Source organism: Planococcus antarcticus DSM 14505, assembly GCF_001687565.2.
In the GTDB taxonomy this organism is placed as follows: Bacteria; Bacillota; Bacilli; order Bacillales_A; family Planococcaceae; genus Planococcus; species Planococcus antarcticus.
This window is the reverse complement of the sequence record NZ_CP016534.2, coordinates 1-115,343: the sequence shown is the minus strand read 5'-3', so window position 1 is coordinate 115,343 and position 115,343 is coordinate 1. Positions and strand designations below refer to the sequence as shown.

General features: G+C 45.5%; 81 protein-coding genes, 13 tRNA genes, 13 rRNA genes, 1 other RNA gene, 3 pseudogenes and 2 other annotated features (1 of these 113 running past the window's edge). Of the genes and pseudogenes, 13 read left to right on the top strand and 98 right to left on the bottom strand.

All coding sequences use genetic code 11. The annotated features are described in order from the left end of the window. The 11 genes from cysS to BBH88_RS00505 form a co-directional block, all read right to left on the bottom strand. A protein-coding gene (gene cysS / locus BBH88_RS00555; RefSeq protein WP_065536317.1) for a cysteine--tRNA ligase crosses the window boundary here: on the bottom strand, nt 1–924 show its 5' portion. The gene continues 480 nt to the left of window position 1, outside the view; only the first 924 of its 1,404 coding nucleotides appear in the window; its start codon is at nt 922–924; the stop codon falls past the left edge of the window. Beyond that, nucleotides 921–1,583 carry a serine O-acetyltransferase EpsC gene (epsC, locus tag BBH88_RS00550; RefSeq protein ID WP_065536318.1) on the bottom strand — a complete coding sequence of 221 codons (663 nt, stop codon included), beginning with the start codon at nt 1,581–1,583 and terminating at the stop codon, nt 921–923. Before epsC ends, cysS begins: the two co-directional genes overlap by 4 nt. A gap of 52 nt (nt 1,584–1,635) precedes the next feature. After that, nucleotides 1,636–1,856, bottom strand: a binding site (T-box leader). A gap of 43 nt (nt 1,857–1,899) precedes the next feature. Next, on the bottom strand, nt 1,900–3,363 hold the full coding sequence (gltX, locus tag BBH88_RS00545) for a glutamate--tRNA ligase (protein WP_065536319.1): 1,464 nt from the start codon (nt 3,361–3,363) through the stop codon (nt 1,900–1,902). A gap of 41 nt (nt 3,364–3,404) precedes the next feature. Continuing rightward, complete coding sequence (ispF, locus tag BBH88_RS00540; protein WP_006828896.1) at nt 3,405–3,905, bottom strand: 2-C-methyl-D-erythritol 2,4-cyclodiphosphate synthase; 501 nt, start codon at nt 3,903–3,905, stop codon at nt 3,405–3,407. Beyond that, entirely contained in the window at nt 3,902–4,597 is a 696-nt protein-coding gene (gene ispD, locus BBH88_RS00535) for a 2-C-methyl-D-erythritol 4-phosphate cytidylyltransferase (RefSeq protein WP_006828895.1), read from the bottom strand. Before ispD ends, ispF begins: the two co-directional genes overlap by 4 nt. Nucleotides 4,598–4,612: 15 nt before the next feature. Further along, nucleotides 4,613–5,707, bottom strand: coding sequence for a PIN/TRAM domain-containing protein (locus tag BBH88_RS00530; RefSeq protein ID WP_065536320.1), 1,095 nt, complete (start codon nt 5,705–5,707; stop codon nt 4,613–4,615). Between the two features lie 92 nt (nt 5,708–5,799). Continuing rightward, nucleotides 5,800–7,176, bottom strand: a complete 1,377-nt coding sequence (gene radA, locus BBH88_RS00525) for a DNA repair protein RadA (protein WP_006828893.1) — start codon at nt 7,174–7,176, stop codon at nt 5,800–5,802. A 64-nt stretch (nt 7,177–7,240) separates the two neighbouring features. Next, nucleotides 7,241–9,700, bottom strand: coding sequence for an ATP-dependent Clp protease ATP-binding subunit (locus BBH88_RS00520; protein WP_040851970.1), 2,460 nt, complete (start codon nt 9,698–9,700; stop codon nt 7,241–7,243). Continuing rightward, on the bottom strand, nt 9,697–10,788 hold the full coding sequence (locus tag BBH88_RS00515; RefSeq protein WP_006828891.1) for a protein-arginine kinase McsB: 1,092 nt from the start codon (nt 10,786–10,788) through the stop codon (nt 9,697–9,699). Before BBH88_RS00515 ends, BBH88_RS00520 begins: the two co-directional genes overlap by 4 nt. Beyond that, nucleotides 10,778–11,311: a UvrB/UvrC motif-containing protein gene (locus tag BBH88_RS00510; protein WP_006828890.1), complete on the bottom strand. Its 534-nt coding sequence runs from the start codon at nt 11,309–11,311 to the stop codon at nt 10,778–10,780. The genes BBH88_RS00515 and BBH88_RS00510 overlap by 11 nt, the downstream gene beginning before the upstream one ends. Before the next feature lie 12 nt (nt 11,312–11,323). Then, complete coding sequence (locus BBH88_RS00505; RefSeq protein ID WP_006828889.1) at nt 11,324–11,794, bottom strand: CtsR family transcriptional regulator; 471 nt, start codon at nt 11,792–11,794, stop codon at nt 11,324–11,326. A gap of 248 nt (nt 11,795–12,042) precedes the next feature. Here BBH88_RS00505 and BBH88_RS19515 point away from each other — a divergent pair. The 4 genes and pseudogenes from BBH88_RS19515 to BBH88_RS00485 form a co-directional block, all read left to right on the top strand. After that, nucleotides 12,043–13,059: pseudogene (locus tag BBH88_RS19515) on the top strand (IS3-like element ISBsp3 family transposase); the annotation flags it as partial. A 175-nt stretch (nt 13,060–13,234) separates the two neighbouring features. Next, nucleotides 13,235–13,453, top strand: a pseudogene (locus tag BBH88_RS19965) (transposase); the annotation flags it as partial. Beyond that, on the top strand, nt 13,450–13,644 hold the full coding sequence (locus BBH88_RS18690) for a hypothetical protein (protein ID WP_083387727.1): 195 nt from the start codon (nt 13,450–13,452) through the stop codon (nt 13,642–13,644). The pseudogene BBH88_RS19965 and the gene BBH88_RS18690, both read left to right, overlap by 4 nt. A 9-nt stretch (nt 13,645–13,653) precedes the next feature. After that, a complete protein-coding gene (locus BBH88_RS00485) occupies nt 13,654–14,328 on the top strand; it encodes an IS3 family transposase (RefSeq protein ID WP_154669105.1) in 675 nt (224 codons plus the stop codon). Between the two features lie 67 nt (nt 14,329–14,395). Here the strand turns inward: BBH88_RS00485 and BBH88_RS00480 are convergent, their stop codons facing one another. The 29 genes from BBH88_RS00480 to tilS form a co-directional block, all read right to left on the bottom strand. Then, nucleotides 14,396–14,641, bottom strand: a complete 246-nt coding sequence (locus tag BBH88_RS00480) for a hypothetical protein (protein WP_006828884.1) — start codon at nt 14,639–14,641, stop codon at nt 14,396–14,398. Between the two features lie 141 nt (nt 14,642–14,782). After that, nucleotides 14,783–14,898, bottom strand: a 5S ribosomal RNA gene (gene rrf, locus BBH88_RS00475). A 139-nt stretch (nt 14,899–15,037) separates the two neighbouring features. Further along, nucleotides 15,038–17,969 (bottom strand): 23S ribosomal RNA (locus BBH88_RS00470). A 200-nt stretch (nt 17,970–18,169) separates the two neighbouring features. Then, a 16S ribosomal RNA gene (locus tag BBH88_RS00465) occupies nt 18,170–19,721 on the bottom strand. Nucleotides 19,722–19,930: 209 nt separating this feature from the next. After that, nucleotides 19,931–20,006: transfer RNA gene (locus BBH88_RS00460), tRNA-Ala, on the bottom strand. Nucleotides 20,007–20,012: 6 nt separating this feature from the next. Beyond that, a tRNA-Pro gene (locus BBH88_RS00455) sits at nt 20,013–20,089 on the bottom strand. Nucleotides 20,090–20,114: 25 nt separating this feature from the next. Continuing rightward, a tRNA-Arg gene (locus BBH88_RS00450) sits at nt 20,115–20,191 on the bottom strand. 29 nt (nt 20,192–20,220) lie between these two features. Continuing rightward, nucleotides 20,221–20,309, bottom strand: a tRNA-Leu gene (locus BBH88_RS00445). Between the two features lie 30 nt (nt 20,310–20,339). Beyond that, nucleotides 20,340–20,414, bottom strand: a tRNA-Gly gene (locus tag BBH88_RS00440). Nucleotides 20,415–20,419: 5 nt separating this feature from the next. Beyond that, nucleotides 20,420–20,504: transfer RNA gene (locus BBH88_RS00435), tRNA-Leu, on the bottom strand. Nucleotides 20,505–20,525: 21 nt separating this feature from the next. After that, nucleotides 20,526–20,601 (bottom strand) — tRNA-Lys (locus tag BBH88_RS00430). A gap of 11 nt (nt 20,602–20,612) precedes the next feature. Next, a tRNA-Thr gene (locus tag BBH88_RS00425) sits at nt 20,613–20,688 on the bottom strand. Nucleotides 20,689–20,699: 11 nt separating this feature from the next. Next, nucleotides 20,700–20,775 (bottom strand) — tRNA-Val (locus BBH88_RS00420). A 9-nt stretch (nt 20,776–20,784) separates the two neighbouring features. Beyond that, nucleotides 20,785–20,900, bottom strand: a 5S ribosomal RNA gene (gene rrf, locus BBH88_RS00415). Nucleotides 20,901–21,039: 139 nt separating this feature from the next. After that, a 23S ribosomal RNA gene (locus tag BBH88_RS00410) occupies nt 21,040–23,971 on the bottom strand. 123 nt (nt 23,972–24,094) lie between these two features. Next, nucleotides 24,095–24,170, bottom strand: a tRNA-Ala gene (locus tag BBH88_RS00405). A gap of 8 nt (nt 24,171–24,178) precedes the next feature. After that, a tRNA-Ile gene (locus BBH88_RS00400) sits at nt 24,179–24,255 on the bottom strand. Nucleotides 24,256–24,376: 121 nt separating this feature from the next. Then, nucleotides 24,377–25,928, bottom strand: a 16S ribosomal RNA gene (locus BBH88_RS00395). Together the 16S, 23S and 5S rRNA genes with 11 tRNA genes alongside form the textbook arrangement of a ribosomal RNA operon. A 429-nt stretch (nt 25,929–26,357) precedes the next feature. Then, on the bottom strand, nt 26,358–27,842 hold the full coding sequence (gene lysS, locus BBH88_RS00390; protein WP_006830782.1) for a lysine--tRNA ligase: 1,485 nt from the start codon (nt 27,840–27,842) through the stop codon (nt 26,358–26,360). 260 nt (nt 27,843–28,102) lie between these two features. After that, nucleotides 28,103–28,597, bottom strand: a complete 495-nt coding sequence (gene folK / locus BBH88_RS00385) for a 2-amino-4-hydroxy-6-hydroxymethyldihydropteridine diphosphokinase (protein WP_006830781.1) — start codon at nt 28,595–28,597, stop codon at nt 28,103–28,105. Next, nucleotides 28,594–28,959, bottom strand: a complete 366-nt coding sequence (folB, locus tag BBH88_RS00380; RefSeq protein ID WP_065536322.1) for a dihydroneopterin aldolase — start codon at nt 28,957–28,959, stop codon at nt 28,594–28,596. The genes folK and folB overlap by 4 nt, the downstream gene beginning before the upstream one ends. Further along, nucleotides 28,959–29,771 carry a dihydropteroate synthase gene (folP, locus tag BBH88_RS00375; protein ID WP_065536323.1) on the bottom strand — a complete coding sequence of 271 codons (813 nt, stop codon included), beginning with the start codon at nt 29,769–29,771 and terminating at the stop codon, nt 28,959–28,961. Before folP ends, folB begins: the two co-directional genes overlap by 1 nt. A 136-nt stretch (nt 29,772–29,907) precedes the next feature. Next, nucleotides 29,908–30,849 carry a cysteine synthase A gene (gene cysK / locus BBH88_RS00370; protein ID WP_065536324.1) on the bottom strand — a complete coding sequence of 314 codons (942 nt, stop codon included), beginning with the start codon at nt 30,847–30,849 and terminating at the stop codon, nt 29,908–29,910. Between the two features lie 133 nt (nt 30,850–30,982). Next, nucleotides 30,983–31,924 (bottom strand): peptidyl-prolyl cis-trans isomerase, encoded by a 942-nt coding sequence (locus BBH88_RS00365; RefSeq protein WP_065536325.1) that lies wholly within the window; start codon nt 31,922–31,924, stop codon nt 30,983–30,985. Then, nucleotides 31,908–32,789, bottom strand: a complete 882-nt coding sequence (gene hslO, locus BBH88_RS00360) for an Hsp33 family molecular chaperone HslO (RefSeq protein ID WP_065536326.1) — start codon at nt 32,787–32,789, stop codon at nt 31,908–31,910. The genes BBH88_RS00365 and hslO overlap by 17 nt, the downstream gene beginning before the upstream one ends. A gap of 17 nt (nt 32,790–32,806) precedes the next feature. Next, nucleotides 32,807–33,574: a type III pantothenate kinase gene (locus tag BBH88_RS00355; protein WP_065537332.1), complete on the bottom strand. Its 768-nt coding sequence runs from the start codon at nt 33,572–33,574 to the stop codon at nt 32,807–32,809. 118 nt (nt 33,575–33,692) lie between these two features. Next, nucleotides 33,693–35,711 carry an ATP-dependent zinc metalloprotease FtsH gene (gene ftsH / locus BBH88_RS00350; protein ID WP_006830774.1) on the bottom strand — a complete coding sequence of 673 codons (2,019 nt, stop codon included), beginning with the start codon at nt 35,709–35,711 and terminating at the stop codon, nt 33,693–33,695. A 122-nt stretch (nt 35,712–35,833) separates the two neighbouring features. Beyond that, nucleotides 35,834–36,385, bottom strand: coding sequence for a hypoxanthine phosphoribosyltransferase (hpt, locus tag BBH88_RS00345; RefSeq protein ID WP_006830773.1), 552 nt, complete (start codon nt 36,383–36,385; stop codon nt 35,834–35,836). A 32-nt stretch (nt 36,386–36,417) separates the two neighbouring features. Further along, nucleotides 36,418–37,809, bottom strand: coding sequence for a tRNA lysidine(34) synthetase TilS (tilS, locus tag BBH88_RS00340; RefSeq protein WP_065536327.1), 1,392 nt, complete (start codon nt 37,807–37,809; stop codon nt 36,418–36,420). 128 nt (nt 37,810–37,937) lie between these two features. On the opposite strand from tilS, the gene BBH88_RS00335 reads away from it, so the two are divergent. After that, nucleotides 37,938–38,011, top strand: a tRNA-Met gene (locus BBH88_RS00335). 187 nt (nt 38,012–38,198) lie between these two features. Here BBH88_RS00335 and BBH88_RS00330 read toward each other — a convergent pair. Together BBH88_RS00330 and BBH88_RS00325 are read right to left on the bottom strand one after the other, a co-directional pair. Further along, the gene (locus BBH88_RS00330; protein WP_065536328.1) at nt 38,199–38,618 is read right to left on the bottom strand and encodes a S1 domain-containing RNA-binding protein; all 420 of its coding nucleotides are present in this window, start codon (nt 38,616–38,618) and stop codon (nt 38,199–38,201) included. A gap of 114 nt (nt 38,619–38,732) precedes the next feature. Further along, entirely contained in the window at nt 38,733–39,155 is a 423-nt protein-coding gene (locus BBH88_RS00325; RefSeq protein WP_006830770.1) for an FtsB family cell division protein, read from the bottom strand. A gap of 280 nt (nt 39,156–39,435) precedes the next feature. On the opposite strand from BBH88_RS00325, the gene BBH88_RS00320 reads away from it, so the two are divergent. Genes BBH88_RS00320 through argF form a run of 3 tightly spaced genes read left to right on the top strand, consistent with a single transcriptional unit; the run spans nt 39,436 to nt 44,547 of the window. After that, nucleotides 39,436–40,506, top strand: a complete 1,071-nt coding sequence (locus BBH88_RS00320) for a carbamoyl phosphate synthase small subunit (protein ID WP_006830769.1) — start codon at nt 39,436–39,438, stop codon at nt 40,504–40,506. Then, entirely contained in the window at nt 40,499–43,597 is a 3,099-nt protein-coding gene (locus tag BBH88_RS00315; RefSeq protein WP_006830768.1) for a carbamoyl-phosphate synthase (glutamine-hydrolyzing) large subunit, read from the top strand. The genes BBH88_RS00320 and BBH88_RS00315 overlap by 8 nt, the downstream gene beginning before the upstream one ends. Then, entirely contained in the window at nt 43,594–44,547 is a 954-nt protein-coding gene (gene argF, locus BBH88_RS00310; RefSeq protein WP_006830767.1) for an ornithine carbamoyltransferase, read from the top strand. The genes BBH88_RS00315 and argF overlap by 4 nt, the downstream gene beginning before the upstream one ends. A 54-nt stretch (nt 44,548–44,601) precedes the next feature. Here argF and BBH88_RS00305 read toward each other — a convergent pair whose 3' ends face one another. From BBH88_RS00305 to metG, 19 genes are all read right to left on the bottom strand, one after another. Further along, on the bottom strand, nt 44,602–46,038 hold the full coding sequence (locus BBH88_RS00305) for a D-alanyl-D-alanine carboxypeptidase family protein (protein ID WP_065536329.1): 1,437 nt from the start codon (nt 46,036–46,038) through the stop codon (nt 44,602–44,604). A gap of 135 nt (nt 46,039–46,173) precedes the next feature. Beyond that, entirely contained in the window at nt 46,174–46,464 is a 291-nt protein-coding gene (locus tag BBH88_RS00300; protein WP_006830765.1) for an RNA-binding S4 domain-containing protein, read from the bottom strand. A gap of 2 nt (nt 46,465–46,466) precedes the next feature. After that, entirely contained in the window at nt 46,467–47,930 is a 1,464-nt protein-coding gene (yabN, locus tag BBH88_RS00295) for a bifunctional methyltransferase/pyrophosphohydrolase YabN (RefSeq protein ID WP_006830764.1), read from the bottom strand. Continuing rightward, nucleotides 47,927–49,534 (bottom strand): putative polysaccharide biosynthesis protein, encoded by a 1,608-nt coding sequence (locus tag BBH88_RS00290; RefSeq protein ID WP_006830763.1) that lies wholly within the window; start codon nt 49,532–49,534, stop codon nt 47,927–47,929. The genes yabN and BBH88_RS00290 overlap by 4 nt, the downstream gene beginning before the upstream one ends. 545 nt (nt 49,535–50,079) lie before the next feature. Further along, nucleotides 50,080–53,613 (bottom strand): transcription-repair coupling factor, encoded by a 3,534-nt coding sequence (mfd, locus tag BBH88_RS00285; protein WP_006830762.1) that lies wholly within the window; start codon nt 53,611–53,613, stop codon nt 50,080–50,082. Nucleotides 53,614–53,682: 69 nt separating this feature from the next. Further along, complete coding sequence (gene pth, locus BBH88_RS00280; RefSeq protein ID WP_006830761.1) at nt 53,683–54,246, bottom strand: aminoacyl-tRNA hydrolase; 564 nt, start codon at nt 54,244–54,246, stop codon at nt 53,683–53,685. A gap of 104 nt (nt 54,247–54,350) precedes the next feature. Further along, complete coding sequence (locus tag BBH88_RS00275) at nt 54,351–55,001, bottom strand: 50S ribosomal protein L25/general stress protein Ctc (RefSeq protein ID WP_006830760.1); 651 nt, start codon at nt 54,999–55,001, stop codon at nt 54,351–54,353. A gap of 113 nt (nt 55,002–55,114) precedes the next feature. Then, nucleotides 55,115–56,077 (bottom strand): ribose-phosphate diphosphokinase, encoded by a 963-nt coding sequence (locus BBH88_RS00270; protein WP_006830759.1) that lies wholly within the window; start codon nt 56,075–56,077, stop codon nt 55,115–55,117. Nucleotides 56,078–56,092: 15 nt separating this feature from the next. Next, nucleotides 56,093–57,466 carry a bifunctional UDP-N-acetylglucosamine diphosphorylase/glucosamine-1-phosphate N-acetyltransferase GlmU gene (gene glmU, locus BBH88_RS00265; protein WP_006830758.1) on the bottom strand — a complete coding sequence of 458 codons (1,374 nt, stop codon included), beginning with the start codon at nt 57,464–57,466 and terminating at the stop codon, nt 56,093–56,095. A 246-nt stretch (nt 57,467–57,712) separates the two neighbouring features. Beyond that, nucleotides 57,713–57,997 (bottom strand): septation regulator SpoVG, encoded by a 285-nt coding sequence (gene spoVG, locus BBH88_RS00260; protein ID WP_006830757.1) that lies wholly within the window; start codon nt 57,995–57,997, stop codon nt 57,713–57,715. A gap of 526 nt (nt 57,998–58,523) precedes the next feature. Then, on the bottom strand, nt 58,524–58,901 hold the full coding sequence (locus BBH88_RS00255; protein ID WP_006830756.1) for a RidA family protein: 378 nt from the start codon (nt 58,899–58,901) through the stop codon (nt 58,524–58,526). 1 nt (nt 58,902) lies between these two features. Then, the gene (gene purR / locus BBH88_RS00250; RefSeq protein WP_006830755.1) at nt 58,903–59,730 is read right to left on the bottom strand and encodes a pur operon repressor; all 828 of its coding nucleotides are present in this window, start codon (nt 59,728–59,730) and stop codon (nt 58,903–58,905) included. A gap of 57 nt (nt 59,731–59,787) precedes the next feature. Beyond that, nucleotides 59,788–60,651: a 4-(cytidine 5'-diphospho)-2-C-methyl-D-erythritol kinase gene (gene ispE / locus BBH88_RS00245; RefSeq protein ID WP_006830754.1), complete on the bottom strand. Its 864-nt coding sequence runs from the start codon at nt 60,649–60,651 to the stop codon at nt 59,788–59,790. 147 nt (nt 60,652–60,798) lie between these two features. Next, the gene (veg, locus tag BBH88_RS00240) at nt 60,799–61,062 is read right to left on the bottom strand and encodes a biofilm formation stimulator Veg (RefSeq protein ID WP_006830753.1); all 264 of its coding nucleotides are present in this window, start codon (nt 61,060–61,062) and stop codon (nt 60,799–60,801) included. 163 nt (nt 61,063–61,225) lie between these two features. Next, on the bottom strand, nt 61,226–62,104 hold the full coding sequence (gene rsmA, locus BBH88_RS00235) for a 16S rRNA (adenine(1518)-N(6)/adenine(1519)-N(6))-dimethyltransferase RsmA (protein WP_006830752.1): 879 nt from the start codon (nt 62,102–62,104) through the stop codon (nt 61,226–61,228). Continuing rightward, nucleotides 62,101–62,661, bottom strand: coding sequence for a ribonuclease M5 (rnmV, locus tag BBH88_RS00230; protein ID WP_006830751.1), 561 nt, complete (start codon nt 62,659–62,661; stop codon nt 62,101–62,103). Before rnmV ends, rsmA begins: the two co-directional genes overlap by 4 nt. Before the next feature lie 114 nt (nt 62,662–62,775). After that, complete coding sequence (locus BBH88_RS00225; protein ID WP_065536330.1) at nt 62,776–64,155, bottom strand: resuscitation-promoting factor; 1,380 nt, start codon at nt 64,153–64,155, stop codon at nt 62,776–62,778. Nucleotides 64,156–64,225: 70 nt separating this feature from the next. Then, nucleotides 64,226–65,008: a TatD family hydrolase gene (locus BBH88_RS00220; RefSeq protein ID WP_065536331.1), complete on the bottom strand. Its 783-nt coding sequence runs from the start codon at nt 65,006–65,008 to the stop codon at nt 64,226–64,228. A gap of 202 nt (nt 65,009–65,210) precedes the next feature. Further along, entirely contained in the window at nt 65,211–67,169 is a 1,959-nt protein-coding gene (gene metG, locus BBH88_RS00215) for a methionine--tRNA ligase (RefSeq protein WP_065536332.1), read from the bottom strand. A gap of 307 nt (nt 67,170–67,476) precedes the next feature. On the opposite strand from metG, the gene BBH88_RS00210 reads away from it, so the two are divergent. Continuing rightward, nucleotides 67,477–67,755, top strand: coding sequence for a transition state genes transcriptional regulator AbrB (locus BBH88_RS00210; RefSeq protein WP_006830747.1), 279 nt, complete (start codon nt 67,477–67,479; stop codon nt 67,753–67,755). A 246-nt stretch (nt 67,756–68,001) separates the two neighbouring features. Here the strand turns inward: BBH88_RS00210 and rsmI are convergent, their stop codons facing one another. The 19 genes from rsmI to ffs form a co-directional block, all read right to left on the bottom strand. After that, entirely contained in the window at nt 68,002–68,871 is an 870-nt protein-coding gene (rsmI, locus tag BBH88_RS00205) for a 16S rRNA (cytidine(1402)-2'-O)-methyltransferase (protein WP_006830746.1), read from the bottom strand. Continuing rightward, nucleotides 68,868–69,137: a GIY-YIG nuclease family protein gene (locus tag BBH88_RS00200; RefSeq protein ID WP_006830745.1), complete on the bottom strand. Its 270-nt coding sequence runs from the start codon at nt 69,135–69,137 to the stop codon at nt 68,868–68,870. The genes rsmI and BBH88_RS00200 overlap by 4 nt, the downstream gene beginning before the upstream one ends. Then, complete coding sequence (locus BBH88_RS00195) at nt 69,124–69,861, bottom strand: tRNA1(Val) (adenine(37)-N6)-methyltransferase (RefSeq protein ID WP_006830744.1); 738 nt, start codon at nt 69,859–69,861, stop codon at nt 69,124–69,126. Before BBH88_RS00195 ends, BBH88_RS00200 begins: the two co-directional genes overlap by 14 nt. A gap of 86 nt (nt 69,862–69,947) precedes the next feature. Further along, nucleotides 69,948–70,307 carry a DNA replication initiation control protein YabA gene (yabA, locus tag BBH88_RS00190; RefSeq protein WP_006830743.1) on the bottom strand — a complete coding sequence of 120 codons (360 nt, stop codon included), beginning with the start codon at nt 70,305–70,307 and terminating at the stop codon, nt 69,948–69,950. A 10-nt stretch (nt 70,308–70,317) separates the two neighbouring features. Beyond that, nucleotides 70,318–71,130 (bottom strand): PSP1 domain-containing protein, encoded by an 813-nt coding sequence (locus tag BBH88_RS00185; protein WP_006830742.1) that lies wholly within the window; start codon nt 71,128–71,130, stop codon nt 70,318–70,320. 3 nt (nt 71,131–71,133) lie between these two features. Beyond that, complete coding sequence (holB, locus tag BBH88_RS00180; protein WP_065536333.1) at nt 71,134–72,126, bottom strand: DNA polymerase III subunit delta'; 993 nt, start codon at nt 72,124–72,126, stop codon at nt 71,134–71,136. A gap of 123 nt (nt 72,127–72,249) precedes the next feature. Beyond that, nucleotides 72,250–72,579, bottom strand: coding sequence for a cyclic-di-AMP receptor (locus tag BBH88_RS00175; protein WP_006830740.1), 330 nt, complete (start codon nt 72,577–72,579; stop codon nt 72,250–72,252). Nucleotides 72,580–72,696: 117 nt separating this feature from the next. Continuing rightward, nucleotides 72,697–73,347: a dTMP kinase gene (tmk, locus tag BBH88_RS00170; protein ID WP_006830739.1), complete on the bottom strand. Its 651-nt coding sequence runs from the start codon at nt 73,345–73,347 to the stop codon at nt 72,697–72,699. Between the two features lie 139 nt (nt 73,348–73,486). After that, the gene (locus BBH88_RS00165; RefSeq protein ID WP_065537333.1) at nt 73,487–75,589 is read right to left on the bottom strand and encodes an RNA degradosome polyphosphate kinase; all 2,103 of its coding nucleotides are present in this window, start codon (nt 75,587–75,589) and stop codon (nt 73,487–73,489) included. Nucleotides 75,590–75,796: 207 nt separating this feature from the next. Continuing rightward, nucleotides 75,797–77,323 (bottom strand): exopolyphosphatase, encoded by a 1,527-nt coding sequence (ppx, locus tag BBH88_RS00160; RefSeq protein ID WP_006830737.1) that lies wholly within the window; start codon nt 77,321–77,323, stop codon nt 75,797–75,799. A gap of 58 nt (nt 77,324–77,381) precedes the next feature. Beyond that, entirely contained in the window at nt 77,382–78,818 is a 1,437-nt protein-coding gene (locus BBH88_RS00155; RefSeq protein WP_006830736.1) for an aminotransferase class I/II-fold pyridoxal phosphate-dependent enzyme, read from the bottom strand. A gap of 164 nt (nt 78,819–78,982) precedes the next feature. Continuing rightward, nucleotides 78,983–79,098 (bottom strand): 5S ribosomal RNA (gene rrf, locus BBH88_RS00150). Between the two features lie 54 nt (nt 79,099–79,152). After that, nucleotides 79,153–79,268: ribosomal RNA gene (gene rrf / locus BBH88_RS00145) — 5S ribosomal RNA — on the bottom strand. 77 nt (nt 79,269–79,345) lie between these two features. Then, nucleotides 79,346–82,277, bottom strand: a 23S ribosomal RNA gene (locus BBH88_RS00140). Between the two features lie 200 nt (nt 82,278–82,477). Further along, nucleotides 82,478–84,029: ribosomal RNA gene (locus tag BBH88_RS00135) — 16S ribosomal RNA — on the bottom strand. Between the two features lie 529 nt (nt 84,030–84,558). Beyond that, the gene (recR, locus tag BBH88_RS00130; protein WP_006831006.1) at nt 84,559–85,155 is read right to left on the bottom strand and encodes a recombination mediator RecR; all 597 of its coding nucleotides are present in this window, start codon (nt 85,153–85,155) and stop codon (nt 84,559–84,561) included. Nucleotides 85,156–85,167: 12 nt separating this feature from the next. Continuing rightward, complete coding sequence (locus tag BBH88_RS00125; RefSeq protein WP_006831005.1) at nt 85,168–85,488, bottom strand: YbaB/EbfC family nucleoid-associated protein; 321 nt, start codon at nt 85,486–85,488, stop codon at nt 85,168–85,170. Nucleotides 85,489–85,515: 27 nt separating this feature from the next. Continuing rightward, complete coding sequence (gene dnaX, locus BBH88_RS00120; RefSeq protein WP_006831004.1) at nt 85,516–87,249, bottom strand: DNA polymerase III subunit gamma/tau; 1,734 nt, start codon at nt 87,247–87,249, stop codon at nt 85,516–85,518. 165 nt (nt 87,250–87,414) lie between these two features. Further along, an RNA gene (gene ffs / locus BBH88_RS00115) (signal recognition particle sRNA large type) lies at nt 87,415–87,680 on the bottom strand. Between the two features lie 183 nt (nt 87,681–87,863). Here ffs and BBH88_RS00110 point away from each other — a divergent pair. After that, nucleotides 87,864–87,956: transfer RNA gene (locus BBH88_RS00110), tRNA-Ser, on the top strand. Nucleotides 87,957–88,097: 141 nt separating this feature from the next. Here BBH88_RS00110 and BBH88_RS00105 read toward each other — a convergent pair. The 3 genes from BBH88_RS00105 to BBH88_RS00095 all read right to left on the bottom strand — a co-directional run bounded on the left by BBH88_RS00105 (nt 88,098) and on the right by BBH88_RS00095 (nt 90,357). Next, on the bottom strand, nt 88,098–88,766 hold the full coding sequence (locus BBH88_RS00105) for a deoxynucleoside kinase (RefSeq protein WP_006829499.1): 669 nt from the start codon (nt 88,764–88,766) through the stop codon (nt 88,098–88,100). Beyond that, nucleotides 88,763–89,401, bottom strand: a complete 639-nt coding sequence (locus BBH88_RS00100; protein WP_006829498.1) for a deoxynucleoside kinase — start codon at nt 89,399–89,401, stop codon at nt 88,763–88,765. Before BBH88_RS00100 ends, BBH88_RS00105 begins: the two co-directional genes overlap by 4 nt. Nucleotides 89,402–89,496: 95 nt before the next feature. Continuing rightward, on the bottom strand, nt 89,497–90,357 hold the full coding sequence (locus BBH88_RS00095; RefSeq protein WP_006829497.1) for a YitT family protein: 861 nt from the start codon (nt 90,355–90,357) through the stop codon (nt 89,497–89,499). Between the two features lie 121 nt (nt 90,358–90,478). Here BBH88_RS00095 and tadA point away from each other — a divergent pair, with 121 nt between their 5' ends. Then, nucleotides 90,479–90,967 (top strand): tRNA adenosine(34) deaminase TadA, encoded by a 489-nt coding sequence (gene tadA / locus BBH88_RS00090; protein ID WP_006829496.1) that lies wholly within the window; start codon nt 90,479–90,481, stop codon nt 90,965–90,967. A gap of 15 nt (nt 90,968–90,982) precedes the next feature. On the opposite strand, the gene BBH88_RS00085 is transcribed toward tadA, so the two are convergent. The 4 genes from BBH88_RS00085 to pdxS all read right to left on the bottom strand — a co-directional run bounded on the left by BBH88_RS00085 (nt 90,983) and on the right by pdxS (nt 95,046). After that, nucleotides 90,983–91,843 carry an alpha/beta fold hydrolase gene (locus BBH88_RS00085; protein ID WP_006829495.1) on the bottom strand — a complete coding sequence of 287 codons (861 nt, stop codon included), beginning with the start codon at nt 91,841–91,843 and terminating at the stop codon, nt 90,983–90,985. A gap of 145 nt (nt 91,844–91,988) precedes the next feature. Further along, nucleotides 91,989–93,263 carry a serine--tRNA ligase gene (serS, locus tag BBH88_RS00080; RefSeq protein WP_065536334.1) on the bottom strand — a complete coding sequence of 425 codons (1,275 nt, stop codon included), beginning with the start codon at nt 93,261–93,263 and terminating at the stop codon, nt 91,989–91,991. A 61-nt stretch (nt 93,264–93,324) separates the two neighbouring features. Further along, nucleotides 93,325–93,533, bottom strand: a binding site (T-box leader). An 11-nt stretch (nt 93,534–93,544) separates the two neighbouring features. Then, on the bottom strand, nt 93,545–94,159 hold the full coding sequence (gene pdxT, locus BBH88_RS00075) for a pyridoxal 5'-phosphate synthase glutaminase subunit PdxT (protein WP_006829493.1): 615 nt from the start codon (nt 94,157–94,159) through the stop codon (nt 93,545–93,547). 2 nt (nt 94,160–94,161) lie between these two features. Then, on the bottom strand, nt 94,162–95,046 hold the full coding sequence (gene pdxS / locus BBH88_RS00070) for a pyridoxal 5'-phosphate synthase lyase subunit PdxS (RefSeq protein ID WP_006829492.1): 885 nt from the start codon (nt 95,044–95,046) through the stop codon (nt 94,162–94,164). A 104-nt stretch (nt 95,047–95,150) separates the two neighbouring features. Here pdxS and pdxR point away from each other — a divergent pair, with 104 nt between their 5' ends. Further along, nucleotides 95,151–96,545 carry a MocR-like pyridoxine biosynthesis transcription factor PdxR gene (gene pdxR / locus BBH88_RS00065; RefSeq protein WP_006829491.1) on the top strand — a complete coding sequence of 465 codons (1,395 nt, stop codon included), beginning with the start codon at nt 95,151–95,153 and terminating at the stop codon, nt 96,543–96,545. 39 nt (nt 96,546–96,584) lie between these two features. Here the strand turns inward: pdxR and BBH88_RS00060 are convergent, their stop codons facing one another. The 5 genes from BBH88_RS00060 to BBH88_RS00040 all read right to left on the bottom strand — a co-directional run bounded on the left by BBH88_RS00060 (nt 96,585) and on the right by BBH88_RS00040 (nt 104,740). After that, nucleotides 96,585–97,925 carry a serine hydrolase gene (locus BBH88_RS00060; RefSeq protein ID WP_006829490.1) on the bottom strand — a complete coding sequence of 447 codons (1,341 nt, stop codon included), beginning with the start codon at nt 97,923–97,925 and terminating at the stop codon, nt 96,585–96,587. Nucleotides 97,926–98,054: 129 nt separating this feature from the next. Next, a complete protein-coding gene (gene guaB, locus BBH88_RS00055) occupies nt 98,055–99,518 on the bottom strand; it encodes an IMP dehydrogenase (RefSeq protein ID WP_006829489.1) in 1,464 nt (487 codons plus the stop codon). A 283-nt stretch (nt 99,519–99,801) separates the two neighbouring features. Beyond that, a 5S ribosomal RNA gene (rrf, locus tag BBH88_RS00050) occupies nt 99,802–99,917 on the bottom strand. Nucleotides 99,918–100,056: 139 nt separating this feature from the next. Then, nucleotides 100,057–102,988 (bottom strand): 23S ribosomal RNA (locus tag BBH88_RS00045). Between the two features lie 200 nt (nt 102,989–103,188). Next, nucleotides 103,189–104,740 (bottom strand): 16S ribosomal RNA (locus tag BBH88_RS00040). A 396-nt stretch (nt 104,741–105,136) separates the two neighbouring features. On the opposite strand from BBH88_RS00040, the pseudogene BBH88_RS00035 reads away from it, so the two are divergent. After that, nucleotides 105,137–106,015: pseudogene (locus BBH88_RS00035) on the top strand (IS30 family transposase); the annotation flags it as partial. 440 nt (nt 106,016–106,455) lie between these two features. Here the strand turns inward: BBH88_RS00035 and gyrA are convergent. From gyrA to dnaA, 6 genes are all read right to left on the bottom strand, one after another. Next, nucleotides 106,456–109,038, bottom strand: coding sequence for a DNA gyrase subunit A (gene gyrA / locus BBH88_RS00030; protein ID WP_006830540.1), 2,583 nt, complete (start codon nt 109,036–109,038; stop codon nt 106,456–106,458). 30 nt (nt 109,039–109,068) lie between these two features. Next, nucleotides 109,069–110,997, bottom strand: a complete 1,929-nt coding sequence (gyrB, locus tag BBH88_RS00025) for a DNA topoisomerase (ATP-hydrolyzing) subunit B (protein ID WP_006830541.1) — start codon at nt 110,995–110,997, stop codon at nt 109,069–109,071. 246 nt (nt 110,998–111,243) lie between these two features. Continuing rightward, nucleotides 111,244–112,356 carry a DNA replication/repair protein RecF gene (recF, locus tag BBH88_RS00020; protein WP_006830542.1) on the bottom strand — a complete coding sequence of 371 codons (1,113 nt, stop codon included), beginning with the start codon at nt 112,354–112,356 and terminating at the stop codon, nt 111,244–111,246. Next, nucleotides 112,346–112,585, bottom strand: a complete 240-nt coding sequence (gene yaaA, locus BBH88_RS00015; RefSeq protein WP_006830543.1) for a S4 domain-containing protein YaaA — start codon at nt 112,583–112,585, stop codon at nt 112,346–112,348. The genes recF and yaaA overlap by 11 nt, the downstream gene beginning before the upstream one ends. Before the next feature lie 106 nt (nt 112,586–112,691). Next, nucleotides 112,692–113,828, bottom strand: coding sequence for a DNA polymerase III subunit beta (gene dnaN / locus BBH88_RS00010; protein ID WP_006830544.1), 1,137 nt, complete (start codon nt 113,826–113,828; stop codon nt 112,692–112,694). A gap of 171 nt (nt 113,829–113,999) precedes the next feature. Further along, on the bottom strand, nt 114,000–115,343 hold the full coding sequence (dnaA, locus tag BBH88_RS00005) for a chromosomal replication initiator protein DnaA (RefSeq protein WP_006830545.1): 1,344 nt from the start codon (nt 115,341–115,343) through the stop codon (nt 114,000–114,002).

The following is a 115,343-nucleotide window of genomic DNA, read 5'->3' as shown; positions in this document are numbered from 1 at the left end:
TAATTGCTGCGAGTAGTTGATTGGGTGACGGTAATGAACCGACAACATAAAGAAACGTAGCACTTGTGGGTCTAGTTCTTTCAGTATATCGTTCACCAACACAAAATTATTTAGTGACTTCGACATTTTTTCGTTATCAATATTAATATACCCATTATGCATCCAATAACGCGCAAAAGGTTTGCCCGTTAATGCTTCAGATTGAGCTATTTCATTTTCATGATGCGGGAAAGTCAGATCTTGTCCGCCTGCATGTATATCAATGGTATCACCCAAATGTTCGCGCGCCATTACCGAGCATTCAATATGCCAGCCTGGACGTCCTTTGCCCCATGGACTATCCCATGAAATCTCCTTTGGTTTTGCTGCTTTCCATAAAACGAAATCCAGCTCATCTTCTTTTTTATCGCCTGTTTCAATCCGTGCACCAATCTTTAATTCATCGACCGACTGATGGGACAACTTGCCATAACCGTCAAATTTCCGGGTGCGATAGTAGACATCTCCTTGCGACTCATAAGCATAGCCTTTTTCGATCAGCGTCGAAATAAACTTAATAATTTGAACCATATGGTCTGTTACACGAGGATGCACATCAGCTTCTGTACAACCTAGCGCTTTCGTATCCTCGAAATAGGCAGCAATAAACCGCTCCGCAATTTCCGGAACTTCTTGGCCAAGTTCATTGGCGGCTTTAATCAATTTATCGTCGACATCCGTAAAATTCGACACATATTTCACATCATAGCCCCGGTATTCCAGGTGGCGGCGCACCGTATCGTAGACGATTACGGGGCGCGCATTGCCGATATGGATGTAATTGTAAACGGTCGGTCCGCAAACATACATTTTTACTTTTCCTTCTTCTAAAGGAATGAATTCTTCTTTTTGCCGTGACAATGAATTAAAAATTTGAATACTCATAAACGTTGCCCTTCTTTCTGTCTCGCTTTTTTTAATTCGTCAATTTCATTCTGCAATCTGGCAATCTTCATTTCCATACCATCACATTTATCCATAACGGGATCCGGCATATTCTGATGATTCAAGTCACGCTTCACTTTGACCCCATTCTGAATCACCACCTTACCCGGAATTCCGACTACCGTTGAATTCATCGGTACGTTCTTTAAGACGACTGATCCCGCTCCAACTTTCGAGTTGGCACCAATGACAATCGACCCCAACACTTTGGCGCCGGTCGCAACCAGTACGTTATCTTCCAATGTAGGATGGCGTTTCCCGCGTTCTTTTCCTGTTCCGCCTAACGTTACACCTTGATACAAAGTGACATTGTCACCAATTTCACAGGTTTCTCCGATGACTACACCCATTCCATGGTCAATAAAGAAGCGGCGACCAATAACAGCTCCAGGATGAATTTCGATCCCTGTGAAAAAGCGGCTGATTTGTGAAATGATTCGAGCAATGAAAAACAATTTGTTCTTAAAAAAGAAATGTGCCAAACGATGTGCCCAAATGGCATGCAGACCCGAGTAGGTCAGAATTACTTCCAAATAACTACGCGCTGCTGGGTCCTGTTCAAAAATGACATCAACATCATCTTTCAATAATTTAAACATCTCTCTCGCTTCCTTTCTGATCCAAAATAAAAAGCGCCCCTGTCATGTAAATGACAGAGACGCATAGTTGCGCGGTTCCACTCTGATTAAAAGAACAATGATGCGTCCTTTTCTCTCGAAGGCCCGTAACGCAGGCAAAACGTCTGGTCTACTTGATTCGACTCAGCACTCGGAGAGGCATTTCGATGCAACAGCGGCCCGGATCCCTTTCAGCCGGTGGGGACCTTCTCTAAAGAGCGTGCTGCATGTACTTCTTCCCGTCAACGTTTTTATTAATGGTAGATTCATTTTACACCGTTAACCCAATAAGTCAATGTTACGCACTCGTATAGCGGGAAACACGGGCAATGGCTTTATCTTTTCCTAATAGCGAAATAGAGTCCGGCAATTCAGGTCCATACATTTGTCCGGTGATAACTACGCGAATTGGCATGAACAGGTTCTTGCCTTTATGACCAGTTGATTTCTGGACCGCCTTAATCGCAGCTTTAATTTCAGCCGGCTCAAAGTTTTCCACTAAAGACAATTGCTCTTTGAATGCTGTCATCACTTCAGGGATTTGTTCAGCAGCCAAAATTTCTTTTTCGGCTTCTCCATATGACAGTTCGTCCGTGAAAAACTGCTCGGAAAGCTCGGTTATTTCTGCACCATAGCTCATTTGATCGTGATACAAAGTTACCAACTTATTAGCCCACTCTGTTTGTTCCGGCGTCATGTCTTCCGGCAATTTCCCTGCTTTTTGTAAATGCGGAAGAGATAATTTCACCGCTTCTTCAAGCGATAATTGCTTGATGTACTGGTTGTTCATCCACATCAATTTCTGTTTATCAAACATCGATGGCGATTTAGACAAGCGCTCTACATCAAAAATACGGATCAATTCTTCTTTCGAGAAAATCTCTTCTTCACCTTCAGGAGACCAGCCAAGAAGCGCGAAGAAATTAAATAAAGCTTCTGGAATATAACCTAAATCTTTGTACTGCGAAATAAATTGCAGAATCGATTCATCGCGTTTCGATAACTTTTTACGGTCTTCGTTAATGATCAACGTCATGTGACCGTACCCCGGATAGTCCCAACCAAACGCATCATAGATCATCATCTGTCTTGGTGTATTCGACAAATGTTCTTCCCCGCGGAAAACATGAGAGATTTTCATCAAATGATCATCAATAACAACAGCAAAATTATAAGTTGGGATGCCGGTCGTTTTAACCATCACCCAATCTCCAACATCTTTTGATTCAAATGAAATCGGACCACGTACTAAATCGTTAAACTCATACGTCGTATTAGCAGGAACTTTTGCGCGAAGAGTGAATGATTTGCCTGCTGTTTCTTTTTCAGCAACTTCTTCAGCTGTTAAATTACGGCAAGTACCGCTGTATTGAGGAGCTGCAATACCGGATGCTTTTTGCGCATCGCGTTCTGTTTCCAACTCTTCAGGCGTACAAAAACATTTATAAGCTAGCCCTTTTTCAAGCATTTTCTCTGAATGCTCTTTATACGTATCCAAACGTTCCATTTGACGGTAAGGACCATATTTTCCACCAATATCAATCGATTCGTCGTGCTCGATGCCCAACCATTTTAAATTATCCAGCTGTGACATGATGCCAGTCTCAATGTTGCGGGCCGTATCTGTATCTTCAATCCGGACGATGAATTTGCCGTTATTGTGGCGTGCATATAAGTAATTGAATAATGCTGTACGGGCGCCTCCGATATGCAGATGACCTGTTGGACTCGGGGCGTAACGTACGCGTACTTCTTGTGTCATTTGATTTCCTCCTAAAATGTCTTTATCCTTCTGTTATTCTATCACTCCGCAACATCAAGTGAAACTGGATGTTTGACCAATAAAATCACCGCTAGTGCAGCGATTCCTTCTTCGCGTCCGGTAAATCCAAGATGCTCAGAAGTAGTCGCTTTGACGTTAACCTGAGAAATATTGGCTTCTAATAAGTTCGCAATCGATTCGCGCATTTGTTCAATATAAGGAGCCAATTTCGGTTTTTGAGCAATGACCGTGCAATCGATATTGCCGAGCTCATAGCCCTGTTCTTTCACATACTCCCAAATATGCGTCAAGAGTTTTCGGGAATCGGCGTCTTTAAATTCAGGATCCGTGTCTGGAAAATGCTTACCAATGTCTCCTCCACCTATCGCACCAAGTGCCGCATCCGTAATCGTATGCAATAAAACATCTGCATCTGAATGGCCAAGCAATCCTTTATCATGCTCAATTTCGATGCCCCCTAAAATGAATGGGCGGCCTTCTGCTAGTTGGTGTACGTCATAACCTTGTCCAATTCGAATCATTTCTGTTCCTCCTGTAATCGACTCTCCAGAATAGCTTTTCCATAAATCAAGTCATCTGGCGTCGTCATTTTAATGTTTTCGTATGTACTTTCAACAATAGCCACGGGATAGTTTAAGCGCTCAACGAGCATCGCTTCATCCGTCCCCATAAATCCATCATTGTGGGCTGCTTGAGCTGCCTTCAAGATCAACGAATAGCGGAAAGCCTGCGGCGTTTGGATCATCCACAATTGATTTCGGTCGACTGTTTCTGAAATAATACCATTTTCTACTTTTTTGATAGTGTCTTTGACCGGTACACCGGCAATAGCCGCCCCTGATGCCTGGGCTGTTTTCACTAATCGCTCAATAACTTCTCTATCGATAAAAGGGCGTGCTGCATCGTGTACTAAAACAACGCCACAAGGTGGAATCGCTTCAAGACAGGCCCTGACACTATCCTGTCTTTCCATTCCCCCTGCAGCGTAACCTTGTACTTTCGTAATATTATAGCGTGTTACATAGTCTTCGATCAGTTCACGCTCATGTTCTTTTACTGCCAGCCAAATAGCATCACAATTTGGATCTCGTTGGAAAACCTCTAGCGTGTAAAGGAAAATCGGTTTGCCGAAGAGCTCGAGCAATAATTTGTTTTTATCTGCTTTCATTCGTTTCCCGCTGCCAGCAGCAGGTAAGACGACTGTATAGTTCATTAAAAACATCCTTTATCAATTTGTTGCAGTTTGTTTGCCCTCACGAGGCTTTGCAAAAATCATTCTCCCTGCAGAAGTCTGCAACACACTGGTTACTGTGACGTTGATCGCCTGTCCTATAAACCCTTTGCCGCCTTCAATAACAATCATCGTTCCATCATCTAAATAAGCTATACCCTGGTTTTGCTCTTTGCCATCTTTGATGACCACTACATGCATGTCTTCTCCTGGAATTACGACAGGTTTTACAGCATTTGCCAAGTCATTGATATTCAATACTGGAACATTATGAAGTTCACATACTTTATTAAGATTGAAATCATTGGTCACGACTTGGCCGCCCATTTTTTTTGCAGCGCGCATCAATTTCAAATCGACTTCGCTGACTTCATCAAAGTTTTCCTCCGTGATCATAATAGCGTCCACACGTTCACTTTGAAGTCTTTTTAAAATATCTAAACCGCGCCTGCCGCGTGTTCGTTTTAGCGTATCCGAAGAATCGGCGATATGCTGAAGCTCAGACAAGACAAATTGCGGCACCACGAAAGTACCCTCCATGAAACCAGTTGCTGAAATATCTGCGATCCGGCCATCAATTATGACACTGGTATCAAGTAATTTGTAGGAAGCTTTTTCGACCAGTTCTTCCGCTTCCGGCTTTTTCGCCGGTGCGAATTTAGCTGGTGTCAACATGGTCAATATTTCTTCACGCTTTTGAAACCCTACTTGAAACCCCAAATAGCCGAGTACTACAGAAAGCACTAATGGTGCCACTGTCGCAACTAGCAGAATATCAACCGTACTCAGTGCAAAACCAATCAGAAAAGCTACCACAAGACCAATAACCATTCCCACCGTCCCGAATAAAAGATCCGGCGTTGGAGTACGAAGCAATTTCTCTTCCATCCATTTAATAAAATGGATCAACGAATCTACAAATAATAAAGACAATAAGAAAAAAACAAGAGCACCAACAATTGCTGCTGCATAAGGATTACTGATCCATGGATTGTCAAGAAGGGGAATAAGTTCAAATGCAGATGGCAATAATAAAATTCCGATCGTCGCACCAATAAGCAAAAACATTATTTGAATGATAGGTCTTAACACGAGCTCCACCTCCTTTTTTAATTATACACATTTTAAAACTAGAACGCTCCAATGACTCTTGTTTAGAAATAAAAGGAGGCATAATCGCCTCCTTACTGTGGAAAAATCTCTTTTAATGCATCGTTAACACTTTCTACACCGACTACACGAATTCCTTCCGGATAATCCCAGCCACCTAAATTTGATGCAGGAATAATGGCACGCTTGAATCCAAGTTTAGCCGCTTCTTGAACTCGCTGTTCAATACGCGATACCCGTCTTACTTCACCAGTCAATCCAACTTCACCGATAATGCAGTCGTAAACGTTTGGAGCCTTGTCTCGGAAACTAGAAACAATACTCGCCAGCACAGCTAAATCGATGGCCGGCTCGTCGAGTTTTACGCCACCTGCGACTTTGATGTACGCGTCTTGCGCTTGCAGCAACATTCCCACTCGCTTTTCTAACACTGCCATTAATAGCGTGACACGATTGACGTCAATTCCTGTCGCCATACGTTTTGGATAATTAAAACTGGAAGGTGTCACCAATGCTTGGATCTCGACCAAAATCGGTCGCGTACCTTCCATTGATGCGACTACTGTTGAGCCTGCCGAACCGCTCGAACGCTCTTGCAAAAATAGTTCAGACGGGTTCAGCACTTCTTTCAATCCACCTTGAAGCATCTCAAAAATGGCAATTTCATTCGTTGAGCCAAAACGGTTTTTGACACTACGTAAAATCCGGTACGTATGATGACGTTCGCCTTCAAAATACAGCACCGTATCGACCATATGCTCCAAAATCCGCGGTCCTGCAATTTGACCTTCTTTTGTAACGTGGCCTACGAGGAAAATAGCAATATTCTTCGTTTTCGCAATCCGCATTAATTCTGCGGTACTTTCTCTCACCTGAGTCACACTGCCAGGTGCAGAAGTCACTTCGGGATGATGAACCGTCTGAATTGAATCGACAATCACAAAGTCAGGTGCTACATCTTCAATGGTGTGATGAATCAGTTCAAGATTCGTTTCTGCATAAATAAACAGTTCGGAAGACGACGCATCTAAACGTTCTGCGCGCAATTTAGTCTGTCGAATAGACTCTTCTCCGGAAATATATAATACCCGGTTTCCACTATTTGCAAGCATAGCTGAAACTTGTAAAAGTAATGTGGATTTCCCTATACCTGGGTCTCCCCCAATGAGCACTAGTGATCCAGGAACAATACCGCCGCCAAGAACACGATTCAATTCACTAAGTTCGGTTTCTACCCGTGGTTCATCCTGCGTTTCAATGGCATTAATCGGTGTCGCTTTTTGTGGAGCCGACACACTATGCTGAAAAGCACCACGAGTCCCTTTAGGAACAGCCACTTCTACTTCTTCAGTCATCGTATTCCATGATGCACAACCTGGACATTTCCCCATCCATCTAGCCGATTCATAGCCACATGACTGACAAATGAATTTTGTTTTTTTCTTGGCCATGTCTACCTCCTTAAATAGAAAAATCGCTCGCCGGAAACCATCTCCGGCGAGCGGAATGTTCTTATTATTTTTCTGCTGCCGCTTCTTTTGCTTTTTCTGTTTCATTGGTTCGAACAATGAATTCATTATCTTCTACATCGAAGATGATCTTTTGATCTGAAAGAGCCGTACCTTTTAAAAGCTCTTCTGACAAACGATCTTCTACGTGTTTTTGAAGTGAACGGCGAAGTGGTCGTGCTCCGTATTCTGGGTCATATCCTTCTTTCGCTACTTTTTCAAGCGCAGCTTCTGTTAACTCCAAATCGATATCCTGCTCTTTCAAGCGATCTACCAATTGTTTCGTCATCAAATTCACAATCTCCCTTAAGTTTTCTTTTTCAAGAGAATGGAAGACGATCATGTCATCAACACGGTTTAAGAACTCTGGGCGGAATGCTTTTTTCAATTCGGCAAGCATTTTGCCTTTCATATCTTTATAGTCTGTTTTGGCATCATCTAAATTGAAACCAACATACTTATTGTATTTCAGCTCTTCTGCGCCGACGTTTGAAGTCATGATGATTACTGTATTGCGGAAGTCGACTCTGCGACCTTTTGAATCCGTCAAACGGCCATCTTCAAGAACTTGCAAAAGAATATTAAAGACGTCAGGGTGAGCTTTTTCAATTTCGTCAAGTAGTATTACCGAATAGGGTTTTCTACGAACTTTCTCAGTCAACTGTCCGCCTTCTTCGTAACCTACGTACCCTGGAGGAGAACCGACTAAACGAGAAGTCGAATGTCTTTCCATGTACTCAGACATGTCAATGCGAATCATCGCATCTTCATCACCAAACATAGACTCAGCTAAGGCTCGCGCTAGTTCCGTTTTACCGACACCTGTTGGTCCAAGGAAAATGAATGATCCGATTGGACGTTTTGGATCTTTCAATCCAGCACGCGCACGTCGAATAGCTTTAGAAATTGATGTTACAGCTTCATCCTGACCAATGACCCGATTATGAAGAATCGCTTCCAAATTCAACAACTTATCAGACTCTGTTTGTGCCAACTTTGAAACCGGAATGCCAGTCCACATGGACACGACTTTCGCGATATCTTCCACAGTTACTTCAGACTCTTCTTTTCCTTGCTTTTCTTTCCATTCTTTTTTCGTTTTATCTAATTGGTTTTGTAGCTTCTGTTCTGCATCACGAAGCGAAGCCGCTTTTTCAAACTCCTGGCTTTGTACTGCTTCATTTTTCTCAGAACGCGCTGCTTCTAATCGCGATTCCAACTCTTTCAAATCCGGTGGAATCGTGTAAGAGCGAAGTCTTACTTTTGATCCCGCTTCATCAATCAAGTCAATCGCTTTATCCGGCAAGAAACGATCAGAAATGTAACGGTCCGACATTTTAGCCGCTGCTTCGATGGCTTCATCTGTAATTTTCACACGGTGATGCGCTTCGTAACGATCACGCAGGCCACGGATAATTTGAATTGATTCTTCCACTGAAGGCTCATCTACTTGAATCGGTTGGAAACGACGTTCAAGAGCCGCATCTTTTTCAATATATTTGCGGTACTCGTCTAAAGTCGTAGCACCGATACATTGAAGCTCTCCGCGTGACAAGGAAGGTTTCAAGATATTAGAGGCATCAATCGCACCTTCTGCCCCACCTGCACCGATTAACGTATGAAGCTCATCGATGAACAGGATAACATTACCCGCTTGACGAATTTCATCCATCACTTTTTTCAAACGATCTTCAAATTCCCCGCGGTATTTTGTTCCGGCAACTACAGTACCCATATCTAAAACCATGACACGTTTGTCGCGTAAAGTTTCAGGAATTTCATTATTAACGATCTGCTGAGCCAATCCTTCAGCAATCGCTGTTTTACCGACACCTGGCTCTCCGATTAAAACAGGGTTATTTTTCGTTCTACGGCTCAACACTTCAATCACTCGTGTGATTTCGTCACTTCTGCCAATAACAGGATCCAAACCGCCTTCACGGGCCACTTGAGTCAAATCCCGGGCCAATCCATCTAAAGTTGGTGTGTTTGCCGAAGCATTCGGGCTAGTACCTGTAGACGCCTGTTCATTGCTACCTAGAAGCTGCAACACTTGCTGACGCGCCTTATTTAAGCTAACACCCGCATTTCCTAACACACGAGCTGCAACGCCTTCTCCTTCACGAATAAGCGCTAATAACAAATGCTCTGTACCTATATAAGAGTGACCCAGTTTACGGGACTCATCAACTGACAACTCGATAACTTTTTTCGCTCTTGGCGTATAATGGACGATCGGACCGACATCTTTTTCGCCGACACCAACCAATTCCTTCACACCTTCTTCGATCAACTGTGTATTCACTTCTATCGCTTCAAGAGCTTTAGCGGCAATACCGCCACCCTCACGAATCAAACCAAGAAGAATATGTTCTGTACCGATTGATTCATGCTTCATACGAATGGCCTCTTCTTGAGCTAATTGAAGAACTTTTTGTGCGCGTTGTGTAAATCGATTAAACATCATGCAAGATCCTCTCCTTCACTATTTATCTCTTTTTTATTCAATCGCTCTCGGAACAATTTCGCCCGGGCAAAATCACGTTCTTTCGGCTGTAACGGGTTATCTGCATATTGCTGCAGAAATGCCGGCTGCATAAAAATCATTAATTCATTCAAGATCGACATATCCATATCTTGAATCATCTTTAAATCAATACCCAATCGAACGTCTGACAAACAAGTCGCAGCTTCTTCCGTAGTCAACAGTCTCGAATGGGTAAGAACGCCAAGCGAACGGCACACACGATCCTCCAACGTTGACGGTGAATTTAACAAAATTGCTTCACGCGCCTTACGCTCTTGCTGGATAATCTGTTCTGTCATATTCTCCAAATCTTGGAGAATTTCATATTCTGACTTACCCAGCGTCAATTGATTGGAGATTTGGTAGACATTTCCCAAGGCTTGACTGCCTTCACCATAAATACCGCGAACTACCATGCCAAGTCTAGAAATCGCCGGTATTAGCCGCTGGATTTGATGTGACATAGTCAAAGCCGGTAAATGAAGCATAACCGATGCTCTCATCCCCGTCCCGACGTTAGTGGGACAGCTGGTCAAGTAGCCATACTTCTCATGAAAGGCATAAGATAAATTCTTCTCTAAAAAGGTATCCAGCTCATTAGCTATTTTATAAGCATTTTGAAGATGAAAACCTGATTGCAGGCTTTGAATCCTCAAATGATCCTCTTCATTGACCATAATACTCAACTCTTCATTCTGAGACAATAAAACAGAACCGGAATGTTGGGTCTTAGCGAGATAAGGGCTGATTAAATGCTTTTCTATCAATACTTCTTTTTGCAGCTGGGCAAGTTCATCGATACTGATATGGCTAAAAGTATAATCTAACTCACTGCCTTTATCTAACAATACAGAAGAGATTTCTTTATCCACTTTGAGTGCCTCATCTTCTGTAAAAGAATAGGGAAACTTGAAATCAGTTAGATTTCTCGCTAATCGAATTCTAGTACTCATTGCAATATCTACATTCTCACCATTGTTGGCCATCCAGCTGCTTGCTCGAGGTTGGAGAAACCGTTCAACTGCCATTTAGAGCACCTCCCTCAAGCTTTGAACTTAACATTTTCACTTCATCTCTTAATCTGGCAGCTTCTTCAAAGTGTTCTCCCTGAATCGATACCTGCATCTGCTTACGAAGTTCTTCAATTTCTTTTTTTATTTTTAATGTTGTGCCATAAGAAGCTGGAATTTTACCAGTATGTTCTGTATTCCCATTATGGAACCGTTTAAATATTTCATTGAGTTGGGATGAAAATTCATCATAACAAGAAGGGCATCCGAATTTACCTAACTGCAAAAAATTTGAGAAAGTAAAATCACAGGAAGGACAAGTAGTTATTTCCTTTCTTATTGGGTTGATGGATGCTTTCGAAATAGGAAACCAATTTGATAATAACTGATGAATAGCTAATGGATCCTTTTCAAAAACAATATTAATGCTCTGGTTTTCAGCAGCACAGATATCGCATAAATGTAGCTCTGTTATCTGTCCATGTTGCTGTTGTTTAACCATTACTGATGCATAACGTTCTGCGCACTGATCGCAAATCATCTTTTCACCTCTTTATGTGTTCGACTGATATTTTATTGTAAAGAGCATTGCAATAAGAATACGCGCCCGAACTTCGTCACGCGTCGGAAGAGATAAAAGCAGCGTCGCGCGATCTACAGCACTGAGAATCAGCTTTGCTTCTCGTTTAGAAATAATTTCTTCATCCAGTAGTCTGAAAATAATATCCTCCGCCATTACCTGAGTCGCACCGTGCTCTAAGCGCTGAATAACTTCGGCTATAACATCTGACTTTTGATGAAGCCGAATTCTTTTAATACGAATATATCCACCACCGCCGCGTTTACTTTCTACAGTGTATCCACGGTCAACAGTGAAACGAGTGTTAATAACATAATTTATTTGAGACGGCACGCATTGAAATTTTTCAGCTACTTCGCTGCGTTTAATTTCAATATGATCTCTCTCGCTTAATTCGATAACTTGCTTCAAATAACCTTCTATTACATCCGAAATATTCCGCATCGCCTTCACCTCTTCGATACATAATATGCCAAAGCTGACTTTGACTATATTTGACTTAATTATACACCAAGTTTTTTACAGATATCAAATAGTACGTATCGAAAGTTTTCATCAATAAAAAAGTCTTAGAGCTGATGAACTGAACCCCAAATGGTAGACACTTTTAAAAAAAGTGACCCATTTGGGGGTTTTTCTGTTTTCAGACCCCGGTATACTAAATTTAGCTAACTTGGACGAGAGAAGATCAGATGAGTAAAGTCATTTTCAACGAACACCAACATCGGACTTTGGAGGCGAACCAAAATGTTGCTTCCGTATCCGATCAGACGATTCAGTACACGCTTGAATTCAAAATTCATGCCGTGAAGGAGAACTTGGCAGGCAAAGACCCTTCCCAGATTTTTGCGAAGGTGGGTTTGATTTAATTGTTATCGGATCTCAAAAAGCGCAATCTTCTCTCGAGCGGTGGCGGAAAGCCTTCAAGCTACACGGAGAAGACGGCTTCTTCGAAGAGCGCCGCGGAAAAGGCAGTACGGGGTCGCCCTTCTACGAAAGATCTCTCAGCTGAGAAAAAGCTGAAAAAAGCGGAAGCGCACATCAAATACCTGGATGCGGAAAATGAGTTGCTAAAAACGCTCGAGGAGCTCGAAAGGCAGGTGAAGAAGTGCAGCTGACCCTGGCTGAAAAATACGAAGTGATCAACGCGGTGGTCCGAAAATTTCAACTGAAAAATTTGGTGGGTACACTTTGCCGAACGGCCCAGGTCAGTCAAAGTGGCTATTACGCCTGGCTGAAGAAGACGGAACAACACGCCATTCGCGAAGAACAAGACTACCTAGATTACCTGCTGCTCATCGTGGGAAAATCGGCTATCGCACCTTTTATATGGTACTCGTGGAACTGTTGGAAACGCCGATGAACCATAAGAAGATTATGCGCCTCATGCGCAAATTCAACCTCTTCGCCAAAATCCGGAGAGCGAATTCCTATAAGCAACTGGCCAAGGCACACAAGAACATGCCGTCTGTCTCAACCTGTTGAACCGGCAGTTCGATCAAGATGAACTCGGTAATGTATTCGTTACGGATATCGCGTTCTTGCCAAACCGTTCGGGGCAGATGGCGTATCTTTCCCACCGTGAAAGATGTCGCCCCCGTGAAATCGCCTCCTATGAAGTCACGACCACTCTCACGATGGAAATTGTATATCGTACGTTAAAGAAACTAAGGGAAGCGTTGGATGGAAATGTTCATCTGGAAGTGGTCGACCCCCTTATAATGGACGCTCAAGGTGTTACACTTATGCCATCAATAGATTTCTAAAGGGGGGATTTTCATGAGCACTCACAAGAAAAATATAAAGTGTCAAAATACATTTGATGAAAAACTCTACGCTGTCCTGGAAGTCCTGTAAAAGAAACGGTTTAACCAAGACGTTGCGGAAGAAATGAACATCCATCCGAATTCGCTGTCGAACTGGCTTAGACAATACCGGAACTATGGAAAAAAGAGGCTTGAGTCTAATTATGATAAGACGGATGTTTCTGAACATAGCGATGAAATCAAACGCTTGAGAGAAATCGAGAAGAAATATATTGAGCAACGGGATCACATTGAAATCCTAAAAAAGTTCCAGGCCTTTCTCAAGGAGAGCGAATGAGCAAATGGTATGAAGCCGTGTCATTACTGAGAAAGGATTATCCCGTAGAGCTGGTTTGTAAAGCGCTAGAAGTATCCGCAAGTGGGTATTATGCCCATATTAAACGTCCCGAAAAGGCGATGACTGACCGCGATGAGAAAGATATGAAAGCGATCCAGAAAGTATACGACAAGAGTGAAGGCACTTATTGAGCGAAGCATATTTCCGGCGAACTGAAAGCCGCTGGCCACGTCATCAATCATAAGCGGGTCCGCCGTCTGATGGGTGAAATGAATCTAAAATCAAAAATCCGTGCCGTCAAATCAACACATGTCAAAAAAGAACAAAGTGCCGGCTATGTTTATCCAAACCTGTTGAACCAAGATTTTAACGCGGAACTCGCCAACCGCAAATGGGTGACCGATCTCTCCGAATTGACGGTAAAAGAGGTGAAATTCTTTATATCTGCCATCATTGACATACATAACCGCGAAGTCATTGGCTTCGCCATCAGTACGCATCCCAATGCCGATTTGGTGGACGGGACGGTCCGGCAGGCAATGAAGGCAAGAGGCCTTACGGACTTGAAGCAAGCGGTCCTGCATTCGGATCAAGGTAGCGTCTATTCTTCCATGCGGCATCACCGATTAGCGGAAGAGCTTAGTTTCATCCCGAGCATGTCCCGAAAAGCGAATTGTTGGGATAATGCCGTAATCGAGAGTTTCTTCTCGCATTTAAAAACAGAGTTTCCGCATTTATTCCCGGTCGATTCAGCCGGTCAGGTGATCGAAGACCTACCGAAATTCATTGCTTATTTTAACGAAGAACGCGGTCAAAAAAGACTGGGTTATTTGACGCCAGCCGCTTATTTGAAAGTGGAGAAAATAGCAAGCTGATACACAATTAGCTGGTGTCTATTAAAGAGGGACTTGACCAATAAATTCACTTAAAGACTTTTTTAATTTATTCCTGATCTAATATTCTTTTTACAAAATCTTTAGTATGACTTGATACTGACTCTGTTTTTTCTTCTATATATTTTGTCTTCCACTCTACTCCTTCTTGCCAAATTTCTACTACATCTCCTACAGAGACGTTATGCGTAAAATCAGTTAATGGAAATGTATACTGCTGACCATTTTCTTCTAGGCCCTTTAATAATGCTGTTCTTTTATCAATAGCTTCTACTTTATATACGCCTGGTTTCATGAAAATCACCTCACTCTTGCTTTTCCCATTACATTACATCTTCAATCCTTATTTTTGTTTCTTTATAAATTTTGTTTTCGTCTTTTCATTTTCCCAAACAAACAAGCCGTTACCGGAATCGGTAACGACTTGTTTCAATGTGCCCAGCGACGTCTTACTCTCACAGGGGGAAACCCCCAACTACCATCAGCGCAAAAGAGCTTAACTGCCGTGTTCGGGATGGGAACGGGTGTGGCCTCTTTGCCATCATCACTGGACTATTTGGTTTTGAAAGACAAGATTGATTATACCAATCTCACAGGTTTTTACAAGCTTTTTCATAAAAAAACTTTTCCTTATTCTTTCAAAACTGGATAAACGACATTGACCCATTGAAATTCCTTCATGATACATTGTTTGGTTAAGTCCTCGATCGATTAGTATTCGTCAGCTGCACGTGTCGCCACGCTTCCACCTCGAACCTATCTACCTCATCGTCTTTGAGGGATCTTACTTGCTTGCGCAATGGGAAATCTCATCTTGAGGGGGGCTTCGTGCTTAGATGCTTTCAGCACTTATCCCGGCCACACATAGCTACCCAGCGATGCCCTTGGCAGAACAACTGGTACACCAGCGGTGTGTCCATCCCGGTCCTCTCGTACTAAGGACAGCTCCTCTCAAATTTCCTGCGCCCGCGACGGATAGGGACCGAACTGTCTCACGACGTTCTGAACCCAGCTCGCGTACCGCTTTAATGGGCGAACAGCCCAACCCTTGGGACCGACTACAGCCCCAGGATGCGATGAGCCGACATCGAGGTGCCAAACCTCCCCGTCGATGTGGACTCTTGGGGGAGATAAGCCTGTTATCCCCGGGGTAGCTTTTATCCGTTGAGCGATGGCCCTTCCATGCGGAACCACCGGATCACTAAGCCCGTCTTTCGACCCTGCTCGACCTGTACGTCTCGCAGTCAAGCTCCCTTCTGCCTTTACACTCTGCGAATGATTTCCAACCATTCTGAGGGAACCTTTGGGCGCCTCCGTTACTCTTTAGGAGGCGACCGCCCCAGTCAAACTGCCCGCCTGACACTGTCTCCCATCCCGATCAGGGATGTGGGTTAGAATTTCAATACAACCAGGGTAGTATCCCACCGACGCCTCCTCCGAAGCTGGCGCTCCGGGCTCTAAGGCTCCTACCTATCCTGTACAAGTTGCACCAAAATTCAATATCAGGCTACAGTAAAGCTCCACGGGGTCTTTCCGTCCTGTCGCGGGTAACCTGCATCTTCACAGGTACTATAATTTCACCGAGTCTCTCGTTGAGACAGTGCCCAGATCGTTACGCCTTTCGTGCGGGTCGGAACTTACCCGACAAGGAATTTCGCTACCTTAGGACCGTTATAGTTACGGCCGCCGTTTACTGGGGCTTCAGTTCGCACCTTCGCTTGCGCTAAGCACTCCCCTTAACCTTCCAGCACCGGGCAGGCGTCAGCCCCTATACGTCACCTTACGGTTTTGCAGAGACCTGTGTTTTTGCTAAACAGTCGCCTGGGCCTATTCACTGCGGCTCTCTCGGGCTATTCACCCTACCAGAGCACCCCTTCTCCCGAAGTTACGGGGTCATTTTGCCGAGTTCCTTAACGAGAGTTCACTCGCTCACCTTAGAATTCTCTTCTCGCCTACCTGTGTCGGTTTGCGGTACGGGCACCTCCCGCCTCGCTAGAGGCTTTTCTTGGCAGTGTGAAATCAGGGACTCTGAGGTAAACCTCTTGCCATCACAGCTCAACGTATCAGGAATGGGATTTGCCTCATTCCACGCCTCACTGCTTGGACGTGCACAACCAACGGCACGCTCTCCTTATCCTTCTGCGTCCCCCCATTGCTCAAACGGCGGGGAGGTGGTACAGGAATATCAACCTGTTGTCCATCGTCTACGCCTATCGGCCTCGACTTAGGTCCCGACTAACCCTGAGCGGACGAGCCTTCCTCAGGAAACCTTAGGCATTCGGTGGACGGGATTCTCACCCGTCTTTCGTTACTCATACCGGCATTCTCACTTCTAAGCGCTCCACCAGTCCTTCCGGTCTGACTTCAACGCCCTTAGAACGCTCTCCTACCACGGATCTCCGAAGAGATCCATCCACAGCTTCGGTAATCCGTTTAGCCCCGGTACATTTTCGGCGCAGTGTCACTCGACCAGTGAGCTATTACGCACTCTTTAAATGATGGCTGCTTCTAAGCCAACATCCTGGTTGTCTAAGCAACGCCACATCCTTTTCCACTTAACGGATATTTGGGGACCTTAGCTGGTGGTCTGGGCTGTTTCCCTCTTGACTACGGATCTTATCACTCGCAGTCTGACTCCCAAGCATAAATCACTGGCATTCGGAGTTTGTCTGAATTCGGTAACCCGGGATGGGCCCCTAGTCCAAACAGTGCTCTACCTCCAGGATTCTCTATCTTGAGGCTAGCCCTAAAGCTATTTCGGAGAGAACCAGCTATCTCCAGGTTCGATTGGAATTTCTCCGCTACCCACACCTCATCCCCGCACTTTTCAACGTGCGTGGGTTCGGGCCTCCAGTAAGTGTTACCTTACCTTCACCCTGGACATGGGTAGATCACCTGGTTTCGGGTCTACAACTGCATACTCTGTCGCCCTATTCAGACTCGCTTTCGCTGCGGCTCCGCCTTCTCAGCTTAACCTTGCATGCAATCGTAACTCGCCGGTTCATTCTACAAAAGGCACGCCATCACCCATTAACGGGCTTTGACTACTTGTAGGCACACGGTTTCAGGATCTATTTCACTCCCCTTCCGGGGTGCTTTTCACCTTTCCCTCACGGTACTGGTTCACTATCGGTCACTAGGAAGTATTTAGCCTTGGGAGATGGTCCTCCCGGATTCCGACGGAATTTCACGTGTTCCGCCGTACTCAGGATCCACTCTGGAGAGGCAGGGTTTTCGGCTACGGGGCTATTACCCGCTGTGGCGGACCGTTCCAGGTCGCTTCGCCTAATCCTGCCTTTTGTAACTCCGTATAGAGTGTCCTACAACCCCAAGAGGCAAGCCTCTTGGTTTGGGCTGATCCCGTTTCGCTCGCCGCTACTCAGGGAATCGCATTTGCTTTCTCTTCCTCCAGGTACTTAGATGTTTCAGTTCCCTGGGTCTGCCTTCTCATGTGCTATCAATTCACACATGGATACTGCCCAATTAAAGGCAGCGGGTTCCCCCATTCGGAAATCTCCGGATCACAGCTCACTTACAGCTCCCCGAAGCATATCGGTGTTAGTGCCGTCCTTCTTCGGCTCCTAGTGCCAAGGCATCCACCGTGCGCCCTTTCTAACTTAACCAATGGTTAATTAAAAAGTTGTGGCACCAAGTGCCAAGCGTACATGAATTGCTTCATTTTTGTTTCAATGTCATTTTATCCAGTTTTCAAAGAACAAGATTGAAAGTCACAAAAAAAGGCGTTGCCGCCTGAAGGTGAACCTTCAAAACTGAACGCAAAACGTCAACCCCGAGAAAACCTCGGTTCCGAATTTATCCTTAGAAAGGAGGTGATCCAGCCGCACCTTCCGATACGGCTACCTTGTTACGACTTCACCCCAATCATCCGTCCCACCTTCGGCGGCTGGCTCCACAAGGGTTACCTCACCGACTTCGGGTGTTACAAACTCTCGTGGTGTGACGGGCGGTGTGTACAAGGCCCGGGAACGTATTCACCGTGGCATGCTGATCCACGATTACTAGCGATTCCGGCTTCATGCAGGCGAGTTGCAGCCTGCAATCCGAACTGAGAACGGTTTTCTGGGATTGGCTTGCCCTCGCGGGGTTGCAGCCCTTTGTACCGTCCATTGTAGCACGTGTGTAGCCCAGGTCATAAGGGGCATGATGATTTGACGTCATCCCCACCTTCCTCCGGTTTGTCACCGGCAGTCACCTTAGAGTGCCCAACTAAATGCTGGCAACTAAGATCAAGGGTTGCGCTCGTTGCGGGACTTAACCCAACATCTCACGACACGAGCTGACGACAACCATGCACCACCTGTCACCGCTGTCCCCGAAGGGAAAGGCGTATCTCTACACCGGGCAGCGGGATGTCAAGACCTGGTAAGGTTCTTCGCGTTGCTTCGAATTAAACCACATGCTCCACCGCTTGTGCGGGCCCCCGTCAATTCCTTTGAGTTTCAGCCTTGCGGCCGTACTCCCCAGGCGGAGTGCTTAATGCGTTAGCTGCAGCACTAAGGGGCGGAAACCCCCTAACACTTAGCACTCATCGTTTACGGCGTGGACTACCAGGGTATCTAATCCTGTTTGCTCCCCACGCTTTCGCGCCTCAGCGTCAGTTACAGACCAGAAAGTCGCCTTCGCCACTGGTGTTCCTCCACATCTCTACGCATTTCACCGCTACACATGGAATTCCACTTTCCTCTTCTGCACTCAAGTTCTCCAGTTTCCAATGACCCTCCACGGTTGAGCCGTGGGCTTTCACATCAGACTTAAAGAACCGCCTGCGCGCGCTTTACGCCCAATAATTCCGGACAACGCTTGCCACCTACGTATTACCGCGGCTGCTGGCACGTAGTTAGCCGTGGCTTTCTGGTGAGGTACCGTCAAGGTACCAGTAGTTAGTTGGTACTTGTTCTTCCCTCACAACAGAGTTTTACGATCCGAAAACCTTCGTCACTCACGCGGCGTTGCTCCGTCAGACTTTCGTCCATTGCGGAAGATTCCCTACTGCTGCCTCCCGTAGGAGTCTGGGCCGTGTCTCAGTCCCAGTGTGGCCGATCACCCTCTCAGGTCGGCTACGCATCGTCGCCTTGGTAGGCCATTACCCCACCAACTAGCTAATGCGCCGCGGGCCCATCCTGCAGTGACAGCGAGATGCCGTCTTTCCGTGCCGCCTCAGGAGAGGCGACAAACTATTCGGTATTAGCACCGGTTTCCCGGAGTTATCCCGATCTGCAGGGCAGGTTGCCCACGTGTTACTCACCCGTCCGCCGCTAAACCAGAAGGAGCAAGCTCCTCTGGTTCCGCTCGACTTGCATGTATTAGGCACGCCGCCAGCGTTCGTCCTGAGCCAGGATCAAACTCTCCATTATAGAGAACATTTGACTGCTCTAGTTGTTGCTGGCACCATCCGAAGATGGCTTGATCTGCACAAAGCTGATCAGTAAGTTGTAGTCACGAACACCGAGTAGATGAACAACTCTGCTCCAATTGCCGGTGGCAACCTTCGCAAAAGTCGTGCTCGTGACGTCTTTCGTTGACGTTTTGCTGTTCAGTTTTCAAGGTTCAATATTTTTAAAAATGGTGGAGCCTAGCGGGATCGAACCGCTGACCTCCTGCGTGCAAGGCAGGCGCTCTCCCAGCTGAGCTAAGGCCCCATTGTTTGGTCGGGAAGACAGGATTCGAACCTGCGACCCCTTGGTCCCAAACCAAGTGCTCTACCAAGCTGAGCTACTTCCCGAACTGAGTTGCTGAGTGTAAAAATATGGTGCGCCCGAGAGGACTCGAACCTCTAACCGCTTGATTCGTAGTCAAGTACTCTATCCAATTGAGCTACGGGCGCATATAAGGGATTCATCTGGTTTGCATAAATGGTGCCGAGGACCGGAATCGAACCGGTACGGTAGTCACCTACCGCAGGATTTTAAGTCCTGTGCGTCTGCCAGTTCCGCCACCCCGGCTAAGGGTCGGTATAATGTGCAAAAAAAATATGGAGCGGAAGACGAGGTTCGAACTCGCGACCTCCACCTTGGCAAGGTGGCGTTCTACCACTGAACTACTTCCGCAAAAATGGTGCGGGTGAAGGGAGTCGAACCCCCACGCCCGAAGGCGCTAGATCCTAAGTCTAGTGCGTCTGCCAGTTCCGCCACACCCGCGTGGCAATGATTCAATTAAAATGGTGAGCCATGAAGGATTCGAACCTTCGACCCTCTGATTAAAAGTCAGATGCTCTACCAGCTGAGCTAATGGCTCATTTACGTGAGTGGTGCCGGAGAAAGGACTTGAACCCTCAACCTACTGATTACAAGTCAGTTGCTCTACCAGTTGAGCTACTCCGGCGAAAGAAAAAATGGTGGAGGATGACGGGATCGAACCGCCGACCCTCTGCTTGTAAGGCAGATGCTCTCCCAGCTGAGCTAATCCTCCGATAAGTATGCCCAGCGACGTCTTACTCTCACAGGGGGAAACCCCCAACTACCATCAGCGCAAAAGAGCTTAACTGCCGTGTTCGGGATGGGAACGGGTGTGGCCTCTTTGCCATCATCACTGGACTATTTGGTTTTGAAAGACAAGATTGATTATACCAATCTCACAGGTTTTTACAAGCTTTTTCATAAAAAAACTTTTCCTTATTCTTTCAAAACTGGATAAACGACATTGACCCATTGAAATTCCTTCATGATACATTGTTTGGTTAAGTCCTCGATCGATTAGTATTCGTCAGCTGCACGTGTCGCCACGCTTCCACCTCGAACCTATCTACCTCATCGTCTTTGAGGGATCTTACTTGCTTGCGCAATGGGAAATCTCATCTTGAGGGGGGCTTCGTGCTTAGATGCTTTCAGCACTTATCCCGGCCACACATAGCTACCCAGCGATGCCCTTGGCAGAACAACTGGTACACCAGCGGTGTGTCCATCCCGGTCCTCTCGTACTAAGGACAGCTCCTCTCAAATTTCCTGCGCCCGCGACGGATAGGGACCGAACTGTCTCACGACGTTCTGAACCCAGCTCGCGTACCGCTTTAATGGGCGAACAGCCCAACCCTTGGGACCGACTACAGCCCCAGGATGCGATGAGCCGACATCGAGGTGCCAAACCTCCCCGTCGATGTGGACTCTTGGGGGAGATAAGCCTGTTATCCCCGGGGTAGCTTTTATCCGTTGAGCGATGGCCCTTCCATGCGGAACCACCGGATCACTAAGCCCGTCTTTCGACCCTGCTCGACCTGTACGTCTCGCAGTCAAGCTCCCTTCTGCCTTTACACTCTGCGAATGATTTCCAACCATTCTGAGGGAACCTTTGGGCGCCTCCGTTACTCTTTAGGAGGCGACCGCCCCAGTCAAACTGCCCGCCTGACACTGTCTCCCATCCCGATCAGGGATGTGGGTTAGAATTTCAATACAACCAGGGTAGTATCCCACCGACGCCTCCTCCGAAGCTGGCGCTCCGGGCTCTAAGGCTCCTACCTATCCTGTACAAGTTGCACCAAAATTCAATATCAGGCTACAGTAAAGCTCCACGGGGTCTTTCCGTCCTGTCGCGGGTAACCTGCATCTTCACAGGTACTATAATTTCACCGAGTCTCTCGTTGAGACAGTGCCCAGATCGTTACGCCTTTCGTGCGGGTCGGAACTTACCCGACAAGGAATTTCGCTACCTTAGGACCGTTATAGTTACGGCCGCCGTTTACTGGGGCTTCAGTTCGCACCTTCGCTTGCGCTAAGCACTCCCCTTAACCTTCCAGCACCGGGCAGGCGTCAGCCCCTATACGTCACCTTACGGTTTTGCAGAGACCTGTGTTTTTGCTAAACAGTCGCCTGGGCCTATTCACTGCGGCTCTCTCGGGCTATTCACCCTACCAGAGCACCCCTTCTCCCGAAGTTACGGGGTCATTTTGCCGAGTTCCTTAACGAGAGTTCACTCGCTCACCTTAGAATTCTCTTCTCGCCTACCTGTGTCGGTTTGCGGTACGGGCACCTCCCGCCTCGCTAGAGGCTTTTCTTGGCAGTGTGAAATCAGGGACTCTGAGGTAAACCTCTTGCCATCACAGCTCAACGTATCAGGAATGGGATTTGCCTCATTCCACGCCTCACTGCTTGGACGTGCACAACCAACGGCACGCTCTCCTTATCCTTCTGCGTCCCCCCATTGCTCAAACGGCGGGGAGGTGGTACAGGAATATCAACCTGTTGTCCATCGTCTACGCCTATCGGCCTCGACTTAGGTCCCGACTAACCCTGAGCGGACGAGCCTTCCTCAGGAAACCTTAGGCATTCGGTGGACGGGATTCTCACCCGTCTTTCGTTACTCATACCGGCATTCTCACTTCTAAGCGCTCCACCAGTCCTTCCGGTCTGACTTCAACGCCCTTAGAACGCTCTCCTACCACGGATCTCCGAAGAGATCCATCCACAGCTTCGGTAATCCGTTTAGCCCCGGTACATTTTCGGCGCAGTGTCACTCGACCAGTGAGCTATTACGCACTCTTTAAATGATGGCTGCTTCTAAGCCAACATCCTGGTTGTCTAAGCAACGCCACATCCTTTTCCACTTAACGGATATTTGGGGACCTTAGCTGGTGGTCTGGGCTGTTTCCCTCTTGACTACGGATCTTATCACTCGCAGTCTGACTCCCAAGCATAAATCACTGGCATTCGGAGTTTGTCTGAATTCGGTAACCCGGGATGGGCCCCTAGTCCAAACAGTGCTCTACCTCCAGGATTCTCTATCTTGAGGCTAGCCCTAAAGCTATTTCGGAGAGAACCAGCTATCTCCAGGTTCGATTGGAATTTCTCCGCTACCCACACCTCATCCCCGCACTTTTCAACGTGCGTGGGTTCGGGCCTCCAGTAAGTGTTACCTTACCTTCACCCTGGACATGGGTAGATCACCTGGTTTCGGGTCTACAACTGCATACTCTGTCGCCCTATTCAGACTCGCTTTCGCTGCGGCTCCGCCTTCTCAGCTTAACCTTGCATGCAATCGTAACTCGCCGGTTCATTCTACAAAAGGCACGCCATCACCCATTAACGGGCTTTGACTACTTGTAGGCACACGGTTTCAGGATCTATTTCACTCCCCTTCCGGGGTGCTTTTCACCTTTCCCTCACGGTACTGGTTCACTATCGGTCACTAGGAAGTATTTAGCCTTGGGAGATGGTCCTCCCGGATTCCGACGGAATTTCACGTGTTCCGCCGTACTCAGGATCCACTCTGGAGGGGCAGGGTTTTCGGCTACGGGGCTATTACCCGCTGTGGCGGACCGTTCCAGGTCGCTTCGCCTAATCCTGCCTTTTGTAACTCCGTATAGAGTGTCCTACAACCCCAAGAGGCAAGCCTCTTGGTTTGGGCTGATCCCGTTTCGCTCGCCGCTACTCAGGGAATCGCATTTGCTTTCTCTTCCTCCAGGTACTTAGATGTTTCAGTTCCCTGGGTCTGCCTTCTCATGTGCTATCAATTCACACATGGATACTGCCCAATTAAAGGCAGTGGGTTCCCCCATTCGGAAATCTCCGGATCACAGCTCACTTACAGCTCCCCGAAGCATATCGGTGTTAGTGCCGTCCTTCTTCGGCTCCTAGTGCCAAGGCATCCACCGTGCGCCCTTTCTAACTTAACCAATGGTTAATTAAAAAGTTGTGGCACCAAGTGCCACGCGTACATGAATTGCTTCATTTTTGTTTCAATGTCGTTTTATCCAGTTTTCAAAGAACAAGGTTCTCGCTTTCGCTTACAAAATGAGTGGTGGAGCCTAGCGGGATCGAACCGCTGACCTCCTGCGTGCAAGGCAGGCGCTCTCCCAGCTGAGCTAAGGCCCCAAGAAGAATGGTGGGCCTAAATGGACTCGAACCATCGACCTCACGCTTATCAGGCGTGCGCTCTAACCAGCTGAGCTATAGGCCCTCTTGAGTATAAGTATAGTGCTAATAGAAGATCAGTTCAGTGTCTCCACTGAAGGTGAACCTTCAAAACTGAACGCAAAACGTCAACCCCGAGAAAACCTCGGTTCCGAATTTATCCTTAGAAAGGAGGTGATCCAGCCGCACCTTCCGATACGGCTACCTTGTTACGACTTCACCCCAATCATCCGTCCCACCTTCGGCGGCTGGCTCCACAAGGGTTACCTCACCGACTTCGGGTGTTACAAACTCTCGTGGTGTGACGGGCGGTGTGTACAAGGCCCGGGAACGTATTCACCGTGGCATGCTGATCCACGATTACTAGCGATTCCGGCTTCATGCAGGCGAGTTGCAGCCTGCAATCCGAACTGAGAACGGTTTTCTGGGATTGGCTTGCCCTCGCGGGGTTGCAGCCCTTTGTACCGTCCATTGTAGCACGTGTGTAGCCCAGGTCATAAGGGGCATGATGATTTGACGTCATCCCCACCTTCCTCCGGTTTGTCACCGGCAGTCACCTTAGAGTGCCCAACTAAATGCTGGCAACTAAGATCAAGGGTTGCGCTCGTTGCGGGACTTAACCCAACATCTCACGACACGAGCTGACGACAACCATGCACCACCTGTCACCGCTGTCCCCGAAGGGAAAGGCGTATCTCTACACCGGGCAGCGGGATGTCAAGACCTGGTAAGGTTCTTCGCGTTGCTTCGAATTAAACCACATGCTCCACCGCTTGTGCGGGCCCCCGTCAATTCCTTTGAGTTTCAGCCTTGCGGCCGTACTCCCCAGGCGGAGTGCTTAATGCGTTAGCTGCAGCACTAAGGGGCGGAAACCCCCTAACACTTAGCACTCATCGTTTACGGCGTGGACTACCAGGGTATCTAATCCTGTTTGCTCCCCACGCTTTCGCGCCTCAGCGTCAGTTACAGACCAGAAAGTCGCCTTCGCCACTGGTGTTCCTCCACATCTCTACGCATTTCACCGCTACACATGGAATTCCACTTTCCTCTTCTGCACTCAAGTTCTCCAGTTTCCAATGACCCTCCACGGTTGAGCCGTGGGCTTTCACATCAGACTTAAAGAACCGCCTGCGCGCGCTTTACGCCCAATAATTCCGGACAACGCTTGCCACCTACGTATTACCGCGGCTGCTGGCACGTAGTTAGCCGTGGCTTTCTGGTGAGGTACCGTCAAGGTACCAGTAGTTAATTGGTACTTGTTCTTCCCTCACAACAGAGTTTTACGATCCGAAAACCTTCGTCACTCACGCGGCGTTGCTCCGTCAGACTTTCGTCCATTGCGGAAGATTCCCTACTGCTGCCTCCCGTAGGAGTCTGGGCCGTGTCTCAGTCCCAGTGTGGCCGATCACCCTCTCAGGTCGGCTACGCATCGTCGCCTTGGTAGGCCATTACCCCACCAACTAGCTAATGCGCCGCGGGCCCATCCTGCAGTGACAGCGAGATGCCGTCTTTCCGTGCCGCCTCAGGAGAGGCGACAAACTATTCGGTATTAGCACCGGTTTCCCGGAGTTATCCCGATCTGCAGGGCAGGTTGCCCACGTGTTACTCACCCGTCCGCCGCTAAACCAGAAGGAGCAAGCTCCTCTGGTTCCGCTCGACTTGCATGTATTAGGCACGCCGCCAGCGTTCGTCCTGAGCCAGGATCAAACTCTCCATTATAGAGAACATTTGACTGCTCTAGTTGTTGCTGGCACCATCCGAAGATGGCTTGATCTGCACAAAGCTGATCAGTAAGTTGTAGTCACGAACATCTAGTAGATGAACAACTCTGCTCCAATTGCCGGTGGCAACCTTCGCAAAAGCCGTTCTCGCACCGAAGTGCTCGTGACGTCTTTCGTTGACGTTTTGCTGTTCAGTTTTCAAGGTTCAAGTTGTTGTGCTGTTGTCTACGACAGCGACTTTTCAATACTACCAGCTTATTTTTAGAAAGTCAATAATTATTTCTCTTTATTCTTCTCCGCATATTTTATTATGAAAAACGCGACAAGAAATAGTATAGCACCTTCCCAAAATAGATACAAGATATTTTAATAAAAAAGACCGTTTTAAAGAGCAACTACCCTTCAAAACGGTTTTTTTAAAGATATCTTATTCCTTCGGGCGCATTTGCGGGAACAATAAAACATCTCTAATAGATGAAGAATTCGTTAACAACATAATTAAACGGTCAATACCGATTCCTAATCCGCCTGTTGGAGGCAATCCGTATTCCAATGCTTCAATAAAGTCCTCATCCATTTCATGCGCTTCATCGTTTCCTTCTGACTTCTCAATCAACTGCGCTTCAAAACGCTGGCGCTGATCGATTGGATCGTTTAACTCTGTAAACGCATTTGCATGTTCACGACGTACAATAAACAATTCAAAGCGATCCGTAAAACGATCATCTTCTGAATTCTTCTTAGCTAAAGGTGAAATTTCAACCGGATGTCCGTAAATAAAAGTTGGTTGAACTAATTGTTCTTCTACTTTTTGCTCGAAAAACTCGTTTAAGATATGCCCAACTTCCATTGTAGGTCTAATTTCGACATTATGTTCTTTTGCTAAAGCTTGAGCTTCTTCTTTAGTCATCTGTTTCCAGAAGTTCACGCCTGTATATTCTTTAACAGCATCAGCCATGTGTAGTCGTTTCCAACCTACAGCCAAGTCAATCTGATCTTCTCCGTATTGCACTGTAGTAGTTCCGAGCACTTCTTGTGCAATATGAGCTACTAAGTTTTCTGTAAGTGCCATGATGTCGTTATAATCCGCGTACGCTTCATACAGCTCCAGCATCGTAAATTCTGGGTTATGACGAGTCGAAATTCCTTCATTACGGAAAACACGTCCAATCTCATAAACTTTTTCTAATCCCCCAACAATTAAACGCTTCAAGTGAAGCTCGATTGCAATACGGATATACAATTCCATATCTAGCGCATTGTGATGTGTAATGAACGGTTTAGCAGCTGCTCCTCCAGCAATTGAGTGAAGCATCGGCGTTTCAACTTCCAGGAAACCTGCATTGTCTAAGTAACGTCGCATCGATTGGATAATGCGGCTACGCAGAATAAACGTCTCTTTACTGCCTTCACTTGTCAGCAAGTCTAAATAGCGTTGACGGTAACGTTGCTCGACATCTTTTAAGCCGTGAAATTTTTCAGGTAACGGACGCAACGCTTTAGTAAGAAACTCCACTTCTTTTGCTTTAATAGATAGTTCTCCTACGTTCGTTTTAAACACAATCCCTTTAATCCCTAAAATATCTCCTAGGTCAACTGTATTGTAAAATTCGTAAGCCTCATCGCCAATTACATCTTTACGAACGTATATTTGAATTTGCCCTTTTAAATCTTGAATGTGTGCAAAGCCGGCTTTCCCTTTCCCACGCTTTGTCATCACTCGTCCGGCAATGATTACTTCATGTGGCGTTTCTTCTAATTCTTCTTTAGAAAGCTCTCCGTATTGCTCAATTATTTCTTGAGATAAATGAGTCCGTTCGAAACGGCCACCAAATGGATCCATTCCGTGATCTCGAAAAGCTTGCATTTTTTGGCGTCTAACTACTAGTTGATCGTTTAATTCTTCTGACATGCCCTACACTCCTTTATCTGTTTAACACTAAATCTCATTCATGTATTTCTCTATTGTACACATTTTTTTACTATACTACATGAAAAAGCTGCCATAAATTTGTGGCAGCTACGCGTTCCAACAATTGATAAACCATCTCTGTCTAGTCGATCCCGTTGAGAGCTTATACATTCCACATAGACACATTAAACTGCAGAAAATAAAGCAAGTAAACGCCCTGTCTTACTGCCGTTCGGTTTTTATGCCTTTTCTTTGTGCGGCTATTGGTGCGTATCTTGCAAAAATTCTCTCATGCTGCTGTATGATCTCCACAAGCGAACGCCGCTTGTTTCCAAAGCACCCGAAACTTCGAGATCCCGATTCACTTCCAGCAATGGAACCATAACAAAAGCTCGTTCATCCATTCTGGGATGCGGAACCATAAGCCTTTCTGTTTCCAAGTTGTCTTGATTGTATAACAAAATATCAAGGTCTATTGTTCGCGGCCCCCATCTGATAATACGCTTACGCTTTAAATTCCGTTCGATTTCCTGACAGACATCCAGTAATGCGACTGCTTCTAAGTCTGTTTCGAGCTGAACGACCATATTCAGGAAAGGCTCCTGATCCGCATACCCCACAGGATCTGTTTCATAGAGAGAAGAGATTTGAGTGACAGTAATAGCAGTATACCCTGCTAACTGTTCGACTGCCTGCCGCAGCATTTCGAAGCGGTCCCCCATATTGGAGCCAAGTGACAAATAACTTTGGTTCATCCAAATTTCCCTCGCGTTAATTCAATGGCTACTGACTTGTAATGACCAGCAATCGGTGGATCCGGTTTGATTAGCTGCACGCGAATGCCTTGTACCAACGGAAAACCCGAAAGAATTTGACTGGCTACACTTTCCGCTACAGCTTCCACCAACTTTTTCGGCTCCCCTTCGACAATCGATCGGCAGGCTTCGTAGACTTCTCCGTAGTGTACTGTATGTTCCAACGCATCCGTCTCTCCAGCCTGTTGCAAATCCAACGCCAATGAAACAGTCAGTCGAAATCGCTGGCCCAGCTTCGTCTCTTCAGGGAATACTCCATGATAGCCATAGAATTCCATATCGTTCACATGAATAAAATCCATTATTTCCCCTCCTCATAAGGGTGTTTCCCTATCAGTGCATCCATCATCCGGACCGCACGCACCGTTTCTTTTACATCATGGACTCGTACGACGTGACAGCCCTTATTGACGCCGAAGCAAACTGTTGCCAGTGCACCTTCCAGGCGTTCATCGACGGGAGTGTCTAAAATTTTTCCGATAAATGATTTTCTCGAAGTACCGAGAAGAACCGGATAACCTAATTCTGTCATCTTTCCAATCAATTGAATTGCTTCGAGATTTTGTGCCACGGATTTCGCAAATCCAATGCCCGGGTCAAGCCAAATATTTTCTCGGCTCACGCCAGCATTCAAGGCAATTTGGACACTTACAGCTAGGTCCTGCATCATATTCTCCTGAAAATTCGTGTATGACGCATCGTTACGGTTGTGCATAAGGATGATGGGTACACCCCATTTAGCCGCCACACCAGCAATTGCCGGGTCGTATTTAGCTCCCCAGATATCATTGATAATATGAGCACCTGCAGCAATTGCCGCATCAGCCACCCGTGATTTATAGGTATCGACGGAAATCAGTACGTCAAACTGTTGCCGCAAAGCTTCGATAACGGGAACGATTCGTTCGATTTCTTTATCATCCGAGATCCGAATATGGCCCGGACGTGTAGACTCTCCTCCTACATCGATGATATCCGCACCATCTGTGAGCATTTGCCGAGCATGAATCAATGCCCGCTCCAATCTGTTATACTTGCCTCCATCAGAAAAAGAATCGGGTGTGACATTCAATATGCCCATAACGAGTGTTTTATTTTCAAAGTTGATTTCCAAAAATTTTCACCGTCCAAATTTTATGTAGGTATTTATTTCCTCGGAAATAAAAGCGCGCCTTCATCTTACCCCAATTGACTAGGTTTTTTCCACAAATAAAAGAGCAGCCATAGGCATACTCTTTTATTATTGCTGTTTAGTTGGATTCTTCAAACTGATAAAGTGGTGTACTCAAGTAACGTTCTCCATTGGATGGAATAATCGCTAACACTTTCTTACCTTTGCCAAGCTTTTTAGCAACTTGAAGAGCCGCATAAATCGCTGCGCCCGAAGATACACCTCCAAGAATGCCTTCTTCACGCGCTGCTTGGCGTGCTGTTGCATAAGATTGATCGTTGGTAACTTGGATAATTTCGCTATAAATTTCAGTATCCAACACAGCAGGTATAAATCCTGCTCCAATCCCCTGAATTTTATGCGGTCCTGGCTTACCTCCCGATAACACAGGCGAGTCAGTAGGTTCTACCGCCACTATGTGGATGTCAGGATACTTTTCTTTCAGCACTTGACCAGCGCCCGTGATGGTTCCGCCTGTACCAATCCCCGAAATAAACGCGTCTAATTGATCACCCATTGTTTCAATAATTTCTGGACCTGTTGTCAAACGATGCACTTCCGGGTTCGCTTCATTGTTAAACTGCTGAGGCATATACCAGCCATTTTCAGCCGCATTTTTTTCAGCTACCTTAATAGCGCCATTCGGACCGTTCATTCCATCTGGACCTGGCGTTAAAATCAATTCTGCTCCATAGGCACGCAGCAAAGTACGGCGCTCCATGCTCATCGTCTCCGGCATAACTAAAACAGATTTATAGCCTTTTGCTGCTGCGATCATCGCCAAACCAATTCCCGTGTTGCCACTTGTCGGCTCGATGATAGTATCGCCTTCTTTTAAATTGCCAGACTTTTCAGCCGCTTCAATCATCGCAAGTGCAATTCGGTCTTTAACACTGCTGCCTGGGTTAAAGTATTCCAATTTCAAATAAACGTCTGCGTCTTCAGGACCCGTTAATCGATTTAACTTCACAATTGGTGTTTGTCCGATCAATTCAGTAATTGAATTTCCCACTCTCGCCATTTTCAACACTCCTAATCCCTAGTGATTTTGTCGACTTTAATAAGGCTAATAGTATCAATAATACAAACTTCTTGTCAAATTGTATAAATTCATAAAAAACAGACACTTCGTTACCGAAACGTTCAGTGTGAGCTTACTCCCCGTAAAACCATTCGGCATCGAATTCCTGCCAAAATGCTTCCGGAGTGACTGATTGCGGCAACTGTTCAAGTGCCAACTCACGATTGATATGAGCTGCTACGTCATCAAATGAGAATGTCTCTCCATCCACTTTTTCCGTAACGGATATAATGGCGGTTCTGCCGTCTTCAAGAGCTAATGGAGTTGACCATCCGCCAACTTCAACTTCTGCTACTGTCTTAGCGATATTGGCATCTACACCCGGATCACCGCTAGAAATGTAACCGATATCTCCACCGAGATTGCCGGTTGCACTGTCGATCGAACGTTCACGAGCAGTAGCTTCGAATGAAGAGCCTTTCTCTAGCTCCGCAATAGTTTCTTCTGCTTCTGCCGCTGAGTTCAATACAATCATGCGTGTTCGGTAGGAATCTTTCACATCATAAAGTGACTGGTTGTCGTCGTAAAACGCCTGAATTTCAGTATCTTCAATGACAATATCCTTGGTCAGCACTTTCTCAAGAATCAATTGGGCTTCTATCTTTTCTCGCTGACGTGTTTCATCCGCTTCGTATAACGCCGGTTCCGTAGTATCCTGCGAAGACCTCAACAGCGCCAGTTCCAAACCGATTTCTTTGTCACTGACTTCAATTCCGTAATCCTTTGCCGCTGTTGCCATCACTTTTTCATTGACTAGCTCGAGTAGCGCTTCGGGGCCATGTTGTTCTTCCATCGAAGCCAGCCACTCTTCCCGTGTAATGTCTTCTCCACTGACAGATGCGACTTTTTCAGCATTTCCCGTGTCGTTCGGAATCAGCCATGCAATAAACCATAGCAAGTTGGCCAGCAATAAAATTCCGATGACCAACAGCACCGGTTTGGTCTTTAAATGTCTTTTCGGTTTACCTGTACCTGCCGGTGGCACAGGGCGCCGGTTATTATGACTGGAATTCATTGATAAACGACTCGAGTTCCTCTTTGGAATACTGATACGTTTCCAGGCAGAAATGGCATTGCGCTTCTGCCATACCGTCTTCATCGATCATGTCTTGAATCTCTTTTTTCCCAAGCCCCAGAATAGCTGTAGCAAAACGGTCTTTGGAACAATTGCACTCGAAACTTACCGGCATTTTATCAAGAATCTGAACATTTCCTTCTCCAAGAACTGCTTCAAGAATTTCTTCAGGCGACAATCCGCGCTGAATCATTTTGGAAACAGGTTCAATATTAGACAACTGTTCTTCGATTTTTGTAATCGTTTCATCGTCTGTATTCGGCATCAATTGGACAATAAAGCCACCAGCTGCCAACACCGAATTATCCGTATCTACTAAGACACCCAGTCCGACTGAAGAAGGGACCTGTTCGGATACTGCAAAATAATAAGTAAAGTCTTCAGCGATCTCGCCTGATACGATTGGCGTCTGACCGGTGAAGTTGTCGCGCATGCCGAGATCTTTGACGACTGACATCATGCCGTTTGTGCCGACTGCACGACTGACATCCAATTTCCCTTGCTTGTTCAAATCGAAATGGGTTTGAGGATTAGAGACATACCCACGGACGCTTCCTTTAGAATTACTGTCCACAAGTAAAGTGCCAAGCGGTCCGCCGCCTTCGAATTTAATCATTACTTTATCATCGCCTTTCAACATGGCGCCAAGCATCACGCCCCCTGTCATGGCACGCCCTAAAGCTGCTGAAGCTGTAGGCCACATCATATGGCGGCGCTGCGCTTCTCCTACTGTTTTAGTGCTGTCTACTGCAAATGCTCGGACACTCCCATTGAAGCCGAGGCCGCGAACTAAATAATCTGACACATTTATCGTTCCTTTCTTTACGCTTGGTTGCGTTTGTAAATTAAATAAAGTCCTTTTAAGGTCAGAAAAGGATCTACGTAATCAATGACTGTCGATTCACTGGCAATCACAGAAGCCATACCTCCGGTCGCTATGACTGTCGGTGTTTCCTTGCTCTGCTTTTTCATCCGCGCCACAATTCCTTCCGCCTGGCCTACATACCCGTAAACAATTCCGGCCTGCATGGCAGAAATGGTGTTTTTGCCAACCACTTGATCCGGTATGGTGATTTCAATCCGTGGCAATTTCGAGGCTCGAGCATAGAGTGCTTCTGTTGAAATATTGATCCCTGGAGCGATAGCGCCTCCCATATATTGTTGATTTTCATCAATATAACAGAAGGTATTAGCAGTGCCAAAGTCCACAATAATCAATGGGCTGCCGTATTCATGGATGGCCGCTACCGCGTTGACGATCCGGTCGGCACCCACTTCTCGGGGATTATCATATTTGATATTCAGTCCGGTTTTAACGCCAGGTCCGACAATCATCGGTTTTAACTGAAAATATTTTTGGCACATCCGTTCCAACACGGACATAATCGGTGGCACAACAGAGGACATAATGACACCAGTTATCGATGAAAAACTTAATCCTGCATCATTCAGAAATGCTTTGATCTGAATGCCATACTCATCTTCTGTTTTTTGGCGAAGAGTTTCCATGCGCCAATGGTGCGTTAACTGATCCTGATCGTAGACGCCCAGGACGATATTCGTATTTCCTGCATCCAATACCAAAATCATCATTTGCCCTCACTTATTACTGACGAATTTCCAAAACATCATACCATAATTCAAAGAAAGCAAAAAGCTGGTTGCCTCTCCCTTTCTAAGGGAATGGGCAACCAGCTCATCATTTTTCTTATTTGCGTCTTTCTTGAATCGGATCACTCACTGGAGCCGCTTCGCCGTCTTCTGCCGGCAGGTCTCCTGCTGACGGATCAGTTGGTGCACCTACTGCATCCGGAGCGTCACTATCTTTTTTCAATTCCGGCTTACTCTCATCCCCAAAATCTCCGTTCAATGTTTCATATGAACGTTCAGGGAGTGTACCATGTTCTTTCAAGTGAAGAATTTGGCCCGCATCCAAGGTTTCAACTTCGAGCAATGTAGTCGCGATTAATTCCAGAAGATCTTGATTTTTAGTCAGAATTTCTTTCGTGCGAATATACTGCTCTTTGATGATGCGTTGCATTTCCTGATCAATTTCAAAAGCAATAGCATCTGAGTAATTTTGTTCAGAGTTAAAGTCACGCCCCAAGAATACGTTACCGCCTTGAGCTGTACCGAATTGAACTGGACCGATTTTATCGCTCATGCCATATTCCGTTACCATGCTTCGGGCAATTGCCGTCGCACGCTGGAAGTCGTTATGGGCGCCGGTCGATACTTCACCAAACGTAATATCTTCAGATACACGTCCGCCCAGCAAACCGGCAATCTTATCGAGCAATTCAGGTTTTGTCATAAAGTAACGATCTTCTTTCGGTAACATGACAGCGTAGCCGCCAGCTTGTCCACGAGGAACGATGGTTACTTTATGGACCGTTTCAGCATCATCGAGCGTTAGCCCGATTACTGTATGGCCAGCTTCGTGGAACGCCACGATATTGCGTTCTTTTTTCGAAATGACGCGATTTTTCTTAGCAGGACCCGCAATAACGCGATCAGATGCTTCATCAAGATCGGACATATCGATTTTGAGTTTACTGCGACGAGCTGCAACAAGTGCTGCTTCGTTCAATAAATTCTCTAAGTCAGCACCTGAGAATCCAGGAGTACGCTGAGCGATCGCTTTCAAGTCAACATTTTCGTCAAGTGGTTTATTGCGCGCGTGAACTTTAAGAACTTCTTCACGGCCTCTGACATCTGGGCGACCTACGGTAATCTGACGGTCAAAACGGCCAGGACGAAGCAAAGCCGGATCCAGAATATCTGGACGGTTTGTTGCGGCAATAATGATAACTCCTTCGTTTGCACCAAAGCCATCCATTTCTACCAACAACTGGTTCAATGTCTGTTCACGCTCATCGTGTCCACCGCCAAGTCCAGCGCCACGTTGGCGACCGACTGCGTCAATTTCATCGATGAAAATGATACAAGGTGCGTTTTTCTTAGCATTTTCGAACAGATCACGAACTCGGGAAGCACCGACACCAACAAACATTTCAACAAAATCAGAACCACTGATTGAGAAGAAAGGAACGCCAGCTTCTCCGGCCACCGCACGAGCCAATAGAGTTTTACCGGTACCCGGAGGTCCGACAAGCAAAATACCTTTTGGAATGCGTGCGCCAATGTCTGCAAATCTGCGCGGATCTTTCAGGAAATCAACAACTTCTATAAGTTCCTGCTTCTCTTCATCTGCTCCCGCTACATCATTAAAGCGAACTTTATGTTTCTGGTCATCGTACAGCTTCGCTTTACTTTTACCAAAGTTCATCACACGACCGCCTCCGCCGCCTTGTGACTGATTAAGTAAGAAGAAGAAAAGGATGAAGATGATGATGAATGGAATGATGCCTGTGAAAAATGAAACCCAGCCACTTGTTTGTGGAGCTTTCAAATATTCAATCTCAACACCATCTTGTGCTCTGGCAACTGCATCAATTTCAGCAGTTAACGCTTCATTTTCCAGAGGAATGTTAGTAACAAAAGACTGTCCATCTTCATAGCCTTCCATTACGCCTGTAACTTCATAAACCATCGCCTCTGGTTGGATGGTTACTTCCGTAATTTCCCCAGTTTCCAGTGCTGCTAAAAATTCGTTATATCCTATATTTTCAGTCGGCTGGTCGCTATTGTTAAAGGTACCCAGAATCCCGATAATAACTAGGAAAATCAGTAAATAAAATATGGTGTATCGAAATATCCGATTCATCCCGCGCCTCCTCAATAAAGTTTCCCTAAAACTATACTAAATACTACCATAGGAACATTTAAGCATACAACGAAAAGGCCTTATTCTCGCTGATAATTCCATAGACTGTGAACGATCGTTGTCTATTCTTCTTCTCCGCTGTAAACCGAAGGCTTAAGAATCCCGATATACGGTAAATTCCGATATCTTTCCGCATAGTCCAATCCATAACCCACAACAAATGCATCCGGCACGATAAAACCGACATAATCAGCTTTCAAGTCCACCTTTCGCCCTGTCGGCTTGTCCAGCAATGTCACAATCTTAATCGATTTAGCTTTTCGGTACTTGAACAGGTCTACTAAATAGCTGAGGGTCAATCCACTGTCGATAATGTCTTCGATGATTAGAAGGTCGCGTCCTTCGACACTGGCGTTCAAATCTTTAATGATTTTAACTTCTCCTGAAGAAACGGTGGCGTTGCCATAGCTTGAGACGTCCATGAAATCCATTTCAACAAAACCATCAATACGCTTCATCAAATCTCCCATGAAAGGCATCGCACCTTTTAATACACCGATAGCTAATGGATATTTGTCTTTATAATCCTCTGTTAAGGTTGCTCCTAATTCACGCGCTTTTTCCTGTAGCCGTTCTTCAGTGATCAATATTTCTTTAATGTCGTTCTGTAGCATGGTGGACCTCCTAATAATCCTTGTTTTACAATCTATAAAAATTGTTCAATTAGTACCCAGTTGTCTCTGTCGCGCTTTTGTCGACTGACCATAGCAGATGGGCGCAAACCTGGCACTAATAAAAGTTCGTTTTTGCCAGTTGTAATGACAGGCCACCTTTCTCTCATAGGCACAGGGATTTTTTCATCAATCATCAAACGCGCCAATTTTTTCGGCTGATCCATTCCAGCAAGCTGAATCCGGTCACCAGGTTTTCTGCTCCTTAAAAAGAATTGTGAATCTTCAGGTGCGTGAAAATACCAAGCTACAGCATCCTCGGGTTTTTCCAATCGAGCTAAAGGCAGCATTTTATAACGGCAGCCACAGTAAACGGGCGTCCATTCAGCTGCAATAGAGATAGTTACTGTTGCAGCCAATGGTTCTAGCGATTGGCGATTGAGAAAAAACATGTCGTATTGGCGGGTCGCTACATAATTCTGCGGCAAATGTAAGAAAACAGTACCAGAGGAACTTTGCATCATTTCCTGCATTTGTTCAACTAGCTGTCTCGTTACGGGAACTTGCTTCGGATTATATAGATAGTTTAATAGTAGTAGAACCATTCTTTTTTGTAAAGCACGCGCTTCAGTTCTGAAACTTTTGGCAGACAAAACAATTTTTTCATCTTTCCTTTGAATCAACTGCTGTAACTTCTCCTCAGCCAACTCCCGCAAGAACTGCTGATCCTGTTGCATGTCTTCAGCCAGTTCAACGAAATTTCGGGAAACTTCCCTGCTTTCATCTTTGAGCAGCGGCAAAATCCGCTGGCGTACCCGATTTCTTGTATAAGCTGACTCTGCGTTGCTCGAGTCTTCCCGGTGCGGAATTTTATGCAGATCGGCATAAGCTGCAATCTGTTCCTTGTCCACTGCCAACTGGGGCCTTATCAGTGAACCGCCTCCAAACGGACGGTGAGTTGGCATTCCAAAAGCCCCTTCCTGCAGACTACCTCTCAACCCTGACATTAGGATAGTCTCAAGTTGATCATCGGCGTGGTGGGCCGTTGCAAATTTATTAGCGTCGGTCTGTTCCATGACTTCAAGAAAATATGAATAACGTTCAAGTCTACACAGTTGTTGCTTGTTACCACCTTTTTCTTTCCAGATTTCAGGAATCGGGATGGCTCGGCTAAAATACTCCACCCCCCACTTTTTAGCAGTTGCTTCCGTAAACAGATGGTCCTCTCGGGATTCCTCATCTCTTAGCATATGATCGATATGGACTGCTGCAACTGAAATACCAAGCTCCTCTTTTTTGGCATGCAAGAAATGGAGCAATACCATCGAGTCGATGCCTCCTGAACAGCCCACCAGAACTAGGTCTCCAGAATCAAGCAATCGGTGCTTGTGGATATGCTTCATCATCAGCTCCTGAAAGCTCTTCATTTGTTTCACCCCGTTTGCCTATATCTTCCTTCCAGGCTTGTGCAGAAGAATAGGATAAAAATTATTTTCAAATGGCAATTGACAACTGTATCTTTCAATAGTATGCTATTAAATGTTCGTTTAAACAAGGCGGCGTAGCTCAGCTGGCTAGAGCGTACGGTTCATACCCGTGAGGTCGGGGGTTCGATCCCCTCTGCCGCCATTATTCTTTAAACTGAAGACTTTAACACTAAGCAGTGCCCTATCAGGGGCGCTGCTTTTTTTGCATAAAAATACTCAATCAGATCAGCGGAATGTGAGAAAAAAACGCTTCCCATGTGAGAAGCGTTTCAATATAGATTTCTAACTGTGTTGAAGCATTTCCCTATACTATTAAAACAGCTAGCAAGTTAGCCTCTTTTTGCCCCTCTGCCGCCGCGCTTCGATTCAGTAGCGCGCTTCAAGGTCGTCATGTTTTCTTCGCTGTCTTTCAAGAACTTCGCCATTTTTGTTTCAAAGTTCTCTTTTGGAGCGCGTTCAAATGAGCGATTGCTTGGGCGTGGGCGTTGTGGTCGCTCTGTGCCGCCAGGTGGTTGTGGCTTCGCTTTACGAATGGACAGACCGATTTTACCATCTGCTTCTACATTCATGACTTTCACTTCTACCATTTCGCCAACTTTAAGATGATCGTTGATATCTTTTACGTAGTTGTCGGCGACTTCACTTATATGCACGAGGCCTGTTGCACCAGTTGGAAGCTGAACAAATGCTCCAAAGTTTGTAATACCTGTGACTTTACCTTCTAACTTGCTGCCTACTTCAATCGACATAAAAAAAATGCTCCTCCTTAAAAATTAAGATGACTCCAAAAATGGGTCACACTGTCATTTTGCGGGACTTGTCCCACTTTTTATTATAACCATCAAAAAAAGAGTGTCAACTGACTACTCTTCTTTTGTTGAATTTTCTTCATCTTTTTTTTCATCATGAGGTGTGGTGAAAATGATCTCTCCTTCATCTGAGAGGAAGTAATCTTTGCGCGCTAATTTAGCTAAATATTCTTCGTCATTCAATAGGAGAATCTGCTCTCCCAGCTGACTTTGCTGCTTTTCAACTTCTTCAAGTTTCAACAGCGTTTCTTCGCGGAGCTGTTCTTTTTCGGAAATTGTCTGCGTTTGGGCATAGATCGTCGAACCCACCCAAATCGTCGTCATTAGGACCAGCAATCCAAACACGGTCAGTCTTCTGAATAACCGCACTCGATGAGCTTTTTTACGCTCCCCTTCCACTTCAACTGAACGGACATAGTCATTGCGAATTGAGGTGACTTCGCGCTTTTCCGCCTTGTTGTCTCTCTTCAAACTCATGACCCGCCCCCCTTCCATACTAACTTTGTCATTATTATACATGAAAATCCTTGATATTATAAGCTTTTTGAATAATTCCCCCTATTTCCACTCCATTTCTTTTTTAAAAAAGTCTAACTCTTTACTTTTTATTAATAAAAATACTGTTGACTTAATTTTTATACAGTCATATAATACTAATCACCATCTTTTAATGAATGCTATCATGGTTCTTACGAATTTAAATTAATTTTTTTTTTATAAATATACAAAATTACTGAATAAAATTGGAGTGAAGAGAATGACGGGCTTATTGACATTATCGAACGGAAAAGCGTTTAAAGGGCAATGGCACGGTGAAGTTTCTGCTATTCAAGGAGAAATCGTCTTTTTCACAGGCATGACTGGCTATGAAGAAGTCTTGACAGACCCTTCCTATAAAGGCCAGATCATTGTATTCTCTTACCCGCTTATCGGGCAATACGGAATCCAGGCTCTTTATGCACAATCCGACCACATCCAGGCAGCTGGCGTTATTGTTGCCGGATTGTATGACGGGCCACTCAGCAAGGATGCAATTTCATTTGCAAAATTTGCCGACAGCCATGAGATTCCGATTTTGAGTGGAGTGGATACACGTTCAGTCATACAGAACGTCCGCGAATCAGGAACGATGCAATCGCAGCTAGTACACGCTTCCCGCCAGGAATTGGACTGGGAACCCGTACAAACCTATTTCTTCCCGGCCACCACAGAAATTGAAGAAATTCAAACCGTAGGCTCTGGCTCTCCTCATATTGGCATGATCGATTTCCATTATAAATCTTCCATCTTAAAAGAACTGCTCGAATTGGATTGCAAAGTTAGTATCATCCCTCATGCAACATCGACAGAAACGCTTGATTCACTCGGACTGGACGGCCTGCTTTTTTCAAACGGTCCTGGAGATCCGGCAGCCCTTCAGCATTTTTTTCCTACCTACCGCGACTGGGCTGAACGCTATCCGAGTTTCGGCATCTGCCTCGGCCATCAAGTACTTGCTTCGGCATTTGGGGCCAAAACCACGAAACTGGCATACGGCCATCGCGGCGCCAATCATCCGGTAATGAACCTGCGGACAAAACGGGTCAGCATGAGTTCGCAAAATCACAGCTATGTGGTCGAAAGCGCCAGTTTGCAGGATACGCCGTTTTCCGTACTCTACGAAAACGTCAATGACGGCAGCATTGAGGGGCTCGTTCACAAAACCCTGCCTTTGACCACGGTCCAATTTCATCCGGAAGCGGCACCGGGCCCCGCTGACCACCTTGAACTGTTTCAACAATTTTTAGCGTTAACACAACAGAAAGAGAGAGTGAAAATGCATGCCTAAGCACGATCAAATAAAGAAAGTACTAGTCATCGGATCAGGAGCCATCGTCATCGGACAGGCGGCAGAATTCGACTATTCTGGCACGCAGGCATGTGTAGCATTAAAAGAAGAAGGCATTCATGTAGTGTTAATCAATAATAACCCGGCTACCATCATGACCGATAAATCCGTTTCCGATCAGGTGTACTTCGAACCGATGACTTTGGAAAGCGTCACCGCCATCATCAAAAAAGAACGTCCGGATGGCTTGCTCGCAACGGTCGGCGGGCAAACCGGCTTGAATTTGGCAATGGCTTTATCCGATTCCGGCATCTTGTCGCAATATAGCGTTACATTGCTTGGCACCGATATGAAAGCAATCAAGCAGGCCGAAGACCGCGAGCAATTCCGGTCGCTGATGGACCAGTTGAGCGAACCTGTTCCTGTCAGCGACATCATTTATTCGATTGAAGGAGCCCTGGAGTTTGCCACTTCAGCCGGCTATCCACTCATCGTGCGCCCTGCCTATACGCTTGGTGGCTTTGGCGGCGGAATTGCCCCTGATGAAAAGACTTACATTAAGTTGGTGATGCAAGGATTAAGCGCCAGCCCCATCAAGCAATGCCTGGTGGAAATCAGCATTGCCGGCTACAAGGAGATCGAATACGAAGTGATGCGAGACGCAGATGGCACGTGTATCACTATTTGCAATATGGAAAACCTGGATCCAGTCGGCGTACATACCGGCGATTCGATCGTTGTGGCGCCCAGCCAGACTTTGAATGATAAAGATTTCCACATGCTGCGCAGCGCTTCCATCCACATTATCGAAGCACTTGGTATTATCGGCGCATGCAATGTCCAGTTTGCGCTGCATCCGGAAACATCTGCTTATTATTTGATCGAAGTCAATCCGCGCGTCAGCCGTTCTTCGGCACTGGCTTCAAAAGCAACCGGTTACCCAATCGCTAAGATCGCTGCGAAATTGGCGATCGGCTATAAATTAGCCGAATTGAAAAACCCGGTGACTGGCACCACGTTCGCTAGCTTTGAACCAGCGCTGGATTACGTAGCTGTCAAAATTCCACGCTGGCCATTCGACCAGTTTTCACAAGCGGAACGCAAATTAGGTACACAAATGAAAGCGACTGGTGAAGTCATGGCCATCGAACGGCGCATGGAAGCCGCGTTGCAAAAAGCGATTCGTTCACTTGAATTGCCGATTAATGGCTTCCGTCTGGCGGCACTTTCTAATTTTTCGACAGAAAATTTATGCCAATTAGCGAGTGAAGCGGATGACCGCCGGCTGTTTGTTCTTTTCGAACTGCTGATCCGCGGCAAAAGCATTGAGTTTCTGCATGGCATCACCGGCATCACTGCTTACTTCCTATCGACGATGGCCAATATCGTTGCCGAGTGGCAAGAGCTCCAGCAATTGGACTGGAACAATATGACCCGCCCCCGCCTTCTGCAGGCCAAAACACTTGGTTTCGGTGATCAGCAATTGGCGGATTTATGGAATGTTTCTTGCCCCGAAATTTGGGGACAGCGCAGACTTTGGCAAGTGACTCCTGCTTATCGGATGATTGATACATGTGCCGCTGAATTTCGTTCAGATACCAATTATTTTTATTCAACATGGCAAGGTTGTTCTGACGTCACCCGCCCTCATCATAAGAAAAAAGTGGCAGTTGTAGGATCAGGTCCAATTCGAATCGGACAAGGCATTGAGTTTGATTATTGCTGCGTGCACAGTGTCATGGCAGCCCAAAAGCTCGGCTATGAAGCGATCATGATCAATAACAATCCGGAAACGGTTAGCACCGATTATGAAGTGGCAGACGCTTTGTATTTTGAACCGCTGACACCGGAAGACATTCTCAATGTCCTGGACTTTGAAGGCATCAACCAGGTCATTCTTCAGTTCGGCGGGCAAACTTCACTGAATGTTGCAGCCGCTTTGGAGGAAGCCGGCATTACGGTTCTTGGATCGACAGTCGATTTGCTAGATCAAATGGAAGACCGCGACCGTTTTTATGCGTTCCTGAAATCGATTGGCTTGCCGACCATTCCCGGCAAAACCGCTTTTGAAGCTTCTGCTGTCATACCGGCAGCCCGTTCACTCGGCTTTCCGGTGCTCCTGCGTCCGTCTTATGTTATCGGTGGACGCGGCATGATTGTTTTGCATAACAAAACGGAGCTCAGCGAATGGCTGCAACAGACGACCATGGAGTTTCCTATACTGGTCGATCATTTTGTCACCGGTAGGGAAATCGAAGCCGATATCCTGACCGATGGCGAAAATGTCTGGGTCTCCGCCATTTTCGAGCATGTTGAAGGAACCGGCGTTCATTCGGGCGATAGCATCGCGATAACGCCACCTATATCTTTATCGGACACAGCCCTACAAAAACTTTCTGACACCGCGACCCATGTCGCCAGAAATATGGACTATACCGGCTTGTTCAATATTCAATTCGTTTACGAAGGCGAACAATTATTCGTTATGGAAATCAACCCAAGGGCATCACGGACAGCACCAATTAGCTCGAAAGTGACCGATGTGCCACTTGTGCAACATGCCACGGCTTTATTGCTCGGAGTTCCTTTCGAAGAGCTCAATATAGAAGAAAGCTATAATGGGCAGCCGGAGTATACGGTTAAAGCACCGGTCTTCTCTCACATTAAACTGCCTGGCCTGTCTCCCGTTCTGTCTCCTGAAATGATGTCGACGGGTGAAGTCATCGGCTCAAGCCCCGACTTTGATACCGCATTAGCGAAAGCCTTAAGCGGCGCTTCCGTTCAGTTAGCTGACCTTGCTTCGGGTGGTACTGCGTTTGTCGCAGAACAATCGATTGATCAAGTAGATAGCGCTGTGTGGCAAGCACTTGGCTTCAGTATTATCACCGAGAACCTAATGTCTTTTGAAGAGTGGCTGAAAACGGACACTAAAAAAGCCTATATCGACTTTGCCCCTGACCCGGAAAGTACCAATGCCAAGCAAGCGGCGATTCATCGTCTCCATGTTTGGACACGTCCTGAAACAGCAGCTGCTTTTAACGGAACTTATTCATCTATTAGCCCACTATCGAAAGGAGTGCTTGCAAAATGACAATGGCGATCCCGTTTGCCCCATCAATTATCCAGGAAGATTTCCTGTCCCTTAAAGATTACAGCACAGATGAAATCTTAGATTTGCTGAATCTCGCAATCGAATTAAAAAAACCGCAGAACAAGTATTTGCCGCTCTTAAAAGGCAAAGTGCTGGGGATGATTTTCGAAAAAGCCTCTACTCGTACCCGTGTTTCATTTGAAGCTGGAATGCTTCAACTTGGCGGTAACGCTATGTTCCTAAGCTCACAAGACACACAAGTTGGGCGCGGAGAAACCATTGCCGACACTGGACGCGTTTTGTCAGGTTACTTGGACGGGCTGATGATCCGCACGTTTCATCAATCTACCGTTCAAGAATTAGCGGACTTTAGTTCGATTCCCGTTATTAATGGATTAACCGATGATTATCACCCGTGCCAAGTGATGGCAGATTTGATGACTATACTTGAGCATTTTGGCACATTAAAAGGCAAAAAGTTGGCTTATATCGGAGATGGAAATAATGTGGCCAATTCCTTGATGATTGGTGCCGCTAAAGTGGGGATGGATATTAGCATCGCTTCACCTGCTGCTTATGCACCCACTCCAGAAATGGTCACTTTAGCAAAAGATATCGCACAATACACCGGATCGGTCATCGACATCACTGAAAGTCCCGAACAAGCAGTTGCCGACAGTGACGCCATTTATACGGATGTCTGGGCCAGTATGGGACAGGAGCAGGAAACCATTGAACGCTTCGAACATTTTCAGGGCTTTCAAGTGAACGACGAGCTCGTCAAACATGCCAAAGCAGATCATATCTTCATGCATTGTTTGCCCGCTCACCGTGAAGAAGAAGTGACAACTGGTATTTTAGAAGGACCGCATTCGGTCATTTTTCAGCAATCCGAAAATCGTTTGCATGCACAAAAAGCCGTGCTTATTGCACTGATGGCTGACAAATAAGCAACGACAAAAAACGTCTTCGGAATCAATGGATTCCGAAGACGTTTTTTCTGTTTACTTGTCTAAATATTCCTCTAAGGTCTTGCCGCTTTTTTTCACTTGTCCGGACAAATCAGAGCCGAGGTAGCGGAAATGCCAAGGTTCGTGCATATAGCCTGTAATGTTTTCCTTGCCTTTGGGATAGCGGAGAATAAACCCGTAGTTATGGGCATTGGCTGCGAGCCACTTTCCTTCTTTCGTCGCTGCAAACAATTCCTTCAGCCATTTAGACTGATCGCTTCCCCCAAAATCGAATGCCAATCCCATCTGATGTTCACTATGGCCTGGTTTTGCGCTGAATCGATTGGCTTGCGCTGCACCGTGTTTGCTGACGTAGCTGGTGTACAACTCTTTTTGGCGGTTATAGGAACGAAAAGTACTGAAAGCCGTCAACTGGACTCCCTGTTTTTTCGCCTCTGCGGTCATAGCATTAACCGCTTTTTGGGCCAGCATGCTGACTCCAGGATTGTAGCTCGCTGGAAGGCTATATTGTTTATTGACGATCAACACACCTGACATATAGGTTCCCGGTGTCCCGGTTGGAGGTGCAGGATAAGATGTAGTATTTCCTGCAGGTTCTTTGCTTATTAGATACGCTGCATTTACCCAGCCGACTTTTGCGCCGTACTCCACTTTATACCAATTGCCATCTTTGCCAAGATACTTGACCGTTGCCCCTTTGGGAATCGAGGCAACAATCGGATGGCTGACACCCGCCTTCGAGCGCATATTCAATTGATCGATTGTCGTGTAGATGACAGTTTTTCCAGGCTGTGCCGTGGTAACAAAAAACTGAGCGGGCGCTAAAAGTCTTGCCATGAAACCTGCAAAATGCTGACGTTGCAAAGAATCCTTCGGCTTGAATGCCCCGCCTGGAAAACCATTGGTTATGCCAGCTGTCGCCAACCGGCTTATGTATGCATTCGCCCAATAAGCCGAACTGACATCTGTGAAGACAATGCCTTTATTAGCTGTTAAATGGTACGCTTCGGTCAAAATTTTAGCCATTTCCGCGCGGGTCAAGGCACCTTCGGGATCAAAGTACTTTATGCCTTTCTGTGATTCTTTTCCTTCAATAAATCCAAGTTCCACCGCTTTGGAGACTTCTTTATATCCATAACTGCCAGATTTTAGGTCAGCAAAGCCGGGATCCGGAGCAGCTGTTTCTTTGGGTTTCATTTCACGCAGAATCATCCGCACTGCATCCAGTCGTGTGATGCTGGCTGCCGGTTTGAAACTACCGTCCGGAAAGCCTTTGATGATGCCTAGCCCTGTCAGAAAATCGACTTCTTCTTTGAAAGTGGTGACATCTTGAAAAGAACTTGCAGCGCGAGCTTGGCTCATGCCGATTGGTGCAGTTCCTTGCTGGGGCATCAGCGAAGCAGCTAGCAATAGCGCTCCGGCTGATAATCCAAGTTTCTTGCCCATTGAAATTTTTGGCAATCTTATCATTTCCTTTCAACAAATCCTTGTATAGGTCTTTACCTTTTGCTATTTTTCATCATATAGAAAATAATTGGCTTTATCTATGGTGCATTTTATTCAGAAACACAAAAAAACCTGCACAAAGCAGGTTTTGAAAAACTATTACGCTTCGTCATCAATAAATTCAGGTTCGACCTTTTCTAGCTTTTCTTCTTTTAAGATGGTGTACATAGTAGCAGCTTCTTCTTTTTTCGCTACTTCTTTCAGCCTATCGATACGTACCGTGACGACTTTTTGGCCAAAACGGATTTGTAGCTCATCGTTTTCTTTAATGACTGAGCTGGCTTTCGCTTTATTGCCATTTACTGTGATGCGGCCTTGGTCAGCTACTTGCTTTGCTAAAGTACGGCGTTTGATCAACCGGGATACTTTCAAAAATTTATCGAGTCGCATAATTAGTCTTCCTTTCTTGCCAATAGCTTGGCTTGGTTCCAGAATTCGTCCAGTTGCTCTAATGTATAATCACTGAAGTTTCCGGTTCCCTGCTTGACTTGCTGTTCTACATAATTAAAACGTGTTTGGAATTTCTGGTTAGCTTGCATCATCGCTTGCTCTGGTGACAAATCGAAGAACCGCGCAAGATTCACTACCGTGAACAATAAATCGCCAAGTTCGTCTAATTGGCTAGCTTTGGAACCTTTCGCCACTTCTTGCTGAAACTCCTGCAATTCTTCGTGGAATTTATCCCAAGCGGATGCTGCGTCTGGCCAGCTAAATCCGAATTTTGCCGCTTTCTTTTGATAATTAAATGATGTCGTTAAGGAAGAACTAAAACGTTCTTGGTCTTCTAATAAAGAATCTTGTACCGGTTTTTCCTGGGCTTTAATTTCTTGCCAATTGGCAACGACTTGCTCGGAATCTTCAACCGAAACGTCGCCAAAAACATGCGGATGACGTCGAATCATTTTCGCACTAACTGCTTCAAGCACATCTTCTAACTGAAAATAGCCGTTGTCTTGACCGATTTGGGCATGCAAGAACACTTGCAACAGAACATCTCCCAATTCATTGGTAATTGATTTATCGTCACCTTCTTGAATCGCTTGAAGCAGCTCGTGTGCCTCTTCAATCAAAAAAGCGCTTAATGATTCATGCGTTTGCTCGCGGTCCCACGGACAGCCTTCAGGGCTTCTCAGCTTCGCAACAATACTACGGAACGTTTGCCATTCTTTTAAGCGCTGCGTTTGTTCTGCAGCTGGCGGCACGTAAACGGTCGTCAAATTAGTAACTTCTGCTACGCGGTCTAGTTCATGAAGCGGTACTGTACACAACACTTCGTCTTTAGAACCAGCAGCCGTCACGACGGTCACCGGATAATCGTCTGGATATTTTTCCATCAGCGTTAATTTAACTTCAGAGGCACTAAAGCTGTCATAAACTTGTGCAATTAATAAATGCTGCGTCATGTTTACGTGATCGCTAGTCATTTCGGTGCCATCCATCAATTGAAAACCTTCAATTGGGTCAATGCGGAGCGCACCGAACAAGGAATCTAGGAAACTATGTCCGCCTTCAATGGCTAATTGGCAACGTCCCTGCTTTTCTGCACCAATCAAGTTTTGGACTGTCTGCTCTGCCACTAATGGGTGACCTGGCACTGCATAAATTACCGATTCTTTCTTGGACAAGTCAATCAACGTTTCTGCAATTTCTGCATATACTGGACTAAAGCTATCGTGTTTTTCATACACTGTGTCGAAACTTGTGAATGTCACCCCTTCTTCGACAAGTTCTGTCAGTACGGGATGGTCCTCGGTTCGCACGTATAAGTTAACTGCAGCTTTTAATTTTTTATAAACACCGAGTGGCAATTGGTCTAAATCTCCAGCACCGAGGCCAATAATGTGAATCGTATTCATCGCATTTCACCTTTTTTCTTTGAATTTATTGCTAATTGTAGTCCTGCTAGCTTGCGGCCAAAAGGAATGATATACCATTCCTTTTCCGTGATAATCCGACTTTTACCGATTAATGCCATAAATACCAAAGCGCCGAGCGGAATGGTTGTAGCCGTTGTTAATAAAGCACCGAAACGACTAGACAAGTTATTAAACAAATAGTTGTCAGCTAAAATCGACCAGCCGAGTACTACCGCTGACATTGCCATAGCAGCTCCGAAAAGCCAGCCATAATAGGATAAGGGCGCAAACGTTAATGGCCATACTTTTTTAAAATAAAATAATAAGCCAATTACAACAATCATTAAGCCGATATTTCCAGCAATAGCCGCTCCAGAAACACCCCATATAGGTAGCAACAGCCAATTGCCGATTATTTTCACAACTAAGCCCGACACCAGTAGTAAAGCCGGAACTCTGACCTTACCGAGTCCGTGAAGCATCGCCGTCATAATTAATAAAAGCGACATCCAGACGATTTGCCAACTGAAAATAATTAACGCAAAAGACTGTTCGCGCGTTTGGAATAGTGTTTCATTGACATAAGGCATAACGAACGTCAGCCCAACAGCAGCGGCAAATGCAAACAAAAAGGATACACGGAACGCCAAACGGGCATACATTTCAGCTGGGCGGCCACTGTTTTTCTTGGAGGTCCTCGCCACTAGTGGAACAATTGCCAGAGTCAGCGAAGTGGCAATTAAAATACCAAATTGCACCAACGGCTGACCGCGGTCGTAAATCCCTTTTTGTTCCATCGCAACAAGCCGTCCCATACCACTTTCCTCAAGCAAACGAAACACTGTAAACGAATCTACTAGCTGAAACAGTACTAAAATCAAAGAACTCATGCTGACGCTTATGCTGATTGCGGTCATTTCCTTGACGATGGACCAGGCACCGACCGTTGTAGTAGGCTGCTTTAGGGATGCTGAATGATTACGGAAATAAAGCAACAGTAAAATGGCTGCCCCTAGTCCACCAGCGACAGCACCGAGCATCGCCATTTGTCCCGCTGCATATAATGAAAAACCACTCGAGACGACAATCCAAGCGCCAATTAAAATGACCGCCACGCGCAATCCTTGTTCCACCACTTGGGCATAGGCAACAGGCGCCATGTCATTACGCGACTGAAAATAACCCTTCAGAACTGCGAGCGGTGCCATCAATAGCACCGAAAACGCACCAACTTTCAGTAATTGACTCAATTGCAAATCGCCCATCCAGCCCGCTAGTAGTTCAGCACCGAAAAACAACAAGACGAATACGATAATGGAAATGACTGCCACATAGGTGACCGCGATGCGCAGAATCGCTCCGTGTGACTGCTTGCCTGTATCTGCCAGTAATTTGGAAATGGCTACTGCAAAGCCGTAAGAAGTCCAAATGCCAAAAATAGCAACAAAAGGATAGACCTGCTGGTAAATGTAGAATCCCTGATCTCCCACAAGATTCTGGAAAGGTACACGGTAGACCGCGCTCAGCAGCTTGACGATAAACCCTGCAATCGTCAGCAAGACCGCGCCTTTCATAAATGATTTCATCGTGCCTTCATTGTTCACCGGACCCACTCACCTCTTACAGACATTAACTAAATCTATTTAAAGAAAGAATTTGCTTTTATACATCGCTTTTCCAACTCAATAAGGGGGGACAAACGAATAAATCGCTCCAGACGGACGCTTTGGGCCCGCAGGATGCGGGTCATGCAACTGGCGCGACAGGCGGTGCCAGTTGCCAAGGACGTCGCTTGAGCCTCCTCTTCGCAAGCTCCTGAGGGGTCTCAGCACTCCGTTTTTCGCAGGAAAGACATTGAACGAAGAGAGTTCCGGCAATCGCTTTGCGGCGAAGCTAGCGCGGCGATGCAGGAGCACCTCTTCGCACTTCGCCGTCTCCCGCTATTTCTTCTAAGTATCCTTGAGTAATAAATCTTCAAGATATGGAGCAAACCAGCAGAGCCTCCCAAGAGAGCAGCGTAAGCCATATGAAAAGAAATCCACTCGGGCGTAAAAGCCCGAGTTAGTTCGGCGCAAGCTCGCAGAAAAGCGGAGCTGGTTTGTGGAATATCCATTCTAAGAAATTGTTAACCCACTCTATATAGCTCCATTTATAGAACCGCTTTTACTTCACGAAGCGATTCCGGCAATAACTTCATCATGCCTTCTAGAACGTCGAATGGATGTATTTTTTTTGTTTTATTCTCATCAATGGACATGATCAACTTTTGTCCCGACATGCTGAATCCGACCGCACGCCCATAAGCAGCAGATTCCTCTACGACTTTGCCACCATTAATGCTGGCCGTGCCGTTTTCACTAAGCCGGACAGTCACGACTTTGCCGGTTTGCTTGATGGATTCAACACCTATCTGGCGTGCCCATACTTTCATGCGGGCAATGCGCAGCAAGCTATCCGTTTCGTTTGGCATATCGCCAAAACGGTCAATCAATTCATCCTGCAGCTCGGTCATTTCCTCTTCCGTATCCACGCCTTTGACGCGTTTGTACATTTGAATCTTCTGGTAGCCGTCGCTGACGTAGGAGTCTGGAATATAAGCATCGATATCGAGAGAAATTTCGATTTCCGGTATCACTTCTTTTTTGACACCCGACTGGCGTTCGTCGATTGCCTCCTGCAGCATTTGCGAATAGAGATCAAAGCCGACAGAGTCAATAAAGCCATGCTGCTGCGAACCCAGCAGATTGCCTGCTCCGCGAATCGTCAAATCGCGCATGGCGATTTTGAAACCGGATCCGAGCTCAGTGAATTCTTTGATCGCCATCAACCGTTTTTCTGCGACGTCAGTCAGCACTTTGTCGCGCTGATACATGAAGTAAGCGTAAGCCACGCGGCTGGAGCGTCCGACGCGTCCGCGCAATTGATACAGCTGCGACAAGCCCATGCGATCGGCATTATAAACAATCAGTGTATTGACGTTCGGAATATCAATGCCAGTTTCGATAATAGTTGTCGTCACCAGCACATCGTAATCACCGTCAAGGAAACTCAATATGACTGATTCCAGTTCGGTTTCATTCATTTGCCCATGGGCGTAACCAACGCGTGCTTCCGGCACTAGTGATTGAATTTCTTCCACTTTCCGCGTCATATCATCTACACGGTTGTACAAATAAAACACTTGCCCACCACGCGCCATTTCGCGTTCGATGGCTTCGCGTACGAGCGCGCCATTGTGCTCCATGACGTAGCTTTGTACCGGAAAGCGATTGGCCGGCGGCGTTTCGATGACAGACAAGTCACGCACACCCATCATCGACATATGAAGCGTCCGGGGAATAGGTGTCGCCGTCAGCGTCAGGACATCCACATTGGTTTTCATCTGTTTGATCTTTTCCTTATGGGTAACACCAAATCGTTGTTCTTCATCGATAATCAATAACCCCAGATCTTTATATTGCATATCCTTCGATAAAATACGATGCGTGCCGATGACAACATCAACTGATCCGTTTTTCAATCCTTTGACTGTCTCAGTTTGTTGCTTTTTAGAACGGAAACGGCTCATCAAGCCGACCGTAATCGGATAATCCTTGAACCGTTCGCTCATCGTCTCAAAATGCTGCTGCGCTAATATCGTTGTCGGCACTAGAAATGCCACTTGCTTGCCATCGAGTACCGCTTTGAAAGCTCCACGAATGGCGACTTCTGTTTTGCCATATCCGACATCCCCGCAGATTAGACGATCCATCGGTCGCTCGTTTTCCATGTCACGCTTGACTTCATTGATCGAACGCAATTGATCGACCGTTTCTTCATACGGAAACTCCGCCTCAAATTGGCGCTGCATGTCCTGTTCTTCAGAAAAAGCAAAGCCTCGTAACGCTTCTCGTTCTGCGTAAAGCTTGATCAAATCATCGGCAATGTCTTGAACAGCAGCCGACACTTTTGTACGCGTCTTTTTCCATTCCGTACCACCCATTTTATGCAGCTTTGGTTCTTTTTCTTCAGAAGCAATATATTTTTGAATCAAGTCAATTTTATCGACCGGTACAAATAATTTATCGTCGGCTTTGTAAACGATGTGAAGGTAATCTTTATGAACGCCACCCGTTTCCAAGGTTTCAATGCCCACGAAACGGCCGATGCCGTGGTGGATGTGCACAATGTAGTCACCTGGTTTGATTTCGGAATAGCTTTTGATGCGCTCTGCGTTGGTCAGTTTTTGAGCGCGCGTTTTCTTCTTCGGCTGCTGCTTGAACAATTCCGAATCTGTAATGACGGCCAAGCGCTGCAGTGGCATTTCAAATCCTGTCGACAATTCTCCATCAACCAGATAAATTTTGCCGCCTTGAATTTCTGTTGAAGGCAAAGCAATTTCTGCTTCCATATCATAATCCGCCAGAACGGCACGAACTTTTTGCAAACGGTCATCACCTTGTGCCACGATAAAGATTTGGAACTTTCCTAAGGTCCAACGCTCCATCTCTGCTTTCAAAAGGTGCATTTGTCCATGGAAAGATTGCATCGGCTTGCATGAAAAGGCTAATGATTTTTTGACGGATACCATCGGGAATGTCCGAACGAATAAAGACAGAAACGTCACTTTTTGTTGTAGTTTCGACATCATTTCACGGAACGTATACGTTAAAGAAACATCATGTAGAAACTTTCCTTCTTCAAGCATCGACACAATCCAGTCGCTTTCTTCGCGCTCTAACGTGTCCGTCATTTCCTGTATTCGTCCTAATTCATCAAAAAAGACCAGTCCATTGCCCGGGAAATAATCACCTAGAAAAGCTGATTGGGTGTACGTCATTGAAGCATATTTCGTTAGCTGTTCGGGCGCTTCACCTTGTTTCAGTAAGTCGATGTCATGCTGGATATGCTGATGCATTAAAGCCTTCGTATCGTCAGCTTTTATTTTTTTCAGACTAGAGGCAAGTCGACCCTCCAATTTTCCTGCCAACTGGACTCGTTGCTCTTCTGATAGCACCAATTCACTTGCAGGCAAGATGCATAATGATTGAACTTTTTCGAGTGAGCGTTGGTCTTCAGCGGAAAACAGCCGCAACGAATCCACTTCCGTATCAAATAACTCGATGCGCACTGGATGTTCGAAGTTCAGCGGATAAATATCCAATATGCCTCCACGAAGTGCAAATTCACCCGGTGTAGTTACCATTGGTGTACGAGAATAGCCCATAGCCACCAATTTTAGAAGCCACTCTTCTGTATCGAGTTCTTCGCCTTCTGAAATCCGCAACGTGGCATAATCCCATTGTTCTTTCGTCGGTAATAATTTACGCATCCCAGCAACTGGTGTGATGTAAATCCCCTTGCCGACACTCTTCATATGGTCAAGCGTATCAATGCGATGAGCCCGTAGTTCTGGGCCTGAGAAAGAAACCTCCGCAGCAATTAACTCTTCCGCTGGGTAAAGATGGACTTGCTGTTCACCGACTAGCCGTACCAAATCATCGTACACGCGCTGTGCATGCAATAAATTTGGCGTTACAATTAATAAAGGAGTCTCCATTTCGGACCAAATTGTCTGATAGAAAATCGGCCGTGCACCGCCGGATAAACCAGAGATTAGCTGATGGTCCTGCCCTTTCTTTAAATCAGCTATGAATTTTTGTGTATGGGTCTCCTCCGAAAAGATCTTTAAAATATGATTCATCCAACTTCCTCCTTTCAAAAAAACACAGGAAACAGAAAAAAGCTCTGAACGCCGAATGCGTCAAAGCGGTTATGTTCCATTAAATTGATTCATTACTTCGAGATATGGTTTGAACAGCCAGGTTTCACAAGCTGCTGCACTTTTTTTGATGGCATCCGCTACTTCCGGAATCTCCTCTTTTGAAAAGCGCTGCAACACGTAATCAGGTACTTTCATGCCTGCCGGCGGACGGCTGATGCCGATGCGCAAACGATTGAATTCTTGGGTTCCTAAATGCTGGATCAGTGACTTGATGCCATTATGACCACCGGCACTGCCTTTTTGGCGCAACCGCAACTGGCCAGCCGGTAAATCCAGATCATCGTATATTACAATGATGTCTTTCAACTCGATGCCGTAGTAATCCATCAGCGCACTGACAGTCTCGCCAGACAAATTCATGTAAGTCAACGGCTTTAACAGCATCACTTTGCCTTCAGGACGATGGCTAATGGAATACATGCCTTTGAATTTGGACTGTGTCAACGGTGCGTTCCATTGGCTTGCCAAATAATCGACCACTTTAAAGCCGATATTGTGCCGTGTGTCTTCATATGCTTTGCCTGGATTTCCCAAGCCGATAATCAGTTTCATACCCATCTTCCTTTGCTTTTTCACTGCCTTTTATTTTACCATAAGTAATCCTGAAACAAAAAAATAGGGACTGTCTCTCGACAGCCCCTATTTCCCATTCGTATTTATGCTTCTTTATTTTCTTCTTCAGAATCTTCGCTGCCAACCACTTCTGGTTCTGCATTTTCTTCAGATACAGTTTCAAGCTCGTCCAATTCATCTTGTGTACGTGGAGCTGTTGCAGATACAAGGATAAAGTCGTCTTCGTCCAAGATTTCATAAGATACAGTTCCGCGAATATCGCCGACTGTGATTGTTTCGCCAATCGCCAGTTCAGTCGTGTCCACTTCTAATGCATCTGGAATGTCAGAAGGTTTCACGCGAACATTTACTTCGCGGTTCGGCTGAGTGATAAAGCCGCCTTCTTTTTCGCCTACTGATTCGCCAGTTAAGTGAACAGTTACAGCCACTTCTAGCTCATCAGACATGTTGATTGCTAAAAAGTCGACGTGCTTAAAGCTACCTTTTAAAGCATCCATTTGATAATCGCTCAAAACAACATTTTTAGTCTTGCCATCAAGTTCAAGGCTGATTACGCCGTTACGTCCAGATTCACGCAGGGTTTTAATCAAATCAATTTCAGATACTGTTACCGGTGTCGTTTCAGTTTTAAAACCGTAAACTACTCCTGGCACATTTCCATTTGAGCGAAGCTCAGTTAACGCAGAATTCTTGTTGCTGCTTTCCCTTTTTTTTGCTGTCATTTTTACAGTCATTACTTTCAGCCTCCAGTTATATTAAAAGTACATAATCACGATAGGTACATAACCATTATATACCCTTTTCTTGCATAAATGAAACCTAGATTGTAGAAAGGTCTGCCCGATGATCAATCAAAAAGAGTGCTGACAGATTTTTGCTCATGAACACGGACGATTGTTTCAGCTAATAACCGTGCTACAGACAATTGCTTGATCTTAGGAGATTTCTTTTCTTCTGGTAAGGCAATCGAGTTGGTAATGATCAATTCCTTGATCACTGAGTCGTTGATACGTTGTACAGCAGGACCTGACAAAACAGGGTGTGTACAGCATGCATAGACTTCTTTCGCGCCGCTTTCGATCAATGCGCTGGCAGCGATTGAAATTGTCCCGGCTGTATCAATGATGTCATCGATAATGATGGCTGTTTTGCCTTCCACATTACCGACGATATTCATAACTTCTGCTACGTTCGGACGAGGGCGGCGTTTGTCAATGATCGCAATCGGCGCTTTTAGGCGGTCTGCCATTTTGCGGGCACGTGTAACTCCACCATGATCCGGCGAAACGATGATGACATTTTCAAGATCAATACCGCTTTCATTCAGGAAATAGTCGGAAAGCAGAGGTACAGCTACCAGGTGGTCAATCAAAATATCAAAGAATCCTTGAATTTGAGGAGCATGCAGATCCAGAACGATTACACGTGTTGCACCAGCAGTTTCCAAAAGATTCGCTACTAATTTCGCTGTAATCGGCTCACGTGAACGGGCTTTGCGATCTTGTCGCGCGTAACCGTAATAAGGAATCACCACATTGACTGTACGAGCAGAAGCACGTTTAACGGCATCAATCATGATCAATAGCTCCATCAAGTTCTCGTTAACTGGCTGAGAAGTCGATTGCACGATAAACACATCATAGCCGCGAATACTTTCTTCAATATTAATCTGGATTTCACCATCGCTGAAATGTGTAACCGAACTTTTTCCAAGCGGAATGCCTGCGTGTTCCGAAATTTCCTCAGCTAGCTCCTGGTTCGAATTCAATGAAAAGATTTTCAATTTCGAGTTTGCATTTTGATAGCCCATTAGGTGTAAACCCTCCTATTTTTTCCCGTTTAATTTGCTTGCATAGCCTTCTTTATTTTCCTGGCGCGCGCGTGCAATCGCCAATGAATTCTCAGGTACATCTTTTGAAATCGTTGAGCCTGCTGCTACATAAGACCCTTTGCCTACCGTGACCGGTGCAATCAGATTCGAGTTGCAGCCAATAAAAGTATCGTCTTCAATGATGGTCTGAAATTTATTTTTGCCATCGTAATTGACCGTTATGGTACCACAGCCGATATTGACACCCGAACCAACATGAGCATCGCCAATATAGCTCAAGTGGGAAACTTTAGTGTCGTTTCCAACTTCCGACTTTTTCACTTCGACAAAGTTGCCGATTTTCACGTCATTTCCCAACACAGTTTCCGGGCGGATATGTGCAAATGGTCCAACAGCTGTATCCGTTCCGATGCTGCTGTTATGGATTTCCGAACTGCGGATTGCCGTGCGGTCCCCAATCACGCTGTTGACGATGTGGCTGTTGGAAGAAATGATGCAGTCTTCTCCAATTTTCGTATCGCCATCAATTGTCACATTCGGATGAATAATGGTATCCGCTCCGATTTCAGCTTTTGCACTAATATAGGCAGTCGCGGGATCGATGATCGAAACTCCCGCTCTCATATGCTTTTCAGCAATCCGTTTGCGCATCGTGCTTTCGGCTTGGCTCAATGCCACGCGGTCATTTACGCCCAATGTTTCATCAAAACTGTCTGTTGCATAAGCGGCTACGATTTCGCCTTGCTTTTGAAGAATTTCAACAACATCAGGCAAATAATATTCACCTTGAACGTTGTCATTAGAAACTAATTTCAACGCCTCAAATAACGCTTCGTTATCAAAGCAATACGTACCGGTATTGATTTCCTTTACTTGCTGCTCTGTTGGAGAGGCGTCCTTTTGCTCGACAATCTTTTCAACGATGCCAGCGTTATTGCGAAGAATTCGACCATAGCCTGTCGGATTATCGGCCAATGCCGTCAGAATTGTTGCTTTTGCCCCAGTTTCAGCGTGCTGATCAAGCAATGCCTGCATCGTCTCAGGGCGAATCAACGGTGTATCGCCGCAAACCACCAAAGTTGTTCCAGCTAGCCCTTCAATCAATGAAGCAGTCTGCTGTACTGCGTGAGCTGTCCCCAGTTGTTCTGCCTGCAGTGCGTATTCACTTTTTTCACCAAGCTGCTGTTGGACTTTTTCAGCACCATGACCAACAACCGTAACGATTTTTTCAACACCGAGCTTCTCGATATTTCCCGTGACATGCTCAACCATCGGCATGCCGCAAACCGGATGAAGTACCTTATACAATTTTGACTTCATGCGAGTACCCTGGCCAGCTGCTAAAATTACTGCATATGTATTTGCCATTCCCTGTCCCTCCACTCCTCAGCTGATAAGAAGTCTATTTCGCCAATCTTATCGACCATTTTTTATGTCGCTTGTGAAATCCAGTTTTCAAACTGGTTATGTCAACTAAAAAAATTCACTTTTCCTTATTGACTATAGCGGAAAAACCTTGATTTTTCAAGGTTTCAAGGCATGACAATAACATGACAAAAAAGGCAAATAAAAAAAGAGCCTATTTAATATAGAAGGCTCCTCGTTTCAGCTCCATTAAACGCCGGCATTTTCTAATACCGATTCGCTTTCACTTTGCTCATATGCAGTTAAGACAGCTTCTTGAAGCTTGGTGCGTGCATTTGAATTGATTGGATGTGCAATATCCCGAAATTCACCATCCGGTGTTCTTTTGCTTGGCATCGCAACAAACAAGCCTTCATTTCCATCAATCACACGAATATCATGGATAACAAATTCGTTATCCAGCGTGATAGAAGCGATTGCTCTCATTCGGCCATCAGTTTGTACACGTCGCAATCTCACATCTGTTACTTCCATTCTCTCATCTTCCCCCTTTTCTCAGTTGCTATTTTTAAACCCTAATTATGGGTATTCGCTAGAAAGAACTATTCTCCTTCATAATCCACAAAACTTATTAGAAAATTTGCTCAATACAATAAAGAAAAGGAAATTACGAAAAAAAACGCGCTTGCAATAAAGAGCTACATAGGTCGAACTGATTGCTTTCAATCGGTGCTATTTTTGTTGCGATATTCCGTAAACCGGTTCCGCTTTTCTACGGGAGGGCAAACAACAAGCCGCTTCCTCGAAGCTCATCTTTAGGCCTTCACCTGTCTTATTTATCCCATGAGACGCTTAAAAGAAAGGGAAGGATACGGAGACTCCTGTAGACACAAGCAGAGTGGCGAAATCCATTCAGGCATCAAACCCGAGTCAGTTCGGCGCGAGCCTTACGGAAGCATCCGCTTAAAGCGGTTCTTCAGACATGAACTCTAACAAAAGAACTGCAGGCTCACTCAATTTCGGTGAGTTGGCCTGCAGTCCTTTATTCAAACAATTGATTTTAGCTATTCACTTTTGCAATGACTTCGATTTCCACTTTTACGTCTTTTGGCAAACGGGACACTTCAACGGTCGAACGCGCTGGTTTGTGGTTGCCAAAATAAGATGCGTAAATCTTGTTCAATTCTATAAAATCGTTCATATCTTTAATGAATACCGTTGTCTTAATAACTTCGTCAAGTGACGACCCTGCTTCTGCAAGAACGGCTTTCAGATTTGAAAATACTTGATGCGCCTGATCGGAGATAGTGCCTTCAACCAATTCTCCTGCCGCTGTTAATGGAATTTGACCTGAACTGTAGAGAATCCCCCCTGAAACCACGCCTTGTGAGTATGGCCCAATGGCGGCTGCCGCTTTGTCTGTCGCTACATAATTCATATTAAATTCCTCCATTTTCAAAGTAGTTTCCTTCTTCTAATGCAATGGTGCGCTCTTTTTCACTGACTTCATGCAATTTAACAAGTGACAGGTACTTTTCTACAAGCCGTTCATTCGAATGTTCCGACTCTACTAGAACAGCAACACCCGCTAAGGTGCATTCAAACTCTTCCAGCAGATTTTTCATGCCATTCATCGTGCCGCCGACTTTCATGAAGTCATCGGTGATGAGCACACGCTGACCGCTCTTCATGCTGCGTTTTGATAGCACCATCGTCTGGATGCGTCGAGAAGACCCCGAGACATAATTGATGCTGACTGTAGAGCCTTCTGTGACTTTGCTATCTCTGCGGACAATGACCACAGGTACATTCAAATGGCGGGCAATTGCATGGGCGATGGGGATGCCTTTTGTAGCAACCGTCATGATGATATCAATTTTTTCTTTGGCAAACGCAGTGGCGAATACTTTACCAACACGATTCATCATCTCCGGATTGCCCAGTACATCAGTCATGTATAAGTAGCCCCCCGGCAACAACCGGTCGGAGTGGCTCAATTCTTCCATAAGATCCGCCATAATGGCCTTGATTTCACGAGCTTGGAGCTTAGGAATATATTTAACGCCACCCGCTGCTCCCGGAACGGTCATTAACAAACCAATTCCTTTTTCTTCGAACGTTTCTTTAACAATCCCTAAATCTTCACTGATGGAAGATTTTGCAGATTGGTAAAGATCCGAGAAATAAGTCAGCGGAATCAATTTATGTGGATGTTCTAATAAAAAATGCGTCATATCTACAAGTCGTTCACTGCGCTTCCACTTCAAAACTACCCTCTCCTAAACACGAATGATTTATAGAAAACTTACCATAAATATCCGTATTTAAGCAAGTGGCTCTCGTTCGCCGATTAACCGGACAGCGTAAACTTCTGAACAGAAACCACGTAGGCCATTGTATATACGTGGAATGCGTGCTTCCTGATGCACCAAACCAAAAACTGTTGGTCCGCTACCGCTCATTAATACAGCGTCAGCTCCGAATTTTTTCATCTGTTCTTTAATTTGTTCAACTTCCGGATACAATTTCAAGGTGACACTTTCGAGTGCATTGCCTAAATTATCACACATAGCTTCATAATCGCCATCGTGGAGTGCTTGGATCATTTCATCCGTATTCGGATGCTGAGCTGCTCGAACATCAAACGCCCCATAGACGTCGGCTGTAGAAACGCCGATTGTTGGTTTTGCTAGAATGACCCAGCAATTCGGCGGAGTCGGCAATTGCCGGATGATTTCACCGCGACCTTTTGCTAACGCAGTGCCACCGTAGACACAAAAGGAAACGTCTGATCCAATTTTAGCCCCGAGTTCAGCTAGCTCATCAAGTGACAGATTCAATTGCCAAAGTTTGTTCAACCCTTTTAGTGTCGCTGCAGCATCACTGCTGCCTCCAGCTAATCCTGCGGCAACCGGAATTTTTTTATCGAGCGAGATGATGACACCGGTCTTGATATTGAAAGTGTCTTTGATCAATTGCGCTGCCTGGTAAGCGAGGTTGCGGGAATCATCCGGTACGAAGCGGTCCGCAGACTGGATATGTATGCCTTTGGCCGTTCCCATCAGTCCAATACGGTCTGACAAATCCACCGTTGTCATGATCATTTCAATTTCGTGATAATTATCTGGACGTTTATGCAAAACATCTAATGTTAAGTTGATCTTGGCAGGCGCTTTTACGTAGAGCATCCCACTGCCTCCTTTTATATTCTAATGAAGACTATTCTAACATACCGCCAGGCAATGGAAAGCAATGTGCTGACAGAAACAAAAAAACTCGCCTTCCGCTTGAATGAGCAGGAGCAAGTTTTGAAGTAACATATAAATATAATTCAATTATTTAACGACAAGTGCATCTTCAGTTCCTTCATACACGGTAATTTCTACCGCTTCGGTTAAGATGTCTGCGTAGCTGTAAGACACGCGTTCAAATGCATGCTCTTCTTGATCAAGCTCAATCACGAACACGGAGTGATATGTCTCGCGCAAGATTCCGGCACGTTCGACCGTTTTCTTGCGACCTCCGTTTGCCTTCAAAAGCAATCGTTTTCCTAAATGTAGGTCTAACGACTTTTTAATATCCGCCAAAGTTTTGGGCATTTTGTCTACACCTCACTATAGACAAAATTCTACCATAATATGATGGAATAGTCAAGTAAATTTATCATTTTATCAGCGACTATCTAGTGCTGTCAATATTTATTTATTCGAAATATCTTCAATCCGAAATAATATGTGCCGAAATTGTAACAGAACGTCGGTTTCATCGGAAATAAGCATATAATTTATCAGCCAACAGACCAAATTCCTTGATCGTCAAGGTCTCTCCGCGCCTAGTCGGATCGACTTCCGCTTCTTCTAGCGCTTTCAAGATGAGTTCTTTTTTCTCTTTTCCCAAAGGCATAGCCACTTGAAGGTTGTTCAAAATAGTTTTTCTTCGCTGGACGAACGACCCTCTCGTAACAGTAAAGAAGAAATCCTCGTCAATTACCTTCACTTCCGGCACTTCCCGTTTGGTCATATGGATAACAGCGGAATCGACATTTGGCTGGGGCAGGAAAACCGATTTCGGAACAGTTAACGCCATTTCAGCCTGTGTGTAGTATTGGATGGCGATGGACAGTGAGCCATAGGCCTTTGTCCCGGGTTTGGCTGTAATGCGTTCAGCCACTTCTTTTTGCAGCATGACGACCATGCCACGAATCGGCAGTTTTTCCAGCAACAGCTTTAAAATGATGGGAGTTGTGACGTAATAAGGCAAATTCGCTACAACAACGATGTCATCGTAACCGGCCAACTCGCTGTCGATGGCCGCCTGCACATCGGTTTTAAGGATATCAGCATGCACGATGGAAATATTATCGTACGGAGAAAGTGTGTCTTCAAGCACTGGCAACAAACGCTGATCGATTTCAAAAGCCAGAACCTTTCCCGCTTCTCTTGCCAAGTGTTCTGTTAAAGCGCCAATCCCTGGACCAATTTCAATGGCAGCAGACTTCTTCGTCAAGTTGGCCTGTCCAACAATTTTGCGTAAAATATTGGGGTCGATCAAAAAATTCTGTCCTAAGCTTTTTTTTACCTTCAAATCGTATTTTGCCATGATTTGCTGGGTTCGGATAGGTGTGGCTATATCTTTGGTCATTGGTTTTCCTCCTGAGTTAACGCTTTTACCGCTTTGATAAACTGGTCTTTGGATATACCGAACATATAGAGCCGCTTCTGGAGCTGCTTGCCGTTGGTATAGCCGATCTGCAGATCATTGCCGATTTGGATGCGACGCTGCTTGGCTTGTGGGTGAGCGACAAGCCCTGCATCAATCAGATCTTCCATGGTAATTTCTACAGCGCGTTCTTCTTGCAGCGGCGTATAGACAGCTTGCAAGGCTTCACGGATGTCTTCATCACGGGCATGCTCGATTCCTAAGCCTTTGCCGTTTTTGGCAATCGTTTTTTCTTTAGCCAAAAATGCATGCTTGGCCTGAGGCACATGTTCTTCAATAATAGCACGGATCCGCCGCCCGGGATAATCGGGATCTGTAAAAACAATGACTCCTCGCTTCTGCTGTGCATGAGCAATCCGCTGTAACGTCTCTGTCGTAATCGCTGAACCGTTCGTTTCGATCGTGTCGGCATCAACTGCACGCTTAATCGCTACTGTATCGTCTTTTCCTTCAACTACTATAATTTCATTTATCTTCATTTATAAGATTCCTCTTTTCAGGCTTCTTGTTTATTCTACACGTTCGCGGGTGGGCATGTAAAAAGCTTTCCCGGGAAATATCCCAGGAAAGCCTGTAGCTGAACATGCGGTAGATTAGTTAAGGATTCTAACTTTTACTTGTTTGCGTCCGAATGACAAAGCATCGGATTTATTGGCCATAAATAAATCGATTTTATTGCCTTTAATTGCTCCGCCCGTATCGCCTGCAATTGCATTTCCGTATCCTTCGACCCAAACTTTGGAGCCTAATGGAATGACGTTAGGGTCTACTGCAATTACTTTAAGACCTGGATTGCTATGCAAATTGATTCCGGTGGCTGTAATTCCTGAACAACCTGCACAGCTCGCAGTATAGGCTGTTGCTGAAACGTAAAATTCTTTGCCGCCTGATGGTTCTTTTTCTGCTGGTGCTGTTTTGACAGGTTCCGCTTTCGCTGGTGCTGCTGGTGCTTTTTTAACTGAAGCCGTTTTGACAGTTGCTTTTTCCTGTTGAGGTGCCGCCTTTTGTTTTTCCTGTGCAGGTGCTGCCTGCTTCACAGGCTCCGCTTTTGCTGCTGGGGCTGCTGCTTTTGCTTGAGTGCCCCGCGAAACGCTGGCTACAACAGTTTTCGTTCCTACCGCTGTTACTTGTTTAGTAGGCTCTTTTACGACTTTTTCGTTTTTAAGGTCACGCTTTACTTCCTTGCCGTTTTCCTTAACCACTTCGTAGGTTTTCTCTACTACGCCATTGGTGCCTTTTTGAACAAGTTTTTCACTGCCTTTAAGAAGTGAGTTGTCTTTTTTCGTTTCTACTGCATATTTCACAGAATCCTCGACTATATCGGTGACCTTTTCGACACGAACTACTTTGACTTCTGAATTCGGAAGGACCAATTCGTCCATTTCGCTTTCTACTCTGTCCAGTTTGCCTAAAGAGACTTTATGTTGCTTTAAAAGGTCAGCTACCGTAGTCGAAGTAGACCGTACTTTCTTTTCTTCAAGACCATCTTGGATGGTAACTTCGTACGCTTTTTCTACCGAAATTGTAGTTTCTTCATCTACCTGATCTTCTAATGCTGGTGATACTTTATCGTATTTTGTAAGTTCAATATTTGCTGTTTCTAAAATCTCTGACACGGTATTTCCAGTTGTCCAAGCTGAAGTCGCTTTTCCATCAACTGTTACCGCATATTGTTCTGCTGCATCCCACTCAAGAGCCATATCTTCATTAATTGCTGTTTCTGTTGAATGACTTACGAAATCGTGTTCTCCAGGTTTGATGTCCTGTTCCTTTAAAAAGGCACCTACTGTTTCCGCATGTGTCCTTACTTCTTCTTTTTCACCGTTTGCTGTTACAGTTACTGTGTTTTTTGTTCCCTCATATATAGCAAAAGTTAAAACCGCTGCGAACAACAATACAGTTGCAATTGTTACCGCTAATGATTTACCTTTGAATAATTTTGATGATTTGGTAATGTTTACTTCGTTTGACAAAAATAACTCCTCCTTTTTTCTCGAGTGATTATATGGGCTCATGTTTGACCTGTAAACGGATACGAATTTCTTAATTTCCCTTTTTTTGAGAAAGCTTGTAAAACTTTTCAGCGTTCTGAGTGGTCGCTTTTGCGACTTCTTCTACTGAAATCCCTTTCAATCGCGCAATCTCTTCCGCAACCAATGGTACATAAGATGGTTCATTTCGTTTTCCCCGATATGGGTGAGGGGCTAAATAAGGGGCATCTGTTTCAATCATCAGGTAATCGAGTGAAATCAATTCGGCGACTTCTTTCGGCTTTTTGGCATTTTTGAATGTTACCGGGCCTCCAAGAGAAATCATGAAGTTCATTTCTATACTTTCGCGGGCCGTTTCTACGCTACCGCTGAAGCAATGCATAACACCGCCAATTTCTTGTGCATTTTCTTCTTTCAGGATTTTCAGAATATCTTCAGTGGCTTCCCGATTATGGATGATAATCGGCAACTTCACCTTTTTAGCCAATCGGATCTGTTTGCGGAAAACTTCCTGCTGCACCTCTTTTGGCGACTTGTCCCAGTGGTAATCCAACCCGGTTTCCCCGATTCCGACCACTTTCGGATGAGCTGACAGCTCTTCAATCCATTTCAGATCTTCTTCAGTACAATCGATGGCGTCAACTGGATGCCAACCAACTACTGCGAAGATGAATTCATAGGTTTCGGCCAACTCTATGGCTCGTTCAATCGTTTTTCGGTCGAAGCCGATGACTACCATTTTCTCCACTTGGTTTTCTCGTGCACGCTCAATGACTTCTACAAGGTCCTCATCATATTGATCTGCATTTAAATGTACATGGGTATCGATAAACATCAATCATTCTCCTCACATTAAGCTTTATTCTAATGGTTCCATCTGTATCTTTCTTCACAACAACATTACAATTGGGTAACAAAACATGTTAATTCAATGTCAAAACCATTCATTTCCTTGCAATACTGGTTAATAAAACCTAGTAAAACAAAAAAAAGACCCACTTTTTAAAGTGGGTCAAAACAGGTCTTTTTCAGTAGATTTATTTGATTTTTGATCCATTCGGAAGTTTTTCAGCAACCGATGCTAAAGTTAAATAACCATCATTTTCACCAGCCAGAATCATACCCTGAGACAGCTCGCCTCGCAGTTTCACAGGCTTTAAGTTCGCCACAACGACAACTTTTTTGCCGACCAGTTCAGCCGGTTTGTAATGTTCCGCAATACCGGACACGACTTGCCGCTGCTCATAGCCCATGTCGAGCTGAAGTTTCAACAGTTTTGATGTTTTAGGAACAGCTTCACAGTCTGTGACTGTTGCTACCCGTAAATCCACTTTCGTAAAATCCTCAATCGCAATTTCTGGCAGATCCGGAACTTCCACAACTGTCGGCTCTTCTGCAGCCGGTGCCGCAGTTCCGCGCATCTGATCACGGATATACGCTACTTCCGGTTCTACTTCAAGACGCGGGAAGATGGGCGTTCCTTTAGACACTACTTGAGTGCCAGCAGGAATTTGGCTGAAGTTCTGCAAAGTATCCCAAGTCAGGAAGTCTTCTGTCAAACCAAGTTGTTCAATAATCTGTTTGGGAGCATTCGGCAAGAATGGCTGTAGCATAACCGCGGTCATGCGAAGGCTTTCCGCCAGATGGGCCATAACAGAAGCTAATTGCTCTTTCGCTGCTTCATCTTTCGCCAACACCCAAGGCTGTGTTTCATCAATGTATTTATTGGTTCTGGAAATCAATGCCCATACTTCGCTTAAGACAATGCTAAATTGCATTCTCTCCATATGCTGCTCATAGACTTTCACTGTCTGCGCAGCTACGCGTTGAAGCGGTCCATCAAATTCCGTCTGCAGCCCGTTAATCTGAGGTACAGCACCATCAAAGTATTTATTGATCATCGACACCGTACGGTTCAATAAGTTTCCAAGATCATTCGCTAAATCGAAATTAGTCCGTTCGACAAACGATTCAGGTGAAAAGACTCCATCAGAACCGAACGGTAACTCGCGCAACAGGAAGTACCGTGTAGCATCCAAGCCGTAGCGCTCAACGAGCATTTCCGGATAAACGACATTGCCTTTGGATTTCGACATTTTGCCATCTTTCATCATGATGAAACCATGAGCGAATACTTTCTTCGGCAGCGGCAGATCTAAGGCCATCAGAAAAATCGGCCAATAGATTGTGTGGAACCGGACGATGTCTTTGCCGACCACATGAACATCAGCTGGCCAGTATTTATTGAACAAACTTTCATCGTCTGAACCATAGCCAAGTGAAGTGATGTAATTCGACAAAGCATCCACCCATACGTAAATCACGTGCTTCGGATCTCCAGGAACCGGAATACCCCAGTCAAAAGAAGTTCGTGAAACAGATAAATCCTCCAGTCCAGGTTTAATGAAATTATTGATCATTTCATTTTTACGCGATTCCGGTTCAATAAATTCGACATTATTTTCATAGTATTCCAGAAGACGAGCTGAGTATTTTTTCATATTGAAGAAATACGACTCTTCTTTTACTTTATGAACTGGGCGTCCACAATCTGGACAATTGCCATTTTCCAATTGGTTTTCCGTAAAGAACGATTCGCAAGGCGTGCAATACCAGCCCTCGTATTCGCCTTTATAAATATCGCCATTGTCGAGGAAGGTTTTAAAAATTCGTTCGACACCTTCTTTATGGCGTTTTTCTGTAGTCCGAATAAAGTCGTCATATGTGATGTCCATAACCGACCAAACGTGTTTTGCAGCTTCAGCCATCTCATCCACAAACTCTTGCGGCGCTTTGCCCGCTTCGGTTGCTTTTTCTTCAATTTTTTGGCCGTGCTCGTCCATTCCAGTTAAAAACCGGACATCAAATCCGCGTAAACGCTTGTAGCGGACCATTGCATCAGAAGCTACTGTTGTATAGGCAGTTCCAATATGGAATTTTCCGCTTGGGTAATAAATCGGTGTGGTTAAATAAAAGGTCTCTTTGTTAGCAGTCACGAAAAATTCCTCCAGTTTTTTGGTATAGTTCTTATTTTAACGAAGTCCACTATTTTGTACAATCTTTCAATTCGGCATTATCTAGCCAGTTCCACAGTGATTTTTTTACTTATCGTACAACTTTGTCAAATTCATGGCGCTCTTAGCCTAAAATCAAAGGAAATTAGGACAAGATATAAAATTTCATTATGATTTCGATAGTTTATTATTGACCAAATTGACAGTAGTTGGTATGATTTATGACAGGAAGTGGTAAATGTCGAATTTTGGCGAATGCATCCGATAAAATAAAAGGGGGACTATTATTATGAAATCGACGGGTATTGTTCGGAAAGTGGATGAATTAGGACGTGTGGTAATTCCGATTGAATTGCGCCGTACTTTAGGAATCGCAGAGAAAGACGCACTGGAAATCTATGTAGATGACGACAAAATTATTTTGAAAAAGTATTTACCTAACATGACTTGTGCAGTTACAGGCGAAGTATCAGACGACAACATGCAATTGGTTGGCGGAAAATTGATCTTAAGTACTGAAGGCGCAGAAATGCTGGTAAAAGAGATCCAAAACAACTTAAAGAAGTAAGATAAAAACCAGGACGCTAATGCGTCCTGGTTTTTTCAATGCTCAAGAACCCTAGTGTTTCAGCTTTTGTTGAATCTACACGGGCATTTCCGCTTTTTTCATTATTTAGACTTCATTGCCCAGATTCTAGGGTCATAAGCCACCCTGGTCTCCAGTTGTAGTGCCTAGTTCCACTTTTCTTCATTGTCCAGACTCCAGTGCCTAGCTCTTCGGGATGTCAGAGCTAAGCAGGCACTTCCGCTTTTCTTAGGTATGGTAGGCTTGGTAAACTTCTCGCTTGGACAACTGGCGTTCGATGGCCGCTTCTTTGATGGCTTCCTTTGACGTCAGGTTTTTGGTTTCCATCAGTTGGTCTACGTGGTCTTCGATGGACAAGTTTTCCCACCATTTCACGTTTTCCTCAGGTTCTGGATTAGCATTTCCTTCTAGTACCAGACAAAATTCTCCACGGATTTCGTTTTCTTCAGTCCACGCTGCCACTTCTGCAACCGTCCCTCTCAGAAACTCTTCGAATTTTTTTGTCACTTCCCGCGCCAACGTGATTTTCCGTTCATCCCCTACCGCTTTTTGAATGCTTTTTAAGCTTTCCTTAAGCCGGTGGGGCGCTTCGTAAAAGATAAGGGTCTCTTCTTTCTGGCTCAGGAGCTCCAGCTCTGTCTGTCGGTCTTTTTTATTGCGCGATAGGAATCCGTAAAACAAAAAAGGCTGCGGTGAAATTCCCGATGCGATCAGCGCACTGAGTGCCGCGTTGGCTCCAGGTATCGGCACAACAGGATAGCCCTCGGCAACAGCCCGTTTGACGATGTCTTCTCCAGGATCAGAAATACACGGCATACCGGCATCGCTGACCAAAGCAACTGACTTGCCGTCTCCCAGGTACGACAGAATCTTAAAACCTCCGCTTTCTTGATTGTGTTCATGGTAACTGACCAATTTGGTCTGGATATCAAAATAATTGCAGAGGTTTTTCGTGTTGCGTGTATCTTCCGCTGCAATAATATCCACTTCTTTTAGGATGCGTAAAGCGCGTATCGTCATATCTTCCAGATTGCCAATAGGCGTTGCCACCAGATACAGGGTGGCTTGCTTATGTTGAAAACTTTTTTGAGATTTCATTTGCCGTTCTCCCTTCCTTCAGCAATATAGCGGATTTTTTGAGCCTTCGTTAACTGCTTAAAGGTGTATTCCGCTTTCATCGCTGCCGGTTTCGTGTCATAGCATTCGTGATGAATGAGCTTTGACGGCCCTTTGGCGCGTGTGTATTTTGCGCCTTTTCCGGCGTTGTGAGCAGCCAGCCGCTTTTCAAGGTCGTTGGTGTACCCCGCATAGTAGGACTGATCGGCGCATTCCAGAACATAAAAATAATGGTCACTGGTTGCCATATAATAACTCACGCACTTCTTCGGTATATTCCCCGTTGTCGCCGTAGACAATCAACGGCGGCAAGATCTTTAAATCAGGTTTACCGTCTTTGATGCCTTCAATCAATAGCGTATTGGCTTCTTTTCCAGCTTTCGGATAAACCAGACGAATCCGTTTCGGTTCCAATCGGTTTGCGCGCATCGCAGCAATCAAATCGATCAGGCGCCCTGAACGGTGAACAAACGCTACTTTTCCGCCTTGCTTCAGCAATTGACTCGCTGATAAAACGGCTTCATCTAATGTTAGGTGCAGTTCGTGCCGTGCAATTGCCATATGCTCACTGATGTTTTTATCACTCAATTCATGTGCTGGAAAATAAGGAGGGTTACATGTCACGACATCGTATTTTTCAAACCCTAATTGTTTTGGCATATCTTTAACGTCGCCTTCAATAATATCAATCTGACCTTCTAACTCGTTGTAAGCGACACTGCGACGCGCCATGTGAGCGAGCCGCTCCTGCAGTTCCACACCAATAATACGAGATTCTGTACGGGCACTCAGAAACAACGGAATTGCTCCATTGCCTGTACATAAATCTACAATTGTGCCTCGTTTTAATGGAACATAAGCAAAACGCGCCAGTAAAACCGCGTCTAACGAAAATGAAAACACCGACGGACTTTGAATAATCCGTAAGTCTTCTGCTAACAAATAATCAAGTCTTTCATCATCCAGTAACATCTATTCAACTCCTTGCATAACAAAAGGCTGCCGACACACGGAGTGTCAGAAGCCTTTCTCTTTAAAATTCGGATAATACGTTCTTTTTAATTTTGCTTATTCAAGAATGACAAACAAAACAGGCAATCGTCGCCTTTTCGGGAACTGCCGAAATGCACATTGCAGACATGGTAGCCTTCATGATACAAACGCGCTAAGTTATCGTAGCCTTCACCGATATCCATCACGGCTTTTTTCAATTTCACAGGATCCACAGCCGCCACTTCCGGCACTGCTTTATGAAATTCATCCAGACGTGCACGCAGATGATGATTTTCCAATTGCAGTGCATGATGTTCTTCCATCGTCCGAGCTACAACCGCTTTTAATTCGCTGAATTGTTCCTGCATGGATTGGAGCTGCTGCTCAAATTCCATGACCGTGTCCAAAAAATTCTTTTCCTTCACCTAAACCACCTCACGCTCTCGTTCCTTGGCTCATTATCTCATCTAATGTATATTCAAGTGTCTGTTCCTGCTCAGATAAGCGAACTTTTAACACTCGCTCCAGAATATTCATGCCTACAACACGGCCATCGCCGTCAGGTGTCGTTACCCGTGTTCCAACGTCCGGCATTTCCTTTTTCGCTGTTTCATATTCGTCATTCTCATATTTTAGGCAGCACATCAAACGGCCACATAAGCCTGAGATTTTCGAAGGATTCAGCGACAGGTTTTGGTCTTTCGCCATTTTGATCGAGACCGGCTCAAAATCGCCTAAAAATGTCGAACAACAGAGCATCCGACCACAAGGACCGATGCCGCCTAACATTTTCGCTTCATCGCGAACGCCGATTTGGCGAAGTTCGATGCGTGTACGGAAAATGGACGCCAAATCTTTAACTAAGTTCCGGAAATCTACACGACCTTCTGCTGTAAAGTAAAAAATGACTTTATTGCGATCAAAGGTGTATTCCACATCCACTAGCTTCATATCCAATCGATGCTCTTCGATTTTGTCGGTGCCTAGTTCAAAAGCACGGCTTGCTTCTAGCCGGTTTTCTTCCACCTGTTGGCGATCACGCTCAGTCGCTACTCTTACAACCTGTTTCAAAGGCAAGACCACGTCGTTTTCTCCAACGTTTTTTGTCGGCACTACCACTTTGCCGTATTCTACGCCTCTGGCTGTTTCCACAATGACGTAATCATCTTTTTCAATCCCTAATTCACCTGGATCAAAATAATATATTTTACCCGCTTTTTTAAAGCGAACACCTATTACATTATACAATTGCTACCCCTCCTGCAGATTCAGCATTAACTGCTCCATCAACAGCGTTCGATTCATATTGCGCGGCAATTGTTGTTTGGCCCGTAAGACGGCCTGCAACTGCTTGGACAATACCGTAAAGGAACGCTGGAGAGCCATCTGCTTCCAAATTTCTTCCATGTCTGGATATGTTCGTGCAGTTTCAAGACCTGCTTTTACCGAAGCGATGTCCCGATATGCAAATAATAACATGTCCAGACCTCTTTCGGCATCTTCTTTTTCTTTAAATAACGGCAGCCATTCAGCTTGAAGCATCAAAAGCGCCTCATGGACATTGCTGCCAGCCACTTCCACCAGCTTCAATACTGTTTTTCTGGCTTGTGCAAATTGTTCATCCTGGCTCAAAGCATTAGCTTCTTCTTCGCTTTGAGTCAACATGCTGACGGTTGCGGCCATCGATTCAGTCATTCCATCCGCCATCAATTTTTCCATCAGTTTCGGCCGTGACAGTGGCTGGAACGATATCAATTGGCAGCGGGAACGGATTGTGCTCATGAGCGCATTTAATCGTTCCGTCAATAAAATCGCGGTGACGTTGAATTCTGGCTCTTCTAAAAACTTCAGCAAAGCGTTAGCAGAAGAATTATTCATGCGGTCCGCCTGCTCAATCACGTATATTTTACGGCCTGTATTCAGCCCGGTTTTATTCAATCTAAAAATCAATTCACGAATTTGATCGATTTTAATGTTTTGACCCTCTGGCTCAATGAAAATAACATTCGTATGGTTGCCAGAATTGTAAAGCTGGCAACTCCGACATGTTTCACATGGAACATTTTGCACAGGCGTTTCGCACAGCAGGAGCTTGACGAAGAAATGAGTAATTTCTTTTTTGCCTGAGCCGGTAGGACCTTCGAACAAGTAAGCATGCGCCAAACGGTCTTTCGCATAGGCGCCCTGAAGTCGCTTCATCACCACCGGCTGCATTTCCAAAAGTTCATCCGTTGTTTTTTGCATTACTTCCACCTTCAGACTTTTTAAAAAATCCCGTGTTCCGAATGGGGCACGGGTATTATTTATAGTGCTGGGTGGCAGACAAGTCTGCCATTTATCGCGGGAAACCAGTTTTTTCCTTATTGATTAAAAATGATGAAACTGTTCGATCGGCAGAACAAAAATAGTCGCTCCGCCTACTTCAACTTCTACTGGATAGGGAATATACGAGTCGGCATTGCCGCCCATCGGTGATACGGGTGCAACCATCTGTTCACGAGATCGGCAATTTTCACGAATCAAATCCAACAATTTCGGTATGAGTTCATCTTCTACACCAATTAAAAAGGTCGTGTTCCCTGAGCGCAAAAACCCTCCTGTACTGGCAAGTTTTGTAGCCCGGAAATCATTTTTCGTTAACGCATTGGATAATCGGTTACTGTCTTGGTCCTGTACAACTGCTACTACGAGTTTCATCAGCACTCACTCCTTTTTGTCTTTCTTATATACAAGTATAACATGAACAAAGATATACACTGCATATCTTTCCAGCTCTTTCCCGAAAAAAAAGTCCTTCTAAAAAGACAGCTGATCCTAAGAAGGATCAGCTGTCGCTTGACGTTCTTCTATAAAACGCACAATCGTTTCCAATGCATCTGCAAAAACGATATCTAGCTCATTCTCTGCATTAATCAAGCGAATGCGCTCCGAGTTCTGACTCAACAGCAAAAGATAACCTTCTCTAACTTTGTAGTGAAACTTCATCGACTCAACATCCAAACGGTTGATTTCCCGGTCTGTATCCCGTTCAATCCGAGCCAATCCTACTTTCGGATTAACATCGAAATAAAGAGTCAGTTCCGGCATGTAATCATCGATGGCAAATTTATTGATGGCGAAAATCTCTTCCATTCCAAGACCACGTGCATATCCTTGATAAGCCAGGCTCGAATCGATGTAACGGTCGCACAGGACGATGCTTCCCGCTTCGAGTGCCGGAATGATCTTTTCAACTAAGTGCTGCCTTCTTGCCGCAGCATACAATAAAGCTTCTGTCCGTGCATCCATCGCAGTGTTTTCCCGGTTCAAGATTACATTACGGATTTGTTCGGCAATATCGATGCCACCCGGCTCCCGCGTACAGACAACAGAAAATCCTTTTTCCTTCAGCTCATCTGCCAGCATTTTCAGCACCGTCGACTTGCCCGATCCTTCTCCGCCTTCCAGATTGATCAAATAACTCATTTTGCCATTCACCTTATTCCATGAAATTAATCATATTCTACTGTTTTAAACTCTTTATACTATACACGAAACGGCTCTTATTTTGTAGTGACCAATAAAAAAACCATCCATCTCCCCATGAAAATGAATGGCTGCCTTATCATTCCTCATCTTCTGCTACTTGGTATGCCCTGCGGAACAGTTCCATTTGGCTGTCTATTACCGGCTCATCATTTTTTCGCGGTACGTAATGATACACCCCGTCAGCATCCTGTTGCCTGGCTTTGACATTATCAGCAAGCCCTAGCTCCAAAATGCTCTTGACTTGTTCTTTGATATCTTCATCGATAATAGGAAACAGGATTTCGATGCGGTTGTTCAAATTCCGGGTCATCATATCCGCCGAAGACAAAAAAATCTTGCCTTTGCCATTATCATTGAAGAAATAGACACGGCTATGCTCCAACAGGCTACCGACGATGCTGCGCACCTGAATATTTTCACTGACCCCTGGAATTCCAGGGCGCAGACAGCAGATTCCTCTGACGATTAAATCTACTTTTACTCCAGCATTTGAAGCTTCATACAATTTCATAATAATGATTTTATCCGTCAATGAATTCATTTTCGCAACAATTCGGCCATTGCCCTGCTTTTTCTGGAAACGGATTTCAGCATCGATCAAGTCAATGATATCTGTCCGGATTGTAAAAGGCGCCACCGATAAATAATTGAACTCCGGCTTTTCGGTATAGCCGCTCAAATAGTTGAAAAAGTTGGTGGCATCGATTCCAAACTGCCTTTTAGAAGTGAACAAACTCATATCTGTATAGATTTTGGCCGTCTGATCATTGTAATTGCCGGTGCCCAAATGAACAAATCGTTCAATCTTATCCTCTTTTTTCCGGACGACCAAGGTGATTTTGCTGTGCGTCTTCAGGTGTGTCATCCCGTAAATCACATGGCATCCCGCCTTTTCCAACTCTTTTGCCCATTGAACATTGTTTTCCTCGTCAAAACGGGCCTTCAATTCAACCAGCACCGTTACCTGCTTGCCATTTTCTGCTGCTCTTTTCAAGGCCTTGATAACCGGTGAATCGCCGCTGACACGGTAAAGAGTTTGTTTGATGGCCAGCACATCAGGATCATCAGCTGCTTCTAAGATGAATTGGACAACTGGCTCAAACGATTCATATGGATGATGGAGAAAAACATCCTGCTCACTGACTTTTTGGAAGATATCCTTGCCGTTCTTCATACCTACCGGCAACTGCGATACTTTTCCTTCAAAGACCAAATGCTCCCAGATCGGTGCCATTTTTTTATAAAAACTGAAAAAGACCGTCAAATCCAAAAATCCTTCAATTGCATAGACATCTTTTTTATGGACTTCTAATTCATCAGTCAAGTAATCTAAAATAGCCGGATCAAATCCGGGCTGCTGAATTTCCAGGCGGACAGCTGCTCCCCATTTTCGTTTCCGGAGCTCTTCTTCAATTTCCTTCAGCAAGTCACGCGCTCCTTCTTCATGGATGGTCATGTCGGCATTGCGTGTAATCCTGAACACAGACACCGAAATCACCTTGAAGCCATGAAAAAGCTTGCGAATAAAGAACCCGATGACGTCTTCCAATAAAATCAGCTTGTGGCTACCTTTTTTGGAATCCAGACGAACAAACCGCTCTAGCACGGAAGGCACCTGGACGATGGCAATTTTCTGTCCTTCTTCCACCTGGTCCACTTCGGCTTCCAGCACCACCGCTAAATTGATGCTTTTATTCAGTAGCATCGGAAAAGGCCGATACGCGTCGATTGCCATCGGTGTCAGCACAGGAAAGATATGATCCTCAAAATGTTTTTCCATTACAACCAATTGATCCGCACTCAAATCCGTCATCTTTACAAATTCCACATGCTCTTTTTGAAGCTTTGGCAATAAATTATTTTGTAAAGTCTCGTACTGCAAGTACACTAATCGGTGTGTCTTCATCGCAATTTCATTTAATTGTTGCTTCGGCGTCATTCCGGCTTTGTTTTCGGGTTTCGTAAATCCGACTTTCACCTGATCTTGTAGTCCTGCAACACGGACCATGAAAAATTCGTCCAGATTGGAACTAAAAATCGCCAAAAACTTAAATCGTTCCAGCAAAGGGTTCCGTTTATCCAAGGCTTCTTGTAAGACACGTTCATTAAAAGCCAACCAGCTCAATTCCCGGTTATTGTAATAAGTAGGTTGCCTGAGTTCCGCATTCTTTTTTTTCATTGGTTCCAATTTTGACTCCACCTTTTACTTATAATTCATTCTGTCATTCCGCTCTAACAGGCAACAAGACTCCCACCTATGCAAGTGGGAACTCCGAATTAACTAGTTATCAGTAGGCGATGAAAAATACCTCCCTGATCGAAGTTTGTCTTTATCGTATCATTATCTATCTTTTAAAAGAGCTGGATATGGCTTTCACAATGTTAATTATTTGTAAAATTTAAAATCAATCGTTTTCTTCAATTGCTTTTCCAAATGCTTTTTCTGCTTCTCCACTTGGTATTGCTCTGGTTTCCAATCTTCACTGCATTGAACAGAAAAAATAAGTTCCTCGTCTTTTTCTTCCAGTTCAATAGCCTTTACAATGTCACGTTTCGTAGCATTCAAACTATAAGCTAGTTTAATAATGGCACCTAACAAGCTGAATTTAGCCAATTCATCCTTGCCAAACCACTTTTCATAAAGAGCAACATTGCGCTTAAAGATTTCTCTATTTTTAAACGAAGCCATCAATGCAACAATGACCCGTTCTTTATGCAATAAGCCATCAATAGTCCGGTTGCTTAGTAAATAAAATGTGTGCTGGTGGCTGGACTCCGAATCGATATAGCTTCCTAAATTGTAAAGAGCACTGCTCAACTTCAAGCGTTTATAATCTTCTTCCTCTAGTGAAAGCAAGCCCACCTCTTCTAATTCTTTTGAAATCAACAATGCACTGTTGGTGACGTGGAACGCGTGAATCAGATTGATGTCATAGTCGATGGCCAGTTCGTGAAAGCTTTCTTCCACGACATTGGGAAATACCGATAAATCGAAATCCTTAGTCGTTTCTTCATAAAAAACGCCATCTCTCAATCCTTTTCTGCTGAGGGCAAATTGTTTTGTATCAATAAACTCCATCAAATAGCGAAACACTTCAACTGCTGGAATGATGATATCTGCCCGGTCCTTCGACAAGCCCTCAAGCCTTTGTAACTCCGAAAACTCCAAAGATTTCAATAAGCCATTCACTTCTTCTACATCATCTTTACTCATCACGTACTGGTGAACTCCAGAAAAAGGGTATTCGATATGTTCCTGGTGGATTTGTGCCATATTCCGAGCGCTTCCCCCGATGCCAATTAAAGGTAGCCGTTTGTCGGCCAGCCATTCTAATTGGTCAAACTGTTCTTTCAAAAACGATCGTAGCTCACGCAATTCCCCTTTTGTCGGCGTGTCTCCTTGGATAAACTGTTGTTTTAAAGACAACGCACCAAACGGGAAACTATAAAAGTATATTAACTGGCGATTATCGAAATACGTAATTTCCGTACTGCCCCCACCAATATCCACTGTGATGCCGCTGGCAAATGGCGTCGAGTTGACGACTGCCAGATAACCGTAGTTTGCCTCTTCGAATTCGGACAGGATACGCATGGTAAAATCCGTTTCGCTTTCGACCGCTGCCATAATTTCATCCTGATTTTCCGCTTGGCGAACAGCTGCTGTAGCCACGCATTTAATCGCCTTCAGTTGATGATGTCGGGTGACTTCCTGGAAACTCTGTAAAGTCTTGAGAAGTATCTCAATTCCTTCACGTTCCAAAATATTTTCTTCATTTAAATAGTTACGGAGACGAGCAACCGCCTTAACGTTTTCACTTTCTGTAAAACGTCCACTTTTGTCCCGTGTATAAATAACAAGACGAATGGTATTCGAACCGATATCAATGATTGCATATTTTTCTTGATCCATGAAAATCCCCCACATTCTATTCCATTTAAATGATGCTACAGTATACCCCCTTTGCGATTTACTTATTCTCTGGTGCTCCTTGTTGGAGTACCGGCAATTGCTTTGATTCTAGCCGGTGGTCGCCTTGGATCTGCGCTTTCGAAGCCAAGTAATTCATCAGCTCTTCCACTTTGGTCAATGTCCACTTTTCACCGGCCACCATCAGTGGAATGCCTGGCGGATATGGAATCACCATACCCGCCGCAATACGTCCAATGATTTGTGTATAAGAAATCCACTCTTGATCAGCCAAATCGATTTCCTCGAAAGACAGTTCAGGAACCGTCACATCAAGCTGTTGCTGCACCATAAGCTTTGTTTCCTGTCTTGCTTCCCTTTCAAGCCCCAATACTGCTACTTTCAACCGGCTGCGGATTTCCGCAAACGGATACGCATGCCATTGCTTCAATAGAGGCAAGATCAGCAGTACCTGAAAAAGGTCAGCCAGCTCCACCTCAATCCCCGCTTGTTCCAGCTGCTGTTTCAGCTGGTAGCCGCTATGATGATCGACCCTCAACATAATTTTCAGCGGATCATCAGATTCCACCACAGTTAAATACGGAATCATCCGCAGACTACTAAGAAAACGAGCACGTTTTTCAATGAACACCCGAATGTCTGGTTGTGAATAATTTTGAAGATAAGAGCGCGCATCATCCAAAGAAGCCAGGATCAAATACGATGGACTGCTCGATTGAAACATACGCAAGTATTTTTGGATTTTCTTTACGCTTACTCGATTACTACCAACGTGTAAAAAAGACCCCATCGTCATCGCTGGCAAGGTTTTATGAGCAGACTGAACCACCACGTCCGCACCGAGTACCAAAGACGAAACTGGAAACGGCAATCCTGCCTGGAAATGGGCGCCATGCGCTTCATCCACCAGAACTGGCATGTCTTTTTTATGGCATAAAGCAATGATGGTCCGTAGTTCATCGGAAACCATTCCATAATAATTAGGATATGTAAGTACCACTGCTTTCGCTTCCGGATATGCCTCTATTGCGGCTTCCATTGCCTTGAGAGGCACTCCAGCAGCTGTCATGGATTCCTCATCCCATTGCGGCGATACGTAAACCGGGCGCAGACGTGCAAGCTCCAGGGCATGAAAAATCGATTTATGGGAATTGCGCTGAACTATCACCACATCCCCTTCTTTACAGACTGCGTGGATCATTGTCAAATTTCCCACAGTGGAACCATTGACCAATAAGAAGCTTTCCTTTGCGCCATAAGCTTCCGCTAATAAAAGCTGCGCATCTTTAATCGCTTCTTCCGGATAATGAAGATCATCCAGACCTGTCAGTTCAGTCAAATCGTAATGAAGTGCCGATTGGATTTCTTTCGGCAACCCCGATAAAATTCCGTGCTTATGCCCCGGCACGTGAAAAGAAATAGGCTCTCTGTTTTGATGCTGTATTAATGCATCTACTATCGGACGTCGTTGGGTCATAAATTTCCATCCTCACATTGATTGATTACTCCCATTATAGCAACTTCAGCTGAGAGCAGCGGTTTTGAAACAGAAAGACTGTGAAGATTCCGAAATGCCCATTGATGTTTCTTGGAAATAAAAAACAAGCCGTTACCGGAATCGGTAACGACTTGTTTCAATGTGCCCAGCGACGTCTTACTCTCACAGGGGGAAACCCCCAACTACCATCAGCGCAAAAGAGCTTAACTGCCGTGTTCGGGATGGGAACGGGTGTGGCCTCTTTGCCATCATCACTGGACTATTTAGTTAAATATTCGTCGTTCAAAAAAATTAGTATGAAAAATTAAAAACAGACCAGCGACGTCCTACTCTCACAGGGGGAGACCCCCAACTACCATCGGCGCAAAAGAGCTTAACTGCCGTGTTCGGGATGGGAACGGGTGTGGCCTCTTTGCCATCATCACTGGACTATTTGGTTGAGTGCTTGTTCACTCAAAACTGGATAAACGACATTGACCCATTGAAATTCCTTCATGATACATTGTTTGGTTAAGTCCTCGATCGATTAGTATTCGTCAGCTGCACGTGTCGCCACGCTTCCACCTCGAACCTATCTACCTCATCGTCTTTGAGGGATCTTACTTGCTTGCGCAATGGGAAATCTCATCTTGAGGGGGGCTTCGTGCTTAGATGCTTTCAGCACTTATCCCGGCCACACATAGCTACCCAGCGATGCCCTTGGCAGAACAACTGGTACACCAGCGGTGTGTCCATCCCGGTCCTCTCGTACTAAGGACAGCTCCTCTCAAATTTCCTGCGCCCGCGACGGATAGGGACCGAACTGTCTCACGACGTTCTGAACCCAGCTCGCGTACCGCTTTAATGGGCGAACAGCCCAACCCTTGGGACCGACTACAGCCCCAGGATGCGATGAGCCGACATCGAGGTGCCAAACCTCCCCGTCGATGTGGACTCTTGGGGGAGATAAGCCTGTTATCCCCGGGGTAGCTTTTATCCGTTGAGCGATGGCCCTTCCATGCGGAACCACCGGATCACTAAGCCCGTCTTTCGACCCTGCTCGACCTGTACGTCTCGCAGTCAAGCTCCCTTCTGCCTTTACACTCTGCGAATGATTTCCAACCATTCTGAGGGAACCTTTGGGCGCCTCCGTTACTCTTTAGGAGGCGACCGCCCCAGTCAAACTGCCCGCCTGACACTGTCTCCCATCCCGATCAGGGATGTGGGTTAGAATTTCAATACAACCAGGGTAGTATCCCACCGACGCCTCCTCCGAAGCTGGCGCTCCGGGCTCTAAGGCTCCTACCTATCCTGTACAAGTTGCACCAAAATTCAATATCAGGCTACAGTAAAGCTCCACGGGGTCTTTCCGTCCTGTCGCGGGTAACCTGCATCTTCACAGGTACTATAATTTCACCGAGTCTCTCGTTGAGACAGTGCCCAGATCGTTACGCCTTTCGTGCGGGTCGGAACTTACCCGACAAGGAATTTCGCTACCTTAGGACCGTTATAGTTACGGCCGCCGTTTACTGGGGCTTCAGTTCGCACCTTCGCTTGCGCTAAGCACTCCCCTTAACCTTCCAGCACCGGGCAGGCGTCAGCCCCTATACGTCACCTTACGGTTTTGCAGAGACCTGTGTTTTTGCTAAACAGTCGCCTGGGCCTATTCACTGCGGCTCTCTCGGGCTATTCACCCTACCAGAGCACCCCTTCTCCCGAAGTTACGGGGTCATTTTGCCGAGTTCCTTAACGAGAGTTCACTCGCTCACCTTAGAATTCTCTTCTCGCCTACCTGTGTCGGTTTGCGGTACGGGCACCTCCCGCCTCGCTAGAGGCTTTTCTTGGCAGTGTGAAATCAGGGACTCTGAGGTAAACCTCTTGCCATCACAGCTCAACGTATCAGGAATGGGATTTGCCTCATTCCACGCCTCACTGCTTGGACGTGCACAACCAACGGCACGCTCTCCTTATCCTTCTGCGTCCCCCCATTGCTCAAACGGCGGGGAGGTGGTACAGGAATATCAACCTGTTGTCCATCGTCTACGCCTATCGGCCTCGACTTAGGTCCCGACTAACCCTGAGCGGACGAGCCTTCCTCAGGAAACCTTAGGCATTCGGTGGACGGGATTCTCACCCGTCTTTCGTTACTCATACCGGCATTCTCACTTCTAAGCGCTCCACCAGTCCTTCCGGTCTGACTTCAACGCCCTTAGAACGCTCTCCTACCACGGATCTCCGAAGAGATCCATCCACAGCTTCGGTAATCCGTTTAGCCCCGGTACATTTTCGGCGCAGTGTCACTCGACCAGTGAGCTATTACGCACTCTTTAAATGATGGCTGCTTCTAAGCCAACATCCTGGTTGTCTAAGCAACGCCACATCCTTTTCCACTTAACGGATATTTGGGGACCTTAGCTGGTGGTCTGGGCTGTTTCCCTCTTGACTACGGATCTTATCACTCGCAGTCTGACTCCCAAGCATAAATCACTGGCATTCGGAGTTTGTCTGAATTCGGTAACCCGGGATGGGCCCCTAGTCCAAACAGTGCTCTACCTCCAGGATTCTCTATCTTGAGGCTAGCCCTAAAGCTATTTCGGAGAGAACCAGCTATCTCCAGGTTCGATTGGAATTTCTCCGCTACCCACACCTCATCCCCGCACTTTTCAACGTGCGTGGGTTCGGGCCTCCAGTAAGTGTTACCTTACCTTCACCCTGGACATGGGTAGATCACCTGGTTTCGGGTCTACAACTGCATACTCTGTCGCCCTATTCAGACTCGCTTTCGCTGCGGCTCCGCCTTCTCAGCTTAACCTTGCATGCAATCGTAACTCGCCGGTTCATTCTACAAAAGGCACGCCATCACCCATTAACGGGCTTTGACTACTTGTAGGCACACGGTTTCAGGATCTATTTCACTCCCCTTCCGGGGTGCTTTTCACCTTTCCCTCACGGTACTGGTTCACTATCGGTCACTAGGAAGTATTTAGCCTTGGGAGATGGTCCTCCCGGATTCCGACGGAATTTCACGTGTTCCGCCGTACTCAGGATCCACTCTGGAGGGGCAGGGTTTTCGGCTACGGGGCTATTACCCGCTGTGGCGGACCGTTCCAGGTCGCTTCGCCTAATCCTGCCTTTTGTAACTCCGTATAGAGTGTCCTACAACCCCAAGAGGCAAGCCTCTTGGTTTGGGCTGATCCCGTTTCGCTCGCCGCTACTCAGGGAATCGCATTTGCTTTCTCTTCCTCCAGGTACTTAGATGTTTCAGTTCCCTGGGTCTGCCTTCTCATGTGCTATCAATTCACACATGGATACTGCCCAATTAAAGACAGTGGGTTCCCCCATTCGGAAATCTCCGGATCACAGCTCACTTACAGCTCCCCGAAGCATATCGGTGTTAGTGCCGTCCTTCTTCGGCTCCTAGTGCCAAGGCATCCACCGTGCGCCCTTTCTAACTTAACCAATGGTTAATTAAAAAGTTGTGGCACCAAGTGCCACGCGTACATGAATTGCTTCATTTTTGTTTCAATGTCGTTTTATCCAGTTTTCAAAGAACAAGATTGAAAGTCACAAAAAAAGGCGTTGCCGCCTGAAGGTGAACCTTCAAAACTGAACGCAAAACGTCAACCCCGAGAAAACCTCGGTTCCGAATTTATCCTTAGAAAGGAGGTGATCCAGCCGCACCTTCCGATACGGCTACCTTGTTACGACTTCACCCCAATCATCCGTCCCACCTTCGGCGGCTGGCTCCACAAGGGTTACCTCACCGACTTCGGGTGTTACAAACTCTCGTGGTGTGACGGGCGGTGTGTACAAGGCCCGGGAACGTATTCACCGTGGCATGCTGATCCACGATTACTAGCGATTCCGGCTTCATGCAGGCGAGTTGCAGCCTGCAATCCGAACTGAGAACGGTTTTCTGGGATTGGCTTGCCCTCGCGGGGTTGCAGCCCTTTGTACCGTCCATTGTAGCACGTGTGTAGCCCAGGTCATAAGGGGCATGATGATTTGACGTCATCCCCACCTTCCTCCGGTTTGTCACCGGCAGTCACCTTAGAGTGCCCAACTAAATGCTGGCAACTAAGATCAAGGGTTGCGCTCGTTGCGGGACTTAACCCAACATCTCACGACACGAGCTGACGACAACCATGCACCACCTGTCACCGCTGTCCCCGAAGGGAAAGGCGTATCTCTACACCGGGCAGCGGGATGTCAAGACCTGGTAAGGTTCTTCGCGTTGCTTCGAATTAAACCACATGCTCCACCGCTTGTGCGGGCCCCCGTCAATTCCTTTGAGTTTCAGCCTTGCGGCCGTACTCCCCAGGCGGAGTGCTTAATGCGTTAGCTGCAGCACTAAGGGGCGGAAACCCCCTAACACTTAGCACTCATCGTTTACGGCGTGGACTACCAGGGTATCTAATCCTGTTTGCTCCCCACGCTTTCGCGCCTCAGCGTCAGTTACAGACCAGAAAGTCGCCTTCGCCACTGGTGTTCCTCCACATCTCTACGCATTTCACCGCTACACATGGAATTCCACTTTCCTCTTCTGCACTCAAGTTCTCCAGTTTCCAATGACCCTCCACGGTTGAGCCGTGGGCTTTCACATCAGACTTAAAGAACCGCCTGCGCGCGCTTTACGCCCAATGATTCCGGACAACGCTTGCCACCTACGTATTACCGCGGCTGCTGGCACGTAGTTAGCCGTGGCTTTCTGGTGAGGTACCGTCAAGGTACCAGTAGTTAGTTGGTACTTGTTCTTCCCTCACAACAGAGTTTTACGATCCGAAAACCTTCGTCACTCACGCGGCGTTGCTCCGTCAGACTTTCGTCCATTGCGGAAGATTCCCTACTGCTGCCTCCCGTAGGAGTCTGGGCCGTGTCTCAGTCCCAGTGTGGCCGATCACCCTCTCAGGTCGGCTACGCATCGTCGCCTTGGTAGGCCATTACCCCACCAACTAGCTAATGCGCCGCGGGCCCATCCTGCAGTGACAGCGAGATGCCGTCTTTCCGTGCCGCCTCAGGAGAGGCGACAAACTATTCGGTATTAGCACCGGTTTCCCGGAGTTATCCCGATCTGCAGGGCAGGTTGCCCACGTGTTACTCACCCGTCCGCCGCTAAACCAGAAGGAGCAAGCTCCTCTGGTTCCGCTCGACTTGCATGTATTAGGCACGCCGCCAGCGTTCGTCCTGAGCCAGGATCAAACTCTCCATTATAGAGAACATTTGACTGCTCTAGTTGTTGCTGGCACCATCCGAAGATGGCTTGATCTGCACAAAGCTGATCAGTAAGTTGTAGTCACGAACACCGAGTAGATGAACAACTCTGCTCCAATTGCCGGTGGCAACCTTCGCAAAAGTCGTTCTCGCACCGAAGTGCTCGTGACGTCTTTCGTTGACGTTTTGCTGTTCAGTTTTCAAGGTTCAAGTTATTCGCATTGTTGCTGTCGTTCTTTGCGACTCCTATGATATTAAAGCATACACTTCTTGCTGTCAACACTTTTGGCGAATAAAGTTATATTCGTAAAACATTCACCGCTAAATTTCAGTTCCCTTCTATAAGAAGAATTTAAAAAAGAAATCAAACAAAGAGCTTTGGAAAGCCACTTCACTCGACTTCTTTCTCTTCTTTTTTCTATAAAAAGACAATACCATCTCCACTGACAACTATATACGAAACATAATTAATCAGAATGTTCCCTATTTATTAAGAAGCTAGAAAATTTCCTAGCTATTATTTCCATCATTAAAGTTCGCGCCGACCTTCCAATGCCCTCGATAAAGTTACTTCATCCGCATATTCCAAATCGCCACCTACAGGAAGCCCATGGGCAATCCGAGTAGTTTTGATTCCTGAAGGTCTGACGAGACGGGAAATATACATCGCGGTCGCTTCTCCCTCGATTGTCGGGTTCGTAGCCAAAATTAATTCCTCTACTTCTTCATCTTGAAGACGCTTCAATAGAGACGGAACGTTAATGTCTTCAGGACCAATCCCATCCATTGGAGAAATAGCTCCCTGCAAAACATGATACAAACCTTTATAATCGCGCATCTTCTCCATTGCGATTACGTCTTTTGGATCTTGGACCACACAGATTGTCGTACGATCACGCTGCTGATCCTGGCAAATATGACACGGATCCACATCAGTAATATGGCCGCATACCGAGCAGAAGCTCAAGTTCCGTTTCGCATCCACCAAGGCTTTAGCAAAATCAAGCACCGTATCCTCTTTCATGCCAAGCACAAAAAACGCCAGACGGGCCGCTGTCTTTGGCCCGATTCCCGGCAGTTTCATAAAACTCTCCATTAATTTCGAAATGGGTTCCGGATAATGCATAGTTATTGCCTCCTAGAACATTCCTGGCATGTTCAAACCCTTCGTGAATTTCCCCATTGTGGAATTCGCGTGATCATCCGCTTTTTTAAACGCATCATTTGTCGCTACAACCAAAAGGTCCTGCAACATTTCAACATCTTCTGGATCTACTACTGTAGGATCAAGTACGATATCTAACACTTCTTTATGACCGGATACAGTGACTTTAACCATACTGCCGCCAGATGCTCCTTCGAACTTCAATGTTCCTAGCTCTTCCTGGGCAACTGCCATCTCTTTTTGCATTTTTTGCATTTGCTTCATCATGCCTTGCATATTTCCTCCACCGCGCATAATTAGTTCCTCCTTAGAATTTTCATTTTAATCATCATGAACTTCGACAAAGTCTTTTCCGAAAAGACGTTCGGCTTCCGAGATGAACGGGTCTTCTTCCGCTACAGCTCCTTCACCTGAAAACGGATTTTCTTCTTCAGCCTCCGACTGTTTTTCTTCAGTGCCTGCCTTCGATCCGCTCTTTTTGATAAACTCTTCACGGATTTTCAGCCAACTGGCGTCCGGAACAAAAACCGGTGTATAAGCTTTGCCTGCGTACTGCTCCAGCAACTGGCTGAATGTCGCAGCAAAGGTCTGGTTTTCAGAAGCCATCTGGCAATGAATATCATACTTGAATTTTAACACAAATGCATCTGCTGATGCCGCTACTGGCTCTGCTTCATTCAATAAAGCCGAATGGGACCGTTGCAATTGGCTCATTACTGTCGACCAATTGGTTTTGATGGCTTGAATATCCACTTTAGTGGCATTTTTCAAGACGTCCTGAATACGTCCTGTCGGTATTTTAAAGCTACTTTGTGCGCGCTGGCGTTTTTTCTGCTCAGTCGGCGTTGCCTGTGCACCGCTGACTGCGCCATTTTTAACTTGCTGCTGCAGTTCACGCACCAGATTTTCCAACTGGATGACTTTTGCTTCAAGCTCAGGCGATACCGCAGAAGCTGTACTTTGGACCGGCACATCGGCCTGGGCCATTTTCAGCAATGCTGTTTCCATATAAATTTTTGTATGGTTCGAAAACCGCATTTCCTGCTGTGTTTTGGAAAGGACATCAATCCAGGTGTAAAGCGTTGCTGGCTCAAAACGCTTGGCCAGCTCTTCAAAGCGTGGTTCATGCGTCGCTAACTCTAACATATCGTGAAGGTCAGGCGCTGTCTGGATCAACAGCAGATCTCGAAAGAAAGTAATGAAATCCTCAACCAGTCGCACGGGGTCTTTGCCGTCGCGCACCAACTTTTCCAGCAACGTCAATGCCTGACCAATATCTTTGGCAAGCAGTGCTTCTGCAATGCCATAGAACATATCTTGGCTGATGGAGCCTGTGACAAGCAGGGCGTCTTCAACCGTCATCTCGTCACCACTGAAAGACACCACTTGATCCAACAGACTCAGTGCATCACGCATTCCGCCAGCGGCAGCCTGAGCGATGATTTTAAGTACTTGTTCATTATACGGAATTTTCGCATCCGTTAACACTTCCACCATACGCGACACGATGTCCACTTGCGTATGAGATTTAAAGTCAAAGCGCTGGCAACGGGAAATGATCGTTAATGGCAGTTTATGCGGCTCTGTTGTCGCCAAAATGAAGACCACGTGCTCCGGCGGCTCTTCCAATGTTTTCAACAATGCATTGAAGGCACTGTTCGACAGCATGTGCACTTCATCAATGATGTAGATTTTAAAGCGTGAGTTCGCCGGTGAAAACCGGACTTTTTCGATAATCTCCCGCATCTCTTCGACACGCGAATTGGAAGCTGCGTCAAATTCAATGACGTCTGTATTGGATCCTTCGTTGATGCTTCTGCAGGACGCACATTCGTTGCATGGTTCGGCTGCCGGAGCCTGCTCACAATTCAACGCTTTGGCAAATATCTTAGCCGCACTGGTCTTCCCTGTCCCTCTAGGCCCTGAAAACAAATAAGCATGTGTCGTCTTATTGTAAAGGAGAGCGTTTTGAAGGGTTTGTTTGACATGTATCTGGCCTGTCATATCAGAAAAGGACTGTGGTCTGTAAACACGGTAAAAAGCTTGATACGCCAACTTGCTCTCTCCTTTTAACTAATCTGTTTTTTATCCTATCATTATACCATAAAAGCCGGGTCTTTCTGAACGATTTCCCCGACTAGCACGTGACGATTCCGCGAATAAAACAATAAAAAACCTGTCCGCTTCGAGAGCGGACAGGTTTGAATTTATATATTATTGCCGTGCACCTTTCTTCGACTGCTGCACATAAGCGTTACCCTTGTCGCTGGCTCGATCTAGGCGATCCCGCGGCACATGGAATATTCCACTTAATGCTGCTTCCTTCCGGACCTGACATGGTTCATGGGATCCCATTGCGCAGGACCCAGATGTCAACACTACGTGCAAGAGGCAGACCTTACATGCAGACAGCCTCAGAAAGGAATTCAGTCCTGCTAAAGCGGATTGCAGGTTACAGGACACCGCTATCTTCCCACCTAGCACGGCATTTACTAGTATACGAATTAATTGCTAAAAAATCAATCAGTAACCTTCATTCAATGATAATTTCTTTTTAAATTGGCCTATTTCGCCATATTGAATAGTTTTTTTATCGATGAATTTGAAAAAACGCGAAAAACTGTTGACAGCGATTATTCATTCATGATAAATTTGTTCTTGTCTTACACGGAGGAATACCCAAGTTTGGCTGAAGGGATCGGTCTTGAAAACCGACAGGGGAGTCAAATCCCGCGGGGGTTCGAATCCCTCTTCCTCCTCCATTTTTTGAATTTACACGCGCATATAAATTCGAGATTGGATTCGTTACGCAAGTAACGAATTTTTCTTAACACTTGTATGTCTGATTATTTCGATATAGAGTACCGGAAAGCTTTGGCTTTCCGGTTTTTTCATGTCTATTTTTATTTACGTAGTATGGAAGCTTGTTGCATAAAGCCCCCGATGCGCTCCACGATCTGTTCGGAACACTCCGGGTTGTTCATCAGGTCATAATCGTTAATATTTAAACGCAATACCGGACATCCATTAAAAGAATTGATCCAGCTTTCGTAGCGTTGATGCATTTCCAGCCAATAATCCACTGGTGTCTGCTGCTCCATTACGCGGCCGCGTTCCTGAATACGTGAAAGAATGTCCTCAATCGAGCCTTCCAGGTAAACCAGCAAATCAGGATGTGGGAAATAAGGCGTCATGACCATCGCTTCAAATAGATTAGTATAGGTTTCGTAATCTACGTTATTCATCGTGCCTTTATCCCAATGCATTTTCGCGAAAATGCCCGTATCTTCATAGATCGAACGATCTTGAATAAATCCACCACCATATTCAAACATCCGCTTTTGTTCTTTAAAACGCTCTGCCAGGAAATAAATCTGCAAGTGGAAACTCCATTTCTCAAAATCGTCATAAAACAAGTCCAAATACGGATTAGTATCGACATTTTCAAAAGAAGTACGGAATTGCAACGCATCAGCTAAAGCTTTAGTCATCGTGGATTTCCCAACCCCCACTGTGCCAGCTATTGTAATTACCGCATTCTGTGGAATGCCATATTTTTCTCGTAGATTCATAAGGTCAAACTCCTCTTTTGTAAAGTTCCATCCACCTTATCCAGGATCAGTTGAAGATCACTATTATTTTGGACAAAATCGATTTCATCACCATTAAAACGCAGTACAGGAATTTCTGGATGCTCTCTTTCAAAGCGTTCGATGAACTCGTGGTAATCAGCTGCCAGTTGCTCCATGTATTCCGGTGTGATCATTTTTTCAAATTCACGCCCCCGAAGCTTTATGCGTTTCATCAAAGTATCCAGGCTAGCATGTAAGTAGATAACCATATTCGGTTTCGGCATATCCACCGTCAAAATTTTATAAATGGCTTCGTATTTAACGTATTCAGCTTCTGGCAATGTACGCTTCGCAAAAATGAGGTTTTTGAAAATGTGGTAATCTGCGACAACCGGTTCACGTTTCGAGATAAACTTCTTCTGGATATCCGCCAATTGTTTATAGCGATTGCACAGGAAGAACATCTCTGTCTGGAAGCTCCATTCTTCTATATCTTCGTAGAATTTATTTAAAAATGGGTTTTCGTCAACAATTTCTTTTAATAACTGAAATTGATTTTGATCGGCAAGCGCTTTCGTCAGCGACGTTTTGCCTACACCGATCGGACCTTCTACCGTGATGAATGGCACCGGCATGCGAAGTCCTCCTTTTTCGTTTCAAGTAAATTGCAATGCCATTTATTTTAACACATCAATCTTGTTAAAAGTAGAGTGAAAAACCGGCAGATTTATTAATGAATTGGTTTTTTAAAGGTCGCACCATGAACTTCTTGAGTTGCCATAATCGTTAAAAAAGCTTTAGAATCAATGTCTGCGACAATTTGTTTGAGCTTTGTGAGTTCAAGACGAGTGACTACTACATAAATGACATCTTTTGGAGAATTGAGGTAGCCTCCTTGGCCATGCAGTTTCGTAAAACTTCGACCAAGGCGATCGTTAATGGCCGAACCAATTTCTTCATACTCTTCCGACACAATCAACACTGCTTTTGTATCGTCCAAACCTTGAATGACCACATCAATGGTTTTAGAAGCAATATAATATGTCAAAATCGAATACATCGCCTGCTCCATTCCTAAAACAAATGCAGCCCATCCAAAGATAAAGACATTGAAGAACATAACAAATTCGCCAACCGAAAACGGCAGTTTTTTCGTCAATAAAATCCCTAGAATTTCCGTTCCATCAAGTGCACCGCCGTTGCGGATGACAACCCCGACACCTGCTCCGAGAAGCAGACCACCAAATATAGTAGCAAGAAGCGGATCTTCCACAAAAGGTTCGATCTTGTGCATTGGAATTTCAATCAAAGCTAACGCAATAATAGCAAAAATAGATGAGATGAAAAAATTCCGACCAATATGCTTATAACCAAAGTATAAAAATGGTAAGTTGATGACGACCAGCAATATCCCAAAAGGAATTACGGTTAAATAATCTAAGATCAGAGAAATCCCGATAATCCCACCATCAATGATCGAATTAGGAACCAAAAATAATTCGATAGCGGCAGCTGCCATCGTGGCGCCTATAAAGATAAAGATAAATCGCAGAGTAAAATGCAACTTTTTTTCCTTTTTATGTTGTTTCACTCTTCAATCACTCTCCTCGTTAGTTTCTCGTTTCTCTATTTTACGCTGTTCTGCGATTTTTGTCTGCCTCACTCATTTAATTGCAAGAAAATGCTACACTAGATTTAAGGAGCGATGCAACATGAACGGAATAGAAAAAGATCATTTTTATATGGGATTAGCAATCGAAGAAGCAAACAAAGCAGGAGCTAAAGGGGAAGTACCGATTGGTGCTGTTATTGTCTACAAAGATCAGGTGATTGCGCGTGCTCATAATCTTCGGGAAACGACGCAAGATGCTGTTACCCACGCCGAGCTTTTAGCCATCCAGGAAGCTTGCCGAAATATGGGCAACTGGCGGTTGGAAGACACCAAGATTTACGTTACGTTAGAGCCTTGTCCGATGTGTGCAGGCGCCATTTTACAATCTCGGATTCCACATGTCGTATACGGAGCGCGAGACGCGAAAGCCGGCAGTGTGGATTCCTTATACCGCTTGCTGAACGATGACCGCTTTAATCATCAATGCCAAGTCACCGAAAACGTCCTTGCTGAAGAATGCGGACAGCTGCTAACACAATTTTTCCGAAATCTCCGAGAAGCAAAAAAACAAAAGCGGAAGACCCTATAACTGGGTCTTCCGCTTTTATTCGCTGATGAATTGCTCAATCAAGCGATTGACGATTTCTGGTTGCTCATGTTGGATCCAATGAGTCGCTTCTTCGACAAATGCCAAATTGACTTCGTCACAAAAAGACATACTTTCTTTTGCTAACATGGGAGACAGAAACTGATCACCCACTCCCCAGATAATTCTAACCGGTACTTTGACTTTCGTATCAGGCACCTGCCTGAAGCTGCCTCTCCTGATTGCCCGGTACCAATTCAGCATTGCTGTTAATGCGTCAGACTGTGACCACGCCGCTTTATATTGTTCGATTTCATTTTTCGAAAAAGCGTTCGGGTTGCTAGACTGTTCGATACCTTGCTGCATGGCTTTAAACTCTCCCATGCCAAGAGCTTTTTCAGGCAGATTGGGCAATTGGAAAAAGGCAATATAGGAGCTCTTCATCCATTGCAATGGATTTTTTTTGAGTACTTTTGGCATCGCTTTTGGATGCGGAATGTTCAAGACAATCAATTTTTCTACATACTCGGGCCGCGTGGCCGCTAAATGCCAAGCTACTGCACCGCCCCAATCATGTCCGATAATAATAGCCGTTTTTTTTTGAAAATGCTCTATGATGCCGATAACATCATCGCGTAAATAATCCACTGTGTAATTATCGATTCCTTTTGGCTTATCACTCAAATTATAGCCGCGCTGGTCAGGCGCCACGACCCGGTATCCCTTTTCCGCTAAAGGTTGTATTTGATTTTTCCAACCAAACCAAAATTCCGGAAAGCCGTGTAGCAAAATAACTAACGGTCCATCTGCTGGTCCCGCTACAGCTATATGAAGATTGATGCCGTTTGTTTCTATAATTTGAAAGCTCAGGTTTTCCATAAAAACAACTCCTTCACTCGATCTCCTTAACTTCTCTTTACCCCTTTTCTCCAAATAAAAGACTCAAAAGCAAATTGCTTTTGAGTCTTTTTTTATTAGGTCGATCTGTTACTTAAAAGAAGTGTAGAAAAAAATTGAACTTACCTTATCCAATGGTCTTTTTACCACCCATATAAGGCTGTAGCACTTCTGGAATATGGATTGAACCGTCTGCTTGCTGACAATTTTCTAGTAACGCTGCCACAGTGCGACCAATTGCCAGTCCGCTGCCATTCAGTGTATGGACGAATTCAGGCTTACCGGTTGTTTCACGGCGGAATTTGATATTTGCGCGTCTTGCTTGGAAATCCTCAAAATTACTGCAAGAAGAAATTTCCCGGTATGTCTCTTGGCTTGGAATCCAGACTTCGATATCGTATTTCTTGGCGGCTGTGAAGCCAAGGTCTGCGGTACACATCTTCAAAACACGATATGGAAGCCTTAAAAGCTGAAGCACTTTCTCAGCATGGCCCGTCAGTTTCTCCAGTTCGTTATAAGAATCCTCAGGCTTCACAAAGCGCACCAGCTCGACTTTATTGAATTGATGCTGTCTGATTAGTCCTCGCGTGTCGCGCCCCGCAGAACCCGCTTCAGAGCGGAAATTCGCGCTGAAAGAAGCAAAGGCCTGTGGCAACATATCCGCTGTCAGGATCTCGTCGCGATAGAAGTTTGTCACTGGCACTTCAGAAGTCGGAATCAAGAAGTAATCTTCCTTCTCAATCAGAAATGCATCTTCTTCAAATTTCGGTAATTGACCTGTGCCCGTCAAGCTTTCACGGTTGACCATATAAGGTGGCAACATTTCTTCATAACCGTGCTCTTCTTGGTGAAGATCCATCATAAAGTTGATCAGTGCGCGCTCTAGACGTGCCCCGAGTCCTCGGTAAAAGACAAAACGGCTTCCTGTCACTTTCGCTGCACGTTCAAAATCAATGATGTTCAAATCAGTCCCTAAATCCCAATGCGGTTTAACTTCGAAATCAAATTCTGGTTTATCGCCCCACGTACGGATTTCTTCATTGTCGTCTTCAGAGTCGCCAAACGGCACGCTGTCATGTGGAATATTCGGTACACGCATCATGATGTAGTTCAATCTTTCTTCTACTTCTTTCAACTCTTCATCAATCGCTTTGATCGCTTCGCCAACTTCACGCATTTTGGCAATGGCTTCGTCTGCATTTTCTTTCGCACGTTTCATCGTTGCGATATGTTGAGACGCTTCATTGCGCTCTGCTTTTAATTTTTCAGTTTGCGCGATTAATTCACGGCGTTTTGAATCCAACCCTTCAAAATCATTAAGCACTGAAATATCTTCTCCGCGCTTTCCAAGCTTTGCTTTTACTTCTTCAAAATTGGCACGTACAAAACGAATATCCAACATACTGTTTTCCTCCTCAAAATTTTAAAATAAAAAAAGACAACAAAAATAGCCCTCATCCCTTGAAAGGGACGAGAGCTACCCGCGTTGCCACCCTGATTGATCGGCATAAAGCCAATCCTCTTCATCACATAACGGCATTTAAACCGGCAATGGCTTTTTTTCACCATGCAACTCCGGGGTGGATTCAAACGCGTTTTTCACCGGTTCACACCAACCACCGGCTCTCTTTAGAAAAACACTCATTTTACTACTTCCCATCAACGTTTCGTCTTTTAAATTAATCATACTTTACTATAAGTTGATGTCTTTGGCAAGAGAAGGTCTGACTTATCGCCGATCATACTCAAAAAATATGCAGTAATTCGGTGGTCTTCTGTCAATTCTGGGTGGAACGAGCAACCTAGAAAATGACCACTCTTTGCCATGACAATTTTTCCGTCATGCATGCACAACACTTCAGCATGTGGTCCGACACTGACAATGTGCGGAGCCCGGATAAAAACTGCTTCAAAAGCGCCTTCGATGCCGTTAATAGTAAGGGGCGCTTCAAAGCTATCTATTTGCCGGCCAAATGAATTCCGTTCAACTGCAACATCCATAACACCTAAATGCGATTCTTCTCTACCAATCACGGTTTTTGCTAGCAATATTAATCCCGCGCACGTGCCAAACATCGGCTTTCCTGTTTCAGCAAACTCCCGCAGCGGTTCCATCAAACCGTAGCGATCAATCAGTCGGCGCATCGTCGTACTCTCGCCACCTGGTAAGATCAAAGCATCCAAGCTCTCAAGATCCTTCGGCCATTTTACAGAAACAGCTTCGGCTCCACATGCTGTAATCGACTGGATATGCTCACGAACTGCCCCTTGCAGAGCAAGGACTCCAACTCGTTTCATTCTTACCAGCCCCGCTCTTGCATACGTTCGCCGGCAGCTATCGTTGAAATTTCAATGCCTTTCATGGCAATACCAAGATCTTTCGATAGCTCAGCAATCAATTTGTAGTCTTGGTAATGTGTAGTAGCCTCGACAATCGCACGGGCAAACCGTTCTGGATTATCTGATTTGAAGATACCCGAACCTACGAATACGCCGTCTGCTCCAATCTCCATCATCAATGCAGCGTCTGCTGGTGTTGCAATACCACCCGCTGCAAAATTAACAACCGGCAAGCGGCCCAAGCTTTTTACTTCTTTTAAGAACTCATAAGAAGCTCCAAGGTTGCGCGCTTCTGTCATTAATTCGTCTTCGCTCATCGCAATCACTTTTCGCACTTCTGCATTTACTTGACGCAAATGGCGGACCGCTTCGACAATATTGCCCGTACCCGGTTCACCTTTCGTGCGCAGCATAGAAGCTCCTTCACCAATTCTGCGGGCAGCTTCGCCCAAGTTCCGGCAACCACAGACAAACGGTACCGTGTATTGGTTTTTTAACAAATGAAATTCTTCATCTGCAGGCGTCAATACTTCACTTTCGTCGATATAATCGACACCCATCGCTTCTAAAATACGAGCTTCCACAATATGTCCAATACGGGCTTTCGCCATGACCGGAATCGATACAGCCTTCATCACTTCTTCCGTAATGCGTGGATCTGCCATACGTGCCACTCCGCCGTCTCTGCGAATATCCGATGGCACACGTTCTAGTGCCATTACAGCCGTTGCACCTGCATATTCCGCAATACGTGCTTGTTCCGCATTGACCACATCCATAATCACTCCACCTTTTTGCATTTCGGCCATTCCTCTTTTTACGCGATCTGTTCCAAGTTGACTCATTTACTAATTCCCCCTATTTGTTAATAAATTCAGTATAATAGAGATTGACCATATGAAAAGACTCAGTTCTATTCAATTCAATAAGGTCAGTTGGAGGAATTCAAATGGACATGCTTATGTTTCAACTTCAAAAACAGTCACAAACCCCATTATATAAACAGTTATATCGAGAAATAAAAGGAGCCATCATAGACGGCACAATCGGCGTAGATACCAAATTGCCAAGCAAGCGAAAATTAGCGGATTATCTGCAAATTAGCCAAACGACCGTCGAACTTGCCTATTCTCAGCTCGTCGCTGAAGGGTTTATTGAGTCCAGGCCACGTAAAGGATTTTATGCTCAGCCAGTCGAAGAACTTGCGTATCTGGATATTCCGCATGACGAGCCTGTCATCAACGAAACCATTACTTACAAAATAGATTTCAACTCTGCCAGTATCGATACACGCTCTTTTCCATTTTTAACTTGGCGCAAACTGACGCGTGATATTTTGGATGACTCTAACCATCATTTATTGCTATCTGGGCATCCTCAAGGAGACGACGCCTTACGCCAGGAAATTGCCCGTTATTTGTATCAGTCCCGTGGAGTTGTCTGTGATGCAGATCAAATCGTCATCGGTTCCGGGACAGAACAATTATTGCCCCTGCTAATCCGTCTACTCGACAAAAAACTTGTTTATGGCTACGAAAATCCTGGCTATGCATTGACTCATAGCATTTTCAGCCATCACGACCGCCAGTCTATCCCGATCGAACTTGAACAAGACGGCATCCATGTTAGTCAATTAGAAGCATCTAATGTAGATGTCGCGTACGTTACGCCTTCACATCAATTTCCATCAGGCTCTGTCTTGAGTGCTACCAAACGAGCACAATTGCTGAACTGGGCCGTAGCTAAACCAAACCGCTATATTATCGAAGACGATTATGACAGCGAATTTCGTTACACTAGCCGACCCATTCCCGCGTTACAAAGCATGGATTTAAGTGACCGAGTTATTTACATTAGTACTTTTTCTAAATCACTCATGCCTTCTCTACGTCTCGCTTATATGGTCTTACCTAAACGACTGCTGCGGGCGTATCAGCAAACTTTTCTTCATTACTCTTCTTCGGTACCAAGACATGATCAACAACTAGTCGCCAAATTCATGAAAGACGGTCATTTCGCGCGTCACTTGAATCGTATGCGTAAGCTGTATCAGAAGAAAATCAAACAACTGAGTTGGTCTCTGGCTTTATTCTCTCCCGTTGTTACGGTTTCTGGCGAACAGGCAGGCATGCACATCGTTCTGACCATTCAAACCTCGTTGAGCGAAGAGGAGCTGGTACAGCGCGCTAAAGGAGCCGGCATCCGTGTCACGGGGTTGCACTCTTATGATGTACACAAAAAATCCGGTGCATATCCAAAAATCGTTCTTGGATTCGGTGGTCTCTCCGAAGAAGAAATTCACTCGGGAGTTATTGAATTGATGGCATGCTGGGAAATCCAATAAAAAAAGCCGTTCATCTTTTCGGATGAATGGCTTTTCCTATTAAAATAACTCCTTTACAAAAGTACCTGCATCATTCCAAAGAGACGATAAAAATTCTCCGGCATTCCGCATCGACAAGGCAGCCCAACTGGCACGTTCCACAGATTCAGTAGTCGCCACCTTAACCTTATTTGAACTGCCACTTAAATAGCCATATTCCACGCCTTCCGCTTTTTTCAGCTCAAGCGTTCCTACCACTAAATCCTTTTCTACATCCGCTTCGAGCTTACCATCCTGCACTACTGAATCGTCCAGCAGCAATTCTGGCTGATGCAATTCCTTATCGGCAGTCCGAATCATCATGGTCACCGGCTCTTTAACCGCAATTGCAACTTCTTTCTCTACACCGTTTTCAACAGTAAGAGTTTCCTGTCCCTCAAACTGATACCCTGCCGGAATAATTTCTTCTGTAGTAAACTGTCCGAAACCATAATCGAATAAAGCACGAGTTGCATCAAAACGAGCTTTATACGAACCTGCGCCTTTATTATCCACCGCTCCCATGACTACAGCGATGAAACGCGTATCATCACGCTTCGCCGTTCCTGCAAACGAGTAACCAGCAAAATCCGTACTACCGGTTTTCAATCCGTCCATACCTTCGTATTCATAAATCAATCCAGGAAGCATTGAATTCCAGTTCTCCATCCGTGTCTCGTCTGCCGTTCCTTCACGGAAAAGCTTTACCGGAATTTTTGTTGTTTCTAGCACTTCAGGGTAATCGTCCAACAAAATTTTCGTCAATTTGGCAACTGAACGTGCCGGCATGATGTTTTCATCCGTTTCTTTCGTGCCTTCGGGATGCCTGCCCATCAAACTTGAATTGCTGAGACCTGTCGAATTGACGAAAGTCGTTTCTTCTAAGCCCATTTCCTTCGCTTTTTCGTTCATTAAACGGACAAATTCACTTTCCGTCCCTGCAATCGTCTCGGCGATGCCGATCGTTGCTGCATTGGCTGAAAAAATAGCCATTGCTTCATACATTTCTTTAATGGTGTAAGAACCATCTTCACGAAACGGCACATTGCTCAAGCGCATGTCCTGAGAAATCCGATACGTATAATCCGTCACTTGATATTCCTGCTCCCACGTAATCTTCCCTTCTTCAATCGCCTCAAATAATAAATACTCCGTCATCATCTTGGTCATGCTGGCAACTCCTAAAGGCGTCTCAGCATTTTTTTCGTAAAGAATTTTGCCACTTTCAGCATCCACCAAAATAGCGGCTTCTGCCATTATAGTTAACGATTCTTCCGCTTGTGCTTGCTGCGGAAAAATAGCGGGCGCAGTGAATGCAAGCAATAACGCTATGAGTAATCCTTTATTAAAAAAATTTTTCACGTATTTGAATACCTCCGTTTATAAGATTCCACATGCTATTTTATCATATTCGTTGTGCATAAAAACAAAAACATGAAAAAGGCATCTTTTCCTTCATTTTAACCGAAGGAAAAGATGCCTTTAACTAAATTAAATTGAGTAGTTTGGAGATTCTTTAGTAATTTGTACATCATGCGGATGGCTTTCACGTAATCCAGCACCCGTCATACGAATAAATTGTGCTTCCTCGCGCAAAGCCTGTAAATCTTTTGTTCCACAATAGCCCATTCCTGCACGAATACCACCCAGTAATTGATGAATCGTATCCGAAAGTGGTCCTTTATATGGCAAGCGGCCCTCAATACCTTCTGGAACCAGTTTTTTCGCATCGTCTTGGAAGTAGCGGTCTTTCGATCCTTTTTCCATAGAAGCAATCGACCCCATGCCACGGTACGTTTTAAAGCGGCGACCTTGGAAAATTTCAGTGTCTCCTGGACTTTCAGTCGTCCCAGCCAACAAACTACCAAGCATAACCACATGTCCGCCCGCTGCCAATGCTTTAATGATGTCTCCAGAATACTTGATCCCACCATCAGCAATAATTGTTTTATCATGCTTACGTGCTTCTGTTGCGCAGTCATAAACAGCCGTAATTTGAGGAACCCCGACACCCGCTACAACACGAGTCGTACAGATAGAACCAGGCCCGATACCAACTTTAACTACATCTGCACCAGCCTCGATCAATGCTTTAGTTCCTGTAGCAGTAGCCACATTTCCAGCAATAATCGCCAATTCCGGATAGGTTGCACGAATCTGCTTAACCATGCCCAAAACGCCTGCTGAATGTCCATGAGCTGTATCCAATACGATGACGTCGACAGAAGCCTTCACGAGCTGCTCGACCCGTTTCATTGTATCTGAAGTGACCCCTACAGCAGCACCTACAAGCAAACGGCCGTGCTGATCTTTCGCAGCATTAGGGAATTCAATTACTTTTTCGATATCCTTAATGGTAATCAAACCTTTTAATACGCCTTGGCTATCAACAATTGGTAATTTTTCAATCTTGTATTGCTGCAGAATCTTCTCAGCATCTTCTAACGTAGTTCCAATAGGAGCAGTGACTAATTTCTCTTTTGTCATTACGTCATTAATTTTCAAAGAATAATCTTGGATAAAACGTAAATCACGGTTCGTAATGATACCGACCAGCTTAAGTTCGCTTTCATTATTGACAATTGGAACACCCGAAATCCGGTATTTGCCCATTAAATGTTCAGCATCATAAACTTGGTGTTCAGGAGTTAAGAAGAATGGATCTGTAATAACACCGTTCTCTGAACGTTTTACAGTGACGACTTGTTCAGCCTGTTCTTCAATGCTCATGTTTTTATGAATGACACCCAAGCCGCCTTGGCGAGCCATAGCAATAGCCATCTTAGCTTCCGTTACTGTATCCATGCCTGCACTGATCACTGGAATTTTCAACTTAAGAGTTGGTGTCAATTCAATGGCCAAATCAATATCTTTCGGCAAAACTTCCGAATGGGCTGGTACAAGTAATACATCATCAAACGTTAATCCTTCTTTTACAAATTTTGATTCCCACATAGTTAGACGCGCCTCCTGCTTCCTTTTAAATATTATTGTAAGGTTATCAGCGCGGATATGGTGTGTCAAGAAACTGATAAAAGAAAAAATATTTAGAATAATTAATTACTGTGTTATAGAAAAGTTTTCTTATATTTGCTATGAAATTGTATGCACTTAAAACTCAGAGAATATCTTTTATTGTTGAACAATAGTTTCTTTTTTCAAAAGCAATTGTATGAAAAGAAATACCTATGGAAATAAACAAGCCGTTACCGGAATCGGTAACGACTTGTTTCAATGTGCCCAGCGACGTCTTACTCTCACAGGGGGAAACCCCCAACTACCATCAGCGCAAAAGAGCTTAACTGCCGTGTTCGGGATGGGAACGGGTGTGGCCTCTTTGCCATCATCACTGGACTATTTGGTTTTGAAAGACAAGATTGATTATACCAATCTCACAGGTTTTTACAAGCTTTTTCATAAAAAAACTTTTCCTTATTCTTTCAAAACTGGATAAACGACATTGACCCATTGAAATTCCTTCATGATACATTGTTTGGTTAAGTCCTCGATCGATTAGTATTCGTCAGCTGCACGTGTCGCCACGCTTCCACCTCGAACCTATCTACCTCATCGTCTTTGAGGGATCTTACTTGCTTGCGCAATGGGAAATCTCATCTTGAGGGGGGCTTCGTGCTTAGATGCTTTCAGCACTTATCCCGGCCACACATAGCTACCCAGCGATGCCCTTGGCAGAACAACTGGTACACCAGCGGTGTGTCCATCCCGGTCCTCTCGTACTAAGGACAGCTCCTCTCAAATTTCCTGCGCCCGCGACGGATAGGGACCGAACTGTCTCACGACGTTCTGAACCCAGCTCGCGTACCGCTTTAATGGGCGAACAGCCCAACCCTTGGGACCGACTACAGCCCCAGGATGCGATGAGCCGACATCGAGGTGCCAAACCTCCCCGTCGATGTGGACTCTTGGGGGAGATAAGCCTGTTATCCCCGGGGTAGCTTTTATCCGTTGAGCGATGGCCCTTCCATGCGGAACCACCGGATCACTAAGCCCGTCTTTCGACCCTGCTCGACCTGTACGTCTCGCAGTCAAGCTCCCTTCTGCCTTTACACTCTGCGAATGATTTCCAACCATTCTGAGGGAACCTTTGGGCGCCTCCGTTACTCTTTAGGAGGCGACCGCCCCAGTCAAACTGCCCGCCTGACACTGTCTCCCATCCCGATCAGGGATGTGGGTTAGAATTTCAATACAACCAGGGTAGTATCCCACCGACGCCTCCTCCGAAGCTGGCGCTCCGGGCTCTAAGGCTCCTACCTATCCTGTACAAGTTGCACCAAAATTCAATATCAGGCTACAGTAAAGCTCCACGGGGTCTTTCCGTCCTGTCGCGGGTAACCTGCATCTTCACAGGTACTATAATTTCACCGAGTCTCTCGTTGAGACAGTGCCCAGATCGTTACGCCTTTCGTGCGGGTCGGAACTTACCCGACAAGGAATTTCGCTACCTTAGGACCGTTATAGTTACGGCCGCCGTTTACTGGGGCTTCAGTTCGCACCTTCGCTTGCGCTAAGCACTCCCCTTAACCTTCCAGCACCGGGCAGGCGTCAGCCCCTATACGTCACCTTACGGTTTTGCAGAGACCTGTGTTTTTGCTAAACAGTCGCCTGGGCCTATTCACTGCGGCTCTCTCGGGCTATTCACCCTACCAGAGCACCCCTTCTCCCGAAGTTACGGGGTCATTTTGCCGAGTTCCTTAACGAGAGTTCACTCGCTCACCTTAGAATTCTCTTCTCGCCTACCTGTGTCGGTTTGCGGTACGGGCACCTCCCGCCTCGCTAGAGGCTTTTCTTGGCAGTGTGAAATCAGGGACTCTGAGGTAAACCTCTTGCCATCACAGCTCAACGTATCAGGAATGGGATTTGCCTCATTCCACGCCTCACTGCTTGGACGTGCACAACCAACGGCACGCTCTCCTTATCCTTCTGCGTCCCCCCATTGCTCAAACGGCGGGGAGGTGGTACAGGAATATCAACCTGTTGTCCATCGTCTACGCCTATCGGCCTCGACTTAGGTCCCGACTAACCCTGAGCGGACGAGCCTTCCTCAGGAAACCTTAGGCATTCGGTGGACGGGATTCTCACCCGTCTTTCGTTACTCATACCGGCATTCTCACTTCTAAGCGCTCCACCAGTCCTTCCGGTCTGACTTCAACGCCCTTAGAACGCTCTCCTACCACGGATCTCCGAAGAGATCCATCCACAGCTTCGGTAATCCGTTTAGCCCCGGTACATTTTCGGCGCAGTGTCACTCGACCAGTGAGCTATTACGCACTCTTTAAATGATGGCTGCTTCTAAGCCAACATCCTGGTTGTCTAAGCAACGCCACATCCTTTTCCACTTAACGGATATTTGGGGACCTTAGCTGGTGGTCTGGGCTGTTTCCCTCTTGACTACGGATCTTATCACTCGCAGTCTGACTCCCAAGCATAAATCACTGGCATTCGGAGTTTGTCTGAATTCGGTAACCCGGGATGGGCCCCTAGTCCAAACAGTGCTCTACCTCCAGGATTCTCTATCTTGAGGCTAGCCCTAAAGCTATTTCGGAGAGAACCAGCTATCTCCAGGTTCGATTGGAATTTCTCCGCTACCCACACCTCATCCCCGCACTTTTCAACGTGCGTGGGTTCGGGCCTCCAGTAAGTGTTACCTTACCTTCACCCTGGACATGGGTAGATCACCTGGTTTCGGGTCTACAACTGCATACTCTGTCGCCCTATTCAGACTCGCTTTCGCTGCGGCTCCGCCTTCTCAGCTTAACCTTGCATGCAATCGTAACTCGCCGGTTCATTCTACAAAAGGCACGCCATCACCCATTAACGGGCTTTGACTACTTGTAGGCACACGGTTTCAGGATCTATTTCACTCCCCTTCCGGGGTGCTTTTCACCTTTCCCTCACGGTACTGGTTCACTATCGGTCACTAGGAAGTATTTAGCCTTGGGAGATGGTCCTCCCGGATTCCGACGGAATTTCACGTGTTCCGCCGTACTCAGGATCCACTCTGGAGAGGCAGGGTTTTCGGCTACGGGGCTATTACCCGCTGTGGCGGACCGTTCCAGGTCGCTTCGCCTAATCCTGCCTTTTGTAACTCCGTATAGAGTGTCCTACAACCCCAAGAGGCAAGCCTCTTGGTTTGGGCTGATCCCGTTTCGCTCGCCGCTACTCAGGGAATCGCATTTGCTTTCTCTTCCTCCAGGTACTTAGATGTTTCAGTTCCCTGGGTCTGCCTTCTCATGTGCTATCAATTCACACATGGATACTGCCCAATTAAAGGCAGCGGGTTCCCCCATTCGGAAATCTCCGGATCACAGCTCACTTACAGCTCCCCGAAGCATATCGGTGTTAGTGCCGTCCTTCTTCGGCTCCTAGTGCCAAGGCATCCACCGTGCGCCCTTTCTAACTTAACCAATGGTTAATTAAAAAGTTGTGGCACCAAGTGCCAAGCGTACATGAATTGCTTCATTTTTGTTTCAATGTCATTTTATCCAGTTTTCAAAGAACAAGATTGAAAGTCACAAAAAAAGGCGTTGCCGCCTGAAGGTGAACCTTCAAAACTGAACGCAAAACGTCAACCCCGAGAAAACCTCGGTTCCGAATTTATCCTTAGAAAGGAGGTGATCCAGCCGCACCTTCCGATACGGCTACCTTGTTACGACTTCACCCCAATCATCCGTCCCACCTTCGGCGGCTGGCTCCACAAGGGTTACCTCACCGACTTCGGGTGTTACAAACTCTCGTGGTGTGACGGGCGGTGTGTACAAGGCCCGGGAACGTATTCACCGTGGCATGCTGATCCACGATTACTAGCGATTCCGGCTTCATGCAGGCGAGTTGCAGCCTGCAATCCGAACTGAGAACGGTTTTCTGGGATTGGCTTGCCCTCGCGGGGTTGCAGCCCTTTGTACCGTCCATTGTAGCACGTGTGTAGCCCAGGTCATAAGGGGCATGATGATTTGACGTCATCCCCACCTTCCTCCGGTTTGTCACCGGCAGTCACCTTAGAGTGCCCAACTAAATGCTGGCAACTAAGATCAAGGGTTGCGCTCGTTGCGGGACTTAACCCAACATCTCACGACACGAGCTGACGACAACCATGCACCACCTGTCACCGCTGTCCCCGAAGGGAAAGGCGTATCTCTACACCGGGCAGCGGGATGTCAAGACCTGGTAAGGTTCTTCGCGTTGCTTCGAATTAAACCACATGCTCCACCGCTTGTGCGGGCCCCCGTCAATTCCTTTGAGTTTCAGCCTTGCGGCCGTACTCCCCAGGCGGAGTGCTTAATGCGTTAGCTGCAGCACTAAGGGGCGGAAACCCCCTAACACTTAGCACTCATCGTTTACGGCGTGGACTACCAGGGTATCTAATCCTGTTTGCTCCCCACGCTTTCGCGCCTCAGCGTCAGTTACAGACCAGAAAGTCGCCTTCGCCACTGGTGTTCCTCCACATCTCTACGCATTTCACCGCTACACATGGAATTCCACTTTCCTCTTCTGCACTCAAGTTCTCCAGTTTCCAATGACCCTCCACGGTTGAGCCGTGGGCTTTCACATCAGACTTAAAGAACCGCCTGCGCGCGCTTTACGCCCAATAATTCCGGACAACGCTTGCCACCTACGTATTACCGCGGCTGCTGGCACGTAGTTAGCCGTGGCTTTCTGGTGAGGTACCGTCAAGGTACCAGTAGTTAGTTGGTACTTGTTCTTCCCTCACAACAGAGTTTTACGATCCGAAAACCTTCGTCACTCACGCGGCGTTGCTCCGTCAGACTTTCGTCCATTGCGGAAGATTCCCTACTGCTGCCTCCCGTAGGAGTCTGGGCCGTGTCTCAGTCCCAGTGTGGCCGATCACCCTCTCAGGTCGGCTACGCATCGTCGCCTTGGTAGGCCATTACCCCACCAACTAGCTAATGCGCCGCGGGCCCATCCTGCAGTGACAGCGAGATGCCGTCTTTCCGTGCCGCCTCAGGAGAGGCGACAAACTATTCGGTATTAGCACCGGTTTCCCGGAGTTATCCCGATCTGCAGGGCAGGTTGCCCACGTGTTACTCACCCGTCCGCCGCTAAACCAGAAGGAGCAAGCTCCTCTGGTTCCGCTCGACTTGCATGTATTAGGCACGCCGCCAGCGTTCGTCCTGAGCCAGGATCAAACTCTCCATTATAGAGAACATTTGACTGCTCTAGTTGTTGCTGGCACCATCCGAAGATGGCTTGATCTGCACAAAGCTGATCAGTAAGTTGTAGTCACGAACACCGAGTAGATGGACAACTCTGCTCCAATTGCCGGTGGCAACCTTCGCAAAAGTCGTGCTCGTGACGTCTTTCGTTGACGTTTTGCTGTTCAGTTTTCAAGGTTCAGTTTATTTGCCGCGCTCATTGGCGACTTGATTAATATACCATGCTGATATGTATGAGTCAACAGTTTATGCAAAAAAACTTTAGTTTTATCGAAACTCTTTTTTGACGGCTAGTTGTAAAATGAAATGCAACAGCTAACTTGCTAAAAAAACAGAAAAAGCCACAGATAAACCGTGTATGATTAAGTCGACGAAACATCAATCGATACGGAGGTTTATCTATGGCACACACAGTCTACCACACCAAAACGCTCGTTTAAACACTTGACCCCTTTCGACCGTGGGCGAATCGCCGCGCTTCAGGAGGAGGGAAAAACCCAAACCGCTATTGCAGAAGCGATTGGCTGCGCCAAAAGCACAATCAGCCGAGAACTCAAACGTGGCACCGTCACGCAGATGAAGACCGGCCGTGCGACATTCGAAGCCTACTTTCCGGAAACCGGACAGTTGAAATACGAAGAAAACCGCCAAGCCTGTGGAGCCAAACTCAAGCTAGATGACGCCATCGGATTTATCCAGTACGCAGAAACCAAAATCTTGGACGACCATTGGTCACCCGACGCGGTCTGCGGCTCTGCAACATTCCATGAACAATTCGAAGGCAAACGGGTCTGCACCAAAACGCTTTACAATTACATCGAGCTTGGCTACATCGGGGTCAAAAACATCGACCTCCCGATGAAAGTGCGGCTGAATACAAAAAAGCGGCGGATCCGAGTGAACAAGCGCGTGCTTGGCCGCAGTATCGAAGAGCGACCGGAAGCCGTGGAAGACCGGACCGAATTCGGTCATTGGGAAATCGATACGGTCATCGGCAAGAAAAGCCAGGACGAAGCCTTGATGACGCTGACTGAACGGAAGACCCGCCAGGAAATCATCATCCGGATCGATGACAAGGGCAGTGATTCCATTACGAAAGCGTTGGAACTCGTGCGGAACAAGTTTGACGCGAACTTCGCTCAGGTCTTCAAGACCATTACTTCCGACAACGGGTCGGAGTTCGCAGAACTGGCTGCGTCGCTCGAAAAGGACAAAACGGCAGTCTTTTTTACACACCCGTATACCTCCTGCGAGCGCGGAAAGTTTATGGCACTTTCTCAAATTGAACTGTTCAATACTTTTGCTTCAAGCACAGCATAGCAGTCCTTGTCGTCTCTGTTTCTTTGTACAGACGAGACCACCAAGACTAAGCACCTCAGCCAGAGCAATTACTAGTTTCTGTAGCAAGCCCAGCATGTCTTTTGGGAAAAAATTTTCGCTATCGCAAGAGTTGTCGCAGCCATTGTGAAAAGTTCCCACTTCAAAACGATCGCAGAAAATATCCAGGAAGAAGTCAAAACACCCGCTGTCATACCACGGCTCACAAATCCTTGCTGGCATCTATAACCCAGTGAAACCCTGACAAACTCTTTGATTCAATGAAATCATTCATTGACCCGAGCAGTTCTGCATAGACTTATTACTAAATATTTGCCGCAAAAAAACCCGCTGAATGAAGTCAGCAGGCTGAAAGTTTCGTATTACTCTTCGTCTTTTTCTGGAGTTTCTTCTATATCATCAATCTTTTCATCCGCAACCATATCTTCTTCTTCAAAAACATCTGCTTCAGCACTTTCTTCGATCAATGTTTTTTCGATGTCCCCTTCGATCTCTTCCAAATCTTCAGGAATCTCAATATCTTTCTTAACTTTGGCCACAGTAGCGACAATCTCATCGTCACCCAATCGAATTAACCGAACACCTTGCGTACTTCTGCCTGTTGTTGAGATATCATTAACGTCCATACGGATCAAAATCCCGTTGACGGTGATCAGCATGATGTCTTCCGTTCCATTAACAGTTCGAACTGCAACAAGAGGTCCGTTTTTATCAGTGATTTGGCAAGTCTTGATTCCCATTCCGCCTCTGGATTGGACACGATACTCAGATTCTTTCGTCTGTTTGCCGTATCCTTTCTCTGTGATAACTAATACGTTGTCGTTAGGATCCAAAATCTCCATGCCGACTACCGCATCTCCTTCGCGAAGACGGATACCTCGTACGCCAGTTGCCGTTCGGCCCATGCTGCGAATATCCGTTTCAGGGAATCGAATTAAGGCACCATTTTTCGTACCAATAACCATTTCTTTATTGCCGTCTGTTAGCTTCACTGAAATCAGTTCATCTTCTTCTCGAAGGCTGATGGCAATCAAGCCGTTTTGACGGATGTTAGAATAATTTGTCACAGGGGTCCGTTTACTGATGCCTTCGCGTGTCGTGAAGAAGAAGAAAGCATCTTCTTTGAATTCATCGACACGTATAACGGCTGTGACTTTTTCTTCCTTGCTGATTTCCAACAGGTTAACCAGAGGCAAGCCTTTGGCGGTCCGGCCGTACTCAGGAATCTGATAGCCTTTTTTACGATACACTTTCCCTTTGTTCGTGAAGAACAAAATAGTGTCGTGGGTAGACGTGTACAGTAAATGTTCAACAAAATCGTCTTCGTTTGTGCCCATGCCCTGCACTCCGCGTCCGCCACGCTTTTGACTGCGGTAAGTGTTAGCTGGCAAACGTTTGATGTAGCCATTATGGGTTAGCGTCAATACCGAAGCTTCCACTGGAATCAAATCTTCATCTTCGAACATTTCCGCTCCACCTGTCGTGATTTCCGTTCTCCGTTTATCGCTGAAACGTTCTTTTATTTCAAGCATCTCTTCTTGGATGATTTCAAGGATGCGGTGTTCATTTGCCAGAATATCCCGGAGTTCTTCGATCAATTTTACAAGTGCTAGATATTCTTCCTCGATTTTATCCCGTTCCAACCCAGTCAAACGCTGCAGGCGCATATCTAAAATCGCTTGCGATTGGCGTTCAGTCAAATTGAAATCAGTCATCAATCCATTGCGTGCCTGCTCAGCAGTCTGTGAACCACGAATTAAGGCGATAATCGCATCGATATGGTCCAAGGCAATACGTAAACCTTCTAAAATATGCGCGCGATCTTCCGCTTTGGTCAGCTCGAATTGTGTACGGCGGCGAATAACCACTTTTTGATGCTCCAAATAGTGGAAAAGAACTTCTTTCAAGCCCAGGACTTTCGGATGACCATCTACCAACGCCAGCATATTGATGCCGAAGCTTGTTTGCATAGCTGTTTGTTTATATAAATTATTTAGTAAGACACTTGCACTGGCATCTCTACGAACTTCGATGACGATGCGCATGCCGTTACGGTCAGATTCATCCCGCAGATCAGTGATGCCGTCTATCCGCTTATCGCGCACGAGCTCGGCAATCTTCTCAATCAAACGGGCTTTGTTTACTTGATAAGGAATTTCGTTGACGATGATAACTTCCTTACCATTGGCTTTCGTTTCAATATCGACAACTGAACGGATTAGAACAGAGCCTTTCCCGGTTTCATAAGCACGTCGAATGCCACTGCGGCCGAGAATGATGCCGCCAGTCGGGAAATCAGGGCCAGGAATGAATTCCATCAGCTCTTCTGTAGTGATGGCCGGATTGTCAGCCAATGCCAGCACGGCATCAATTGTTTCACCTAAATGATGCGGTGGAATATTGGTTGCCATTCCAACTGCGATACCGGAAGTTCCATTTACTAAAAGGTTAGGGAAACGGCTTGGCAAAACAACTGGTTCTTTTTCCTGACCATCGTAATTATCTCTGTAGTCAATTGTATTTTTGTTTAGGTCACGCAGCAATTCCATGGAAATTTTCGACATTTTGGACTCCGTGTAACGCATCGCTGCAGCCGAATCTCCATCGACTGATCCAAAATTCCCGTGTCCATCCACTAGCATATAGCGATAGCTGAAATCTTGTGCCATGCGGACCATGGTTTCGTAAACAGCTACATCACCGTGGGGATGGTATTTACCAATAACATCTCCGACGATACGTGCTGATTTTTTATAGGCCTTGTCTGAGGTAATTCCTAAATCATGCATTGCATATAAAATGCGGCGATGGACTGGTTTTAACCCATCACGCACATCCGGTAAGGCACGGGATACGATTACGCTCATTGCATAATCCAAAAAAGAAGTTCGCATTTCCGTACTTATGTTTATTTCTTCAACACCGCTGCTTGGCCGTTCAGCCATATCCGCAGCCTCCTCTCAACTTTACATCGCTTAAACGTCCAGATTTTTAACGTATTTCGCATTTTCTTCGATAAAATTACGGCGCGGTTCAACGTCGTCTCCCATTAAGATGTGGAAAGTTTCATCTGCTACCATCGCATCGTTCAATGTGACCTGCAACAGTGTCCGAACATCTGGATCCATTGTTGTGTCCCATAATTGTGTAGCGTTCATTTCTCCTAATCCTTTATACCGCTGAATATTCGGCTTCGGCGTTGGAGACAATTTTTCAAGTGCCACTTTCAGTTGTTCATCTGTGTAGACATAATCCACGTGCTTGCCTTGTTTGATCTGGAACAATGGCGGCTGAGCAATATAAATATAGCCAGCCTCAAGCAATGGGCGCATATAACGGAAAAAGAACGTCAGCAGCAAAGTGCGGATATGAGCACCGTCGACATCGGCATCGGTCATGATGACGACTTTATGGTAGCGCGCTTTTTCAAGATTGAATTCTTCGCCAATTCCTGTGCCCAGTGCCGTAATAATATTGCGAATTTCAGCATTTGTGAGGATTCGATCAAGACGGGCTTTTTCCACATTCAGGATTTTCCCGCGAAGCGGCAAAATGGCCTGGAAATGGCGGTCACGACCTGATTTTGCCGAGCCTCCAGCTGAGTCACCCTCAACGATATAAATTTCACTAATTTTAGGATCACGTGATGAACAATCGGCCAGTTTACCAGGAAGGCTTGATACTTCAAGTACTGATTTGCGACGTGTAAATTCGCGGGCTTTTTTAGCAGCCATTCGCGCATGGGAAGCCATAATTCCCTTTTCAACAATTTTTCGCGAAACGGATGGATTCTCCAACAAGAAGCGATCAAATCCGCCAGAGAATAAATTATTGACGATGGTGCTGACTTCCGTATTGCCCAATTTGGTTTTTGTCTGGCCTTCAAACTGTGGATCCGGATGCTTAATAGAAATAATTGCAGTTAATCCTTCACGCACATCATCGCCTGTCAAATTCAGGTCCTGCTCTTTCAGCATGCCATTTTTGCGGGCATAGTCATTGACTACGCGCGTTAAAGCAGTTTTAAAGCCCGATTCATGCGTTCCACCTTCATGAGTATTGATATTATTAGCAAAAGAAAAGATGTTTGCTGCATAGCCGGCATTGTATTGCATAGCAACTTCAACGGTAATGCCTTCTCTTTCAGCTTCAACGAAAATCGCTTCTTCATGGATCGGGTCTTTTGTTTTGTTTAAATGCTCGACGTATGACTTGATACCGCCTTCGAAATGATAGATTTTCTCTTTTTCTTCACCTTCGCGTTCGTCTTTCACGACAATTCTTAAGCCGCGGTTCAAATAAGCAAGTTCGCGCAGGCGATGGTCTAGAAGATCGAATTCATAAACGGTGGTTTCTTTGAAAATTTCACTATCTGCCTTAAAACGGATGGTAGTGCCAGTATGATTAGAATCGCCAATGACATGTAAATCTTCTGCTACTGCACCTCGTTCAAACTTGATGTAATGTCTTTTTTCATCACGATTAACGAAAACCTCTGTCGTTTCAGACAAGGCATTTACTACAGAAGCGCCTACGCCGTGAAGACCGCCTGATACTTTATAGCCGCCGCCGCCGAATTTACCGCCTGCATGCAACACTGTCATGATGACTTCAACTGCAGGGCGCCCCATTTTTTCCTGCATGCCAACAGGGATTCCGCGTCCGTTATCTTCTACGCGAATCCAATTGTCCGGTTCAATGGAGACTTTGATTTCGGTACAATGCCCGGCCAATGCCTCATCTATACTATTATCGACGATTTCCCAAACTAAATGGTGAAGCCCTCTTGAACCCGTAGAACCGATATACATCCCCGGTCTTTTACGAACGGCTTCTAGTCCTTCCAATACCTGAATCTGACTCGCTTCATATGCTTCTTGTAGACCTTTTTCTTCCATAGCCATTCCATTCACCTGCTCTTTCTTACACATTTCTTTATCCCGCTTCTTTGCAACCTGTGTTCTTCTATTTTTCCATGATCGGCCTTTGTCTAATAAGGGGAACTGTAGACGAAATCTTCGGTCACAATCAGCTATTTTACGGATTCCTTAGGAACAAACAGCCGGCATCTTATTTTTGTATGGGATAACGGCAATAATTTCAGCTATTCGGAGGATTTGTGCTGTTCCAATTTGGATATACACATGTTTTCACTCCTTGACTGTCCCGTGGGATACTTCAAAAAGACGCGCACTTTTAATTGTTTCATGTTGGATGCCTTCAACACTTGTCGTTGTGACAAATGTCTGCACGGATCCTTTAATCGTATTCAATAAATGGGACTGTCTGTAGTCATCCAATTCGGAGAGGACATCGTCTAGCAACAGCACTGGTGCTTCTCCAACTTCCTGCTTAATCAGCTCAATTTCAGCTAATTTTAAAGACAAAGCGGTGGTTCGTTGCTGTCCTTGCGAACCATAAGTCTGAACATCGTAACCGTTAACGAAAAATTGAAGTTCATCTCGGTGCGGACCTACAAGCGTTACGCCTCTTTCAATTTCACGTTTGCTCACTTCTACCAGTTTCTGCTCTAAAAAAGACGCCATTTCTTCAGGCGTCCATTCAGGCTTTAAACCGCTGATCGGTTGATAGCGGATTTGAAGTTGTTCTAGCCCACGGGAAATGCCGTGATGAATCGGTGCGGCCCATTTTTGCAAAAGTTCCATAAACTGATACCGCTTGCGGATGATTTTGACAGCCGATTCGATAAATTGTTCTGTATAGACGTCGAACATGACGTCATTAATCGTTTGTTTTCCGTAATGTTGCTTCAATATATGATTTCTTTGTTTGAGGAGTTTTTGATAAGTTACTAAATCATGTAGATACACTGGAGAAATCTGCCCAATCTCCATATCGATGAAACGTCTGCGCACTTGCGGACTTCCTTTGACAAGGTGTAAGTCTTCTGGAGCAAACATAACGACATTCAATTGGCCAACATAATCACTCAACCTGCGTTGTTCCAAATGATTGACTTTCGCTTTCTTACCTTTTTTCGACAAAGTGATTTCGAGAGGCAATTTGCCGTATTTACGGTAAACATCAGCTTTTATTTTACCATATTCAGCTTCCCAGCGTATTAGTTCCTTGTCATTTGAAGTGCGATGCGATTTTGCCATGGATAAAACATACAGTGATTCCATTATGTTGGTTTTACCTTGTGCATTTTCTCCTATGAAAACATTGATCTCTGGAGAAAAATCTAGTTCTAGCGATTCGTAGTTTCGATAATTGACAAGCTCAAGGCGGTCAATCCGCATCGAAGCTCATGCCTTCAGCGGTCACGATACGAAAATCTCCGAACTCTGGAATATTGATAAGATCATTTGGACGCAATTTTCGGCCTCTGCGGTTTTCAGCTTCTCCATTTACAAATACTTCGTGTTCTCCTAAAAACCATTTGGCCATTCCGCCTGAACTTATAGTATCCGTCATTTTCAACAATTGCCCAAGTGTTATATATTCAGTCTCAATCCCGATTTCTCTCAAAATGCACTCATCCTTCGATTCATAGTCTATCCCTCTATTTTATCCTATTTTAGCTAAAAAGTAAAAAGGATAGCCTAGATGGCTATCCTGAGGGTCTGTTTTAATTTCAATATGTTCGGACAGGAAGAATCAGCTGCAAAATTGAATCATCTAATGCTGATTTTAGGATGAATGGACGCATAGCTCCAGTAAACTGAATCACCACATCTTGTCCATCGATGGCTTTTAGCGCATCCATCATAAATTTGGCACTAAAAGAGATCTTCAGTTCTTCTCCTTCGATGCTTTGGGCTTGTAACTGTTCTTCTACTTTTCCTACTTCCGGCGAATTAGAAGATACTTCTACTTCATTGCCAGCTTTTGCTGAGAAGCGTACTACGTTATTGCGCTCTTCTCTCGCCAATAAAGACGCTCGGTCAATCGCTTGCAGAAGTGAACGACCATTTACGGTTACAGTCGTTTTGTACTCTGCAGGTATGAGACGAGTTGTATCAGGATAGTTCCCTTCTAATAGACGAGAGAAGAAAAGAATGTGCTTGGATTTGAATAAAACCTGTTGGTTGGTCATGACGATTTCGACTGCTTCAGAAGTATCGTCCAGGATTTTATTCAATTCGGTCAAGCTTTTCCCAGGAATAACAACGCTGTATTCACCTTCTGGTAATGTTTCGAGTTTTGTTTTACGGCGAGCTAGACGGTGGCTATCTGTTGCGACACAAATTAGTTCTCCATCTTTTACTTCCCAATGAACGCCCGTCAATACGGGACGTGTTTCTGAACTTGAGACGGCAAACACGGTTTCACGATTGATGGTTTTTAATAAATCAGCTGGAATGGTAAATAGACGATCATCTTGAATATCAGGTAATTGTGGATAATCCATAGCATCCAAGCCTATCAAATGGAACTCCGATTTGCCAGAACGAATATGAGTCTGGAAATTCCCTGTAATTTCAATTTCGACTTCATTAGTTGGTAATTTACGAATGATTTCTCCGAAAACCTTCGCTTGAAGAACAATACTTCCTCCATCAGTTACTTGGATAATTTGTTCCCCATCCTCTTCAGCCGGAATAAATGTCTGGATCGTGATGTCAGAATCACTGCCCGTCAATCTCATTCCATCAGAAGAAACGTCCATTTTAATTCCCGTTAAGATTGGAATGGTTGTTTTTGAACTTACTGCTTTCATTACATCGTTTAATCCTTCAACTAGTCGTTCACGTTTTATCTCGAATTTCATTCTCGAACCTCGCTTATATATATATTTTATTTAAAGGCTTTTAAAGTAATAGTAGTAGTAGGGGCTGTGAATATGTGGATAAGCCGTTTAAAGTCAATAAAAGCAGTTTATCCACATGTAGACAAACTGTGCATAAACTGCTTGCTAAATTACTGGGTTATCCACAGCCTTTTACTTGCCAAGCGCACTTTTGATATCTTTAACGTCCTGCTGGAGCTGCTGATTGTCTTTTAGCATTTTAGAGATTTTATCGTGGGCGTGAATTACGGTTGTATGGTCACGTCCTCCAAATTCCTCTCCAATTTTGGGTAAAGAGAAATCTGTCATTTCACGGGATAGGTGCATGGCGACTTGGCGTGGATACGCAATGTCTTTTGTACGACGTTTGGTTTTGAAATCTTCCAGTTTGACGTTAAATTGGTCACCGACTGCATTTTGGATGTCCAAAATCGTAATCACTTTCGGTTTCGAATTCGGCATGATGTCTTTTAAAGCTTCAGCAGCCAGTTCAGCGCTCATATCACGGTTGATCAAAGAGGAATAAGCCACAACCCGGATTAATGCTCCTTCAAGTTCACGGATATTTGAGTCAATAGAATTAGCAATATAAGTCATAACGTCGTTCGGAATATCCAGTCCATCAGCTTTTGCTTTTTTGCCCAAAATAGCAATCCGAGTCTCTAAATCAGGAGGTGTGATATCCGTGATCAAGCCCCATTCAAAGCGCGAACGGAGCCGATCTTCTAGTGTCGGGATCTCTTTGGGAGGCCGGTCACTCGAAATGATGATCTGCTTGGATTCTTCGTGTAGCGTGTTAAATGTATGGAAGAATTCTTCCTGTGTCTGCTCTTTACCTGCTAAAAATTGAATATCATCAATCAAGAGGATGTCTACACCCCTGTATTTGTCACGGAATTCACCTGTTTTATTGTCGCGAATCGAATTGATGAATTCGTTTGTAAATTTCTCCGAAGATAAGTAAACCACTTTGGCATTTGGATTGTGTTCTAGGACATAATGTCCAATTGCATGCATTAAATGTGTCTTGCCAAGTCCTACTCCCCCATAGATAAACAGCGGGTTATAAGCTTTTGCTGGCGCTTCGGCCACGGCTAAAGAGGCGGCATGGGCGAAGCGGTTGCCTGAACCAATTACAAACGTATCGAAAGTGTATTTAGGATTCAGCATGCCAGGCAAAAATTCTTGCTGCTGGTCTTGTCCCGGTTTAACACGAGGTGCGGGGAGTTGAAAATCATCCATATCTTGATCTTTGGGCACAACAAATTTAATCAGCATATCATCGCCGGTGGAATCCGATAAAATTCCAGTAATCAAATGTACGTAATGGTTTTCTAACCAATCACGGGCAAAGGAATTTGGCGCTGAAATAGTGACTGTATCATCCTGGTAGGACAAAAGTTTTGTCGATTTTAACCACGTTTCAAAACTTGGTTTGGAGATTTTTGTTTCAACTTGGGCTAAGACACTCGACCAAAGTTCGTCTAAGTGTTTCAA

Excerpts from the sequence above, each read along its gene's own strand:
- epsC (WP_065536318.1), bottom strand. The coding sequence starts at position 1,583 with ATGTTTAAATTATTGAAAGATGATGTTGATGTCATTTTTGAACAGGAC.
- gltX (WP_065536319.1), bottom strand. The coding sequence starts at position 3,363 with ATGACACAAGAAGTACGCGTACGTTACGCCCCGAGTCCAACAGGTCAT.
- ispF (WP_006828896.1), bottom strand. The coding sequence starts at position 3,905 with ATGATTCGAATTGGACAAGGTTATGACGTACACCAACTAGCAGAAGGC.
- ispD (WP_006828895.1), bottom strand. The coding sequence starts at position 4,597 with ATGAACTATACAGTCGTCTTACCTGCTGCTGGCAGCGGGAAACGAATG.
- radA (WP_006828893.1), bottom strand. The coding sequence starts at position 7,176 with ATGGCCAAGAAAAAAACAAAATTCATTTGTCAGTCATGTGGCTATGAA.
- BBH88_RS00520 (WP_040851970.1), bottom strand. The coding sequence starts at position 9,700 with ATGATGTTTAATCGATTTACACAACGCGCACAAAAAGTTCTTCAATTA.
- BBH88_RS00515 (WP_006828891.1), bottom strand. The coding sequence starts at position 10,788 with ATGGCAGTTGAACGGTTTCTCCAACCTCGAGCAAGCAGCTGGATGGCC.
- BBH88_RS00510 (WP_006828890.1), bottom strand. The coding sequence starts at position 11,311 with ATGATTTGCGATCAGTGCGCAGAACGTTATGCATCAGTAATGGTTAAA.
- BBH88_RS00505 (WP_006828889.1), bottom strand. The coding sequence starts at position 11,794 with ATGCGGAATATTTCGGATGTAATAGAAGGTTATTTGAAGCAAGTTATC.
- BBH88_RS18690 (WP_083387727.1), top strand. The coding sequence starts at position 13,450 with ATGAGCAAATGGTATGAAGCCGTGTCATTACTGAGAAAGGATTATCCC.
- BBH88_RS00480 (WP_006828884.1), bottom strand. The coding sequence starts at position 14,641 with ATGAAACCAGGCGTATATAAAGTAGAAGCTATTGATAAAAGAACAGCA.
- lysS (WP_006830782.1), bottom strand. The coding sequence starts at position 27,842 with ATGTCAGAAGAATTAAACGATCAACTAGTAGTTAGACGCCAAAAAATG.
- folK (WP_006830781.1), bottom strand. The coding sequence starts at position 28,597 with ATGAACCAAAGTTATTTGTCACTTGGCTCCAATATGGGGGACCGCTTC.
- folB (WP_065536322.1), bottom strand. The coding sequence starts at position 28,959 with ATGGATTTTATTCATGTGAACGATATGGAATTCTATGGCTATCATGGA.
- cysK (WP_065536324.1), bottom strand. The coding sequence starts at position 30,849 with ATGGCGAGAGTGGGAAATTCAATTACTGAATTGATCGGACAAACACCA.
- BBH88_RS00365 (WP_065536325.1), bottom strand. The coding sequence starts at position 31,924 with ATGAATTCCAGTCATAATAACCGGCGCCCTGTGCCACCGGCAGGTACA.
- BBH88_RS00355 (WP_065537332.1), bottom strand. The coding sequence starts at position 33,574 with ATGATTTTGGTATTGGATGCAGGAAATACGAATATCGTCCTGGGCGTC.
- ftsH (WP_006830774.1), bottom strand. The coding sequence starts at position 35,711 with ATGAATCGGATATTTCGATACACCATATTTTATTTACTGATTTTCCTA.
- hpt (WP_006830773.1), bottom strand. The coding sequence starts at position 36,385 with ATGCTACAGAACGACATTAAAGAAATATTGATCACTGAAGAACGGCTA.
- tilS (WP_065536327.1), bottom strand. The coding sequence starts at position 37,809 with ATGAAGAGCTTTCAGGAGCTGATGATGAAGCATATCCACAAGCACCGA.
- BBH88_RS00330 (WP_065536328.1), bottom strand. The coding sequence starts at position 38,618 with ATGTCGATTGAAGTAGGCAGCAAGTTAGAAGGTAAAGTCACAGGTATT.
- BBH88_RS00325 (WP_006830770.1), bottom strand. The coding sequence starts at position 39,155 with ATGAGTTTGAAGAGAGACAACAAGGCGGAAAAGCGCGAAGTCACCTCA.
- BBH88_RS00320 (WP_006830769.1), top strand. The coding sequence starts at position 39,436 with ATGACGGGCTTATTGACATTATCGAACGGAAAAGCGTTTAAAGGGCAA.
- BBH88_RS00315 (WP_006830768.1), top strand. The coding sequence starts at position 40,499 with ATGCCTAAGCACGATCAAATAAAGAAAGTACTAGTCATCGGATCAGGA.
- argF (WP_006830767.1), top strand. The coding sequence starts at position 43,594 with ATGACAATGGCGATCCCGTTTGCCCCATCAATTATCCAGGAAGATTTC.
- BBH88_RS00305 (WP_065536329.1), bottom strand. The coding sequence starts at position 46,038 with ATGATAAGATTGCCAAAAATTTCAATGGGCAAGAAACTTGGATTATCA.
- BBH88_RS00300 (WP_006830765.1), bottom strand. The coding sequence starts at position 46,464 with ATGCGACTCGATAAATTTTTGAAAGTATCCCGGTTGATCAAACGCCGT.
- yabN (WP_006830764.1), bottom strand. The coding sequence starts at position 47,930 with ATGAATACGATTCACATTATTGGCCTCGGTGCTGGAGATTTAGACCAA.
- mfd (WP_006830762.1), bottom strand. The coding sequence starts at position 53,613 with ATGAATCATATTTTAAAGATCTTTTCGGAGGAGACCCATACACAAAAA.
- pth (WP_006830761.1), bottom strand. The coding sequence starts at position 54,246 with ATGAAACTGATTATCGGCTTGGGAAATCCAGGCAAAGCATATGAAGAC.
- BBH88_RS00275 (WP_006830760.1), bottom strand. The coding sequence starts at position 55,001 with ATGACTGTAAAAATGACAGCAAAAAAAAGGGAAAGCAGCAACAAGAAT.
- BBH88_RS00270 (WP_006830759.1), bottom strand. The coding sequence starts at position 56,077 with ATGGGCTATCAAAATGCAAACTCGAAATTGAAAATCTTTTCATTGAAT.
- glmU (WP_006830758.1), bottom strand. The coding sequence starts at position 57,466 with ATGGCAAATACATATGCAGTAATTTTAGCAGCTGGCCAGGGTACTCGC.
- spoVG (WP_006830757.1), bottom strand. The coding sequence starts at position 57,997 with ATGGAAGTAACAGATGTGAGATTGCGACGTGTACAAACTGATGGCCGA.
- BBH88_RS00255 (WP_006830756.1), bottom strand. The coding sequence starts at position 58,901 with ATGAATTATGTAGCGACAGACAAAGCGGCAGCCGCCATTGGGCCATAC.
- ispE (WP_006830754.1), bottom strand. The coding sequence starts at position 60,651 with ATGCTCTACGTAAAAGCGCCTGCCAAGATCAACTTAACATTAGATGTT.
- veg (WP_006830753.1), bottom strand. The coding sequence starts at position 61,062 with ATGCCCAAAACTTTGGCGGATATTAAAAAGTCGTTAGACCTACATTTA.
- rsmA (WP_006830752.1), bottom strand. The coding sequence starts at position 62,104 with ATGACCAAAGATATAGCCACACCTATCCGAACCCAGCAAATCATGGCA.
- rnmV (WP_006830751.1), bottom strand. The coding sequence starts at position 62,661 with ATGAAGATAAATGAAATTATAGTAGTTGAAGGAAAAGACGATACAGTA.
- BBH88_RS00220 (WP_065536331.1), bottom strand. The coding sequence starts at position 65,008 with ATGTTTATCGATACCCATGTACATTTAAATGCAGATCAATATGATGAG.
- BBH88_RS00210 (WP_006830747.1), top strand. The coding sequence starts at position 67,477 with ATGAAATCGACGGGTATTGTTCGGAAAGTGGATGAATTAGGACGTGTG.
- rsmI (WP_006830746.1), bottom strand. The coding sequence starts at position 68,871 with ATGAAATCTCAAAAAAGTTTTCAACATAAGCAAGCCACCCTGTATCTG.
- BBH88_RS00200 (WP_006830745.1), bottom strand. The coding sequence starts at position 69,137 with ATGGCAACCAGTGACCATTATTTTTATGTTCTGGAATGCGCCGATCAG.
- BBH88_RS00195 (WP_006830744.1), bottom strand. The coding sequence starts at position 69,861 with ATGTTACTGGATGATGAAAGACTTGATTATTTGTTAGCAGAAGACTTA.
- holB (WP_065536333.1), bottom strand. The coding sequence starts at position 72,126 with ATGCAAAAAACAACGGATGAACTTTTGGAAATGCAGCCGGTGGTGATG.
- BBH88_RS00175 (WP_006830740.1), bottom strand. The coding sequence starts at position 72,579 with ATGAAACTCGTAGTAGCAGTTGTACAGGACCAAGACAGTAACCGATTA.
- tmk (WP_006830739.1), bottom strand. The coding sequence starts at position 73,347 with ATGAGTTATTTGATCAATCTGGAAGGCGGAGAAGGATCGGGCAAGTCG.
- BBH88_RS00165 (WP_065537333.1), bottom strand. The coding sequence starts at position 75,589 with ATGAAAAAAAAGAATGCGGAACTCAGGCAACCTACTTATTACAATAAC.
- ppx (WP_006830737.1), bottom strand. The coding sequence starts at position 77,323 with ATGGATCAAGAAAAATATGCAATCATTGATATCGGTTCGAATACCATT.
- BBH88_RS00155 (WP_006830736.1), bottom strand. The coding sequence starts at position 78,818 with ATGACCCAACGACGTCCGATAGTAGATGCATTAATACAGCATCAAAAC.
- recR (WP_006831006.1), bottom strand. The coding sequence starts at position 85,155 with ATGCATTATCCGGAACCCATTTCGAAATTAATGGAGAGTTTTATGAAA.
- BBH88_RS00125 (WP_006831005.1), bottom strand. The coding sequence starts at position 85,488 with ATGCGCGGTGGAGGAAATATGCAAGGCATGATGAAGCAAATGCAAAAA.
- BBH88_RS00105 (WP_006829499.1), bottom strand. The coding sequence starts at position 88,766 with ATGAATCTACGAGAAAAATATGGCATTCCACAGAATGCGGTAATTACA.
- BBH88_RS00100 (WP_006829498.1), bottom strand. The coding sequence starts at position 89,401 with ATGCCGGTGCCATTCATCACGGTAGAAGGTCCGATCGGTGTAGGCAAA.
- tadA (WP_006829496.1), top strand. The coding sequence starts at position 90,479 with ATGAACGGAATAGAAAAAGATCATTTTTATATGGGATTAGCAATCGAA.
- BBH88_RS00085 (WP_006829495.1), bottom strand. The coding sequence starts at position 91,843 with ATGGAAAACCTGAGCTTTCAAATTATAGAAACAAACGGCATCAATCTT.
- serS (WP_065536334.1), bottom strand. The coding sequence starts at position 93,263 with ATGTTGGATATTCGTTTTGTACGTGCCAATTTTGAAGAAGTAAAAGCA.
- pdxT (WP_006829493.1), bottom strand. The coding sequence starts at position 94,159 with ATGAAACGAGTTGGAGTCCTTGCTCTGCAAGGGGCAGTTCGTGAGCAT.
- pdxS (WP_006829492.1), bottom strand. The coding sequence starts at position 95,046 with ATGAGTCAACTTGGAACAGATCGCGTAAAAAGAGGAATGGCCGAAATG.
- pdxR (WP_006829491.1), top strand. The coding sequence starts at position 95,151 with ATGGACATGCTTATGTTTCAACTTCAAAAACAGTCACAAACCCCATTA.
- guaB (WP_006829489.1), bottom strand. The coding sequence starts at position 99,518 with ATGTGGGAATCAAAATTTGTAAAAGAAGGATTAACGTTTGATGATGTA.
- gyrA (WP_006830540.1), bottom strand. The coding sequence starts at position 109,038 with ATGGCTGAACGGCCAAGCAGCGGTGTTGAAGAAATAAACATAAGTACG.
- gyrB (WP_006830541.1), bottom strand. The coding sequence starts at position 110,997 with ATGGCTATGGAAGAAAAAGGTCTACAAGAAGCATATGAAGCGAGTCAG.
- recF (WP_006830542.1), bottom strand. The coding sequence starts at position 112,356 with ATGCGGATTGACCGCCTTGAGCTTGTCAATTATCGAAACTACGAATCG.
- dnaN (WP_006830544.1), bottom strand. The coding sequence starts at position 113,828 with ATGAAATTCGAGATAAAACGTGAACGACTAGTTGAAGGATTAAACGAT.